The 113408-nt window shown below is 65.4% G+C and carries 95 protein-coding genes, 6 tRNA genes and 6 rRNA genes (1 of these 107 running past the window's edge); 31 read left to right on the top strand and 76 right to left on the bottom strand.

Translation table 11 applies throughout. The features are described from left to right. The 11 genes from AC4BAR_RS00535 to AC4BAR_RS00485 form a co-directional block, all read right to left on the bottom strand. Window positions 1-635: the 5' portion of a M48 family metallopeptidase gene (locus AC4BAR_RS00535; RefSeq protein ID WP_490625865.1), read on the bottom strand. Its footprint begins 283 nt before the window's first position; the window shows 635 of its 918 coding nt (coding positions 1-635); it begins with the start codon at window positions 633-635; its stop codon lies beyond the left edge, outside the window. Between the two features lie 41 nt (window positions 636-676). Beyond that, window positions 677-1411, bottom strand: coding sequence for a lysophospholipid acyltransferase family protein (locus AC4BAR_RS00530; protein ID WP_490625864.1), 735 nt, complete (start codon window positions 1409-1411; stop codon window positions 677-679). 47 nt (window positions 1412-1458) lie between these two features. After that, window positions 1459-2052 (bottom strand): D-glycero-beta-D-manno-heptose 1,7-bisphosphate 7-phosphatase, encoded by a 594-nt coding sequence (gene gmhB / locus AC4BAR_RS00525; protein WP_490625863.1) that lies wholly within the window; start codon window positions 2050-2052, stop codon window positions 1459-1461. Between the two features lie 85 nt (window positions 2053-2137). Continuing rightward, the gene (gene glyS / locus AC4BAR_RS00520) at window positions 2138-4258 is read right to left on the bottom strand and encodes a glycine--tRNA ligase subunit beta (protein ID WP_490625862.1); all 2121 of its coding nucleotides are present in this window, start codon (window positions 4256-4258) and stop codon (window positions 2138-2140) included. A gap of 3 nt (window positions 4259-4261) precedes the next feature. Next, window positions 4262-5167, bottom strand: a complete 906-nt coding sequence (glyQ, locus tag AC4BAR_RS00515; protein WP_490625861.1) for a glycine--tRNA ligase subunit alpha — start codon at window positions 5165-5167, stop codon at window positions 4262-4264. A gap of 93 nt (window positions 5168-5260) precedes the next feature. Continuing rightward, complete coding sequence (lnt, locus tag AC4BAR_RS00510) at window positions 5261-6850, bottom strand: apolipoprotein N-acyltransferase (protein ID WP_490625860.1); 1590 nt, start codon at window positions 6848-6850, stop codon at window positions 5261-5263. Next, complete coding sequence (locus AC4BAR_RS00505) at window positions 6847-7716, bottom strand: CorC family transporter (RefSeq protein WP_490625859.1); 870 nt, start codon at window positions 7714-7716, stop codon at window positions 6847-6849. Before AC4BAR_RS00505 ends, lnt begins: the two co-directional genes overlap by 4 nt. A gap of 81 nt (window positions 7717-7797) precedes the next feature. Continuing rightward, window positions 7798-8538: a GNAT family N-acetyltransferase gene (locus AC4BAR_RS00500; protein ID WP_490625858.1), complete on the bottom strand. Its 741-nt coding sequence runs from the start codon at window positions 8536-8538 to the stop codon at window positions 7798-7800. A gap of 187 nt (window positions 8539-8725) precedes the next feature. Continuing rightward, window positions 8726-9658, bottom strand: coding sequence for an alpha/beta fold hydrolase (locus AC4BAR_RS00495; protein WP_490625857.1), 933 nt, complete (start codon window positions 9656-9658; stop codon window positions 8726-8728). After that, window positions 9655-11268 (bottom strand): GMC family oxidoreductase N-terminal domain-containing protein, encoded by a 1614-nt coding sequence (locus tag AC4BAR_RS00490; RefSeq protein WP_490625856.1) that lies wholly within the window; start codon window positions 11266-11268, stop codon window positions 9655-9657. The genes AC4BAR_RS00495 and AC4BAR_RS00490 overlap by 4 nt, the downstream gene beginning before the upstream one ends. An 18-nt stretch (window positions 11269-11286) precedes the next feature. Continuing rightward, complete coding sequence (locus AC4BAR_RS00485; protein ID WP_490625855.1) at window positions 11287-11793, bottom strand: hypothetical protein; 507 nt, start codon at window positions 11791-11793, stop codon at window positions 11287-11289. A 74-nt stretch (window positions 11794-11867) separates the two neighbouring features. Between AC4BAR_RS00485 and AC4BAR_RS00480 the strand changes: the two genes are divergently transcribed. Together AC4BAR_RS00480 and AC4BAR_RS00475 are read left to right on the top strand one after the other, a co-directional pair. Further along, window positions 11868-12626: an FFLEELY motif protein gene (locus AC4BAR_RS00480; protein WP_490625854.1), complete on the top strand. Its 759-nt coding sequence runs from the start codon at window positions 11868-11870 to the stop codon at window positions 12624-12626. A gap of 17 nt (window positions 12627-12643) precedes the next feature. Next, window positions 12644-13573 carry an MBL fold metallo-hydrolase gene (locus AC4BAR_RS00475; RefSeq protein ID WP_490627162.1) on the top strand — a complete coding sequence of 310 codons (930 nt, stop codon included), beginning with the start codon at window positions 12644-12646 and terminating at the stop codon, window positions 13571-13573. 97 nt (window positions 13574-13670) lie between these two features. Here AC4BAR_RS00475 and rrf (AC4BAR_RS00470) read toward each other — a convergent pair. The 12 genes from rrf (AC4BAR_RS00470) to AC4BAR_RS00415 all read right to left on the bottom strand — a co-directional run bounded on the left by rrf (AC4BAR_RS00470) (window position 13671) and on the right by AC4BAR_RS00415 (window position 27806). After that, a 5S ribosomal RNA gene (gene rrf, locus AC4BAR_RS00470) occupies window positions 13671-13783 on the bottom strand. 115 nt (window positions 13784-13898) lie between these two features. Continuing rightward, window positions 13899-16776, bottom strand: a 23S ribosomal RNA gene (locus AC4BAR_RS00465). 335 nt (window positions 16777-17111) lie between these two features. Then, window positions 17112-17187: transfer RNA gene (locus AC4BAR_RS00460), tRNA-Ala, on the bottom strand. 16 nt (window positions 17188-17203) lie between these two features. Further along, window positions 17204-17280: transfer RNA gene (locus AC4BAR_RS00455), tRNA-Ile, on the bottom strand. A 100-nt stretch (window positions 17281-17380) separates the two neighbouring features. Then, a 16S ribosomal RNA gene (locus AC4BAR_RS00450) occupies window positions 17381-18915 on the bottom strand. 419 nt (window positions 18916-19334) lie between these two features. After that, window positions 19335-19447 (bottom strand): 5S ribosomal RNA (gene rrf / locus AC4BAR_RS00445). A 115-nt stretch (window positions 19448-19562) separates the two neighbouring features. After that, window positions 19563-22440 (bottom strand): 23S ribosomal RNA (locus tag AC4BAR_RS00440). Between the two features lie 335 nt (window positions 22441-22775). Next, window positions 22776-22851, bottom strand: a tRNA-Ala gene (locus AC4BAR_RS00435). 16 nt (window positions 22852-22867) lie between these two features. Next, window positions 22868-22944: transfer RNA gene (locus tag AC4BAR_RS00430), tRNA-Ile, on the bottom strand. Between the two features lie 100 nt (window positions 22945-23044). Then, window positions 23045-24579 (bottom strand): 16S ribosomal RNA (locus AC4BAR_RS00425). The 16S, 23S and 5S rRNA genes sit together here with 4 tRNA genes alongside, the layout of an rRNA operon. Before the next feature lie 444 nt (window positions 24580-25023). Continuing rightward, the gene (locus AC4BAR_RS00420; protein WP_490625853.1) at window positions 25024-27336 is read right to left on the bottom strand and encodes a xanthine dehydrogenase family protein molybdopterin-binding subunit; all 2313 of its coding nucleotides are present in this window, start codon (window positions 27334-27336) and stop codon (window positions 25024-25026) included. Then, on the bottom strand, window positions 27333-27806 hold the full coding sequence (locus AC4BAR_RS00415) for a (2Fe-2S)-binding protein (protein WP_490625852.1): 474 nt from the start codon (window positions 27804-27806) through the stop codon (window positions 27333-27335). The genes AC4BAR_RS00420 and AC4BAR_RS00415 overlap by 4 nt, the downstream gene beginning before the upstream one ends. Before the next feature lie 100 nt (window positions 27807-27906). Here AC4BAR_RS00415 and AC4BAR_RS00410 point away from each other — a divergent pair, with 100 nt between their 5' ends. After that, window positions 27907-29793 carry an ATP-binding cassette domain-containing protein gene (locus AC4BAR_RS00410; protein WP_490625851.1) on the top strand — a complete coding sequence of 629 codons (1887 nt, stop codon included), beginning with the start codon at window positions 27907-27909 and terminating at the stop codon, window positions 29791-29793. A 9-nt stretch (window positions 29794-29802) separates the two neighbouring features. Here the strand turns inward: AC4BAR_RS00410 and AC4BAR_RS00405 are convergent, their stop codons facing one another. Continuing rightward, window positions 29803-31218, bottom strand: coding sequence for an aminotransferase-like domain-containing protein (locus AC4BAR_RS00405; protein WP_490625850.1), 1416 nt, complete (start codon window positions 31216-31218; stop codon window positions 29803-29805). Window positions 31219-31320: 102 nt separating this feature from the next. Between AC4BAR_RS00405 and AC4BAR_RS00400 the strand changes: the two genes are divergently transcribed. Then, window positions 31321-32532, top strand: a complete 1212-nt coding sequence (locus AC4BAR_RS00400) for an aminotransferase-like domain-containing protein (RefSeq protein WP_490625849.1) — start codon at window positions 31321-31323, stop codon at window positions 32530-32532. Next, window positions 32529-33386: a PhzF family phenazine biosynthesis protein gene (locus AC4BAR_RS00395; RefSeq protein WP_490625848.1), complete on the top strand. Its 858-nt coding sequence runs from the start codon at window positions 32529-32531 to the stop codon at window positions 33384-33386. The genes AC4BAR_RS00400 and AC4BAR_RS00395 overlap by 4 nt, the downstream gene beginning before the upstream one ends. A gap of 7 nt (window positions 33387-33393) precedes the next feature. Here the strand turns inward: AC4BAR_RS00395 and AC4BAR_RS00390 are convergent, their stop codons facing one another. The 11 genes from AC4BAR_RS00390 to AC4BAR_RS00340 all read right to left on the bottom strand — a co-directional run bounded on the left by AC4BAR_RS00390 (window position 33394) and on the right by AC4BAR_RS00340 (window position 42439). Then, on the bottom strand, window positions 33394-33876 hold the full coding sequence (locus tag AC4BAR_RS00390; RefSeq protein WP_490625847.1) for a nuclear transport factor 2 family protein: 483 nt from the start codon (window positions 33874-33876) through the stop codon (window positions 33394-33396). Window positions 33877-33896: 20 nt separating this feature from the next. Continuing rightward, complete coding sequence (locus tag AC4BAR_RS00385; protein ID WP_490625846.1) at window positions 33897-35180, bottom strand: MSMEG_0569 family flavin-dependent oxidoreductase; 1284 nt, start codon at window positions 35178-35180, stop codon at window positions 33897-33899. 29 nt (window positions 35181-35209) lie between these two features. Further along, a complete protein-coding gene (locus AC4BAR_RS00380) occupies window positions 35210-35494 on the bottom strand; it encodes an MSMEG_0570 family nitrogen starvation response protein (protein ID WP_490625845.1) in 285 nt (94 codons plus the stop codon). A gap of 13 nt (window positions 35495-35507) precedes the next feature. Beyond that, on the bottom strand, window positions 35508-36521 hold the full coding sequence (locus tag AC4BAR_RS00375; protein ID WP_490625844.1) for a sll0787 family AIR synthase-like protein: 1014 nt from the start codon (window positions 36519-36521) through the stop codon (window positions 35508-35510). Between the two features lie 4 nt (window positions 36522-36525). Continuing rightward, the gene (locus tag AC4BAR_RS00370; protein WP_490625843.1) at window positions 36526-37110 is read right to left on the bottom strand and encodes an MSMEG_0567/Sll0786 family nitrogen starvation N-acetyltransferase; all 585 of its coding nucleotides are present in this window, start codon (window positions 37108-37110) and stop codon (window positions 36526-36528) included. Beyond that, on the bottom strand, window positions 37097-38203 hold the full coding sequence (locus tag AC4BAR_RS00365; RefSeq protein WP_490627161.1) for an MSMEG_0568 family radical SAM protein: 1107 nt from the start codon (window positions 38201-38203) through the stop codon (window positions 37097-37099). Before AC4BAR_RS00365 ends, AC4BAR_RS00370 begins: the two co-directional genes overlap by 14 nt. Further along, window positions 38166-39215: a Nit6803 family nitrilase gene (locus AC4BAR_RS00360; RefSeq protein ID WP_490625842.1), complete on the bottom strand. Its 1050-nt coding sequence runs from the start codon at window positions 39213-39215 to the stop codon at window positions 38166-38168. The genes AC4BAR_RS00365 and AC4BAR_RS00360 overlap by 38 nt, the downstream gene beginning before the upstream one ends. Window positions 39216-39237: 22 nt before the next feature. Further along, window positions 39238-39720 (bottom strand): MSMEG_0572/Sll0783 family nitrogen starvation response protein, encoded by a 483-nt coding sequence (locus AC4BAR_RS00355; RefSeq protein WP_490625839.1) that lies wholly within the window; start codon window positions 39718-39720, stop codon window positions 39238-39240. Between the two features lie 462 nt (window positions 39721-40182). Beyond that, window positions 40183-41355 carry a porin gene (locus AC4BAR_RS00350; RefSeq protein WP_490625841.1) on the bottom strand — a complete coding sequence of 391 codons (1173 nt, stop codon included), beginning with the start codon at window positions 41353-41355 and terminating at the stop codon, window positions 40183-40185. A 45-nt stretch (window positions 41356-41400) separates the two neighbouring features. Continuing rightward, window positions 41401-41910, bottom strand: coding sequence for a DUF1097 domain-containing protein (locus AC4BAR_RS00345; protein ID WP_490625840.1), 510 nt, complete (start codon window positions 41908-41910; stop codon window positions 41401-41403). Between the two features lie 46 nt (window positions 41911-41956). After that, window positions 41957-42439 carry an MSMEG_0572/Sll0783 family nitrogen starvation response protein gene (locus AC4BAR_RS00340; RefSeq protein ID WP_490625839.1) on the bottom strand — a complete coding sequence of 161 codons (483 nt, stop codon included), beginning with the start codon at window positions 42437-42439 and terminating at the stop codon, window positions 41957-41959. A 339-nt stretch (window positions 42440-42778) separates the two neighbouring features. Here AC4BAR_RS00340 and AC4BAR_RS00335 point away from each other — a divergent pair, with 339 nt between their 5' ends. Then, window positions 42779-44170 carry an aminotransferase-like domain-containing protein gene (locus AC4BAR_RS00335; RefSeq protein WP_490625838.1) on the top strand — a complete coding sequence of 464 codons (1392 nt, stop codon included), beginning with the start codon at window positions 42779-42781 and terminating at the stop codon, window positions 44168-44170. A gap of 63 nt (window positions 44171-44233) precedes the next feature. Continuing rightward, window positions 44234-44896 carry a histidine phosphatase family protein gene (locus tag AC4BAR_RS00330; RefSeq protein WP_490625837.1) on the top strand — a complete coding sequence of 221 codons (663 nt, stop codon included), beginning with the start codon at window positions 44234-44236 and terminating at the stop codon, window positions 44894-44896. A gap of 24 nt (window positions 44897-44920) precedes the next feature. On the opposite strand, the gene cynS is transcribed toward AC4BAR_RS00330, so the two are convergent. The 7 genes from cynS to AC4BAR_RS00295 form a co-directional block, all read right to left on the bottom strand. Continuing rightward, window positions 44921-45364 carry a cyanase gene (gene cynS / locus AC4BAR_RS00325; protein WP_490625836.1) on the bottom strand — a complete coding sequence of 148 codons (444 nt, stop codon included), beginning with the start codon at window positions 45362-45364 and terminating at the stop codon, window positions 44921-44923. 29 nt (window positions 45365-45393) lie between these two features. Then, a complete protein-coding gene (locus tag AC4BAR_RS00320; RefSeq protein WP_490625835.1) occupies window positions 45394-46254 on the bottom strand; it encodes an ABC transporter ATP-binding protein in 861 nt (286 codons plus the stop codon). Next, window positions 46244-47119, bottom strand: a complete 876-nt coding sequence (gene ntrB, locus AC4BAR_RS00315) for a nitrate ABC transporter permease (protein WP_490625834.1) — start codon at window positions 47117-47119, stop codon at window positions 46244-46246. Before ntrB ends, AC4BAR_RS00320 begins: the two co-directional genes overlap by 11 nt. Before the next feature lie 5 nt (window positions 47120-47124). Continuing rightward, entirely contained in the window at window positions 47125-48528 is a 1404-nt protein-coding gene (locus AC4BAR_RS00310) for a CmpA/NrtA family ABC transporter substrate-binding protein (protein WP_490625833.1), read from the bottom strand. A 193-nt stretch (window positions 48529-48721) separates the two neighbouring features. Continuing rightward, complete coding sequence (locus AC4BAR_RS00305) at window positions 48722-49366, bottom strand: response regulator (protein ID WP_490625832.1); 645 nt, start codon at window positions 49364-49366, stop codon at window positions 48722-48724. Continuing rightward, a complete protein-coding gene (locus AC4BAR_RS00300; RefSeq protein ID WP_490625831.1) occupies window positions 49363-50583 on the bottom strand; it encodes a sensor histidine kinase in 1221 nt (406 codons plus the stop codon). Before AC4BAR_RS00300 ends, AC4BAR_RS00305 begins: the two co-directional genes overlap by 4 nt. 30 nt (window positions 50584-50613) lie before the next feature. Then, entirely contained in the window at window positions 50614-51453 is an 840-nt protein-coding gene (locus AC4BAR_RS00295) for a creatininase family protein (protein ID WP_490625830.1), read from the bottom strand. Window positions 51454-51628: 175 nt separating this feature from the next. Between AC4BAR_RS00295 and AC4BAR_RS00290 the strand changes: the two genes are divergently transcribed. The 5 genes from AC4BAR_RS00290 to AC4BAR_RS00270 are packed head-to-tail and all read left to right on the top strand — an operon-like array spanning window position 51629 to window position 56811. Continuing rightward, entirely contained in the window at window positions 51629-53794 is a 2166-nt protein-coding gene (locus AC4BAR_RS00290; RefSeq protein WP_490625829.1) for a protein-disulfide reductase DsbD family protein, read from the top strand. Window positions 53795-53841: 47 nt separating this feature from the next. Beyond that, a complete protein-coding gene (locus tag AC4BAR_RS00285; RefSeq protein ID WP_490625828.1) occupies window positions 53842-54456 on the top strand; it encodes a thioredoxin family protein in 615 nt (204 codons plus the stop codon). A gap of 43 nt (window positions 54457-54499) precedes the next feature. Beyond that, window positions 54500-54976 carry a CoA-binding protein gene (locus AC4BAR_RS00280; protein WP_490625827.1) on the top strand — a complete coding sequence of 159 codons (477 nt, stop codon included), beginning with the start codon at window positions 54500-54502 and terminating at the stop codon, window positions 54974-54976. Between the two features lie 60 nt (window positions 54977-55036). Further along, window positions 55037-56389: an O-acetylhomoserine aminocarboxypropyltransferase/cysteine synthase family protein gene (locus AC4BAR_RS00275; RefSeq protein ID WP_490625826.1), complete on the top strand. Its 1353-nt coding sequence runs from the start codon at window positions 55037-55039 to the stop codon at window positions 56387-56389. Continuing rightward, complete coding sequence (locus AC4BAR_RS00270) at window positions 56386-56811, top strand: CoA-binding protein (protein WP_490625825.1); 426 nt, start codon at window positions 56386-56388, stop codon at window positions 56809-56811. Before AC4BAR_RS00275 ends, AC4BAR_RS00270 begins: the two co-directional genes overlap by 4 nt. On the opposite strand, the gene AC4BAR_RS00265 is transcribed toward AC4BAR_RS00270, so the two are convergent. Genes AC4BAR_RS00265 through AC4BAR_RS00255 form a run of 3 tightly spaced genes read right to left on the bottom strand, consistent with a single transcriptional unit; the run spans window position 56777 to window position 58875 of the window. Further along, on the bottom strand, window positions 56777-57376 hold the full coding sequence (locus tag AC4BAR_RS00265; RefSeq protein ID WP_490625824.1) for a pyridoxamine 5'-phosphate oxidase family protein: 600 nt from the start codon (window positions 57374-57376) through the stop codon (window positions 56777-56779). The two genes, AC4BAR_RS00270 and AC4BAR_RS00265, sit on opposite strands and share 35 nt — an antisense overlap. A gap of 46 nt (window positions 57377-57422) precedes the next feature. Beyond that, window positions 57423-58280, bottom strand: coding sequence for an alpha/beta fold hydrolase (locus tag AC4BAR_RS00260; protein ID WP_490625823.1), 858 nt, complete (start codon window positions 58278-58280; stop codon window positions 57423-57425). A 40-nt stretch (window positions 58281-58320) separates the two neighbouring features. Beyond that, on the bottom strand, window positions 58321-58875 hold the full coding sequence (locus tag AC4BAR_RS00255; protein ID WP_490625822.1) for a carboxymuconolactone decarboxylase family protein: 555 nt from the start codon (window positions 58873-58875) through the stop codon (window positions 58321-58323). Between the two features lie 99 nt (window positions 58876-58974). On the opposite strand from AC4BAR_RS00255, the gene AC4BAR_RS00250 reads away from it, so the two are divergent. From AC4BAR_RS00250 to AC4BAR_RS00235, 4 genes are all read left to right on the top strand, one after another. Further along, on the top strand, window positions 58975-59970 hold the full coding sequence (locus AC4BAR_RS00250) for a LysR family transcriptional regulator (RefSeq protein ID WP_490625821.1): 996 nt from the start codon (window positions 58975-58977) through the stop codon (window positions 59968-59970). A 43-nt stretch (window positions 59971-60013) separates the two neighbouring features. Beyond that, window positions 60014-61600, top strand: coding sequence for a PGAP1-like alpha/beta domain-containing protein (locus AC4BAR_RS00245; protein WP_490625820.1), 1587 nt, complete (start codon window positions 60014-60016; stop codon window positions 61598-61600). 92 nt (window positions 61601-61692) lie between these two features. After that, window positions 61693-62337 (top strand): DUF1326 domain-containing protein, encoded by a 645-nt coding sequence (locus AC4BAR_RS00240; protein WP_490625819.1) that lies wholly within the window; start codon window positions 61693-61695, stop codon window positions 62335-62337. Beyond that, window positions 62334-63125 (top strand): DUF2182 domain-containing protein, encoded by a 792-nt coding sequence (locus AC4BAR_RS00235; protein ID WP_490625818.1) that lies wholly within the window; start codon window positions 62334-62336, stop codon window positions 63123-63125. The genes AC4BAR_RS00240 and AC4BAR_RS00235 overlap by 4 nt, the downstream gene beginning before the upstream one ends. Before the next feature lie 27 nt (window positions 63126-63152). Here the strand turns inward: AC4BAR_RS00235 and AC4BAR_RS00230 are convergent, their stop codons facing one another. From AC4BAR_RS00230 to AC4BAR_RS00215, 4 genes are all read right to left on the bottom strand, one after another. After that, complete coding sequence (locus AC4BAR_RS00230) at window positions 63153-63620, bottom strand: CreA family protein (protein ID WP_490625817.1); 468 nt, start codon at window positions 63618-63620, stop codon at window positions 63153-63155. A 96-nt stretch (window positions 63621-63716) separates the two neighbouring features. Further along, window positions 63717-64643 carry a substrate-binding periplasmic protein gene (locus tag AC4BAR_RS00225; RefSeq protein ID WP_490625816.1) on the bottom strand — a complete coding sequence of 309 codons (927 nt, stop codon included), beginning with the start codon at window positions 64641-64643 and terminating at the stop codon, window positions 63717-63719. Continuing rightward, complete coding sequence (locus tag AC4BAR_RS00220) at window positions 64643-64945, bottom strand: c-type cytochrome (RefSeq protein WP_490625815.1); 303 nt, start codon at window positions 64943-64945, stop codon at window positions 64643-64645. The genes AC4BAR_RS00225 and AC4BAR_RS00220 overlap by 1 nt, the downstream gene beginning before the upstream one ends. Window positions 64946-64965: 20 nt before the next feature. Then, a complete protein-coding gene (locus AC4BAR_RS00215; protein WP_490625814.1) occupies window positions 64966-66633 on the bottom strand; it encodes a PQQ-dependent dehydrogenase, methanol/ethanol family in 1668 nt (555 codons plus the stop codon). Between the two features lie 232 nt (window positions 66634-66865). Here AC4BAR_RS00215 and hemE point away from each other — a divergent pair, with 232 nt between their 5' ends. Together hemE and priA are read left to right on the top strand one after the other, a co-directional pair. Beyond that, entirely contained in the window at window positions 66866-67969 is a 1104-nt protein-coding gene (gene hemE, locus AC4BAR_RS00210; RefSeq protein ID WP_490625813.1) for a uroporphyrinogen decarboxylase, read from the top strand. Between the two features lie 461 nt (window positions 67970-68430). Next, window positions 68431-70524 carry a replication restart helicase PriA gene (gene priA, locus AC4BAR_RS00205; RefSeq protein WP_490625812.1) on the top strand — a complete coding sequence of 698 codons (2094 nt, stop codon included), beginning with the start codon at window positions 68431-68433 and terminating at the stop codon, window positions 70522-70524. A 184-nt stretch (window positions 70525-70708) separates the two neighbouring features. Here priA and AC4BAR_RS00200 read toward each other — a convergent pair whose 3' ends face one another. Next, entirely contained in the window at window positions 70709-71674 is a 966-nt protein-coding gene (locus tag AC4BAR_RS00200; RefSeq protein ID WP_490625811.1) for an AEC family transporter, read from the bottom strand. Window positions 71675-71780: 106 nt separating this feature from the next. Between AC4BAR_RS00200 and AC4BAR_RS00195 the strand changes: the two genes are divergently transcribed. The 3 genes from AC4BAR_RS00195 to AC4BAR_RS00185 all read left to right on the top strand — a co-directional run bounded on the left by AC4BAR_RS00195 (window position 71781) and on the right by AC4BAR_RS00185 (window position 75652). Further along, window positions 71781-73907 carry an ATP-dependent helicase gene (locus AC4BAR_RS00195; protein WP_490625810.1) on the top strand — a complete coding sequence of 709 codons (2127 nt, stop codon included), beginning with the start codon at window positions 71781-71783 and terminating at the stop codon, window positions 73905-73907. A 73-nt stretch (window positions 73908-73980) separates the two neighbouring features. Then, window positions 73981-75111 (top strand): phospholipase A, encoded by a 1131-nt coding sequence (locus AC4BAR_RS00190; protein WP_490625809.1) that lies wholly within the window; start codon window positions 73981-73983, stop codon window positions 75109-75111. A 19-nt stretch (window positions 75112-75130) separates the two neighbouring features. Next, entirely contained in the window at window positions 75131-75652 is a 522-nt protein-coding gene (locus AC4BAR_RS00185; protein WP_490625808.1) for an Mpo1 family 2-hydroxy fatty acid dioxygenase, read from the top strand. A gap of 6 nt (window positions 75653-75658) precedes the next feature. Here AC4BAR_RS00185 and AC4BAR_RS00180 read toward each other — a convergent pair whose 3' ends face one another. From AC4BAR_RS00180 to AC4BAR_RS00155, 6 genes are read right to left on the bottom strand one after another with little or no spacing between them, the layout of a single operon-like run. After that, entirely contained in the window at window positions 75659-76537 is an 879-nt protein-coding gene (locus AC4BAR_RS00180; protein ID WP_490625807.1) for an HpcH/HpaI aldolase/citrate lyase family protein, read from the bottom strand. Window positions 76538-76541: 4 nt separating this feature from the next. Further along, a complete protein-coding gene (locus tag AC4BAR_RS00175) occupies window positions 76542-77015 on the bottom strand; it encodes a MaoC family dehydratase (RefSeq protein WP_490625806.1) in 474 nt (157 codons plus the stop codon). A 20-nt stretch (window positions 77016-77035) separates the two neighbouring features. Further along, complete coding sequence (locus AC4BAR_RS00170; protein WP_490625805.1) at window positions 77036-79054, bottom strand: acetyl/propionyl/methylcrotonyl-CoA carboxylase subunit alpha; 2019 nt, start codon at window positions 79052-79054, stop codon at window positions 77036-77038. A 4-nt stretch (window positions 79055-79058) separates the two neighbouring features. Next, entirely contained in the window at window positions 79059-80657 is a 1599-nt protein-coding gene (locus tag AC4BAR_RS00165; protein WP_490625804.1) for an acyl-CoA carboxylase subunit beta, read from the bottom strand. Between the two features lie 48 nt (window positions 80658-80705). Then, window positions 80706-81359 carry a TetR/AcrR family transcriptional regulator gene (locus tag AC4BAR_RS00160; protein WP_490625803.1) on the bottom strand — a complete coding sequence of 218 codons (654 nt, stop codon included), beginning with the start codon at window positions 81357-81359 and terminating at the stop codon, window positions 80706-80708. Window positions 81360-81370: 11 nt separating this feature from the next. Next, complete coding sequence (locus AC4BAR_RS00155; RefSeq protein WP_490625802.1) at window positions 81371-82537, bottom strand: acyl-CoA dehydrogenase family protein; 1167 nt, start codon at window positions 82535-82537, stop codon at window positions 81371-81373. Window positions 82538-82619: 82 nt separating this feature from the next. On the opposite strand from AC4BAR_RS00155, the gene AC4BAR_RS00150 reads away from it, so the two are divergent. Then, window positions 82620-83882, top strand: coding sequence for an NRAMP family divalent metal transporter (locus AC4BAR_RS00150; RefSeq protein ID WP_490625801.1), 1263 nt, complete (start codon window positions 82620-82622; stop codon window positions 83880-83882). A 6-nt stretch (window positions 83883-83888) separates the two neighbouring features. Here the strand turns inward: AC4BAR_RS00150 and AC4BAR_RS00145 are convergent, their stop codons facing one another. From AC4BAR_RS00145 to AC4BAR_RS00135, 3 genes are all read right to left on the bottom strand, one after another. Beyond that, a complete protein-coding gene (locus tag AC4BAR_RS00145; RefSeq protein WP_490625800.1) occupies window positions 83889-84203 on the bottom strand; it encodes a hypothetical protein in 315 nt (104 codons plus the stop codon). Between the two features lie 108 nt (window positions 84204-84311). Continuing rightward, complete coding sequence (locus tag AC4BAR_RS00140; protein ID WP_490625799.1) at window positions 84312-86138, bottom strand: diguanylate cyclase domain-containing protein; 1827 nt, start codon at window positions 86136-86138, stop codon at window positions 84312-84314. Between the two features lie 195 nt (window positions 86139-86333). Continuing rightward, complete coding sequence (locus AC4BAR_RS00135; protein ID WP_490625798.1) at window positions 86334-87374, bottom strand: LysR family transcriptional regulator; 1041 nt, start codon at window positions 87372-87374, stop codon at window positions 86334-86336. Between the two features lie 87 nt (window positions 87375-87461). Here AC4BAR_RS00135 and AC4BAR_RS00130 point away from each other — a divergent pair, with 87 nt between their 5' ends. Continuing rightward, entirely contained in the window at window positions 87462-88436 is a 975-nt protein-coding gene (locus AC4BAR_RS00130) for a Bug family tripartite tricarboxylate transporter substrate binding protein (protein ID WP_490625797.1), read from the top strand. Window positions 88437-88454: 18 nt separating this feature from the next. On the opposite strand, the gene AC4BAR_RS00125 is transcribed toward AC4BAR_RS00130, so the two are convergent. Then, entirely contained in the window at window positions 88455-89204 is a 750-nt protein-coding gene (locus tag AC4BAR_RS00125) for a molybdate ABC transporter substrate-binding protein (RefSeq protein ID WP_490625796.1), read from the bottom strand. A gap of 170 nt (window positions 89205-89374) precedes the next feature. Here AC4BAR_RS00125 and AC4BAR_RS00120 point away from each other — a divergent pair, with 170 nt between their 5' ends. The 8 genes from AC4BAR_RS00120 to AC4BAR_RS00085 all read left to right on the top strand — a co-directional run bounded on the left by AC4BAR_RS00120 (window position 89375) and on the right by AC4BAR_RS00085 (window position 95029). Further along, window positions 89375-89875, top strand: a complete 501-nt coding sequence (locus tag AC4BAR_RS00120; RefSeq protein ID WP_490625795.1) for a hypothetical protein — start codon at window positions 89375-89377, stop codon at window positions 89873-89875. A 415-nt stretch (window positions 89876-90290) separates the two neighbouring features. Further along, window positions 90291-90935, top strand: coding sequence for a response regulator (locus tag AC4BAR_RS00115; protein WP_490625794.1), 645 nt, complete (start codon window positions 90291-90293; stop codon window positions 90933-90935). A gap of 105 nt (window positions 90936-91040) precedes the next feature. Further along, complete coding sequence (locus AC4BAR_RS00110) at window positions 91041-91352, top strand: Mpo1-like protein (protein WP_490625793.1); 312 nt, start codon at window positions 91041-91043, stop codon at window positions 91350-91352. 450 nt (window positions 91353-91802) lie between these two features. Next, a complete protein-coding gene (locus tag AC4BAR_RS00105; RefSeq protein WP_490625792.1) occupies window positions 91803-92162 on the top strand; it encodes a hypothetical protein in 360 nt (119 codons plus the stop codon). Between the two features lie 380 nt (window positions 92163-92542). Beyond that, window positions 92543-92908 (top strand): hypothetical protein, encoded by a 366-nt coding sequence (locus tag AC4BAR_RS00100; protein WP_490625791.1) that lies wholly within the window; start codon window positions 92543-92545, stop codon window positions 92906-92908. Between the two features lie 317 nt (window positions 92909-93225). Next, window positions 93226-93813: a rolling circle replication-associated protein gene (locus AC4BAR_RS00095; RefSeq protein ID WP_490625790.1), complete on the top strand. Its 588-nt coding sequence runs from the start codon at window positions 93226-93228 to the stop codon at window positions 93811-93813. Then, window positions 93813-94052, top strand: coding sequence for a DUF4224 domain-containing protein (locus AC4BAR_RS00090; protein ID WP_490625789.1), 240 nt, complete (start codon window positions 93813-93815; stop codon window positions 94050-94052). The genes AC4BAR_RS00095 and AC4BAR_RS00090 overlap by 1 nt, the downstream gene beginning before the upstream one ends. Continuing rightward, window positions 94052-95029 (top strand): tyrosine-type recombinase/integrase, encoded by a 978-nt coding sequence (locus tag AC4BAR_RS00085; protein WP_490625788.1) that lies wholly within the window; start codon window positions 94052-94054, stop codon window positions 95027-95029. The genes AC4BAR_RS00090 and AC4BAR_RS00085 overlap by 1 nt, the downstream gene beginning before the upstream one ends. Here AC4BAR_RS00085 and AC4BAR_RS00080 read toward each other — a convergent pair. The 16 genes from AC4BAR_RS00080 to AC4BAR_RS00005 all read right to left on the bottom strand — a co-directional run. After that, window positions 95026-95718 carry a hypothetical protein gene (locus tag AC4BAR_RS00080; RefSeq protein WP_490625787.1) on the bottom strand — a complete coding sequence of 231 codons (693 nt, stop codon included), beginning with the start codon at window positions 95716-95718 and terminating at the stop codon, window positions 95026-95028. The two genes, AC4BAR_RS00085 and AC4BAR_RS00080, sit on opposite strands and share 4 nt — an antisense overlap. Window positions 95719-95794: 76 nt before the next feature. Next, a tRNA-Phe gene (locus tag AC4BAR_RS00075) sits at window positions 95795-95870 on the bottom strand. A 37-nt stretch (window positions 95871-95907) separates the two neighbouring features. Next, complete coding sequence (locus tag AC4BAR_RS00070; RefSeq protein WP_490625786.1) at window positions 95908-96588, bottom strand: response regulator; 681 nt, start codon at window positions 96586-96588, stop codon at window positions 95908-95910. A gap of 82 nt (window positions 96589-96670) precedes the next feature. Then, the gene (locus AC4BAR_RS00065) at window positions 96671-98923 is read right to left on the bottom strand and encodes a sensor histidine kinase (RefSeq protein WP_490625785.1); all 2253 of its coding nucleotides are present in this window, start codon (window positions 98921-98923) and stop codon (window positions 96671-96673) included. A 31-nt stretch (window positions 98924-98954) separates the two neighbouring features. Continuing rightward, entirely contained in the window at window positions 98955-99509 is a 555-nt protein-coding gene (locus AC4BAR_RS00060) for a DUF4390 domain-containing protein (protein ID WP_490625784.1), read from the bottom strand. A 46-nt stretch (window positions 99510-99555) separates the two neighbouring features. Then, window positions 99556-100890 (bottom strand): 16S rRNA (cytosine(967)-C(5))-methyltransferase RsmB, encoded by a 1335-nt coding sequence (gene rsmB / locus AC4BAR_RS00055; protein WP_490625783.1) that lies wholly within the window; start codon window positions 100888-100890, stop codon window positions 99556-99558. A gap of 131 nt (window positions 100891-101021) precedes the next feature. Continuing rightward, complete coding sequence (rpoC, locus tag AC4BAR_RS00050) at window positions 101022-105236, bottom strand: DNA-directed RNA polymerase subunit beta' (protein WP_490625782.1); 4215 nt, start codon at window positions 105234-105236, stop codon at window positions 101022-101024. A gap of 28 nt (window positions 105237-105264) precedes the next feature. Next, window positions 105265-109389, bottom strand: a complete 4125-nt coding sequence (gene rpoB / locus AC4BAR_RS00045) for a DNA-directed RNA polymerase subunit beta (protein ID WP_490625781.1) — start codon at window positions 109387-109389, stop codon at window positions 105265-105267. A gap of 269 nt (window positions 109390-109658) precedes the next feature. After that, complete coding sequence (rplL, locus tag AC4BAR_RS00040; RefSeq protein WP_490625780.1) at window positions 109659-110033, bottom strand: 50S ribosomal protein L7/L12; 375 nt, start codon at window positions 110031-110033, stop codon at window positions 109659-109661. A gap of 38 nt (window positions 110034-110071) precedes the next feature. Then, the gene (rplJ, locus tag AC4BAR_RS00035) at window positions 110072-110593 is read right to left on the bottom strand and encodes a 50S ribosomal protein L10 (protein WP_490625779.1); all 522 of its coding nucleotides are present in this window, start codon (window positions 110591-110593) and stop codon (window positions 110072-110074) included. Between the two features lie 253 nt (window positions 110594-110846). Next, the gene (gene rplA, locus AC4BAR_RS00030; protein WP_490625778.1) at window positions 110847-111542 is read right to left on the bottom strand and encodes a 50S ribosomal protein L1; all 696 of its coding nucleotides are present in this window, start codon (window positions 111540-111542) and stop codon (window positions 110847-110849) included. After that, window positions 111543-111974 carry a 50S ribosomal protein L11 gene (gene rplK, locus AC4BAR_RS00025; protein ID WP_490625777.1) on the bottom strand — a complete coding sequence of 144 codons (432 nt, stop codon included), beginning with the start codon at window positions 111972-111974 and terminating at the stop codon, window positions 111543-111545. A gap of 116 nt (window positions 111975-112090) precedes the next feature. After that, complete coding sequence (gene nusG, locus AC4BAR_RS00020; protein WP_490625776.1) at window positions 112091-112681, bottom strand: transcription termination/antitermination protein NusG; 591 nt, start codon at window positions 112679-112681, stop codon at window positions 112091-112093. Beyond that, window positions 112678-113064, bottom strand: a complete 387-nt coding sequence (gene secE, locus AC4BAR_RS00015) for a preprotein translocase subunit SecE (RefSeq protein ID WP_490625775.1) — start codon at window positions 113062-113064, stop codon at window positions 112678-112680. Before secE ends, nusG begins: the two co-directional genes overlap by 4 nt. Before the next feature lie 93 nt (window positions 113065-113157). After that, window positions 113158-113233: transfer RNA gene (locus AC4BAR_RS00010), tRNA-Trp, on the bottom strand. Between the two features lie 55 nt (window positions 113234-113288). Then, on the bottom strand, window positions 113289-113408 hold a 120-nt coding region (locus tag AC4BAR_RS00005), incomplete at its 5' end, for an EF-Tu C-terminal domain-related protein (protein ID WP_490627160.1).

Raw genomic sequence — 113408 nt, 5'->3', positions numbered from 1 at the left:
AAGCGTTGCTCAAACAAGCGCCGTGCCTGGCGCTGCAGCCAGGCCTGCACGGTCTGGCCAATCTGCGCGGCCGACGCGTCCAGCGGCAGGCTGACCCACAGCCGGTGGGGGCTGCTGGCCTCGTCCAGCGTGGCGCCGCGCGGCCGGGTCGGGTCCAGCACCACGGTGAGGGGCTGGCCCAGAAAGGGCAGCACCACGCCGTTGCACCAGGTGATGCGGGCGGCCGCCAGCGCGCCCTGGCGCAGCTGCACCTCGCCGAGCTTGCGCACCACCCAGCCGGCCTTGTCCTGCAGCGCGGCGTCGATCTCGCGCAGCGGCACCCGGTTGGGCGCGCTGACCACCAGGCCTTCGGGGCCGATGACAAAACCGATGCTGCGGCGGCGGGCCCGGCGCAGCAGATAGGCCACACGGGTGCCGTCCAGCAGCGCCTGGCGGTTGGCCTGGGGGTGTTGCAGTGCGGCGTCGGTGGCCACACCGGGTGCCGCCTGCGCGGCCTCGGAGATGGCCAGCGGCCGATGGGGGGTGACGTTGGGGGTGAAGGTCAGCGGCAAGGCCTGGTCGGCCGGCGGATCGGCCTGTTGTGCATCGCCGGTGGGCGCCCAGAACGCAAAGGCCAGTTGCAGCAGGCGGTTCATGGGCATGGCTCAGCGGCCCGGGGCGGGCGCGGTGGCCAGGTTCACTGGTAGGCCTCGGGGTCCAGGCGGCGCATCTCGGCCTCGATCCAGGCCTCGACCTCGGCCATCAGTTCCTCGGGCTCGCGGCCCACGCTGGGAATGGGCTTGCCAATGGAAAAATCCACAATGCCGGGGCGCTTGATGAAGGCCTTGCGCGGCCAGCATTTGGCCGAGGTCACGGCGATAGGGATCACCGGTGCGCCGGTGGCCACGGCCAGCTTGGTGCCGCCCAGCTTGTAGGTGCCCTTCTGGCCGCGCGGGATGCGGGTGCCTTCGGGGAACATGATGACCCACACGCCCTGGGCCAGCAGACGTTGGCCCTGCTCCACCACCTTGGCAAAGGCCTTGGCGCGCAGGCTGCGGTCGATGTGGATCATGTCCAGCCGGCCCATGGCCCAGCCGAAAAACGGCACGTAGATCAGCTCACGCTTGAACACATAGGCCAGCGGGTGTGGCATCAGCGTGGGCATGGCAAAGGTTTCCCAGGTCGACTGGTGTTTGACCAGCAGGATCGCCGGGCTTTTCTCGCCCAATGGCAGGTTCTCCATGCCGGTGACGCGGTTCTGTATGCCCAGGATGACGGTGCCGCCGGTGGTGGCCATGCGCAGCCAGGTGACACATTGCCAGTACAGCGTGGTGCTGTTGACCACCAGCGACGAGGCCAGCATGTAGAAAGACCAGGGGATCACCGTCACCAGCATCCAGAGGGCGTGCAGAACAGAGCGAATCAAGGGCATGGTGGCGGGTCTTGTGTGAAAGGGCGGCGCGGGACGGCAGGAAAGCTTCAGCCAGCCGGGGCGGCCGGGGGTGCCTTGGCCGCGGCCTCGCGGGCGATGATGAAGTCGGCAAAGGCCGGCAGGTCGGTGTGGATGCGGGTGCCCGCCGGGTAAGTGGGTGGCAACGGGTGGCCACGCAAAACCAGGCTCTTGCCGGTCAGCACCAAGTGCGGCTCGCAGCCGACGGCCACGCCGGCCTGCAGGTCACGCAGGCTGTCGCCGGCGGTGGGCACACCGGCCAGGTCGATGCCGTAGCGCTCGCCGATCTGCTCGAACAGGCCGGGCAGCGGCTTGCGGCAGCCGCAGGCCTTCTCGCCCTCGCCCGGGGAATGCGGGCAGTAGAACACCGCGTCGACCCGACCGCCCACCGCAGCCAGCGCCTTGTGCATCTTGCTGTGCATGGCGTTCAGCGAACCGACGTCGAACAGGCCGCGGCCCAGGCCTGACTGGTTGGACGCCACCACCACATGCCAGCCGGCATGGTTGAGCCGGGCAATCGCCTCCAGCGCGCCAGGCAGCGGCTCCCATTCCTCCGGCGACTTGATGTACTCGTCGCTGTCGCGGTTGATGGTGCCGTCGCGGTCGAGGATGGCGAGTTTCATAGGCCCCCACGCGCCGCACTGCGTGTCGGCGCTGCCCCCCGAGGGGGCTGGCCTGCCTTGGGGCGGCCCGGCGGCAATCCGCCGCTCATGCGACCAACCTCGACAAATCAGCCACGCGGTTCATCGCCGCGTGCAGCGTGGCCAGCAGCCCCAGGCGGTTGAGGCGCACGTCCATGGCCTCGGCATTGACCATCACGTCGTCGAAAAAGGCGTCCACCGTGGCGCGCAGCGCCGCCAGCGTCTGCAGCGAGGCGGCGTAGTCGCCCGCGTCGAACTGGGCGCGGGCCTGCGGCGTGACTTGCAGCACCGCCTTGTGCAAAGCCACCTCGGCCGGCTCCACCAGCAGCTGGGGGTTCACATGGGCGTCGACCGCATCGGCCTTCTTGAGGATGTTGCCAATGCGCTTGTTGGCGGCTGCCAACGCGGGCGCCTCGGGCAGCGCGGCAAAGGCACGCACGGCGGCGAGGCGTTTGGCCACGTCGCCCAGGCGCTGCGGGCGCAGGGCCAGCACGGCGTCCACTTCCTGCGCGCTGTAGCCCTGCTCGCGCAGGCTGCCGGCCAGGCGGTCGTAGACGAAGTCGGCCAGCGCAGCGGACGCGTCCGTGACCTTGTCGCCAAAGGCCGGCACGGCGCTGGCCAGCAGGCCGGCCAGGTCCAGCGCCAGGTCTTGTTCGGTCAGCATGCGGATCACGCCCAGCGCATGGCGGCGCAGCGCAAACGGGTCCTTGTCGCCGGTGGGCAGGTTGCCGATGCCGAACATGCCGACCAGCGTCTCCAGCTTGTCGGCCAGGGCCACCACCACCCCCACGCGGTTGCGGGGCAGGCTGTCGCCGGCGAAGCGGGGCTTGTAGTGGTCTTCGATGGCATGGGCCACGGCCTCGGGCAGGCCGTCGTTGAGCGCGTAGTAGCCGCCCATGATGCCTTGCAGCTCGGGGAACTCGCCCACCATGTCGGTCACCAGGTCGGTCTTGGCCAGCTGCGCCGCCAGGTCGGCCTGGGCCACCAGCGTGGCGTCACCCAGCTGCGCGGCAATCGCCATGGCGATGGTACGCACCCGGGTCACGCGTTCGCCCTGGCTGCCCAGCTTGTTGTGATAAACCACCTTGTCCAACCCGTCGACACGCGAAGCCAGGGTTTTCTTGCGGTCCTGGTCGAAGAAGAACTTGGCGTCGGCCAGGCGGGGGCGCACCACCCGCTCGTTGCCGCCAATCACAAAGCTGGCGTCAGCCGGGTTGATGTTGCTGACCACCAGGAACTTGTGGGTCAACTTGCCGGCGGCGTCCAGCAGCGGAAAGTACTTCTGGTTGGCCTTCATCGTCAGGATCAGGCATTCCTGCGGCACGTCGAGGAATTGCTTTTCGAACTCGCAGACCAGCACATTGGGCCGCTCGACCAGCGCCGTGACTTCGTCGAGCAAGGCGTCGTCGTCAATGGCTTTGGCACCGCCACCCACCTTCGCGGCGGCCGCGGCCAGCTGGCGCACGATCTCGGCCCGGCGCTCGGCAAAGCTGGCAATCACCGCACCGTCGCGGGCCAGCGTGGCGGCGTAGCTGTCGGCGTCTTGCAGCACCACCGGCGACACCGCCGCCTCGAAGCGGTGGCCCTGGGTGCTGGCGCCGGCCTTCAGGCCCAGCGCCTCCACCGGCACCACGCTGCTGCCGTGCAAGGCCACCAGGCCATGGGCCGGGCGCACAAAGCTCACGCTGCTCCAGCCGGGCAGCGCGCAGCCGCTTTCCAGCTGGTAGCTCATGACCTTGGGGATGGGCAGCTTGGCAATGGCCTCAGTCAGCGCCTTCTGCAGGCCCTCGGCCAGCGTCGCGCCCTGCACGGTGCTGTCGTAGAACAAGGCCTCGGCCTTGCCGTCGGGCGCGCGCTTCAGGCCGGCCACCGCGGAGGCGTCGGCGCCCAGCGCCTGCAGCTTCTTCAGCAGCGCTGGTGTGGCGTTGCCGGCCGCGTCCAGACCCACCGTGACCGGCATCAGCTTTTGCGACTGGGCCTTGTCGGCGGCCTGGGTGGCCACCGCGGTGATGTGGGCCGCCAGCCGGCGCGGCGAGGCAAAGGGGGTGAGCGTGGCGTCGGCCGCGGTCAGGCCCTGGGCCTTGAGCTGCTCGAACAACACGCCGGCAAAGGCATCGCCCAGTTTCTTCAGGGCTTTGGGGGGCAGTTCCTCAACAAAGAGTTCCACCAGAAGGTTTTGCGTGCTCATGTCTTAGGCGGCCTTCTTGCTCATCTGGTCGACCCATTCGCGCGGTGCCATGGGGAAGCCCAGGCGTTCGCGGCTGTCGTAATAGCTCTGCGCCACGGCGCGGGCCAGGTTGCGGATGCGGCCGATGTAGGCGGCGCGTTCGGTCACGCTGATGGCGCCGCGGGCGTCCAGCAGGTTGAAGCTGTGGGCGCACTTCAGCACCTGCTCGTAGGCCGGCAAGGCCAGCTGCTGTTCCATCAAATACTTGGCCTGCTTCTCGTGGGCGGCAAAGGCGGTGAACAGGAAGTCGGCGTCGCTGTGTTCGAAGTTGTAGGCGCTCTGCTCTTTTTCGTTTTGCAGGTAGACATCGCCATAGCTCAGCGTGTCGGTCCACTTCAGGTTGTAGACGTTGTCCACGCCCTGCAAATACATGGCCAGGCGCTCCAGGCCGTAGGTGATCTCGCCGGTGATGGGCTTGCAGTCGATGCCGCCCACCTGCTGGAAGTAGGTGAACTGCGTCACCTCCATGCCGTTGAGCCAGACCTCCCAGCCCAGGCCCCAGGCGCCCAGCGTGGGGTTTTCCCAATCGTCTTCGACGAAGCGGATGTCGTTTTTCTTCAAATCGAAACCCAGCGCTTCCAGGCTGCCCAGGTACAGCTCCAGGATGTTGGCCGGCGCGGGCTTGAGCACCACCTGGTATTGGTAGTAGTGCTGCAGGCGGTTGGGGTTCTCGCCATAACGGCCGTCCTTGGGCCGGCGGCTGGGCTGCACGTAGGCGGCCTTCCAGGGTTCTGGGCCGAGGGCGCGCAGAAAGGTGGCGGTGTGCGAGGTGCCGGCCCCGACCTCCATGTCGTAGGGCTGCAATAAGGCGCAGCCCTGGGCATCCCAGTAGGACTGCAGCTTCAAAATGATTTGCTGGAAGGTGAGCATGGTGGTGGCGTTGCCGCAATGGCCCGGCGCCGCCTGTCAGGCCGGCAACGCTCGGTAGCCCTTGATTTTACGGGGCTTCCGCCCCGTCGCCAGTCAGCCGCGCTGGCGCGACCGCAGGCGCCAGGCACCCAGTACCACCACCAGGGCCAGGCCCCAGAGCGGCCACAGCCCCAGCCGCGCCACCCACCACGCAAAAGGCGTGGTGCCGGTGCGGCCCTCGACCTCGGCCACCAGCACGCCACGGCGCAGCCGCGGCAGCGCGTGGGTGACCTCGCCATGGTGGTCGATGACCACGGTGGCGCCGGTGTTGGTGGCACGCACAAAGGGCCGCTCGAACTCCAGCGCCCGCATGCGGGCGATCAGCAAATGCTGGTCAATCGCCACGCTGTCGCCAAACCAGCCGATGTTGCTGACGTTGACAAACACCGTGGGCGCGACGGCCACATCGATGAAGCGCGCACCCAGCTCCTCGCCAAACAAGTCTTCGTAGCAGATGTGGGGTGCCAGCCGCTGGCCCTGCCATTCGAACGAGGGCTGGCCCACCGCGCCGCGGTTGAAGTCGCCCAGCGGGATATTCATCAGCTCGGTGAACCAGCGGAAACCCGGCGGGATGAATTCGCCAAAGGGCACCAGGTGGTGTTTGTCGTAGCGGTAGGGCTGGGCCTGGCCGGGCCGCAGGCCGATCACCGAGTTGGTGTAGCCCGCCTCGAAGCTGCCCAGCGGGATGCCCAGCAGCGCGGCATGGCGGGCGCTGCCGAAGCGCTGGGTCAGGGCCTCCCAATAGCCGGGCGGCAGCTGGTCAGGCAGCAGCGGCACGGCGGTCTCCGGCCCAACCACCAGCGCGGTGTCGGCCGCCAGCAGCTGCTCGCCATACCAGCGCAGCGCCTGCGGCACGCCGCTGCCAGGCTGGAACTTCTCGTCCTGCGGGATGTTGCCTTGCAGCAGCGTCACCGACAGCTTGCCGGCAGAGCCCGCAGCCTCGGGTGCCCAATGGCCCCAGGGCAGCTTGAGTGAGGCCGGCGGGGCCATGGCCAGCGTCACCACGGCCAGCGCCAGCAGCGGTGTGGCCAAGGCCTTGCCACGGCCCAGGGCCAGCAGCGCGGCCACAAAAGCCGCCAGCGCGCCGGTGCCCAAAGCCCCCAGCACCCGCGGCCAGCCCGACAGCGGACCGGCCAGGTGGGCGTAGCCGCCGGCACCCCAGGGAAAGCCGGTCCACAGGTCGTTGCGGGCCAGCTCGGCCAGCGTCCACAGGGCGGCAAACAGCAAGGCCTGGGCCCATGAAGGCAGGGTCTGGCGTTGCGCCAGCCGCACCCACAGCGCCGCCGCCAGCGCGTAGTAGCTGCCCAGAAAGGCCGCCAGGCCCAGCACGGCCAGCACCGTCAGGCCGGCATGGAGCCCGCCATAGGTGTGCATGGAAATGAACAGCCACCAGAAGGTGGCACTGAGCATGGCGGTGGCGTAGGCCCAGCCCCCCAGGCCGGCGCTGCGCACCGAAGTGCTGCGCTTGAGCAGCGCCACCAGCAGGGTCAGCGAGGCCAGCTGCAGCCACCAGACCGGCTGGCCGGTGGCCATGCCCAGCCAGGGCGCGGCCAGGGCGAAGGGCCAGGCGATGGCCAGCGCATGGGCCAGGCCGGCGGCGATGGCGAGCAACAACCCGCCGGGGCGCGGCAAGGGCCCGCTCATGCGGGCGTTTGCGGGGTGGGGTCGACCGCCACCTTGAACCACTTCACCGCCCCGCCCTTGGCGTGCAACACGGTGAAGCGCAGGCCGGCCACCTGGAATTGCTCGCCGCGTTTGGGCACATGGCCCATCTCGTGCGAGACCAGGCCGCCGATGGTGTCCACGTCGTCGTGCGCCAGGCTGACGCCAAAGGCCTCGTTGACGCGCTCAATCAGGGTGTCGCCACTGACGCGGTAGGTTTTGTCAGGCAGGCCGAAGATGTCGCCCTCGTCTTCGGCGATGTCGAACTCGTCCTCGATTTCGCCGACGATTTCTTCCAGCACGTCCTCGATGGTGATCAGGCCGGCAATGCGGCCGAACTCGTCCACCACGATGGCCAGGTGGTTGCGATTGCCGCGGAACTCGCGCAGCAAATCGTTCAGGCCCTTGCTCTCGGGGATGAAGACGGCCGGCCTCAGCAGCGCGCGGATGTTGAGCTCGGGCGCCCGCTGCAGTTTCAGCAGGTCCTTGGCCATCAGCGTGCCGATGATGTTTTCTTTCTGGCCCTCGAACACCGGAAAGCGCGAGTGGGCGGTGTCGATGACCTGGTGCAGCAGCTCGTCAAACGGTGCGCCGATGTCGATCAAGTCCATGCGCGGCGTGGGCACCATCACGTCGCCGGCCGTCATGTCGGCCATGCGGATCACGCCTTCGAGCATGGCACGGGACTCGGCGCCGATGATCTCGTTGCCTTCGGCCTCGACCAGCGTCTCGATCAGCTCGTCTTTGGAGTCGGGGCCGGGATGGATGAACTCGGCAATCTTCTGCAGGAAGCTGCGCTTGTCCTGGTGGGGCTCTCGTTCGGAGCGCCCCGGGTGAGGGTCTGACACGGGGGTGTGCGGTAGTTGAGTAACCCCGAGGATAGCGGATTGGCGTGACGGCGGGCAGTGCCTCACCGCACCCGGGCGGCCTCAGCTGCCCGACTTGTGCCGGCCTTCGCGCACGCCGCGCCGCACCTCTTGCAAGCTGGCCAGGAAATCCCAGAACTGCTTGGCCTGCACCTTCAGCCGGTAATCGGTCTGGGCGAACTGCTCCTCGACGATCTCGGCCACGCGGGAATCGAGGTCGGCCGGCGGCAGCTTCAGGTAGGCGTCGCTTTCCGAGCCGTGGCGCTCCACCACCGCGCCGGCGTTGCGGGCGATCTTCAGCATCGCGGTGTTCTCGCTCAGCGCGTGGATGAACAACAGGTCGACACGCTGGTTGCGCGCATGGATGACGGCGCGCTCGAACAAGCGGGCGCCGTAACCGCGGCCCCGGGCCTGGCGCAGCACCGAAACGCCGAACTCGGCACAGGCCTCGCAGTCGGGTGCGGTCGAGAACGCCAGATGGGCCACGGCGATCAGCACCAGGTGGCGGTTGTAGATGCCGAAGATGTCGTCGCGCTCGAAATCCAGCTGGTCCACGTAGTGCTGGATCTGTTCGTCGCTGGCGGCGTAGCCAAAACGCAGGTAGCGGTCGTCTGCGTCCAGCGCCAGCAAATGGGTGGCAATGCGTTCGCGGTGGCCCGGCCCCAGCGAGCGTATGGGCACCATCACCGGCGAGGGGGAGGCGTCGTGGCCAGAGGGGCCCTCGGGGTCGGACGCCGGCGCGGCACGAAACAGCTCCCGCCCGGCATCGAGGGAGGCTTTGAGGAGCGCGCTGGGTTTGACCATTCACCCATCCTAGGGTTTTTACTTAGGCACCACAACCCAATGGGCAAGGGATTTGCCCGTCATTTCCGGGTTTGACTCCAAATAAACCGTCATTTTCGTCACCAGCCATCGCCAGCAATGCAAAGCTTGCTATTGATGCAGAAGCAAAAAAATAGGCCCACAGGGTGCGTTCCAGCCATGGCACCGGCTAAACCGTGTGCGAATCGGCCAACCAGGCCAGCGTGGCGGCCCGCACATCGGCCCGCAAGGCCAGCGCCATGTGGCCCACCCCGGGCAAAAAGCGGTTGTCTGCCCCTGGCAGGGTGGCGGTGGAAGTGGGGGCCACGATGTTGTCGCCATTGGAGTGCCAGCAGGTGAACCAGCGGCCCAGGTCGGCCGGCTCGCTGGCGGCGAGCTGCTGCAGCCAGTCGCTGTGCTGGCGCATCTGGCGGGCGTTGGCACCGTGACCCAGCCGGGCCAGCCAGGTGCCGTGGTGGGGCGTGCCCAGCGTCACCACCCGGGCCACGGCAGGCAGGGACTCACCGGCCTGGCGGCGCTGGCGCAGCCAGGCCCGCGCCACCAGGCCGCCCATGCTGTGGCAGACCAGCAGCGGTGGCTGGCCGGTGGCGGCCGTCATTTGCTGCACGGCCCGGTCCAGTTGGGGCACGTAGGCGTCGATGGACGCCAACACGGGCTCCAGGCTGAGTGCCACACAGGCATGGCCGCGCGCCTGCAAGGTCTGCATCCAGGGCGCCCACAGGCCGCGGTTGCACAGAAAGCCGTGCACCAGCACCACGCCGCGCAAAGCGGGCTGGCCCGGCGCAGGCAACTGGTCGGCCAGCGCATGCTCACGAAAGGGCTGGCGCCAACCAAAGGTGACCCAGGCGGCCCAGCATTCGCTCAGCCAGGCCCTCAGCAACTGCCAGGGGGTGATGGCGGGCGATGGGTCGTGTCGGTTCAGCCGGGGCAGCAGCGCGAACTCGACCGCCAGCACCAACCCATGGACCCACAGCACGACCAGGGCCGCGAGCAGCGCCACCTGCCAGCCGTGGGACCACAGGGCCCAGGCGGTGGCCCCGGCCGCCAGCAGCAGCGTGCTGCACACCACGCGCTGCAAGCGGGCCAGCGAGCCCACGGTCACGCCAGCGCCACCTCGCGGCCGCTGAGCCGCTGGGCCAGGCCCTGGGCCAGCCGGTTGACGATGCCGTAGATCGACAGCTGCGGGTTTGCGCCGATGCTGGTGGGGAAGATGGAGCCGTCGTGCACCGACAGGTTGTCCACCTGCCAATGCACGCCGTCGGGTCGCACCACGCCCTGGGCTTCAGTGGCGCCCAGGCTGCAGCCGCCCATCACATGGGCACTGACCACCCGGGTCAGCAACGGCTGCATGGGCAGCTTGGCGATGGCTTCCTTGGCCTCGGCCCAGGAGCTGTAGGGCTGGGCCAGTTCGTGCACCGGCAGCACCTGGCGGGCGCCGGCGGCAAACTGGATCTCGGCCATGCTCAGCAGCGCACGCCGCGCGCCTTCCATCACAAAGCCGGTGAGTGGGTAGTCGAGCAGCGGTGAGCCGTCCTTGCGCAGGCTCACCGTGCCGCCGGGCGCCTGGTCGTTGAACCCGTCGCGCAGCAAGGCCAGCAGCACCTGGGCGTTGGGCAGCTGGCTCAGCAGCTGGGCCTGCTCTTTGCCGTAGCCGGGCAAGGTGGTGGCAAAAATCACCGGGTGCACCGGCGGTGCCTCCAGCTTGTAGCCCATGGGCCCGTCGATGGCCTGGGTTTGCAGAAAGTGGTCGGTGTACACCGTCTGTGGTGCGCCGCTCCAGCCATTGACCTTGTGCGGCATGACGCCAGCCGACAACACCACCGGATGCAGAAAGGTGCGTTTGCCCAGCCGGCCATGCGGGTCGGGCAGCTTGGAACGCAGCAGCAGCGCCGGCGAGTTGATGGCGCCGCCAGCCACCACGTAGTGCCGCGCGACGACGCGGCTCTCTGCGGCGCCCACCGGTGTGCCATTGCGGCTGACCGGCCGCACCAACAGGCCGGTGACCTTGTTGCCCGCCAGCTCAAAGCGCTCGGCCCGGGTCTCGACCCACAGCTGGGCGCCGCCGTCCAGCGCGGCCGGGATGGTGGTGACCAGCATGGACTGCTTGGCGTTCACCGGGCAGCCCATGCCGCAGGAGCCGAGGTTGGCACAGCCCTTGACGTTGCGCGGAATCACCGCACTGGGCACGTTCAGCTTGGTGGCGCCGCGGCGCAGGGCTTCGTTGTTCTCGTTCGGCGGCAGCGTCCATTGCGCGATGTTGAAGCGCTTCTCGGCCTGGGCGAAATAGCTGCCCAGCTGCTCGTGCGAGAAGTCGGTCAGCCCATGTCTGTCCTGCCAGTGCTTCAGCGTGGGCTCGGGGGTACGAAAGGAGCTGGTCCAGTTGACAGTGGTGGAACCACCGACGCAGCGGCCTTGCAGGATGGTGATGCCCTTGTCCGTGGTCTTGCGGCCGGCGCTTTCCTGGTACAGGTCGGGGTAGGCGATGCTTTCGATCTGCTTGAAATCGCTGCTGCTGCGCAACGGCCCTTCCTCGACCAGCACGACCTTGAGGCCAGCCTTGGTCAGCAATTCGGCGGTGACGCCAGCGCCAGCGCCGCTGCCGACGATGGCCACGTCGCACTCGATGCGGGCGGGCAGCGGGCCGTGGGGGCCGCCGAGGACTTTCCAGCCACGCTGCAGGCCGTCACGGATGGGATCGGGAATGGTGCTCATCAAGGAATCTCGTGCGGGTTACAGCGTCACCGGACCGGCGTAGCCCACTTGGGCCCAGGTGGCAGGGGCGGAGAAATAGGCGCCGTTCACCAGGTCGTGGAAGGCGTGGTAGACCTGCTGCCGCAGGCCCAGGCTGGAGGTGCGCATGGACTGCAGCTGCTGCTGCAGGCGCTCGGACGGCGTCTCGGCCCAGCCCGTCCACAGCCCACACAGCGCCAAGCGGCCGACCCGGTTCGACAGAACGGACAACAGCTCGGCGAGCTCGTCTTGCGTGGCGCCGGGCAGGCCGGCGATCAGGCCTTCGATTCGCAGCAGCAAGCCGTTCAAGGCGGCGCTGCGGGCGGCGGGTGCTGCGGGCAGGCTGCCGTCTAGGATGGCGCCGCCCACCGCCAGGAAAATCTCCCGGCCCGAGGCCGACAAGCGGCCTTGGTTCAGCGGCGACTCCCACTGGGCCACGGCCAGGCCAGCCAGCGCCAGGGCGATGCCGCTGCCGGCGCCCAGCTTCAACAAGGTTCGACGATTCATGCAACGACTATCGCACCGACTGGCGCGGGGCCACTAGAGCGAACGGTCTAGCGGGTATGGGCACAATCCCGTAGATGAATGCCACTGTCACAGCGCCCGCCGAGCAGATTCGTCTGGCCATGGCCCGGGTTGCCGGATTGCGAGCCCAGGCGCAGCACCAGGCCAACTTGGCCCACGGGGTGGCCACCGTCAAACAGCTGCAAAGTCAGCGTTTTGCCGGCACTTACGCCGACTTGCTGGCCGATGTCCGCTACGCGGCCGCGGCCCGCTTCTTTCTGGAGGAGTTGTACGGGGCCCGCGACTACACCGACCGCGACGCCCAATTCAGCCGCATTGCCAGCGCCTTGCAACGCCTTTTCCCCGAAGAGGTGGTGGGCACGGCGGTGGCGCTGGCCGAGCTGCATGCCCAAACCGAGGCGCTGGACTTGGCAATGGCCGAGCAGTGGCTGTCGTTCGACGGCCGGGCCAGCTCGGCCGCCAGCGCCTACATTGCCGCGTGGCGCCGCGTGGGCAGCGCGGCCGATCGGCAAGCGCAGCTGGACGGCGTGTTGCGCATTGGCCAGGAACTGGCGCGGCTGACCCGCGGTCGTGGCCTGCGCATGATGCTCAAGATGATGCGCGGCCCGGCGGCCGCGGCGGGCCTCGGTGACCTGCAGCGTTTTCTCGAATCCGGTTTTGACACCTTTGCCGCGCTGGGCAAGACGCCTGGCGGCACGGCGTCATTCCTCGCGACGATCGCGCAACGCGAGTCGGCGGGCTTGCAGCTGATGTTCGAGGCCCCACCAGACGAGGCCGAGGCCTGGTTCACCCAGAATCGGCCTTTACCGCCATGACCTTTCCCATGACAGCCATTCCCATGAAACCTGCGATTGCCCTGCCTGACGGCGTGACCTTGCTGGAGCGCGGCTGGCTGTCCTCCAACAACATCCTGGTCCAAGGCCAGGCCGGCACGGCGATGATCGACAGCGGTTACGCCAGCCATGCCGAGCAAACGGTGATGCTGGTCAGTGAAGCACTGGCAGGCCGCCCGCTCGATCGGTTGTTGTGCACCCATTTGCACAGCGACCACTGCGGGGGCAATGCGGCTCTGCAGGCGCGCTACCCGGCCCTGCACACCGCCATTCCCCCAGGGCAGGCGGCGCATGTGACCACGTGGGACCCGCAGGCGCTGAGTTACGCGCCCACCGGCCAGCAGTGCCCGCCGTTCCAACTCGATGGCTTGCTGCAACCCGGCAGTACCGTGCCACTGGGCGATCTGCTGTGGCAGGTGCATGCCGCCCCGGGCCACGACCCCCACGCGGTGGTGCTGTTCGAGCCCCACAGTCGCACGCTGATTTCTGGTGATGCGCTGTGGGAGAACGGCTTCGGCGTGGTGTTTCCCGAACTGGATGGCGAAAGTGGGTTTGCCGAAGTCGGCGCCACGCTGGACTTGATCGAGTCGTTGCAGCCCAAGGTGGTGATTCCGGGTCATGGCCGGGCGTTCAGTGGGGCGCCCGACGCGCTGCTGATTGCACGCAAGCGCCTCAGCGGCTTCGTGGCCAACCCCTTGAAACACGCGACCCATGCCGCCAAGGTGTTGCTGAAGTTCAAACTGCTGGAATTGCAACGGGTCGGGCACAGCGATCTGCTGCACTGGGCGCTGCAAACGCCCTACATGCAGCGCCTGCACAGCGAGCACATCCGCGGCCTCACGATCAGGGCCTGGATCGATGGCCTGCTGGCCGATCTGGAACGCTCGGGCGCACTGGTGCGAAACGGCGATTGGGTGCAGAACCACTGACCGTGCATGGCATCGGATGCACGTCCGTTGCACAAACCCGGCGCAGCAAAGCAAAAAGCCCGATCACACAAGTGACCGGGCTTTCTGGGCTGTAATAGCCTGACGATGACCTACTTTCACACGGGAACCCGCACTATCATCGGCGCAGAGGCGTTTCACTGTCCTGTTCGGGATGGGAAGGAGTGGGACCACCTCGCTATGGTCATCAGGCATAACTTGTTGCCGTCCTGACACCGGGTCAGGACAACGAATTCATAGGGTCAAATCAGCTTAGTTTTTGAGTGCGTCAACTTGGCATAACAATTTTGACATTCATCAAAGTTATAGGGTCAAGCCGCACGAGCAATTAGTATCAGTTAGCTTAACGCATTACTGCGCTTCCACACCTGACCTATCAACGTCCTGGTCTTGAACGACTCTTTAGGGGGCTCAAGGCCCCGGCAGATCTCATCTTGAAACGAGTTTCCCGCTTAGATGCTTTCAGCGGTTATCTCTTCCGCACATAGCTACTCGGCAATGCCACTGGCGTGACAACCGATACACCAGAGGTGCGTCCACTCCGGTCCTCTCGTACTAGGAGCAGGCTTCCTCAAATCTGCAGCGCCCACGGAAGATAGGGACCAAACTGTCTCACGACGTTTTAAACCCAGCTCACGTACCTCTTTAAATGGCGAACAGCCATACCCTTGGGACCGGCTACAGCCCCAGGATGAGATGAGCCGACATCGAGGTGCCAAACACCGCCGTCGATATGAACTCTTGGGCGGTATCAGCCTGTTATCCCCAGAGTACCTTTTATCCGTTGAGCGATGGCCCTTCCATACAGAACCACCGGATCACTATGTCCTGCTTTCGCATCTGCTCGACTTGTCAGTCTCGCAGTTAAGCACGCTTATGCCATTGCACTATCGTCACGATGTCCGACCGTAACTAGCGTACCTTCGAACTCCTCCGTTACGCTTTGGGAGGAGACCGCCCCAGTCAAACTGCCTACCATGCACTGTCCCCGATCCAGATAATGGACCTAGGTTAGAACCTCAAACACACCAGGGTGGTATTTCAACGTTGGCTCCACAAGATCTAGCGACCCTGCTTCAAAGCCTCCCACCTATCCTACACAGATCTGTTCAAAGTCCAATACAAAGCTACAGTAAAGGTTCATGGGGTCTTTCCGTCTTTCCGCGGGGAGATTGCATCATCACAAACATTTCAACTTCGCTGAGTCTCAGGAGGAGACAGTGTGGCCATCGTTACGCCATTCGTGCAGGTCGGAACTTACCCGACAAGGAATTTCGCTACCTTAGGACCGTTATAGTTACGGCCGCCGTTTACTGGGACTTCAATCAAGAGCTTGCACCCCATCATTTAATCTTCCAGCACCGGGCAGGCGTCACACCCTATACGTCCACTTTCGTGTTTGCAGAGTGCTGTGTTTTTAATAAACAGTCGCAGCCACCGATTTTTTGCAACCTCATTGGGCTCCAGGAGTAAATCCCTTCACCTACTAAAGGCACACCTTCTTCCGAAGTTACGGTGTCAATTTGCCGAGTTCCTTCTCCTGAGTTCTCTCAAGCGCCTTAGAATACTCATCTCGCGCACCAGTGTCGGTTTGCGGTACGGTCGTGTGTAGCTGAAGCTTAGTGGCTTTTCCTGGAAGCAGGGTATCACTCACTTCGTCTGCAAGCAGACTCGTTATCACCCCTCATCTAAGCCCGGCGGATTTGCCTACCAGGCATGACTACAGGCTTGAACCAACATATCCAACAGTTGGCTGAGCTAACCTTCTCCGTCCCCACATCGCACTACACATCGGTACAGGAATATTGACCTGTTTCCCATCAGCTACGCATCTCTGCCTCGCCTTAGGGGCCGACTCACTCTACGCCGATGAACGTTGCGTAGAAAACCTTGCGCTTACGGCGAGGGGGCTTTTCACCCCCTTTAACGCTACTCATGTCAGCATTCGCACTTCTGATACCTCCAGCGCGCTTTACAACGCACCTTCACAGGCTTACAGAACGCTCTCCTACCACTTGCAATAAATTGCAAATCCGCAGCTTCGGTAACTGGCTTAGCCCCGTTACATCTTCCGCGCAGGACGACTCGATCAGTGAGCTATTACGCTTTCTTTAAATGATGGCTGCTTCTAAGCCAACATCCTGACTGTTTTAGCCTTCCCACTTCGTTTCCCACTTAGCCAATTTTAGGGACCTTAGCTGGCGGTCTGGGTTGTTTCCCTCTTGAGTCCGGACGTTAGCACCCGGTGCTCTGTCTCCCAAGCTGTACTCGTCGGTATTCGGAGTTTGCATAGGTTTGGTAAGTCGCCATGACCCCCTAGCCTAAACAGTGCTCTACCCCCGACGGTAATACTTGAGGCACTACCTAAATAGTTTTCGGAGAGAACCAGCTATTTCCAAGTTTGTTTAGCCTTTCACCCCTATCCACAGCTCATCCGCTAGTTTTGCAACACTAGTCGGTTCGGACCTCCAGTACCTGTTACGGCACCTTCATCCTGGCCATGGATAGATCACTTGGTTTCGGGTCTACACCCAGCGACTGATCGCCCTATTCGGACTCGATTTCTCTACGGCTTCCCTATTCGGTTAACCTTGCCACTGAATGTAAGTCGCTGACCCATTATACAAAAGGTACGCAGTCACCCTTGCGGGCTCCTACTTTTTGTAAGCACACGGTTTCAGGATCTATTTCACTCCCCTCCCGGGGTTCTTTTCGCCTTTCCCTCACGGTACTAGTTCACTATCGGTCAATGATGAGTATTTAGCCTTGGAGGATGGTCCCCCCATATTCAGACAGGATTTCTCGTGTCCCGCCCTACTTGTCGCAAGCTCAGTACCACACAGGTCATTTCACGTACGGGGCTATCACCCGCTATGGCCAGCCTTTCCAAGCTGTTCCGTTATGTCTTGTGCTATCACTTGCAGGCTTCTCCGATTTCGCTCGCCACTACTTTCGGAATCTCGGTTGATGTCTTTTCCTCGAGCTACTGAGATGTTTCAGTTCACCCGGTTCGCCTCGCATACCTATGTATTCAGTATGCGATACCTTTGCAGGTGGGTTTCCCCATTCGGAAATCTCCGGATCAAAGCTAATTTGCCAGCTCCCCGAAGCTTATCGCAGGCTATCACGTCCTTCGTCGCCTATCATTGCCAAGGCATCCACCATGTGCTCTTATTCACTTGACCCTATAACTTTGATTCTTCTTGCGAAGCCTCTCATTATCATCAAGGAATGTCTGACGGGTCTTTCACCCGTCGCGTTATGCCGTAATTGAGCTTTCGCTCAAATTATCTGAATTTCAAACGTGAAGTTTGATATTCGTTTTGACGCAATCAAAAATTCTATGTTGCTGATGGCACGGTCCGCACTAAACCTTTACGAATGTGCGGTTTCCATCAGCAACGCTGATTCGACTCTATGAATTTTTAAAGAACAGCCGATTGATCAAGAGATCTTGATCAACAACAAAGAGGCCTCTGACGAAGCCGCTTTGGTGTTGAATGAATAAGTATCGAAAGAATGGTGGAGGATGACGGGATCGAACCGACGACCCCCTGCTTGCAAAGCAGGTGCTCTCCCAGCTGAGCTAATCCCCCAGTTTGATGGACGGGATGGTGGGTCTGGTTGGTCTCGAACCAACGACCCCCGCCTTATCAAGACGGTGCTCTAACCAACTGAGCTACAGACCCAAGCCGGTCACTAGTGATCCAGGAACAAGCCTAAGACCGCTGGCGACAACCTTCCAACAACCGATAAGTGTGAGCGTTCAAATTAGATTGCAGTTTCCAGAAAGGAGGTGATCCAGCCGCACCTTCCGATACGGCTACCTTGTTACGACTTCACCCCAGTCACGAACCCTGCCGTGGTAATCGCCCTCCTTGCGGTTAGGCTAACTACTTCTGGCAGAACCCGCTCCCATGGTGTGACGGGCGGTGTGTACAAGACCCGGGAACGTATTCACCGCGACATTCTGATCCGCGATTACTAGCGATTCCGACTTCACGCAGTCGAGTTGCAGACTGCGATCCGGACTACGACTGGCTTTCTGGGATTAGCTCCCCCTCGCGGGTTGGCAACCCTCTGTACCAGCCATTGTATGACGTGTGTAGCCCCACCTATAAGGGCCATGAGGACTTGACGTCATCCCCACCTTCCTCCGGTTTGTCACCGGCAGTCTCATTAGAGTGCCCAACTGAATGTAGCAACTAATGACAAGGGTTGCGCTCGTTGCGGGACTTAACCCAACATCTCACGACACGAGCTGACGACAGCCATGCAGCACCTGTGTTATGGCTCTCTTTCGAGCACGAAGCCATCTCTGGCGACTTCCATACATGTCAAAGGTGGGTAAGGTTTTTCGCGTTGCATCGAATTAAACCACATCATCCACCGCTTGTGCGGGTCCCCGTCAATTCCTTTGAGTTTCAACCTTGCGGCCGTACTCCCCAGGCGGTCAACTTCACGCGTTAGCTTCGTTACTGAGTCAGTGAAGACCCAACAACCAGTTGACATCGTTTAGGGCGTGGACTACCAGGGTATCTAATCCTGTTTGCTCCCCACGCTTTCGTGCATGAGCGTCAGTACAGGCCCAGGGGATTGCCTTCGCCATCGGTGTTCCTCCGCATATCTACGCATTTCACTGCTACACGCGGAATTCCATCCCCCTCTGCCGTACTCTAGCGATGCAGTCACAGATGCAGTTCCCAGGTTGAGCCCGGGGATTTCACAACTGTCTTACATCACCGCCTGCGCACGCTTTACGCCCAGTAATTCCGATTAACGCTCGCACCCTACGTATTACCGCGGCTGCTGGCACGTAGTTAGCCGGTGCTTATTCTTACGGTACCGTCATTAGCAAACTGTATTAGAGCTCGCCGTTTCGTTCCGTACAAAAGCAGTTTACAACCCGAAGGCCTTCATCCTGCACGCGGCATTGCTGGATCAGGCTTGCGCCCATTGTCCAAAATTCCCCACTGCTGCCTCCCGTAGGAGTCTGGACCGTGTCTCAGTTCCAGTGTGGCTGGTCGTCCTCTCAGACCAGCTACAGATCGTTGGCTTGGTGAGCCTTTACCCCACCAACTACCTAATCTGCCATCGGCCGCTCCATTCGCGCGAGGTCTTGCGATCCCCCGCTTTCATCCGTAGATCGTATGCGGTATTAGCGTAGCTTTCGCTACGTTATCCCCCACGATTGGGCACGTTCCGATGTATTACTCACCCGTTCGCCACTCGCCACCAGGATTGCTCCCGTGCTGCCGTTCGACTTGCATGTGTAAGGCATGCCGCCAGCGTTCAATCTGAGCCAGGATCAAACTCTATAGTTCGATCTTGAATTTTTTCGCTCTTTCGAGCAACTCATAAATTGGAATCGACACGAACCTCATTTCTGAGTTTCATATCTTTTTTACTTCATGAGCGTTTGTAGGTCAGTTAAGACCTAGTTCCGAAGAACTTGGCAATCGCCTTCAAACGCCCACGCTTATCGGCTGTATGTTTTTAAGGAACTCTTGCGACTCAAACTCCGCTTTTCGCTTCGTTTTCGTCTACGTCGCTGTGATCAGCGAAGCCTTGAATTATGCCACGGTTTTTTGAAGACCGTCAACTTTTTCAAGATTTTTGTCATCTGAAGGCAAGACCTTCACGCGACAAACATCTCATCACTTTCAGTCACAAAGACCAAAAGCAACCCTCACACAAAAAGAAAACGCCCCGATCGCTGACCGGGGCGTTTCTCGCTGTAATAGCCTGACGATGACCTACTTTCACACGGGAACCCGCACTATCATCGGCGCGGAGGCGTTTCACTGTCCTGTTCGGGATGGGAAGGAGTGGGACCACCTCGCTATGGTCATCAGGCATAACTTGTTGCCGTCCTGACACCGGGTCAGGACAACGAATTCATAGGGTCAAATCAGCTTAGTTTTTGAGTGCGTCAACTTGGCATAACAATTTTGACATTCATCAAAGTTATAGGGTCAAGCCGCACGAGCAATTAGTATCAGTTAGCTTAACGCATTACTGCGCTTCCACACCTGACCTATCAACGTCCTGGTCTTGAACGACTCTTTAGGGGGCTCAAGGCCCCGGCAGATCTCATCTTGAAACGAGTTTCCCGCTTAGATGCTTTCAGCGGTTATCTCTTCCGCACATAGCTACTCGGCAATGCCACTGGCGTGACAACCGATACACCAGAGGTGCGTCCACTCCGGTCCTCTCGTACTAGGAGCAGGCTTCCTCAAATCTGCAGCGCCCACGGAAGATAGGGACCAAACTGTCTCACGACGTTTTAAACCCAGCTCACGTACCTCTTTAAATGGCGAACAGCCATACCCTTGGGACCGGCTACAGCCCCAGGATGAGATGAGCCGACATCGAGGTGCCAAACACCGCCGTCGATATGAACTCTTGGGCGGTATCAGCCTGTTATCCCCAGAGTACCTTTTATCCGTTGAGCGATGGCCCTTCCATACAGAACCACCGGATCACTATGTCCTGCTTTCGCATCTGCTCGACTTGTCAGTCTCGCAGTTAAGCACGCTTATGCCATTGCACTATCGTCACGATGTCCGACCGTAACTAGCGTACCTTCGAACTCCTCCGTTACGCTTTGGGAGGAGACCGCCCCAGTCAAACTGCCTACCATGCACTGTCCCCGATCCAGATAATGGACCTAGGTTAGAACCTCAAACACACCAGGGTGGTATTTCAACGTTGGCTCCACAAGATCTAGCGACCCTGCTTCAAAGCCTCCCACCTATCCTACACAGATCTGTTCAAAGTCCAATACAAAGCTACAGTAAAGGTTCATGGGGTCTTTCCGTCTTTCCGCGGGGAGATTGCATCATCACAAACATTTCAACTTCGCTGAGTCTCAGGAGGAGACAGTGTGGCCATCGTTACGCCATTCGTGCAGGTCGGAACTTACCCGACAAGGAATTTCGCTACCTTAGGACCGTTATAGTTACGGCCGCCGTTTACTGGGACTTCAATCAAGAGCTTGCACCCCATCATTTAATCTTCCAGCACCGGGCAGGCGTCACACCCTATACGTCCACTTTCGTGTTTGCAGAGTGCTGTGTTTTTAATAAACAGTCGCAGCCACCGATTTTTTGCAACCTCATTGGGCTCCAGGAGTAAATCCCTTCACCTACTAAAGGCACACCTTCTTCCGAAGTTACGGTGTCAATTTGCCGAGTTCCTTCTCCTGAGTTCTCTCAAGCGCCTTAGAATACTCATCTCGCGCACCAGTGTCGGTTTGCGGTACGGTCGTGTGTAGCTGAAGCTTAGTGGCTTTTCCTGGAAGCAGGGTATCACTCACTTCGTCTGCAAGCAGACTCGTTATCACCCCTCATCTAAGCCCGGCGGATTTGCCTACCAGGCATGACTACAGGCTTGAACCAACATATCCAACAGTTGGCTGAGCTAACCTTCTCCGTCCCCACATCGCACTACACATCGGTACAGGAATATTGACCTGTTTCCCATCAGCTACGCATCTCTGCCTCGCCTTAGGGGCCGACTCACTCTACGCCGATGAACGTTGCGTAGAAAACCTTGCGCTTACGGCGAGGGGGCTTTTCACCCCCTTTAACGCTACTCATGTCAGCATTCGCACTTCTGATACCTCCAGCGCGCTTTACAACGCACCTTCACAGGCTTACAGAACGCTCTCCTACCACTTGCAATAAATTGCAAATCCGCAGCTTCGGTAACTGGCTTAGCCCCGTTACATCTTCCGCGCAGGACGACTCGATCAGTGAGCTATTACGCTTTCTTTAAATGATGGCTGCTTCTAAGCCAACATCCTGACTGTTTTAGCCTTCCCACTTCGTTTCCCACTTAGCCAATTTTAGGGACCTTAGCTGGCGGTCTGGGTTGTTTCCCTCTTGAGTCCGGACGTTAGCACCCGGTGCTCTGTCTCCCAAGCTGTACTCGTCGGTATTCGGAGTTTGCATAGGTTTGGTAAGTCGCCATGACCCCCTAGCCTAAACAGTGCTCTACCCCCGACGGTAATACTTGAGGCACTACCTAAATAGTTTTCGGAGAGAACCAGCTATTTCCAAGTTTGTTTAGCCTTTCACCCCTATCCACAGCTCATCCGCTAGTTTTGCAACACTAGTCGGTTCGGACCTCCAGTACCTGTTACGGCACCTTCATCCTGGCCATGGATAGATCACTTGGTTTCGGGTCTACACCCAGCGACTGATCGCCCTATTCGGACTCGATTTCTCTACGGCTTCCCTATTCGGTTAACCTTGCCACTGAATGTAAGTCGCTGACCCATTATACAAAAGGTACGCAGTCACCCTTGCGGGCTCCTACTTTTTGTAAGCACACGGTTTCAGGATCTATTTCACTCCCCTCCCGGGGTTCTTTTCGCCTTTCCCTCACGGTACTAGTTCACTATCGGTCAATGATGAGTATTTAGCCTTGGAGGATGGTCCCCCCATATTCAGACAGGATTTCTCGTGTCCCGCCCTACTTGTCGCAAGCTCAGTACCACACAGGTCATTTCACGTACGGGGCTATCACCCGCTATGGCCAGCCTTTCCAAGCTGTTCCGTTATGTCTTGTGCTATCACTTGCAGGCTTCTCCGATTTCGCTCGCCACTACTTTCGGAATCTCGGTTGATGTCTTTTCCTCGAGCTACTGAGATGTTTCAGTTCACCCGGTTCGCCTCGCATACCTATGTATTCAGTATGCGATACCTTTGCAGGTGGGTTTCCCCATTCGGAAATCTCCGGATCAAAGCTAATTTGCCAGCTCCCCGAAGCTTATCGCAGGCTATCACGTCCTTCGTCGCCTATCATTGCCAAGGCATCCACCATGTGCTCTTATTCACTTGACCCTATAACTTTGATTCTTCTTGCGAAGCCTCTCATTATCATCAAGGAATGTCTGACGGGTCTTTCACCCGTCGCGTTATGCCGTAATTGAGCTTTCGCTCAAATTATCTGAATTTCAAACGTGAAGTTTGATATTCGTTTTGACGCAATCAAAAATTCTATGTTGCTGATGGCACGGTCCGCACTAAACCTTTACGAATGTGCGGTTTCCATCAGCAACGCTGATTCGACTCTATGAATTTTTAAAGAACAGCCGATTGATCAAGAGATCTTGATCAACAACAAAGAGGCCTCTGACGAAGCCGCTTTGGTGTTGAATGAATAAGTATCGAAAGAATGGTGGAGGATGACGGGATCGAACCGACGACCCCCTGCTTGCAAAGCAGGTGCTCTCCCAGCTGAGCTAATCCCCCAGTTTGATGGACGGGATGGTGGGTCTGGTTGGTCTCGAACCAACGACCCCCGCCTTATCAAGACGGTGCTCTAACCAACTGAGCTACAGACCCAAGCCGGTCACTAGTGATCCAGGAACAAGCCTAAGACCGCTGGCGACAACCTTCCAACAACCGATAAGTGTGAGCGTTCAAATTAGATTGCAGTTTCCAGAAAGGAGGTGATCCAGCCGCACCTTCCGATACGGCTACCTTGTTACGACTTCACCCCAGTCACGAACCCTGCCGTGGTAATCGCCCTCCTTGCGGTTAGGCTAACTACTTCTGGCAGAACCCGCTCCCATGGTGTGACGGGCGGTGTGTACAAGACCCGGGAACGTATTCACCGCGACATTCTGATCCGCGATTACTAGCGATTCCGACTTCACGCAGTCGAGTTGCAGACTGCGATCCGGACTACGACTGGCTTTCTGGGATTAGCTCCCCCTCGCGGGTTGGCAACCCTCTGTACCAGCCATTGTATGACGTGTGTAGCCCCACCTATAAGGGCCATGAGGACTTGACGTCATCCCCACCTTCCTCCGGTTTGTCACCGGCAGTCTCATTAGAGTGCCCAACTGAATGTAGCAACTAATGACAAGGGTTGCGCTCGTTGCGGGACTTAACCCAACATCTCACGACACGAGCTGACGACAGCCATGCAGCACCTGTGTTATGGCTCTCTTTCGAGCACGAAGCCATCTCTGGCGACTTCCATACATGTCAAAGGTGGGTAAGGTTTTTCGCGTTGCATCGAATTAAACCACATCATCCACCGCTTGTGCGGGTCCCCGTCAATTCCTTTGAGTTTCAACCTTGCGGCCGTACTCCCCAGGCGGTCAACTTCACGCGTTAGCTTCGTTACTGAGTCAGTGAAGACCCAACAACCAGTTGACATCGTTTAGGGCGTGGACTACCAGGGTATCTAATCCTGTTTGCTCCCCACGCTTTCGTGCATGAGCGTCAGTACAGGCCCAGGGGATTGCCTTCGCCATCGGTGTTCCTCCGCATATCTACGCATTTCACTGCTACACGCGGAATTCCATCCCCCTCTGCCGTACTCTAGCGATGCAGTCACAGATGCAGTTCCCAGGTTGAGCCCGGGGATTTCACAACTGTCTTACATCACCGCCTGCGCACGCTTTACGCCCAGTAATTCCGATTAACGCTCGCACCCTACGTATTACCGCGGCTGCTGGCACGTAGTTAGCCGGTGCTTATTCTTACGGTACCGTCATTAGCAAACTGTATTAGAGCTCGCCGTTTCGTTCCGTACAAAAGCAGTTTACAACCCGAAGGCCTTCATCCTGCACGCGGCATTGCTGGATCAGGCTTGCGCCCATTGTCCAAAATTCCCCACTGCTGCCTCCCGTAGGAGTCTGGACCGTGTCTCAGTTCCAGTGTGGCTGGTCGTCCTCTCAGACCAGCTACAGATCGTTGGCTTGGTGAGCCTTTACCCCACCAACTACCTAATCTGCCATCGGCCGCTCCATTCGCGCGAGGTCTTGCGATCCCCCGCTTTCATCCGTAGATCGTATGCGGTATTAGCGTAGCTTTCGCTACGTTATCCCCCACGATTGGGCACGTTCCGATGTATTACTCACCCGTTCGCCACTCGCCACCAGGATTGCTCCCGTGCTGCCGTTCGACTTGCATGTGTAAGGCATGCCGCCAGCGTTCAATCTGAGCCAGGATCAAACTCTATAGTTCGATCTTGAATTTTTTCGCTCTTTCGAGCAACTCATAAATTGGAATCGACACGAACCTCATTTCTGAGTTTCATATCTTTTTTACTTCATGAGCGTTTGTAGGTCAGTTAAGACCTAGTTCCGAAGAACTTGGCAATCGCCTTCAAACGCCCACGCTTATCGGCTGTATGTTTTTAAGGAACTCTTGCGACTCAAACTCCGCTTTTCGCTTCGTTTTTGTCTGCGTCGCTGTGATCAGCGAAGCCTTGAATTATGCCACGGTTTTTTGAAGACCGTCAACATGTTTGAAAATTTCTTTTCCGAAGCGTTTGCGGCGTTGGCCTCTGTCACTTCACACGTTGCAACCGACTTCGGAAGTCGTTGATCGCTTGTCGCTTTCAACATCTCTGCGTCATCTGCTGAGCCATCAACTATAGCACGGGTTTTCCCGACTTTCAAACCACCGTCACATTTTCTTCCGTGATTCGCCGCCTTCGGCCTCGCTCATCAGAGGCAGCGCCCGGTAGCGCCGGCCTGTGAGCACCGCCAAGGCGTTGCCCACCGCCGGCGCCAGGGGGGGCACCCCAGGCTCCCCCACCCCGGTGGGCAGATGGGTGCTTGGCACGATCCAGGTCTCCACCACAGGTGTGGCCTGCAGGGTGAGCAGCGGCGCTGCCGGGAAATTGCGTTGCACCACCTCCCCCTGATGGATGTCCACCCCCCCATACAAGGCGGCGGTGAGCGCAAACACCACCGAGCCCTCCATCTGCTGGGCCACGGTGGCCGGGTTCACCACCGTGCCACAGTCCACCGCACACACCACGCGGTGCACCCTGGGCTTGCCCTGCTCCAGGGAAACCTCCACAACCTGGGCCACCACCGAGCCAAACGACTCGTGAATGGCCACGCCACGGGCCCGCCCAGCGGGCAGCGGACGGCCCCAGCCGGCTTTGCTGGCAGCCAGGTTCAGCACCGCCAGGTGCCGTGGAGCGTACTTCAGCCAGCGGCGCCGGAAGTCCACAGGATCTTGTGGGGCCCGCGCCGCCAGCTCGTCAATGAAGCTTTCCATGAAGAAGGCGTTGTGGGAATGGCCCACCGATCGCCAGAACCCCACTGGCACCCCGCTGCGGGTGGCCACATGGGCCATGCGCTGGCTGGGAAAGGCATAGGCTTGGTCGATCAAACCCTCGGCAGTGGTCTTGTCCGGCATGTCGATGGGGCCGCTGAGCGCCGGCAGGGTGCGCGCCATCCAGCGCGGTGTGATGGCGTCGCCGGCCGACACCGTCTGTAGGCTGACCGGCTGGCCCGTCGCGTCCAGCGCTGCCCGCAGGTGGGCCACCTGCATCGGCCGGTAATGGTCATGGGCCATGTCTTCCTCGCGCGACCAGACCACCTGCACCGGCTTGCCCTGGGTGGCCATGGCCACCCGCACCGCCTGGGCAGCGACATCGGTCTCCAGGCGACGGCCAAAACCACCGCCCAGCAGCGTCACCTGCAGCGTGACTTTGTCGGCCGACACGCCCGCCACCCGGGCCGCCAAGTCACGCACCGCGGTGGGCACCTGGGTCGGCGCCCAGACCGTCACGCCCTGCGGCGTGACCTGGGCGGTGCAGTTCATGGGCTCCAGCGTGGCGTGGGCCAGATAGGGTGCGGTGAAGCGCGCCTCCAGCGTGGCGGCAGCGCCCGCCTCGGCCGCCGCCACATCACCCTGCGAATAAAAGACGGTGCCATCGCCGCCAGCAAGGGCCGCGGTGACAGTGGCATCAAGTTGTTTGCGGATGGCATCGGTGTCCACCGGCGCCCCGTCACGCGGCCGCCAACGGGCCACCACGGCATTGGCCGCCTGCTGGGCCTGCCAGGTGGTGGTGGCCACCACCGCAAAGCCCTCAGGCGCCCCGGCGTCTGCCGGCAGGCGCACCAGCTGGCGCACACCGGGCATGGCCAGGGCCGCCTTGTCGTCCAGGCTGTCCAGCCCGCCACCCATCAGCGGGCACATGCGCACCGCCGCAAACAGCAGGCCGGGTGGGCGCACGTCCAGCCCAAACACCGCCTGGCCATTGACCTTGGCCGGCAGGTCCAACCGCGGCGCCGGCTGGCCAATCAGCCGCCAATTGGCCCTGGGCTTCAAAACCACCTCGCCCGGCGCGATGCCGGCGGCCGCCGAAGCCAGGGCTGCATAGGCCAGCGACCGGCCCGAGGCATCGGTCACTTGGCCACCGGCCACGGTCAGGCTGGCCGGGGCTACGCCCCACTGGGCGGCGGCCGCTGCCAGCAGGCTGGACCGGGCGCTGGCCGCAGCCATGCGCAGCGGCGCCCAGGCGTCGGCCACGCTGGACGAGCCGCCGGTGACCTGGATGCCCAGTTCGCGCGCCAGCTTGCCCACCATCCATTCGCTGACCCGCACCAGCGCAGGGGCGGGCTCGTCGGCGCCGTCGCGTGGGTGGAAGGGCAGCGAGCCGACGAACATCGCCACGTTGCCGTAAATCTTGTCGGGACCGGCCGTTTCCAGCCGCACCGAGGCCAGTGGCACGTCCAACTCCTCGGCCACCAGCATGGCCAGCGCGGTGTGCACGCCCTGCCCCATCTCGCTGCGCGGCATGGCCAGCACGATGGCGCCGTCGGCCGCCACCTTGATCCAGCCGTTCAAAGCCACCTCGCCGGCCTTCTGCGCCCAGGATGCGGGCGACCCCAGGCGCGACCGCGCCGGCAGCACCGCCCAGCCCACCACCAACGCGCCTGTGGCGCCAGCGGCACTCAACAACCAGGTCCGGCGCTTCATGACGCCACCCCAACGCTCGCCACCGCCTGCCCCGCCGCCCGGTGGATGGCCGCACGCACCCGCTGGTAGGTGCCGCAACGGCACAAATTGGTGATGTGGGTGTCGATTTCGGCGTCGGTCGGCTTCGACGTGCGGGCCAGCAGGGCCGCCGCGGCCATCAGCATGCCGCTCTGGCAGTAGCCGCACTGCGGCACTTGTTCGGCAATCCAGGCCTGTTGCAAGGGGTGGGGCTGGTTCACCGGGGCCAGGCCCTCGATGGTGGTGACGGCTTTGCCGGCCACCGCCGCCACCGGCAGCACACAGGTGCGGGTGGCCACACCGTCCACATGGACGGTGCAGGCGCCACAGGCGGCCACGCCGCAGCCGAACTTGGTGCCGGTGAGGTTGAGCACGTCGCGCAGCACCCACAGCAGGGGCATGGCCCCGTCCACCGGGGCGTCCACAGCGGCGCCATTGATCAGAAGTTGCACGGTTTTCCTCGCAGATGGGGGTCAGCCGGCCACTATAGCCAGCGGTCTGCACGGTGGTTAGAGGTTGGACCCGGTGTCTGGCAACGATAATCCGCCCCCTATGGCCCTGATCACCCTTTTGAATGCCCAGCTCGCTTTTGGCCATGTGGCCCTGCTGGACCACGCCGACTTTGCCCTGGAGACCACCGAACGGGTGGGCCTGATTGGCCGCAACGGCGCCGGCAAATCCTCCATGCTGAAAATCCTGGGCGGCCTGGAAAAGGCCGACGACGGCGTGCTGCAGTTCCAACAAGGCCTGCGCGTGGCCTATGTGGCGCAGGAACCGGTGCTGGACCCGGAGGCCACGGTGTTCGTGGCGGCCAGCGTCGGACTGGCCCAGGTGATCGCGGCGCGCGACCTCTACCTCAGCGGCGCCGACGGCGTGGACCTGGACGCGCTGCAGTCACAAATCGAGGCTTTTGACGCCTGGAACTGGGAGCAGCGGGTTGAAGAAACCCTGCACCGGCTGCACCTGGACGCCAGCGCACTCGTCGGCACGCTGTCGGGCGGCACCAAAAAACGGGTGGCGTTGGCCCAGGCGCTGGTGGCCAAGCCCGACGTGCTGCTGCTCGACGAACCCACCAACCACCTGGACCTGGACTCGATTGCCTGGCTGGAAGACCTGCTGATCGACTTCAAGGGCAGCGTCATCACCATCACCCACGACCGCGCCTTCCTCGACCGGGTGGCCACCCGCATCGTCGAGCTGGACCGCGGGCGCCTGCTGTCCTACCCCGGCAACTTCGCCCAGTACCTGGTGCAGAAAGAAGAGCAGCTGGCGCAGGAGGCGGTGATCTCGGCCAAGGCCGACAAATTACTGGCGCAAGAGGAAATCTGGATCCGCAAGGGCGTGGAGGCGCGCCGCACCCGGGCGCAAGGCCGCATCACCCGGCTCGACAAACTGCGCGCCAGCCGCGCCGCCCGCCGCAGCGCCTTGGGCAGCGTCAAGCTCGACGTGGCCTCGGGCGCCCCGAGCGGCAAGATCGTGGGCGAGCTGACCGACGTCAGCCTGGCCTTTGGCGACAAGCAAATCGTCAGCCACTTCAGCGCCACCCTGCTGCGCGGCGACAAAATCGGCCTGATCGGCCCCAACGGCGCTGGCAAGACCACGCTGCTCAAGCTGATTCTGGGCGAGCTGAAACCCGACAGCGGCAAGCTGCGCCAGGGCACCCGGCTCGAGGTGGCCTATTTCGACCAGATGCGCAACACGCTGGACCTCGACGCCTCGCTGGAAGACTTCATCAGCCCCGGCAGCGAGTGGATCGAGATCGGCGGCCAGCGCAAACACGTCAAGAGCTACCTGGGCGACTTTTTGTTCTCGCCGGCCCGCGCCAACTCACCGGTGCGTTCGCTCAGCGGCGGCGAGCGCAACCGGCTCTTGTTGGCGCGGTTGTTTGCCCGCCCGGCCAACGTGCTGGTGCTGGACGAACCCACCAACGACCTCGACATCGACACGCTGGAGTTGCTGGAAGACCTGCTGCAAAACTACGACGGCACGGTGTTCCTGGTCAGCCACGACCGGCGCTTTCTCGACAACGTGGTCACCAGCACCATCGCCTTCGAGGGCGAGGGCCGCTGGCGCGAGTACGAGGGCGGCGTGGAAGACTGGATCGTGCAGTCGCAGCGCAGCAAGGCCTTGGCCGCGTCCGGCAGTGCAGACAAGCCCGCCGCGCCGGCCAAAACCGAGCCCAAGCCGGCGCCGGCAGCCACTCCAACGCCACAAAAAAAGAAGCTGAGCTACAAGGAGCAACGTGAGCTGGAGGGCTTACCGGCGCTGATTGCCGCGCTGGAGGCCGAACAGCAAAACACCACCGCCGCGCTGGCCGACGGCAGCCTCTACGCCAGCGACCCGCGCCGCGCCGCCGAGCTGGCCCAGCGCAACGCCGCCATCGACGACGAGTTGCTGGCCGCGCTGGAGCGCTGGGAGCAGCTGGGCAGCCCGGCCTGAGCGAAGGCTTCAGCGCAGCGCGTCGCGCAGCCGCGCAAACACCGCCCAGAACGCCGCCTCCTGCGTGGTGGCGAAGTTGATGCGCATCAGCGTGCTGGGCTGGCGCTGGGCGTGGAACAGCGAGCCCGGCGCCAGCAAATAGCCCTCGTCCAGCATGCGCTGGGCCAGCGCGTCGGTGTCCACCCCGGTGTCGACCCAGCCAAACAGGCCGGCCGGCTCGGCGGCAAAGCGGCAGCCATGGGCCAGGGCCAGCCGCACGCTGCGGGCCCGCGCGCCATCGAGCCGGGTGCGGATGCGCTCGGCATGGCGGCGCAGCTGGCCCTGGGCCATGCAGACCGCCAGCGCCCGCTCCATCAGCACCGGCGTGGTCAGCGTGGTCAGCAGCTTGGTGTCGAGCAGGCGCTCGGCCAGCGCCGGGGCCGCCGCCAGAAAGCCCACCCGCCAGTTGGGCGCCAGGATTTTCGAGAAGCCGCTGACGTAGACCGTGCGCTGCAACCCGTCCAGTGCGCTGAGCCGGGTGGCGTGCGGCGGCGCCAGGTGGCTGTAGGTGTCGTCCTCCACGATGTGGAAGTCGTGCGCATGGGCCAGCTGCAGCAGCCGGTGGGCGCTGCCGGGCGACAGGCTGTGGCCGGTGGGGTTGTGCAACACACTCACGCTGACCAGCAGCCGCGGCGCGTGCTCGGCGCAGTAGCGTGCCACCACCGCCAGGTCGGGGCCGTCGGCGCCACGCGGCACCGGCAGGATGCGCATGCCCAGGGCGTCGAGCCGGGCGAACTCGATGGCCCAGCCCGGCTCTTCCACCATCACCGGGTCGCCAGCGCGCAGCAGCGTGCGGCTGACCACGTCCAGCGCATGGGTCGCGCCCACGGTGGTGACGATCTGGCCCGGCGTGGCCGGGATCTGCAAATCCGCCAGCTTGGCCGCCAGCGCCTCGCGCAGCCCGCTGTCGCCGGCCGGCTCGCCGTACTGCAGCGACCAGTCGGCCAGCGCCCGGTCGCCCACCACCTTGCGCAGCGCCGCCGGCATGAAGCTGGAGCGCAGCCAAACGGGTGGAAAGGCCCCCATGCCGGGCTGGGGCTGGGCATCGGCGCCATGGAACATGCCGCGGATCAGCGCCGCGGCGCTGCGGGGCGGCGGCCGCGCCACCTCGGCCGCGGGGGCGGCGGCACCCTGCCGGGCCTGGCCCGCCGCCCGCGCACCATCGCGGACAAAAAAGCCGCGGTTCTTGCGCGCCTCCACCCAGCCCTCGGCCAGCAGCTGGTCGTAGGCCGCCACCACGGTGGACGGGCTCACGCCCTGGCTGGCCGCGCATTGCCTCACGCTGGGCAGCCGGGCCCCCGGCGCCAGCAGGTGGTCGCGGATGCGCTGGGCAAAGCGGGCGGCCAGCTGGCCAGACAGGGTTTGCGACGGTGACCGGGTCAGCATGGGGCCTGGGTGGGTGTGCTGAAAGGTTGGGCAGTACAGATCGGTCTGTGCGCCCACCAACTGTATTGCTTGTGTATCGGCATCAAGCCTACAGTGGACGGCATGAACTGGCAACTGGCCCACCGCACCACCCGCATGAACGCCTCGGCGATCCGCGAAATCCTCAAGCTCACCGAGCGCCCCGGCGTCATCAGTCTGGCCGGCGGCCTGCCCTCGCCACACAGCTTTCCGGTGGCCGAATTCGCCGCCGCCTGCGAACAGGTGCTGCGCGACGACGGCCCCGCCGCGCTGCAGTACGGCCCCAGCGAAGGCCATGGCCCGCTGCGCGAATGGGTGGCGGCCAGCCTGCCCTGGCCGGTCAGCGCGTCGCAGGTGCTGATCACCACCGGCTCGCAACAGGGTCTGGACCTGCTGGCCAAGGTGTTGATTGATGCCGGCAGCCGGGTGCTGGTGGAAACACCCACCTATTTGGGTGCGCTGCAGGCCTTTGCGCCCATGGAGCCGCAGATCGACAGCGTGGCCGGCGACGAGCAGGGCCTGCTGCCCGAGGCCCTGGCCAGCGCCTGTGCCGCCGGCCACGCGCCGCGCTTTTTGTACGTGCTGCCGAATTTCCAGAATCCCACCGGCCGCACGCTGGGCGAGGCCCGCCGCACCGCGCTGGTGAACAGTGCCGAGCGCCTGGGCCTGCCGCTGGTGGAAGACAACCCTTATGGCGAACTGTGGTTCGATGCCCCACCGCCAGCGCCGCTGGCCGCCCGCCACCCCGAGGGCTGTGTCTACCTGGGCTCGTTCTCCAAGGTGCTGGCGCCCGGGCTGCGGCTGGGTTTTGTGGTGGCGCCGCCAGTGCTGATGGGCCGGCTGCTGCAGGCCAAGCAGGCGGCCGACCTGCACACCCCCAGTTTCACCCAGCGGCTGGCGGCCCAGGTGCTGCAGGGCGACTTTCTGGCCCGCCACCTGCCCGCCGTGCGCGAACGCTACCGCGCCCAACGCGACGCCATGCTGGAGGCGCTTACCCGCCACATGGCGCCCTTCACCGGCCCCGGTGACCAGACCATGCGCTGGAATCAGCCGGCCGGCGGCATGTTTTTGTGGCTGCGCCTGCCGGCCGGCCTGGACGCCACGGCGCTGCTGCCACGCGCCGTGGCCCGCGGCGTGGCCTTTGTGCCGGGCGCGGCCTTCTACCCTGGGCCGGCAGACACGCGCACGATGCGGCTGTCGTTTGTCACCGCCGCGCCCGCCGAGATAGAAGCCGGCATCGCCGCGCTGGCCGCCGCCGTGGCCGAGATGCGCCCCTGGTCAGGAGCGACCGCATGAAACGCCGCTACATGCAAGTCGATGTGTTCTCGGCCATGGCCGGGCTGGGCAACCCGGTGGCGGTGGTGCTGGACGCCGATGGCCTGGACGACGCGCAAATGCAGCGCTTCGCCCGCTGGACCAATCTGTCGGAAACCACCTTTGTGCTGCCGCCCACCGACCCGGCGGCCGACTACCGGCTGCGCATCTTCACCCCTGGCGGCGAACTGCCCTTTGCCGGCCACCCCACGCTGGGCAGTGGGCACGCCTGGCTGCTGGCCGGTGGCCAGCCCCAAACGGCTGGCCAAGTGGTGCAGCAATGCGCGATCGGCTTGGTGGCGGTGCGCCGCGAGGCCGGCGCCCGGCTGGCCTTTGCCGCGCCCCCGCTGCGCCGCAGCGCGCCCGAACCGGCGCTGCTGGCCGCGGTGCTCAGCGCCCTCGGCTTGCAAGCCCACCAGCTGCGGGCGGCCCAACGGCTGGACAACGGCCCGGTGTGGCTGGGTCTGCTGCTGGACGGCCCGGCCAGCGTGTTGGCCTGCGCGCCCGACCATGCCCAATTGAAGCAGTTGGGCGTGAAGGTGGGCTTGGCCGGCTTGTATGGCGGAGCCCCCCGCACCGATGCGGCAGCCTCCCAGCTCGAAGTCCGGGCCTTTGCCGCGCCCATCGGCGTGGCCGAAGACCCTGTGACCGGCAGCCTCAACGCCAGCCTGGCCCAGTGGCTGATGGCCGAGGGCTGGCTGCCGCCGCGCTACACCGCGGCCCAGGGCCAGTGCCTGCAGCGGGCGGGCCGGGTGCACCTGGACCAGGAGGCCGACGGCCCGCTGTGGGTGGGCGGCGACTGTGTGGCCTGCATCACCGGCACGGTGGACCTCTAGGGCCGGCTCACAGCCCCAGGTCGGACAGGCCGGGGTGGTCGTCGGGCCGGCGGCCCAGCGGCCAGTGGAACTTGCGCTCGGACTCGGCGATCGGCAGGTCGTTGATGCTGGCGTGGCGCACCGCCATCAGGCCGTTGTCGGCGAATTCCCAGTTCTCGTTGCCGTAGGAGCGGAACCACTGGCCGCTGGCGTCGTGCCACTCGTAGGCGAAACGCACGGCGATGCGGTTGTCGGTGAAGGCCCAGACCTCTTTGATCAGCCGGTACTCCAGCTCGCGCTCCCATTTGCGGGTCAGGAAGGCCGCCACTTCGTCGCGGCCCACCGGGAACTCGGCCCGGTTGCGCCAGCGGGTCTGGGCGGTGTAGGCCATGGCCACCTTCTCCGGGTTGCGGTTGTTCCAGCCGTCTTCGGCGGCGCGGGCCTTTTGCCTGGCGGTTTCCAGCGTGAACGGCGGCAACGGGGGACGCGGGGTTTCGGTGGGGTCGATCATGGGGTCTCCTGGAACTTGTTTTAACTGAAAGCCTCGGCCCGGTCCACCACCACCGGCGTGGGCCGGTGGTGCAAGGCGTCGATGCGTTCGGCCAGAAACAGCGCGTCGCGGGCCACGCCGGAAAAGCGGCCCGAGCCCCAGGTGTAGAGCCAAGGCAGGCCCAGGAAGTACAGGCCGGGGTGGGCGGTCACGCCGCGCTGGTGGCCGGGCTGGCCACGGCCATTGAACACCGGGGCCTCGACCCAGGCGAAGTCGGGCGTGAAGCCGATGCACCAGACGATGGACGTGATGCCGTGCTCGGCCAGGTTGACCGCGGTGCGCTCGGCGCCCGGCTGCCACACCGGCGTGTAGACCGACGGCCCCTCGTCGGTGGCGATGCCGTTCTTGGTGATGAAGGCGTCGATGCTGGCGTTGATGCGGTTGTACACCGCGTCGGCGGCGTCCAGGTTGGTGGCCAGGTCGGGCGCGAACTGCAGGGTCTCGCCGTCCAGCCCGGTCAGCAGGCCCACCAGTTCCATGCCCTGGGCGGCGAATTGGCGCAGGTCGATGTCGCGGCCGCCGTCGCGGCCGGTCACGTAGTGGTTGGTGTTGTCGCGCACGCCTTCGCGCAGCGGGTGCTCGTGCACCGGCAGGTCGTAGTAACGCATGTCGGCCAGCCAGTCGACCACGTCGCGGCCGCGGTAGAAGCGGGCGCAGCGGGGCGCGTCGCCCACCGCCAGCCAGACCTTGCGGCCGGCCAGGTGCAGGTCTTCGGCGATCTGCGTGCCCGACTGGCCCGAGCCCACCACCAGCACCGCGCCCTCGGGCAGCGCGGCGGCGTTGCGGTACTGCTCGGAATGCATCTGCACCACGCTGGCCGGCAGCCGCTCGGCCAGCCGCGGGATGATGGGCGTGTGGTAACCCCCCGAGGCCGCCACCACCTGGTCGGCGGTGCACAGGCCTTCGGAGGTGTGTATCTCGAAACCGCCCTGCGGCCGCGGCACGGCGCGGCGCACCGCCACCCCTTCGCGCAGCGGCGCGTCCACATGGGCGCGGAAGGCCTGCAAATACTGCAGGATTTCCGGTTTGCGCATGAAGCCATGGGGGTCGGTCCCGCGGTACTCGTGGCCGGGCAGCTTGCACTGCCAGTTGGGCGTGACCAGTGAGAAGTTGTCCCAGCGCCGGGTCTCCCAGTTGTGCATGGCCTGGTGTTTCTCGAACACCACATGGTCGATGCTGCGCTGCTTCAGGTAATAGCTCAGCGACAGGCCGGCCTGGCCGCCGCCGACGATGGCCACGGGATGGTGGGGAATGGGATGGGACATGGGGAACTCCTTCGGGAAATGGGGCGCGTTCAGCCGAACGACACCAGCTCGATGCGGGCGTCGGCCTGGGAGCTGAAGCGCTGGGCCTGGGCCTCAATGAGCGCCAGCTGGTCGGCCGCGGCCGAGCAGGCAAAGCCGTAACGGGCGGCGACACGGTCGGACGCGTGCTGGGTGGCGGCACGGATGCGGCGCAAAAACTCGGGCAGCGGGTAGGCCTGGCCGGGCTCGAAAAAGCCGGTGATGCTGGTCGACGGCGAATAACACCGGGTCAGGGTCTGGTCGGGCCAGCGCAGCTGGTAGTGGATGGCAGGCATGGGCGTCTGAGGGTCAGGCTGTCGCCAGGTCGGTGGGCGTGGCACCAGCGGTGATGAAGGGGCGGGTGCGGGTGTCCCACAGCTCGGCCTGTTCGCCGCAGCGGGTCAGCACCAGCGTGGGGGTGTCGGTGACGCGGCCAACCCGGGCGCAGGCCAGGCCACGGGCGCGGAAGCGGGCCACCACCTCAGCCCGGTGTTCGGGCCGCACACTCAGCACAAAACCAAAGCTGGGGAAGGCGGTGAGCCAGCGCAGCAGCGCCAGGCCCTCCTCCATGCCGGGCGGGCGCGGAATGGCGTCCACCTCGATGCGGGCGCCCACACCCGAGCATTCGGCCAGCATCAATGCGGTGCCAATGACACCGGCCATGCTGATGTCCTTGGCGGCGTCGCACAGGCCGGCCTCGGCCAGTTCGGGCAGCAGTTCCAGGTCACCGCGCAGGCGTTCGGCCGGCGCGGCGGTGGAGGCGTTCCAGTAGGGGTAGGGCTCCTGCCAGGCGCCGCGCAAATCCACCGCCACCAGCAGGTCGTCGCCGGGCCGGGCGTGGAAGCTGGTCAGCAGCTGCTGCGCATGGCCCAGGATGGCCACCGCCAGCTGGCCACCGCGTGCCCGGTTGTTGCTGTGGCCGCCGACGATGGGCACGCCGTAGCGCTGGGCGGCGCTGGCCATGCCGGCCAGCATCTCGCTGGCCTGGGCCATGCCGTCGCTCCACAGCGCGTCGACCACCGCCAGCGGTCGCCCGCCCATGGCGTAGACGTCGCTCACATTGACCATCACGCTGCAGTAACCGGCGAACCAGGGCTGGGCTGCGATGAAGTCTTCCACCAGGCCCTCGATGGCCAGCAGGGTGTAACCGCCACCGGGTGACGGCAGGGCTGCGCAGTCGTCGCCCACCGCCACCGCCTGGGCCAGTCCGGCCATGCCGCCGGGGTGCTGGCCGGCGAGCGCGGTCACCACCGCGCTGATGTCGGTCTTGTGGGCAAAGCCGCGGCTGCTGCGCAGCGCCTCGGCAAGGGTGTGGATGTCCATGGCCTCAGACCGGTGCGGCGGCCCGTCGGTGGGGCTGGACCACGAAGCCGGTGATGGGGTCGTAGCAAGGCGGGTAGGCGGCCAGGTCGGCCTGCATCAGCTGGTGGGGCCAGCCGTGCAGTGTGAGGGCGCGCAGCGGGCGCCAGTGGAGCTTCTCGAACAGGCGCTGATTCTGGCTTTGCACATGGGCCAGAAAAATCTGGCAGCCGCGCGCATGGGCGCTGGCCACGGCCAGCCGGACCAGGGCGCTGGCCAGGCCGCTGTACTGGCGGAACGCCAGGTGCACCGCCAGCCGCGAGCCCCACCACAGGCCGGGCTGGTCCTGGTGGATGCGCACACAGCCTACCACCTGGTCGCTCATGCCGCCGATGCAGGCGATGGCCACCAGCATTTGCGCGTCGTCGTCGATCACATCAAGGTCGTCGCCCTCGAACAGGCCCTGTTCCAGGCAGAACACCGCCCGCCGCAGCCGCATGGCCTCGGCCTTTTCCCAGGCGTTGTCGGCCCATTTGATGCGGAACTCGCAGGGCACAAAGCCGCGCGGCAAGTCCTTCAGCTCTTCGTCAAAGGCGTAATCAAGCGCTTGCATAAGGGGCTCCCGGATGGGCTTCGACTGCCTCATAGGCCGACAGCGTGGAGCAGGCCCCGCATTTGCCGCAGCCGGCCTTGATGTCGGACGAGCGCAGGCCGGCCTGGGCCACCATGGCGGCCAGCGGCGTCAGCAGGCCACGCATGAACTCGGCGCTGGGTGCGGGGTGGTCTTCCATCGGCGTGCCGCTGATGGGCACAAAGGGCACAACAAAGGGGTAGACCCCCAGCGCCAGCAGGCGTTCGCACATGGCCAGGATGGCTTGCGGCGTGTCGCCCAGGCCGGCCAGGATGTAGGAGCTGACCTGGCCGCGGCCGAACACCGCCACCGCGGCCTCGAAGGCGGCCATGTAGCGGCCCAGCGGCACCGAAGCCTTGCCCGGCATGATGCGCTCGCGCACCTCGGGTGTCACCACCTCCAGGTGCATGCCCAGCGTGTCAATGCCGGCGGCCTTCATGCGGTCGAACCAGCCGTCGTGGTCGGGGGGCTCGCACTGGGCCTGGATGGGCAGGTCCACGGCGGCGCGCACCGCCAGGGCACTGTCCACCAGCACCTGGGCACCGCGGTCGGGGGTGGACGGTGTGCCGGTGGTCATCACCATGTGTTTCACGCCGTCGAGCGCCACGGCCGCGCGGGCCACCTCGGCGAGCTGGGCTGGCGTCTTGTGGGCGATGGTGCGGCCGGCCGCCAGCGACTGGCCAATGGCGCAGAACTGGCAGGTCTTGGTCCGGCTCTGGTAGCGGATGCAGGTCTGCAGCACCGTGGTGGCCAGCACGTCGGCGCCGTGCAGCGTGGCGATCTGCGAATAGGGCACACCGTCGGCGGTGCTCAACTCATAGAAGCGCGGCGTTTTCGGGAAGGTGATGCTGGCAATGGGAATGCTGCCGCGCATCACGGTGCTGTGCCCCTGGGCGTCGGGCGCCAAAGCCATGTAGGGTGAGTGGAAGGCCGTGCCGGTGTGCACCGGCACCATGATGGTGTGGCCGTCCACCGTCACCGCCTTGTGGTCGGACGGGCCGGCGCCGCCGCGGCGGCTGGCCACGCCGGCCGAGGGGTCAAGCAGCCGCAACCCGGAGGACTGCAACTCGGTCATCAGCTGGCGACTGGAGAGCGCTTCGGTCGGTGTCATGGTCGGAACTCCGGGTGGGGGTGGGGGAAACGGCGGCGGGCGCGTGCATCGCGTGCAAAGGCTGGGCCGGCTGGTCGTTGAGCGCCAGGCTCAGCAGCTCGGGGCGGGCGTAGTGGCCCACCGAATCCATCATGCGTTTGCGCTTGGTGATCAGCCGCATGTCGAGGTCGGCCACCAGCATGCCTTCGCCCTCGGTGAGGGGCGGCACCAGGTGCCGGCCTTCGGGCGACACGATGGCGGTGTGGCAGCCGCCACGCAAGGCCTTTTGCAACGTCGCGTCGGGGGTCAGCGCATGGATTTGCGCGTCGGTCAGCCAGCCGGTGGCATTGACCACAAAACAGCCCGACTCCAGCGCGTGGTGGCGGATGGTGACCTCCATCTGCTCGGCAAAGATGGGGCCGACCAGCGAGCCGGGGAACTGCGCGCAGTGGATCTCTTCGTGCTGGGCCATCAGGCTGTAGCGGGCCAGCGGGTTGTAGTGCTCCCAGCAGGCCAGCGCGCCGACCCGGCCCGCGGCGGTGTCCACCACCTTGAGGCCGGCACCGTCGCCCATGCCCCAGACCATGCGCTCGTGGTAGGTCGGGGTGATCTTGCGGCGCTTCAGGGCCAGGCGGCCGTCGGCGTCAAAAATCAGCTGGGCGTTGTACAGGCTGCCATGGTCGCGTTCGTTGACGCCCAGCACCACCACCATGCCGTGTTCGCGCGCCTTGGCGCCCACCGCGTCGGTCACCGGGCCGGGCACCACCACCGCCCGCTCGTACAGCCGCAGGTGCTCCTCGCCCTGGGCCACCGGCGGCCGGATGAACGAGAAGTAAGGGTAGTAGGGCACAAAGGTCTCGGGAAAGACGATCAGCTGCACCCCTTTGGCGGCGGCCTCGTCGATGGCCGCGCAGACCCTGGCGACGGTGCCGTCATGGCTGTCGAGGTCGGGCGAGATCTGCACGGCAGCCACCCGGACGGTGCGTGAAACGGGCATGGTGGTGTTCCTCGGGCGGCGCTTACAGCGTCCAGGTGTTCAACATGAAGGCGTTGGCCTTGCGGTGCAGCAGGATGATGTCGAGCACGTCCTGCGGCGCGATCGGCCGGATGCCGTCGATCAGCGAGCCTTCGCCATGGCCGTACAAGGCCTGCAGCGCGAAGCGGCAGGCGTAGACCTTGACGCCCTCTTTCATGATCTTGATCAGCTGGTTGTTGAAGTTCTGGTGGCCGGGGAAGGCCTCGTCGCCCAGCGTGGGGAAGCCGCGCTTCACGCCCAGCGTGACGCCGGGGCCGTACAGCAGCACCGAGGTCTCGAAGCCCTTGCGCTGCAGCCGCGTGGCCTGCAGCAAATTGACCAGGCCGATCGAGCCTTCGAAGGCCACGGTGTGGAAGGTCACCAGCGCTTTCTCGCCCGGGTCGGCTTTGACGTCTTCAAACACTTTTTCTTCGTAGTCGACCAGGTACTCGCCGATGGCGTTGGCAGGTTTCGTGACTTTGGGCATGCGGAACTCCGTGGAAGGGTTGATGGGCTGGCTGCGTGTCTGTGAGCGCGGGCTCACCCAGGCTTTGCATGCCCTGTGCCAGCCCATCGGCCGGGCGATGCAATCAAGCCGCAATCAAGCAGTGGCCAGGCCGGCCTGGGGCCGGAAAAATAATTTCAACGACCCGGTCACCGGGCCCCGAACCCGGTGGGATCCAACCCGACCCGCACTGAAACCATGCGACCCGAATGCAATCATGGAATGCAATCAACACCGATCGGTGCACCAGACTGAAGCAGTCAAAACCTGGCAGCGGCCGGTTTGAAATGCAATCAGTGGCGGCCCACAGCCCGGCCAGCTGCGCGTGGACGTGGGGAACCGCCATGAAAAAAGCCGCCGATTTTTCAACCGGCGGCGAAATGGAGACTCTCAATGAAATGCACTGACCAGGCCACACCTCGCGGCGCGGCCCTTCCTTCCTCCTCAGAAACTGTGCATCAGCCCCAGGTCGTAGCCGACCGAGCGGCTGTTAGCCAAGGTCGAGGAACCGAAGCCGGCCACCCCGCCATCGGCGGCGCCCACCGCGGAACCCCCGGAGTTCTTGACACGTGACACGGTGGTGAACAACGAGGTCCGCTTGGACAGGGTGTATTCGTAGCCCAGGGCGATCTTGGTGGCCTTGGGTTCGCCGGCCAGGCCGTCGATGTCGCGTTTGCCCTGCGACAAGCCCAGCTTGACCTTGCCGGGCCCCATCGGTGCCACCGCGCCCAGCGTGATCACCTTGGTGGTGAGGTCCTGGCCGGCCACGCCGGTGGCGTTCTCGGTCTTGAAGCGCGCGAACTCACCCATCAGCTTGACCACGCCGAAATCGAAGGAGCCGCCCGCGTTGGCGGTGGTGACATCCTGCGACAGCACACCGTCGGACTGGCTGGCCTTGCCACCCGAGACCGACGCGCTGAGCGGCCCCTTGTCGTAGGCCAGGCGCGCAGTCATGACACGGCCATCCTTTTTTGCCACGCCGGTGTTGGACGCCTGCTCGCTCGGGGCCAGCTGGAACTGCCCCGAAAAACCCCCCAGGGTGTTCGGCGTCAGGTAGCTGATCGCGTTGGACATGCGGAACAGCGACGACGCATCCTTGCCCACGGTGGAGGCGGCCACGCCCGGCGGGGCGAAGAGGCTGCCCAGAACGCCCAGCGGGAAGTTCAGGCTGGAGCCCACGCCATAGGTCAGGAAGGGGTCGTAGATCACGTCGTTGACGAAGCTGGCCGCCAGGTCGCGGCCCAGGCGCACCTCGCCAAAGCCGCCCGCCAGACTGACATAGGCCGCGCGGTCGAAGCGCAGGGCCCCACCGGGCGGGACGATGTTGATGTTGTTGGCGCTGCTGGGAACGCCGCTGGCGCCCGAGCTGGTTTCCAGGCCCATTTCCAGCTTGAAGCCGGCTTTCAGGCCACCGCCCAGGTCTTCGTCGCCCTTGAACCCGATCTTGCTGCCGATGGAGCCGCCACCGCCAGAGCTCAGGCCAGAGGCGCTGGCCCCGCCCTTGTTGGTGACACGGGTGAAGGAGTTGTCGATGGCACCGTAGAGGGTGACCGACGATTGGGCCGATGCGCCGCCGACAGCAGCGAGAACAGCCAGGGTGAGGAGGGGTTTTTTCATGGTGCGTGTTTCCGGAGGTTGTGAAAGTGAAAGGGAAAGGGCGACTCAGGTTTTGGCGGTGAGCTTGCCTGCCAGTGCCAGGCTGACGCGACCGAAGCCGTAGGCCACGATCAACGAGGTGGTGATCAGGAAGGCCGGGTTCTTGGTGCCGCCGCCCATGATTCCTTCGGGTGTCAGCAGCTGGGCCGACAGCACATAGGCGAAGGTCGATGCATAGCCGATCACCGTGGCGGGAATGGCAGGGAACAGCGGGATGTGCGCCACCAGCGCCAGGCACGCGGTGGTGGCACCCACCACCATGGCCGGCCACAGCGCGCCAGGCAGGCCTGGGTTGACGTTCAGGATCAGCAGCGATGCAGCGATGGCCAGCACCATGCCCATCAGCGCGCAGACCACCAGGTTTTTGAACGCCTCCGCCGTGCCCCCCAGCGCAACGCCGGTGGCCGTGAAGATGAAGGTGGCCCAGATCATGAACAGGCCGGTGCTGAGAGACACATAGGTCAGCAGGCCCCCGATCACGCCCAACACCAGCGCGAGTGCATTGACGAAGCTCATTTGGATTTCCTGTTCAAGGTGCGTGAGACAAAGGACGCGGTGTCCATCACAGCGTCCAGGTGTTCAACATGAAGGCGTTGGCCTTGCGGTGCAGCAGGATGATGTCGAGCACGTCCTGCGGCGCGATCGGCCGGATGCCGTCGATCAGCGAGCCTTCGCCATGGCCGTACAAGGCCTGCAGCGCGAAGCGGCAGGCGTAGACCTTGACGCCCTCTTTCATGATCTTGATCAGCTGGTTGTTGAAGTTCTGGTGGCCGGGGAAGGCCTCGTCGCCCAGCGTGGGGAAGCCGCGCTTCACGCCCAGCGTGACGCCGGGGCCGTACAGCAGCACCGAGGTCTCGAAGCCCTTGCGCTGCAGCCGCGTGGCCTGCAGCAAATTGACCAGGCCGATCGAGCCTTCGAAGGCCACGGTGTGGAAGGTCACCAGCGCTTTCTCGCCCGGGTCGGCTTTGACGTCTTCAAACACTTTTTCTTCGTAGTCGACCAGGTACTCGCCGATGGCGTTGGCAGGTTTCGTGACTTTGGGCATGCGGAACTCCGTGGAAGGGTTGATGGGCTGGCTGCGTGTCTGTGAGCGCGGGCTCACCCAGGCTTTGCATGCCCTGTGCCACGGCCGGGACGCCGGGACCCGATCAAGCCGCCATCAATCAGCGGTGGGGCCGGTCTGCGACGATTGAAAATTTTTCAATGCCCCGGCGATGCGATCACGCCGCCGGACTGATCGGAGGCCCACCGCACTGAAACCATGCGGCGGGCTTGCAATCAGTGAATGCGATCAAGGCCCTGCGCCGCACCAGCGCGATGCAACCCCACTGGCACAGCCGGGCACGGGAAATGCAATCAGGCCGTACACCCACCTTCTTGCCTCATGCAAAAAATCACCCACCAATGGGCCAAACGCCTGCAGCTCAGCGCCAAACCGGCCTACCTGATGCTGGCCGACCTGATCGCCGAAGACATGCGGGTCGGCCGTTTGTCCTCTCGCGACCGGCTGCCCACGCTGCGCGAGCTGGCGCAAGACCTGAGCCTGAACTACACCACCGTGGCAAGGGGTTATGCGGAAGCGCGCAAACGTGGCCTGATCGACTCCCACGCCGGCATGGGCAGCTATGTGCGCGGCAGCAGCCCGCAGGTGCGACTGCGCGGCGGCAGCGGCGCCGAGATGACCATGAACATGCCGCCCGAGCCCGCCGACGAGGGCCTGCTGGCGGCACTGCGGGCCAGCGCGGCGGAGCTGATGGCCAGCACCGACCTGCACAGCCTGCTGCGCTACCAGGACTTCGGCGGTTCACCCCAGGACCGCGACGCCGCCATCGGCTGGCTGCGCCGCACCCGGGTGGTGTCGCATGCCGACCAGGTGCTGGTCTGCCCCGGCATCCACAGCGTGCTGACCGCGCTGTTCTCGCTGCTGGCCCGGCCTGGCGAGCTGATCTGCGTCGAGGCCCTGACCTACCCCGGCCTGAAAGCCATCGCCACCCAGCTCGGTGTGCAACTGCACGCGTTGCCGCTGGACGACGAAGGCCCCAGCGCCGAGGCCTTTGAGCACGCCTGCAAAACCCTGAACCCCAAGGCGCTGTACTGCAACCCCACGCTGCTCAACCCCACCACCGCCAGCGTGTCGCGGCTGCGGCGCGAGGCGCTGGCCGATGTGGCCTTGCGCTACAGCGTGCCCATCATCGAGGACGACGCCTACGGCATGTTGCCGCGCCACACCCTGCCGCCGCTGGCCGAGCTGGCGCCGGAACTGACCCACCATGTGACTGGCCTCTCCAAATGCGTCGGCGCCGGCCTGCGCACCGCCTTTGTCCACGCCCCCAGCACCCGCCAGGCCCAGCGCCTGGCCGGTGCGCTGCGAGCCACCACGGTGATGGCCTCGCCGGTGACCAACGCGCTGGCCACCACCTGGATAGGCAACGGCCTGGCCGACGCCATGGTGCAGGCGGTGCGCGAGGAATCCACGGCCCGCCAGGCGCTGGCCGCCCACCACCTGGCCCGCCACCCGCTGCAGGCCAACCCCGAGGGCTTTCATTTGTGGCTGCCCATGCCGGCGCCCTGGAGCGCGGTGGAGTTCGCCAGCTATTTGCGCACCCGCGGCGTGGGCGTGGTGGCCAGTGCCGCCTTCTCCACCGACGCCAACCCGCCCGACGCGGTGCGCATCTGCCTGGGCGGTCCGATGACCCGCGACGAATGCGACGCGGCACTGCAGCTGGTCAGCGACACGCTGGACCACCCGCTGCACCCCTACGCCACGGTGCGCTGAGCGCGACAGCGGCGTCACTGCAGCGACACGCGGCGGGCCCGCGGGCCCCCACAATCGCCGCCCATGGGAAGCTTGTATTTGGTGCGCCATGGCCAGGCCTCGTTTGGCGCCGCAGACTACGACCAGCTGAGCCCTTTGGGTCACCAGCAGAGCGTGCGTCTGGGCCAGTACCTGAAGCGTAAGGGCCTGCAATGCGACACGGTGCTGACCGGCACGTTGCGCCGCCACGCCCAAACGCTGGCCGGCATTTGCGAGGGCGCCGGCTGGGACCTGCAACCCCAGGCCCTGCCCGGCCTGAACGAGTACGACGCCGACGCGGTGATTGCGGCAGTACATCCCCAGCCGCTGGCCAAACCCGACACGCCCGAAGCCTACCGCCACCATTTCCGGCTGCTGCGCGACGGCCTGACCCAGTGGATGGCCGGCGTGCTGACGCCCAAGGGCATGCCCAGCTACACCGACTTCCGCCAGGGTGTGGTGGCCGCCCTGGACCAGGTGCGCAGCCAGCACAGCGGCCAGGTGCTGCTGGTGTCCAGCGGCGGGCCGATCGCCACCGCGGTGGGCCATGTGCTGGGCACCAGCGCCGAGACCACCATCGAGCTGAACCTGCGCATCCGCAACAGCGCGCTGACCGAGTTCGCCTTCAACCCCAAGCGGCACACGCTGCAAACTTTCAACACCGTGCCCCACCTGGACGAACAGGCCGACTGGGTCACCTACGCCTGAGCCACGGCGGCCCAGGTCCTGGGCTCAGTAGGTTTTGTACGGCAGGAACTTGCCCGACAAGACCACGTTGACCCGGTCGCCCTTGGGGTCGGGCTGGCGCACGATGTCCATGCTGAAGTCGATGGCGCTCATGATGCCGTCGCCGAACTCCTCGTGGATCAACTCCTTGATGGTGGTGCCATAGACGCTGACGATCTCGTACCAGCGGTAGATCAGCGGGTCGGTCGGCACCGGCGTGGGCAGCGAGCCCTTGTAGGGCACAACCTGCAGCCACTTCTGCTCTTCGGCGCTGAGGCCGAAGATCTTGCCCACCACCTTGGCCTGCTTGTCATCCAGCGTCATCTGTCCCAGGCAGGCGGCGGTGGTCCATTCCTTGGACAGGCCGACCTTCTTGGCCACGTCGGCCCACTGGATGCCTTTGGCCACCTTGACGGTGATGATTTTTTCGGTGACGTCGTTGCGGTTCATGGGGTCTCCAATCAATGGGGGTGGGAAGCTCAGTGCGCCTTGGCGCGCGAGACGAGGAAATCGACGATGTGGTTGCGCAGCTCGTAGTAGCCGGGCAGGTGGTGCAGCGCCGCCCGGGTGCGCGCCTTGGGCAGCGGGTTGAGCACGGTTTCGGTAATGCCACCGGGCACGTAACCGGCAGGGGTTTCGCTGCCGTTGCTCATCAGCAGGATGCGGTCGGCCAGCAGGATGGCCTCGTCCACGTCGTGGGTGATCATGAACACCGTCTGCTGGGTCTGCCGCACGATGGCCATCAACTCGTCCTGGATGGTGCCGCGGGTCAGCGCGTCGAGGGCGCCAAAAGGCTCGTCCAGCAACAGCATCTTGGGCTGGATGGCAAAGGCCCGGGCAATGCCCACCCGCTGCTTCATGCCGCCAGAGAGCTGCGAGGGCTTTTTGTCGATGGCGGCACTCAGGCCCACCAGTGCCACAAATTTCTCCACATGCACATTGACCTTGGGCCGGTTCCATTCGGGCCAGGCCGAGCGCACCGCAAAGGCGATGTTCTGCCGCACGGTGAGCCAGGGCATCAGCGCATGTCCCTGAAACACCACGCCACGCTCCAGGCTGGGGCCGGCCACCTCGCGGCCGTCCATGAAGACATGGCCGCTGCTGGCCGTGTCCAGGCCCGCCAGCACGTTGAGGATGGTGGTCTTGCCACAGCCGCTGTGGCCGATGATGCAGACGAACTCGCCCTTGTCCAACGTGAAGGACACGTTGGCGAACACCGGCTTGGCCGGCACGAAAGACTTGCTCAAGCCTTCGATCTTCAGGAAACCTTGCATGGCGCTGTCTTTCTTCGGGGAAGGCGGTGCGGCGTTGCCGACCCGGCTGGGCATGTCACTCCACATAGGTCACCCATTTCTGCACGCGGGCGAAACTCAGGTCCAGCAGCATGCCCACCACGCCGATCACCAGGATGGCGAAGAGCACGTTGGTCAGCGACAGGTTGTTCCACTCGTTCCAGACGAAGTAGCCGATGCCGGTGCCGCCGACCAGCATCTCGGCCGCCACGATCACCAGCCAGGCAATGCCCATGCTGATGCGCATGCCGGTGAGGATGGTGGGCGCGGCCGCCGGCAGAATCACCTGGAAGGCCTTGCGCAGCGGGTTGACCTCCAGCGTGCTGGCCACGTTGAGCCATTCGCGCTTGACCGAGGCCACACCGAAGGCGGTGTTGATCAGCATGGGCCAGACCGAGCAGATGAAGATCACAAAGATGCCCGAGGTCGACGAGTCTTTGATGGTGTACAGCGCCAGCGGCATCCAGGCCAGCGGGCTGATGGGCTTGAGCACCTGGATGAAGGGGTCAAACGCACGCCGCAGCAACGGGCTCATGCCGATGACAAAGCCCAGCGGAATCGCCACCAAACAGGCCAGCAGAAAGCCCAGCCCCACCCGGCCCAGCGAGTAGGCCAGTTGCAGGCCAATGCCCTTGTCGTTGGGGCCACGGTCGTAAAACGGCTCGCTGAGCTGCTTCAGCACGGTCTGCCCCATCTGGCCGGGCGTGGGAAAGCCGGCGGACTTGGTGGCGCCCGGGTCCTTGCCGGTCATCTTGTTCAGCTCGATCTGTTCGGCCGTGAGGCCGGCCGACGAACCGCCGACGCTGACGTTGGACGCCGTGGCCGCGTACCAGGCACCGATGAAGGTGAAGAACAGCAGCAGCGACACCAGGCCGGCGCGGAAGTTCATGGTTTTCCAGAAGGGTGCGCTCATGCCTTTCAACCCATCTTGTGGATGGCGAAGCTCTTGACGTAGTCGTCGGCCTTGGCCGCGTCAAACTCCTTGCCCATGATCTTGAACTTGGGGTAGGCCCCGTCCGGCACCTTCTGACCCAGCTCTTTCATGGTCTTCTTGGCGTCGGTCAGCAAGAACACCTTCTCGGCGATCTGCTTGTAGTTGACGTCGCCCTTGATGTAGCCCCAGCGCTTCATTTGCGACAGGATCCACACCGCCATGCTCTGCCAGGGGATGGGGTCGAAGTCGGCCCGGTCGGCCACGGTCTGGATGCCGCCCAGGCCGTCGGCGAAGCGGCCGGTCAGCACCTGTTGCACCACGATCTCCGGCTGGTTCAGGTAAGCCTGCGGCGAGATCACCTTGGCGATCAGCTCGCGGTTGCTGGCGTCGCGGGCCATGGCGGCAGCGGTCAGCACCGAGCGGTACAGCGCGGCAAAGGTGTTGGGGTTCTTCTGGATGAACTCGGTGCTGGTGCCAAAGGCGCAGCAGGGGTGGCCGGCCCACAGGTCCTTGGTGAGCAGGTGCAGGAAGCCGATTTCCTCGTACACCGCACGCTGGTTGAACGGGTCGGGGCCCAGGTAGCCGTCGATGTTGCCGGCGCGCAAATTGGCCACCATCTCGGGTGGCGGCACGACACGGATCTGGATGTCGGTGTCGGGGTTGAGCCCGGCCTCGGCCACGTAGTAGCGCAGCAGAAAGTTGTGCATGCTGTACTCGAACGGCACGGCGAACTTGAAGCCCTTCCACAGCTTGGGGTCGCGCTTGTCCTTGTGTTTGTTGGCCAGCGTGATGGCCTGGCCGTTGGTGTTCTGGATGGTGGCCACGTTCATCGCCACCGGGTTGGAACCCACCCCCATGGAAATGGCCAGCGGCATGGGGCTCAGGAAATGCGTGGCGTCGTATTCCTTGTTGATCATCTTGTCGCGGATCAGTGCCCAGCCGGCGGTCTTCACCACCTCGACGTTCAGCCCCTGCTTTTGGTAGAAGCCCAGCGGATGGGCCATGATCAGCGGCGTGGCGCAGGTGATCGGGATGAAGCCGATCTTCAAATCCTTTTTCTCCAGCGCGCCTTTGTCCTGCGCCATGGCCTGCAGGCTGGTCAGCGGCAGCACGCTGGAAATCGCGGCCATGGCCGTGCCCTTGCCCACCGCACGCAGAAAGCGCCGGCGCACCTCGTCCTGCGGGAACAGCGCCTTGACCAGCGTGGCCTCGATGAATTCGTTGGAATAGGCCTCGAAGCTGGCGGTTTCGCTGCGGCGGCGCAGCTCGCTGGCCGCCGCGTCGGCCGACACCGCCGGGTGATGGTCGGCCGCGGCATGGTCTTGCCCGCAGCTGCAGCGCATCATCAGGGGGCGGTCGGCATCGAAGGGGGAGAAGAACTCGCTCATGGCGCACCTTTCGGCTGGTTGGATGCCAGAGCCAACGCAAGCGCTGCGCCAGGAAACTGCTTGCGGGCCCGCAGTCGCGGCTTTGTCGCAAAGTCGTGCCGGGTTTGGGGAGGGGCTGTAGGGCCAGCCCTACAAAACCGACCTCGCGGCCGGGCCGGCGCCGCTCGCCTGCCGTTCCGCCCCGCGGAAAACCCTAGGCCTGCGGGCCGCCGCGGCCGTGGCGCTCGGCATACAAGGCCAGCTCCACGTCGTTCTTGGTGCCGGTTTTTTCCAGAATGCGCACCCGGTAGGTGCTGACCGTGTTGGCGGCCAGTCCCAGCTGCGCACCAATTTCGCTCACGCTGTGGCCGGCGCTGAGCAAACGAAACACCTGGTGCTCGCGGTGCGACAGCGCCTCCGGCCCCTGCTTGCCGCTGACCGCGGTGGCCAGGGCCTCGGCGGTGGTGGGCGTCACGAAGACACCGCCGCCGGCCACCTTGCGGATGGCGGCCAGCATGTCGTCGGGGTCGGCGCTTTTGTTCAAATAGCCAGCCGCGCCCAGCTTGATGCAGCGCACCGCGTACTGTTTTTCCGGGTAGGTGGACAGCATCAGCACCGGCAGCGTGGGGTGTTGCTGGCGCAGCCCCTGCAGCACGTCCAGGCCGTCGCGGCCGGGCAGCGCGATGTCGAGCAGCACCACGTCCAGGCCCTCACCGGCCCGCAGCGCCGCCACCTGGTCGAGCACCGCGTCGCCGCTGGCCACCTCGCCGGCCACCCGCATCTCGGGCGCGTCGGCCAGCACCTGCTTCAGGCCCTCGCGGACGATGCGGTGGTCGTCACACAGCAGCACGCGGATCATGGGCTGGCCTCCGGCGCCGGCAGCGGGATGCGCAGGCAAAAGGCCGAACCGTGGCCCATCTGGCTGGCAATCTCCAGCACCCCGCCGAAATGCCGGGCCCGCTCGCGCATGCCCATCACGCCGTAGGCGGTGGCCGCCTCAAAGGCCTGGGGCGGCGCACCGACGCCGTTGTCCGACACCTCCACGGTCAGCTGGTCGGCGTCGGCGACGATGCTCACCGCCATCGCGCTGGCCTGGGCGTGGCGGCCCACGTTGCTGAGCATCTCCTGAAAAATACGGAACACCGCCATGGCCAGCGGCTCGGGCAGCACCCGCTGGGCGTCCACCTGCAGCGTCCAGTCGCAGCGCAGCTCGGCGGCCTGGGCAAACTCCTGGGCCTGCCATTCCAGCGCCGCCCACAGACCCTGGTGGTCCAGGATGCTGGGCCGCAAATCCGTGATGATGCGGCCCACGTTGTCGACCGCCGACTCAATGAGCCGGCCCATGTTCTGGCATTTGCCGCGCATCTTGTCGCGCATGGCCTGGGCGGCCTCGGGCTCGCGGGCCTGCTGCTCGCCCAGCCGCTTGTCCAACCAGCCGACGTCCATCTTCAGCGCCACCAGCAGGCTGCCCAGCTCGTCGTGCACCTCACGGGCGATGCGGGTGCGCTCTTCCTCGCGCACCGAGTGGGTGTAAGCCGACAGCTCGCGCAGCTGGCGCAAGGCCTCGGTGAGTTCGCGGGTGCGGTCGGCCACCCGCTGCTCCAGCTCGGCATGGGCCTGCTGCAGCGCGTCGGCCTGGCGCTTGCGCTCGGTGATGTCGGTGAAGGCAATGACGGCGCCGCGCACCAGCGTGCCGTCCACGATGGGGTGGCTGGAGTACTCGACCGGAAAGGCCGTGCCGTCGGCGCGCCAGAACACCTCGGCGTCAATGCGGCAGGGCAGGCCCTGGCGGAAGGCGCGGAAGATGGGGCAGTCGGTTTCCGGGTAATGCCCGCCATGGGCATGGGAATGGTGGGCCAGCTCGTGCATGTTGCGGCCCAGCACGTCGGCCGGCTCGTGGCCCAGCAGCTTGGCACCGGCGCGGTTGATGAACATGCAGCGGCCGTCGAGGTCGATGCCGAACAAGCCCTCGCCGGTGGACTCCAGCAACAGGCCCAGCTGGTGTTGCCACAAGGCGTCCGACGCCGGGCCGCTGGGGGCGGCGCCGGGCGGCAGCTGGATGGTGTCGGCGTGCATGGCGGTACTGGGTGCAGGCCAGTGTCGCGCTCAGGCGGCTGGAGTGGCGCCCACGGTGGCCAAGGGCAGCGCAGCCACCTCCTGCAGCAGCGCGGCGAACTGCTGCGCGGTGGCGTCCACCAGGGCCTGACCCTTGGCGGCGGTGGCCGCCGCCGCATTGCCCACCGCGCCGGCGGGGTTGTAGTCCTGCACCTGCCAGGCCAGCTTGGCGCTGCGGCCGTTGCCCAGAATCGGGTACTGCGCGGCGCGCTGCTCGGCGGTGGACCGGAAATGCCGGGCGTGCTGCATCGTCACTTGGGCCGGCGCCAGCGCCAGCACCATCGAGGTCTCGATGTCACCGGCATGGATGCCGAAGCGGTGCTCCTCGGGCGGGAAAGCCGCCATCACCGCCTCGGGCAGTGGCAGGTTGAACCAGCTGACGCTGTAGACCAGCAGGCCCAGCCGGGCCCGCAGGTCGCGGGCCACCACGTCCAGCAGGCCCACATGGCCACCGTGGGTGTTGAACAGCACCAGCTTCTTCACCCCCGCGGCGGCCACGCCCTCGGCGATCTCGGTCCACAGCCGCACCACCGTCTCGGCTTTCAAGGTCAGCGTGCCGGCAAAGGCCGCGTGTTCGGGGCTGAAGCCCACCGCCTGGGTGGGCAAAAACAGCACCGGCAGGTCTGCCGGCAGCCGGGGCACGGTGGCGGCCACCAGGCCGTCGGCCAGCAGCGTGTCCACCGCCAGCGACAAATGCGGCCCATGCTGTTCGGTGGCGCCCAGCGGCAACACCGCCACCGTGCGGTTCGGGTCCAGCGCGGCGAAATCGGCGCTGCGCAGCCGGGCCCAGAAACGCGGCAAGGGGGGGGTTGAGGGCAGATCGTCGGCCATGGCGCCATCATAGGGGCGAGCGGGCGGCACCGCCGGGACAGGCCCACCGGCGCAGCGGGGGCTGTGGTTTCGCTACCATCCGATGAAAGATGGCGGCGGCCCGTGCGACCAAGCTTCAACACCCGCCGGGTGCCCGCCCCAGGAACTTCGCGCCCCGCGCGCCCTCAGACTTGCCATGCCCCACCATTTGTTTTCGCTTCGCCACCGCTTGTTGACCCTGACGCTGCTGGCCATGGCCAGCCTGCTGCCGTCTGTGGCCAGCGCCCAGACCACAGCCAGCGCGGTGGTGACCACCCCCCAGGTGCGCGCCGAGCTGGTGGCCCATGCACCCGACGGCGTGGGCCCCGGTGCCCCGGTGTGGCTGGGCCTGCAAATCAGCCACCAGCCCGAATGGCACACCTACTGGAAAAACGCCGGCGACTCCGGCCTGCCCACGGTGCTGAACTGGCAGCTGCCCACCGGCGTGACGGCCGGTGACATCGCCTGGCCGGTGCCGAAAAAGATCCCCATCGGCAACCTGGCCAACTACGGCTACGAGGGCACCGTGCTGCTGCCGGTGCCGCTGGCCATTGGGCCGGACTTCAAGCCCTCGCTGCTGGCCAGCGAGCTCACCGTCAAGCTCAAGGCGGCCTGGCTGGTCTGCCGCAAGGAATGCATTCCCGAAGAAGGCGAGTTCACGCTGAGCCTGCCCACCAAGGGCTCGACCGCCCTCAACGCCGCGGCCTTTGCCGCCGCCCAGGCCGCCCAACCCCGGCCGCTGACGGGTCCCAGCCAGATCACGGTGGAAGGCCAACGCCTGAAGGTGGTGGTGAACGGCCTGCCGGCCGCGGTGCGCGGGAAAACACTGGGCTTTTTTCCCGAGACCACCGAGGTGATCGAAACCGCCGGCGCCTGGACCCAGGCCTGGGACGGCGAGCGCTGGACGGCCTCGGTGCCGGTGGCGGTCCAGCGCAGCCAGAGCCCGGCCGTGATGCCGGTGGTGCTGACGCTGGACGGCCCCGGTGGCGCCCAGGGTTGGCGCACCGAAGCGCCGGTGACCGGCCCCTGGCCAGCCATGGCCGCGGCCGCCCAGGTGTCGCCGGCGCTGGAGGCCGCGCTGCGCGCCAACGCCGCGGCCAGCGCCCCGGTGAACGCGCCCACGCTGGGCTTCTGGGCCGCGCTGCTGGGCGCCTTGCTGGGCGGGCTGATCCTGAACCTGATGCCCTGTGTGTTCCCGGTGCTGGCCATCAAGGTGGTGGGCTTCACCCGCCATGCCGACGACCAGCGCGCCCACCGCGTCAGCGGCCTGGCCTACAGCGCCGGCGTGGTGGCGTCCTTTGTGACCCTGGGCGCGCTGATGCTGGCGCTGCGCGCGGCCGGCGAGCAGCTGGGCTGGGGCTTTCAGCTGCAGTCGCCGCTGGTGGTGGCGGCGCTGGCCGGACTGTTCACCGTGATCGGCCTCAACCTGGCCGGCCTGTTCGAGTTTGGCCAGTTCGTGCCCAGCGGTTTGGCCACACTGGAGGCCAAACACCCGGCCGCCAACGCCGCGCTGTCGGGCGTGCTGGCGGTGGCCGTGGCCTCGCCCTGCACCGCGCCCTTCATGGGCGCCTCGCTGGGCCTGGCGGTGGGGCTGCCGCCGGTGCAGGCGCTGGCGGTGTTTGCCGCCATCGGCATCGGCATGGCCCTGCCCTATTTGCTGGCCAGCTGGGTGCCGGCGGTGGCGCGTGCCCTGCCCCGGCCTGGCGCCTGGATGGACACTTTCCGCAAGGCCATGGCCTTCCCGATGTTCGCCACCGTGGTCTGGCTGCTGTGGGTGCTGGGCCAGCAGACCGGCATCGACGGCGCGGCCGCGCTGCTGGCGCTGCTGGTGGCCGGCGCCATGGTGGTGTGGGCGCTGACATTGACCGGCCGCAGCCGCGCCATCGTGGCCAGCTTGTCCATCGTGGCCTTTGCCGCGCTGGCAGTGGCCGCCGGCCCCAGCATCACCCGGTTTGTCGACAGCAGCGCCCCGGTGGCCGCCGGCGCGCGCTGGCAGGCCTGGGAGCCGGGCCGCGTGGAGCAGCTCACCGCCAGCGGCCAGCCGGTGTTTGTGGACTTCACCGCCGCCTGGTGTGTGACCTGCCAGTACAACAAAAAAACCACGCTGGCCGACAGCGCGGTGCTGGCCGACCTGGACACCAAAAAGGTGGCCTTGCTGCGCGCCGACTGGACCCGCCGCGACCCGGCCATCACCGCCGCGCTGGCCACGCTGGGCCGCAACGGCGTGCCGGTGTACGTGTTCTACGCACCGGGCAAGGCGCCGGTGGTGCTGTCGGAAATCCTCAGCGTGGACGAGGTGCGGGCGGCCATCGCCGCGCTCTGACCCCCGTCTGTTCCAAGCCCCTGTCCATTCACCCGAAAGGAATCGCCATGCAACGCCGTTCCCTGCTGCTGGCCCCGCTGCCGCTGTGGCTCACCGGTCTGCCGGCGCTGGCCCAGACCGCCAGCGTGGGCCAGCCCGCGCCCGACTTCAGCGCCACCGACACCCGCGGCAAGACCGTCAGGCTCGCTGACTTCAAGGGCAAACATGTGGTGCTGGAATGGACCAACCCCGGCTGCCCCTTTGTGGCCAAACACTACGGCGCCGGCAACATGCAGGCGCTGCAGCAGGAGTTCACCGCCAAGGGGGTGGTGTGGCTGGCCGTCAACTCCACCGAAACCGGCAGCGCCGACTACCGCAAGCCGGCCGAGCTGGCGGCCTGGGTGGCCGCCCAGAAAGCCAGCCCCAGCGCCACGCTGATGGACGAGAGCGGCCGCATCGGCAAGGCCTATGGCGCCCGCACCACGCCGCACATGTACATCGTCAACCCGCAGGGCGTGTTGGTGTACGCCGGTGGCATCGACAGCATCCCGTCGGCGCGGGTGGACGACATCAAGACCGCCACCAACTACGTGCGCCAGGGCCTGAACGAGGCGCTGGCCGGCAAGCCCATCAGCGCGGCCCTGACCCGGCCCTATGGCTGCTCGGTGAAGTACGCCACCTGAGGTCCGGGCTGCAGGGGCCGGCCGCCGTGGCTACACTGGCCCCATGAGCAGCATCAGCGACCTGCGGCGCATCCTCGGCAGCTGCCGCACCATCGCGGTGGTGGGCCTGTCGCCGCAATGGCACCGGCCCAGTTTCTTCGCCGCCAAGTACATGCAGGCGCACGGCTACCGCATCGTGCCCATCAACCCCGGCGCCAGCGAAATCCTGGGCGAACGCAGCTACGCCAGCGTGAGCGAGGCGGCGCAGCATGTGGCCATCGACCTAGTGGACTGCTTTCGCAAGACCGAGGACATCGGGTCCATCGCCACAGAAGCCATCGCCATCGGCGCCAAATGTTTGTGGCAGCAGATCGGCGTGCTCAACACCGAAGCGGCGGCCCGGGCCCAGGCTGCCGGGCTCGACGTGGTGATGGACCGCTGCGTGAAGATCGAACATGCGCGGTTGTACGGCGGCTTGGGGTGGTTTGGCGTGAACACCAAGGTCATTTCGTCCAAGCGCCCTCAGCAACTGCCGTATTGATGGCCCCCACGTTCGTCACTTCGTGTACTTCACTGCCCCCCGAGGGGGCCGCTCTTTGACATGACCCAAGACCGCAACCACGGCTTTGGCAAGGGCCTGGCGACCGGTGCAGACCGCGAGTTCGCGTTCGGCACCAAGGCCATCCATGCCGGTGCCATCCCCGACCCGGTGACCGGCGCCCGCGCCACACCCATCCACCAGACCACCAGCTTTGTGTTCGACTCGGCCGAGCACGCGGCCAGCCTGTTCAACCTGCAGACTTTCGGCAACGTCTACAGCCGCATCAGCAACCCCACGGTGGCGGTGCTGGAGGAACGCGTGGCTTCACTGGAGGGCGGCCGCGCCGCGCTGGCCTGCAGCACCGGCATGGCCGCACAAATGACGGCGCTGCTGGCGATTCTGAAAACCGGCGACCACATCGTGGCGGCCAGCACGCTGTACGGCGGCACCGTCGGCCAGTTGGGCGTGGGCTTCAAACGCCTGGGCATAGAAACCACCTTCGTCGACCCGGCCGACCCCGACAACTTCCGCCGTGCCATCCGCCCCAACACGCGGGCGCTGTACGGCGAAACCATTGGCAACCCATTGGTCAATGTGCTGGACATCGAAGCGGTGGCGAAGGTGGCACACGACCACGGCCTGCCGCTGGTGATCGACAACACCGTGGCCAGCCCTTATGTCTGCAACCCTTTTGCCTTTGGTGCCGACATCGTGGTGCACAGCGCCACCAAGTATTTGGGCGGCCACGGCACCACCATGGCCGGCGTGATTGTCGAGAGCGGCAAATTCAACTGGGCCAACGGCAACTTCCCCGAACTCACCGAGCCTTCGGCGGCCTACCACGGCGTGAAGTTCTACGAGACCTTTGGCGACTTCGGCTACACCATGAAGGCGCGGATGGAGATCAACCGCAGCTTTGGCGCCACGCTGGCACCGATGAGCGCCTGGCTGATCCTGCAAGGCATCGAAACCCTGCACCTGCGCATGCAGGCCCACAGCCGCAACGCGCTGGCGGTGGCGCGGCATTTGCAGCAACACCCCCAGGTGGCCTGGGTCAACTACCCCGGCCTGCCCGAGTCGCCCTGCTTTGCGCTGGCGCAAAAGCAGTTCCGCACGCTCGATGGTGGGCCCATGGGCTCGGGCATCCTGACCTTTGGCATCAAAGCGGCCGACCCGGCCGGGGCTGGCGAACGCTTCATCGACGCCTGCGAGTTCCTGAGCCATTTGGCCAACATCGGCGACGCCAAAACCCTGGTGATCCACCCGGCCTCCACCACCCACCGCCAGTTGAGCGAGGCCGAGCTGGCCCAGGCCGGCGTCAGCGCCGACATGGTTCGGCTGAGCGTGGGCATCGAGGACGTGGACGACATCTTGTGGGACATCGACCAGGCCCTGGCCACAGCCACCGCATGAACCGGCAAGCCACCATCCGGCACCTGCTGACCACCAGCAAGACCATCGCGGTGGTGGGCCTCAGCCCCAAGCCGCACCGCGAGAGTTTTGGCGTGGCCAAGGCCATGCAGGGCCTGGGCTACCGCATCATTCCCATCAACCCGCTGGTCAGTGCCCAAGGCGGCTGCATCCTGGGCGAAAAGGCCTACGCCAACCTGAGCGAGGCGGCGCGGCACGAGCACATCGACCTGGTGAACATCTTCCGCAACAGCGACGACGTACCGCCGGTGGTGGACGAGGCGATCGCCATCGGTGCGCCGGCGGTGTGGATGCAGATGGGCATTGCCCACCCGGAGGCCACGGCCAAGGCCGAGGCGGCGGGGCTGGCCGTGGTGGAAAACGCCTGCCTCAAGGTGGAGCACTGGCGGGCCCTGGCAAGCTGACACCGGCGCCTGCCAGGGCCGCTTCCAGCGCTGCAATGCGCCGGTCCCGGTCCGCCAGCGCCCGCTGCACGTCCTCGGCCTCGAAGCGCACCGGGATGTGCTGCGGGCAATTCCAGTCGAAGGCGTCCACTTCGATGCGCATGTCGCGGCGCCCGGGGTCTGCTGCGACATCGGACACGAACAGTCGGCCCAGCAGCTTGAGCCTTTGCCGGCGGCTGTAGTCGACCAGGATCAGAGCCACCTTGTTGTGGGTCGCCAAGTTGCCCAGGCTGATGAACTGCCGGTTGCCTGGCACATCCGTGAAGGCCAAGCTGTGGGCATTCAAGACGCGGAGAAAGCCCGGTGCGCCGCCCCGGTGCTGCACATAGGGCCAGCCGCTTTCGGACACCGTGGCCAGGTAGAAACTGCGCTGGGCTTGGATGAACCCGGCCTCGTCTTCGCCGAGCTGGGCATTTTGCACCCCAGGGCCACCAAAGGCATGCGCATACTGCGCACGGCTGCCCTCCCGGGTTTGGGCATCGCGCACGGCGGGCGTGAAAGCGATGGATGCAAACGCATGGGCCATGGCGGGCTCCTGGGAGGGGTTGATAGAAGGATCGGGGGCGCGCTCTTCAGAAGGTCGCTTTGATGAGTTCGGCCACCCGCACGGCGTCCTCCTCCAGCGCGAAATGGCCGCTGTCGAGCAGTTCCACCCGGACATCGTTCAGGTCGCGCCGGTAGGCCTGTGCACCGGCCACGCTGAAGAAGGGGTCACCCTGGCCCCAGGCCACCAAGGTCTTGGGCTGGTGGGTGCGGAAATAGGCCTGCCAGGTGTCGAACAACGGCACGTTGTGCCGGTAGTCACTGAACAAGGCGAGCTGCCGCTCGGCGCTGCCGGGACGGTCCAGCAATGCCTGGTCCAGCGTCCAGGCGTCCGGATTCAGGCCCTCGGGCTGGCGGGCGCCGGCCGTGTACTGCATGCGGGTGGTGGCCGCTGCCAGCATCTGGCGAACACCCGTCTCGTCACCCCGCTCCCACAGCGGCATGAAGACCTCGGCCACGGCCGGTGTCAGGCCCTCCATGTAGGCATTGGCGTTCTGGATCACCAGGCCCGCGACCCGGTCTGGCTGCGCCGTGGCCAGGCGCAGGCCTACTGGGCCGCCGTAGTCCTGCATGTAGAAAATCGCCCGCTGCACACTCAGTTGGTCCAGCAAGCCTTGCACCTGCGCGGCGAGCTGGTCAAAGGTGTAGGCGAACGCGCTGGCCACGGGGGCCTCGGAGTGACCGAAGCCGATGTAGTCCGGCGCCACCACATGAAACCGGTCGGCCAGCAAGGGCATCAGATCCCGGAACATGTGCGACGAAGACGGAAAGCCGTGCAGCAGCACGATGGCGGGTTGCGCGGGATCGCCGGCGCTCCGGTAAAAGGTCTGCAGGCCATTGACCTGGGTGTGGTGGTAGGCGACGCGCAAGGAATCGGGGGGTTGCATGGGCAATCTCCTGGTGGACAAGTGGGCGTGACACGTGGCCTCAGGCCACAGCCTCCAGGGCGTGCACGGCCGGGAAGTCCACTTCCGTCTGGGCCACTTCATTGAGGTAGTTGGTGAAGGTGTTGAGCGCCACCGCCAGCACGATGTCGACCACCTGGGCGTCCGTCACACCGGCACGCCGCACCGCGCTCAAGGCCTCGCCGGTCACATGGCCACGCCCACGCACCACGGCCGCTGCAAACCGCACGATGGCATCGGCCTGTGGGTCGCTGGACGCGCCGTGGCGGTTGGCCTGCACCTCGGCCGCGTCCAGTTTGGCCACATGGTGACCGAGGTAGCTGTGGGCGGCCAGGCAGTAGCCACAGCCATTCACTTCGGCCACAGCCAGCGCGATGCGCTCCAGCATCGCTGCGTCCAGCCCCCCGTGGGATGCAGCAGCGCTCAGCTGCAGGTAGCCATTCAGCGCCGACGGGCTGTTGGCGACCACACGAAACAGGTTGGGGACCCTGCCCAGCTGCTTCTCGACGGCCTTCAGGGCCGTGTGGGTGGTCGCGGGTGCAGCATCGATGCTGGCGGGGGTGTTGAGACGGGACATGCGGGGGCTCCTGGGTTCAGAAAGCGCGAAATTGGCGCAGGAGAGATTGTTTTTGAGGTGATCCAATTTGATAATCAGCCATCTTTGTGAATAACTTTCTTGTTTTTAAAGAAAATGGACCGCCTGGACGCCATCACCGCCTTTGTTGCCGTGGCCAGAAATGGGGGCTTCTCGGCCGGCAGCCGCGCATTGGGCATTCCGGTGGCCAACGTCAGCCGCAAGGTGGCTCTGCTGGAAGAGGCCCTGGGCGTGCGCCTGCTGGTGCGCACCACCCGGCATGTGGCGCTGACCGATGGCGGCCGTCGCTACCTGGAGGCCTGCAGCCGCGTGCTGGACGACCTGAAAGAAGCCGATGAAGAAGTCAGCGGCGAGTACCGGCAACCCCAGGGGGACCTGATCATCACAGCGCCGCTGGGCTTCGGGCAGAAACACCTGCAACCGGTGGTGCACGCCTTTCTGCGTGCGTTTCCGCAGGTCAACGTGCAGCTGCAACTGGCCGACCGCGTGGTGGCCCTGGTGGAGGAGCATGTGGATTGCGCCCTGCGCATCGGTGCGCTGCACGACAGCACGCTGGTGGCCCGCCATCTGGGCGACATCCGCATGGTGGTCTGCGCCTCGCCACACTACCTGGCAGAACGGGGCACGCCGCAGGACCTGGCCGACCTGCAACACCATGCCTGCCTCAGCTGGACAGCGCTGGGGCCGCACAAGGTGTGGGAGTTCCAGGTGCGCGACGGCGACCAGACCCGTCTGCAAAAGGTGCCGGTGCCGGTTCGGCTGTCAACCACCACACCGGAGTCTGCCTTGCAGGCCGCGATCGACGGCCTGGGGCTGGTGCAAGCCACCACCTACCAGGTGGCACCGCATGTGGCACAAGGCGTTCTGGTGCCTGTGCTGCAGCGCTTTGACAGCGAGCAGGTGCCAGTCAACCTGGTCTACCCGAGCAAGCGGCTGATCCCCCTGAAACTGCGCGCTTTCCTCGACTTCGCCGCACCCGGGCTGGAAGAAAGGCTGCGCATGGTCGCGGCCACGTTCGCCGCCGGTTCCACCGTCGGTGCAACTGCGCACCCCAGCTGGCGCAGGCCACCCGGTTGAATCACAATTCGGCATCGTTCCCTCCCACCCCAGAGAGGTCGCCATGCCGAATTCGCAGCACCCCTTTCACCCCATCATCTACGTGCGGGGCTTCGCGGCGACGCAGGGCGAGATCGAGGAGACGGTGGCCGACCCCTACATGGGTTTCAACATCGGTTCGACCAAGGCGCGCATGGCCTGGACCGGCGAGGTGCGGCGCTTCTACTTCGAGTCGCCCTTGGTGCGGCTGATGGGCGACCACGGCTACCAGGACGTGTTTGTCGACGGCGACGACCTGCTGGCGGCCGAGCGGGCCGAGCATGCCGTGCCCTACCGCAGCATCGTCATCTACCGCTACTACGACGACGCCTCCAAGGACTTCGGCAGCGGCGAAACACCGCCCATTGAGCAGTTCGCCAAGGGCCTGGACCGGCTGATCCTGAAGCTGCGCGACAAGGTCTGTGCCAACAAACAAAACCGGGTGGCACCACCGGACTTTCGGGTCCACCTGGTGGCGCACTCCATGGGGGGCCTGGTCTGCCGCGCCTTCCTGCAAAACCCAGCGCTGGGCTCGGCCGAGGCGCGCGGCGCTGTCGACAAGCTCTTCACCTACGCCACGCCGCACAACGGCATCGACATGCGCATCGTGCGCAACGTGCCGGGCTGGCTGTCGTTCGGTGACGTCAACAACTTCAACCGCGCCCGCATGGCCCAGTACATGGCCCTGCCGCCGGGCGACGACGTGTCGGTGGTGAAGAATTTCCCGCCCGAGCGCATCTTCAACCTGGTGGGCACCAACCCACGCGACTACCTGGTGGGCGGCGGCCTGTCGGCCTGGGCCGCCGGCGACGCCAGCGACGGCCTGGTGCGCATCGAGAACGCCACCACCCATGGCCCAGGACCGGACGGCAGCGACATCAGCTCCCCCCGGGCCTTTGTCAACCGCAGCCATTCCGGGCATTACGGCATCGTCAACTCGGAAGAGGGTTACCAGAACCTGACCCGTTTTCTGTTCGGTGAGCTGCGCGCGGACGGCATCCTGGACATCGACGAGATCTCGCTGCCGGCGGAGGTGCAGACGGCGCTGGACGCCGGCAAGAACGTGAAGGCCTCCTACCAGTTCGAGGTGGTGGGCAGCGTGCGCGGCTGCCAGTGGCAGATCACCCGGCGCGAGGCGCGTGAGAACTCGGCCATCTTCCGCAGCTTCGACCAGCTCTTCACCGGCACCGAGCGCGCCACGCGCGTGCCCAACCGGGCCATGAGCCCCCACCTGTTCTCGGTGTTTCTGGACCCGAAGAAAAGCGTCAAGGCCTCGGGCTCGGTGAGCTTCGCCTTCGACCTGAAGGTGCTGGTGCCGGACTACGAGGTCGACGGCGTGCTGTTCCTGAAGCGCCACTATGAGGGCGGCTTCGTCTACCGCGAGCTGATCCTGGTTGAGGCCATCCCCGACAGCAGCGCCCCGTCGGGCTGGCGCATCAAGTACGGCTATCAAGACATCAACCCCGGCAAGCCCGGCACCGACGCCACGCTCTACGCCCTGAAGGACGCCCAGGGTCAGCCCCGCGGTTACGCCTTCGACATCGCCATCGCCCAGAAGTCCCGCCCCGGGCTGCGTGGCACGCTGCGGGTGGAAATGCGGCCCTGGAACTGAGCCGGCGCCGATCGGATGCACCGCGGGTGGTTTGACACCACCGACCGCCTGACCTAATCTGACCGCTGGTGCCCACACACAAGGAGATGGCTATGACCCCCTGGGAAATCCAAGGCAGCGAGCTGATCAACTGCAACTGCGACTACGGTTGCCCCTGCCAGTTCAATGCGCTGCCCACCAAGGGGTTTTGCGAGGCCATGGGGGCCATCGCCATCGTCAGGGGCCACCACGGTGACGTGCGCCTCGATGGCCTGAAAATGGCGGTGGTGTTCCAGTGGCCGGGGCCCATCCATCTGGGCAAGGGCAAGTGCCAGCCCATCGTCGATGCCAGCGCCAGTCCGGCGCAGCGCGAGGCCTTGCTGAAAATCATGTCCGGCCAGGACACCGACCCCTTTGCCACCATGTTCGCGGTGTTCGCCACCACGCTGGAGCAGGTCTTCGAGCCCATCTTCACCGACATCGACTACGAGGTCGACATCGAGGCCCGGCGTGGCAAGGTGCGCGCCGCCGGCGTGTTCGACCTGGTGGGCGAGCCCATCCGCAACCCCATCACCGGCCAGGAGCACCGGGCCCGCATCGACCTGCCGCATGGCTTCGAGTACGAGATCGCGGAGGTCGGCTCGGGCACCAGCCGCTCACGCGGCGCCATCAGCCTCGACCTGAAGGACAGCTACGCGCAGTTCGCCCAGCTGCACATGAACAACCAGGGGCTGATCCGCCACCGCGCCGCGGCATGAGCGGCGCCTGGGGCCTGCTCGAACGCGAGCGGGTCGTCACCGTCGCCGGCATGGTGGTGATGGTGCTGCTGGCCTGGGTCTACCTGTGGCAGGGCGCCGGCATGGGCATGTCGGCGCTGGACATGACCACGCTCAGCCTGTTTCCCCACCTGCAGACCGACCCCGGCGGCCTGATGGACGCCGACCTGTGGGTGGTGGTGTCCATGTGGTGGGTGATGATGGCGGCGATGATGACCCCCAGCGCCGCTCCGCTGGTGCTGCTCTACCAGCGGGTGCTGCGCCACCATGCGCCGGCCAACGGCGCCGCCGGCGGGCTCTCGGCGGGGCTGCTGGCGGGCTACCTGGTGGCCTGGTTGGCCTTCTCGGTGGCGGCGGCCCTGTTGCAGCAAGCGCTCGGGCCTGCCGGGTTGCTGTCCGAGATGATGCTGTGGTCGCGCAGCGCCGGGTTCTCGGCCACCGTGTTGTTCGCCGCCGGGCTGTACCAGTGTTCGCCGCTCAAACGGGCCTGCTTGGCGCAATGCCGTTCACCCGTGGGGTTTCTGACGCGCCACTGGCGGCCGGGCTGGCGGGGTAGCCTGGGCCTGGGCCTGCGCCACGGGGCCTATTGCGTCGGCTGCTGCTGGGCCTTGATGGCCCTGCTTTTTGTCGGCGGGGTAATGAACCTGGTCTGGATCGCCGCGCTCACGCTGATCGTGCTGGTCGAAAAACTGACGCCGGCCGGCGCCCGGCTGGGCCACTGGCTGGGGGGTCTGCTGGTGCTGTGGGCCATGGCCACGCTGCTGGTCTGAGTGCGGGCCTGTGGCCAGCCGGGCGGCTTACTTCACCGGAATCGGCACGCCCGCCGGCACCGGCACGGCGGTGATGCTGTTCTTGGGGCTGCCGTCGATCAGTTTGTCGGAATAGACCAGGTAGACCAGGGTGTTGCGTTTGGCGTCCACCATGCGGACCACCCGGACATGCTTGAACAGGAACGACGAGCGGGCATTGAACACCTCCTCCTGCAGCGGGATCTTGCCCTTGAAGGCCAGCGCACCGACCTGGCGGCAGGCCACTGAGGCGTCGGCCGTGTCTTCGGCCAGGCCCAGCGCGCCCTTGTAGCCGCCGGTCTTGGCGTGCGACAAATAGCAGGCCACGCCGTCCACATCGGGGTCGTCGAACACGTCGACCACGATCTTGTCGTTGGGGCTCAACAGCTTGAAGGTGGTGCTGACGTCGCCCACGGTTTCAGCCCGGGCGCCGCCCAGGGTCAACAACAGCAAGGAGGCGGTCAGCAGGTGTTTCATCGCAGGCTTCTTTCCAGCCGGCACAGCGCCAGCCGCCGCCCATTCTAGGCAGCGGCGGCGACACCTAGGCAGCGGCGGCGACACACCGGGGCGGGGTCAGCGCAGCAGGTCGGGCAGCAACAGGCCGGCCGACACCGCAGGCTGGGTGGGCGCGGTCCAGCTCAGGCCGCTGGCCTGGGCCCAGCGCTGCAGCTCGCCCTGATCCTGCGCCCGCGCCAGCACCCGGTTGGCCGCGGCCAGCAGCGCGGGCCGGGTGTCGAGTGCCACCAGGCCCAGGTTGATGCCCAGCGGCAGCACCAGCGGCCCGGCCTGCAGCGCGGCCTCGGGGTGGCGCTGGCGGTGGGTGTCAAAGGCGGCGGCCGAGACCAGCAAGGCGTCGATGCGGCCCGAGGCCAGCGCGGCCCAGCGGTCCTCGTTCTGCGCCAGCGTGACCATGCCCGGCACCAGCAGGCCTTGCCGGTACATCAGCACCAGCGTGCCTTCCAGCGTGCCGGCCACCGCGCCAGTCTTTCGACCGGCCAGGTCGGCCAGGCTGGACACCGGGGCGGCACCGGGGCGCTGCACCACCGTCAAGGCCATGGCGTGGTAGGGCTGGCTGGCCACCAGGTGACCCAGCGGCACCAGCGGCCGGCTGCGCCGGGGCGGGGCGCCGGGATGGTCGGGGGTGCGGAACAGCGCGCGGGCCGGCTTGCCCAGGTCGGCATGCAGCAGCGGAAAACCGGTGGCCAGCTCACACACGCCGGCCGACAGCAAGGCATTGACCTCGAAGGCCAGCGGGCTGTCGCTGTCGGTCTCGGCCTCGAAGGGCACGGCCTGCAGCTCGCGGCCCAGCTCGGCGGCAATGGCCTGGGCCAGCAGCAGGTCAAAGCCGCGCAGCGAACCGCCACGGGCCTGCGACAGGACGCCGTTGTCTTCGGCCATGCAGACCTTGAGTGGCTCGGGCGCGGCGGGTGGGGCGGTCTGGGCCTGGGCACCGGCCAGGGCCAGACCCAGCGCCAGCCCAACGGCAAAACGACGCGGCATCAGGGTTCCTTGCCGCCGCGCGAGCCCACATAGGCCCACAGCGCGCGGATGGCGCCGTCGTCCAGCGCCTCCTTGAACGAGGGCATGTTGCCCTTGCCGTTGCGAACCGAGTTCAGGAAGCGTTCCTCCTGGTCGGTGGGGAAATGCCGCAGGTCGTAGCTGGTGGTGCCGGAGTTGACCATGTTGCGGCCATGGCACTGGGCGCAGGTGCGGTGGAACTGGTCCCGGCCCTGGTTGATCTGCTCGGTGCTGAACGGCCCCGCCTGCACGGCCCCCGCGAGGGCCAGGCAGGCGGTGGCCACGAGCGTGCGTGGCGCCCGCATCAGTTGACGGCGAAGGTCCAGACCGAGCCACCGGCCGGGGTCTGTGCCATGCGCTCGTCACCCAGCAGGGCCCAGACGCCACCCGAGCCCGAGACCACGGTCACGTACTGTTTGCCGTTCTGCTCCCAGGTGATGGGCAGGCCGATGATGCCGGAGCTGGTCTGGAACTCCCACAGCTTCTTGCCGCTGTTGGCGTCGACCGCGATGAACTCGCCGGTGGCCGCGCCGGTGAACACTAAACCGCCGCCGGTGGACAGCGTGCCGGCCATGCTGGGCTGACCAGGCCAGGCCAGCTGCCATTTGCTCTTGCCGGTCAGCGGGTCGATGGCGCTCAAATAGCCATGCGGTTCGTTCTTGGGCATGTTGACGCCGCGGAAGTTCACGCCCAAATACCACTCGCCCTTTTTGTACTCGGGCTTGGCCAGCTGGTAGGGCCAGCTGATGTTGAGGGTGTTGGCATAGGCCAGGCCGGTGGCCGGGTTCCACGACATCGGGCTCCAGTTCTTGCCACCCAGCACCGACGGGAAGATCTCCACGTCTTCGCCGGCGCGGGCCTTGCGGTCGGTTTCGGTGAGCACGGGGCGGCCGGTTTTCAGGTCGATGCGTTCGGCCCAGTTGACCTTGACATAGGGGTTGGCGGTCAGCAGTTCGCCGCTGGCGCGGTCGAGCACGTAGAAGAAGCCGTTGCGGTTGGCCTGGGCCAGCACCTTGCGCGACTTGCCGCCGACCTTCATGTCCAGCAGCATGCCGACCTCGGTGGCGTCGTAGTCATAGGGGTCGTTGGGGCTGAACTGGTAATGCCAGACCAGCTCGCCGGTCTTGGGCCGGATGGCGACGACCGAGGCGATGTAGAGGTTGTCGCCCTTGCGCGCGTTGGGGTTCCACGGGCCGCCATTGCCGGTGCCCCAGTAGACCAGGTCCAGCTCGGGGTCGTAGGCGCCGGTCAGCCAGGTGGGGGCACCGCCCTTGGTGTGGGTGTCGCCGGGCCAGCTGTCGCCGCCCTTCTGGTCGGGCGCGGTGGTGGTGTAGAACTTCCACAGGTGCTTGCCGGTGGCCGGGTCCCAGCCGTCGATGAAGCCGCGGGTGCCGTACTCGCCGCCGGCGATGCCGGTCAGCACCACGCCATTGGCGATCAGCGGCGCGCTGGTCATGGCCTGGCCGTTCTGGTAGTCGGCGGCCTTGCTCTTCCACAGCTGCTTGCCGGTCTTGGCGTCCAGCGCGATCACATGGGCGTCCAGCGTGGTGCGGAAAATCTTGCCGTCATAGATGGCGGCGCCGCGGTTCAAGATGCCGCAGCAGGCCATCTTGAACACGTCCTGCGGCAGCTCGATCTCGTTCTTCCACAACTGCTTGCCGGTGAGGGGGTTCAGCGCCACCGTGGTGTTGTGGGTGGTGACGTACATCACGCCGTCGTGCACGATGGGCTGCGATTCCTGGCTTTGCGGGTTGTTCAGGCTGTAGGCCCAGACCGGGTGCAGCTTGGCGGCATTGCCGGCGTTGATTTGCTTCAGCGGGCTGTAGCGCTGGTTGTTGTAGCCCATGCCATAGGTCAGCACATTGCCGGGCGTGGCGTTGTCGCGTTTCAGGTCGTCCAGGCTCTGGGCCTGGGCGCCGCCCAACAGGGCCAACAGGGCCAGGCCGCAGGCCAGTGGGTGTTTGATTTTCATGTGGGTATCTCCTGTGTGTCGTTGTGGCTGCGTGCTTGCGGCCGGGCCGCCAGAGGGACGCCCGGGCCGGTGAACAAAGCGGGGTCATCTTCTGAAAAATGGCACTGCGGCGCGACGCAGGGTTTTCCCTGCGCCAAATTGTTCTGGCGCGGAACAGCGCCGGCCGCCGCCCGCGCTGGGCAGGGTGTGCACTGAATGGGCGGACCCGATGACCCTGCGACAATCTCTCCCCATGACCGCTTCATCCGCCTTCGCCCCCCTGCAAAACGACCGTTTTCTGCGCGCCTGCTGGCGCCAGGCCACCGACCACACCCCCGTGTGGCTGATGCGCCAGGCTGGCCGCTACCTGCCCGAGTACTGCGCCACCCGGGCCAAGGCGGGCAGCTTCATGGGCCTGGCCACCAACACCGATTTCGCCACCGAGGTCACGCTGCAGCCGCTGGAGCGCTACCCGCTGGACGCGGCCATTCTGTTCAGCGACATCCTGACCGTCCCAGACGCCATGGGCCTGGGCCTGAGCTTTGCGCAGGGCGAGGGCCCGCGCTTCGCCACACCGGTGCGTGACGAGGCCGCGGTGGCCCGGCTCGAAGTGCCCGACATGGCCAAGCTGCAGTACGTGTTTGACGCCGTCACCTCCATCCGCAAGGCCTTGAACGGCCGGGTGCCGCTGATCGGTTTCTCCGGCAGCCCCTGGACGCTGGCCTGCTACATGGTCGAGGGCAAGGGCTCGGACGACTACCGGCTGGTCAAGACCATGCTGTACAGCCGCCCCGACCTGATGCACAAGATGCTGCAGGTCAATGCCGACGCGGTGGCGCTCTACCTCAACACCCAGATCGAGGCCGGTGCCCAGGCGGTGATGATTTTTGACAGCTGGGGCGGCGTGCTGGCCGACGGCGCCTTCCAGAAGTTCAGCCTGGCCTACACCGCCCGGGTGCTGGCGCAGCTGAAGAAGGAACACAACGGCCAGCGCATTCCCCGCCTGGTTTTCACCAAAGGCGGTGGCCTGTGGCTTGAGGAAATGGGTGGACTGGACTGCGAGGTGCTGGGCCTGGACTGGACCGTCAACCTCGGCCAGGCCCGTGCCCGCGTGGGCGGTCACAAGGCGCTGCAAGGCAACATCGACCCCAATGTGTTGTTTGCCCCGCCGGCGCAGATCCAGGCCGAGGTGGCCAAGGTGCTGGAGAGTTTCGGTGTGCCCCACACCGACCCCAGCCAGACCGGCCCCACCCACATCTTCAATCTGGGCCATGGCATCAGCCAGTACACCCCGCCCGAGCATGTGGCGGCCCTGGTGGAGGCGGTGCACACCTACTCGCGCCGCATGCGGGCCTGAGCGGCGCGCCCGGCGGCCCCGCCCACAAACGCTGGGTGGGGCGCTACAAAATTGAGATCAAGCGTGACAAATCTCACACTTCAAGCGTCGTCCGCCGAACCCGGCGCGGCGATTTGAGGTGGTTTTTTTCACGCTTGTCCAGTGGTGAATATTCCCATGGCACTTGACTTATGCACAAAAGTTGGGATGCGGCGGTGCAACAAGGTGCCAGCGGACCGCCCATCGCTACAAAAGCTGTAGCGACGCTAAGTGCTTGATTCATATGGGTTTCACAGACTGCTTGATTTGAGGGCATTTTGTCCAAAGCCTTGATTGACAAGGCTTTGGCGCCGCCGCCGACAAGCTATCAACAAAGTTATCCACAGAAAAACTGAACTTCAGCGAAAACCCATTCAAATCAGCCACTTACAAGTGTTTCCGCAAGTTGACCTGAAGAACTCCCGCTAAGCGACCCGTTGCCCATGCCCGTCCACGCCCAGATCGCCGTCCAGTTGCCCGCCCACAGCGCGCTGGGCGGCCTGCTGACCTACGAAAGTGAGTTGCCACTCGCGTCGGGAACGCTGGTGCGCGTGCCCCTGGGCTCGCGCGAGGTGCTGGGGGTGGTGTGGGAACACACAGACAGTGAGGGCCCGGCCGGGGTGGATGACGGCCTGCGGCCGGTGGGCACCATTTTGGACGGCATCGCCCCGCTGTCCGACACCTGGCGGCATTTGGTGGCTTTCGCTGCGGCGTATTACCAACGCGCGCTGGGCGAGGTGGCGGTGGCCGCCTTGCCGCCGGCGCTGCGCGACCTGGACGCCACCCAGTTGGCCCGCCGGCTCAAACGCCTGGCCAAGGCCCAGCAGGCCGGCGCCGCTCCCGCCGCCCGGCCCGCCGGCCCGGCGCTGACGCCCGAGCAGGCCGAGGTGCTGGCCCAGATGGCGGCCCAGCCCGGGCCGTTTCTGCTGTTTGGTGCCACCGGCAGCGGCAAGACCGAGGTCTATCTGCAGGCTGTGGCCCGGCTGCTGGCGGCCGACCCGGCGGCCCAGGCGCTGGTGATGGTGCCGGAGATCAACCTGACACCGCAGCTGGAGGCCCGCTTTGCCGAACGTTTCGGCGCCGACACGGTGGTGTCGCAACACAGCGGCATGACACCGCCGCAGCGGCTGCAAAGCTGGCTGGCCGCCCACCAGGGCGCGGCCCGCATCGTGCTGGGCACCCGGATGGCGGTGTTTGTGTCGCTGCCCCGGCTGCGGCTGATCGTGGTCGACGAGGAACACGACCCCAGCTACAAACAACAGGACGGTGCCCGTTACTCGGCGCGCGACCTGGCGGTTTACCGTGCCCAGCTGGAAAGCAAAACCGCGCCCTGCCAGGTGCTGCTGGGTTCGGCCACGCCTTCGCTGGAAAGCTGGCACCACAGCCGGCCGGCGGCCGAGGGCGGCCGTTATGTGCGGCTGGCCATGCCCAGCCGGGTCGGCGACGGCGCCTGGCCCCAGGTGAAACTGGTCGACATGCGGCTGCAGCCGCGCAAAACGGTGTTTGCCCCGGCGCTGCTGGCGGCCATCGCCGACTGCGTGGCCCGGAACGAGCAGGCGCTGGTGTTTCTGAACCGGCGCGGCTATGCCCCGGTGCTGCACTGCGCCGGCTGCGGCTGGAAAAGCGACTGCCCGCATTGCAGCGCCTGGCGGGTCTTCCACAAGCTGGACCGCACGCTGCGCTGCCACCATTGCGGCATGACCGAGCGGGTGCCGCGCGCCTGCCCGGCCTGTGGCGACCCCGACATCGTGCCGCTGGGCCAGGGCACGGAGCAGCTCGAAGAACAGCTGGGCCAGCTGCTGGCCGGCCTGTTGCGGCCCGACGGCAGCCCGGTGCGGGTGGCCCGCATCGACGCCGACAGCACCCGGGCCAAGGGCGAGCTGGCAGCCCAGCTGGCCCAGGTCCATGCCGGTGCGGTGGACGTGCTGGTGGGCACACAGATGATTGCCAAGGGCCATGATTTCCGGCGCATCGGCCTGGTGGCCGCCGTCAACCCCGACGGTGCGTTGTTCTCCAGCGACTTCCGCGCCGCCGAGCGGCTGTTCGCGTTGCTGATGCAGGCCGCCGGCCGGGCTGGCCGCGACGCCGCCCGCAGCGGCCAGAGCCAGGTCTGGCTGCAAACCCACCACCCCGATCACCCGCTGTTTGCCGCGCTGCGCCGCCACGACTATCCTGGTTTTGCCGCCCAGCAGCTCGAAGAACGGGCTATGGCCAGCGTGCCGCCCTTCAGCTTCCAGGCCCTGGTGCGCACCGACGCCCGCAGCCAAGAGGTGGCCCAGGCCTTTCTGAACGCCGCCAGCCGGGCCGCCGACCACCTGGCCGGCGCCGACCAGGTGGTGCGCTACCCCTCGGTGCCGATGGCTGTGCAGCGGGTGGCCAACGTGGAGCGGGCGCAGATGCTGGTGGAGGCCGCGTCCCGCCCGGCGCTGCAGCGTTTTCTGGCGGCCTGGCAGGCGGTGCTGCACGAAGAGCGTCGCCGGCCCGAACACAAGGGGGTGCTGCGCTGGGCGATTGATGTGGACCCGCTGGCCATTTAAGCCCCCACGCTCGCGCACTGCGTGTCGCTCGCTGGACGTACCGCTGCGAGACGCAGCGGTTCTTCGGGCTGTCCAAGCCTGCGCAGGCAGGCTTGGAGCCGCAGCCCTCAGCCCCGAGGGGGCCGCACTTCGCCTTGGGGCGGTCCGGCGGCAAAACCGCCCTGTGCACCACCTGCGGGCAGCGCTAAGCCAACAAAGCCACCACCGCCGAGAAACTGAAAAACGCCACCGCGGTGGTGATGAGGATGATGCGGGCGATGCGGCCGTTGTCGGCGCCGAAGCGCTCGGCCAGCATGGCCACGTTGCTGGCGCTGGGCAGGGCGGCCAGCAGCACCAGCACCTTCAAACTGAATGGCGCCAGCGCCAGGCCGGCGGCGATGGCCGCCGTGCCCGCGCCCCACACCAGCAGCGGATGGCCCACCAGCTTGGCCAGCACCACCGGCCACAGGTCGCGCGCAGCGGTGGCGGCGCGGGCGCCGCTGGCCGTCAACATCTGCGAACGGGCCAGCACCGCGCCGATGGTGAACAGCGCCACCGGTGAGGCGGCGTCGGCCAGCAGGCCCACCGTCTGCGTGACAGGCGCCGGCAGCTGCACCTGCAGCGCCGAGGCCAGGCTGCCCAGCAGAATCGCCCAGGGCATGGGGTTGCGGGCCACGCCAGCCAGCGCCTGGCGGGCCGCCACCGCCGCGCCATGGCTTCCGGCGCCATCCAGCCGCGACAGTGCGATGCACAGCGAAGAGACGATCACCATGTCGACCACCAGGGTCACGATGATGGGCCCCACCGCCGCCTTGCCCAGCAGGGCCACCAGCAGCGGCACGCCCATGAAACCGGTGTTGGGAAACACCGCCACCAGGCCGCCAAAGGCCGCGTCGTTCCAGCGGATGCGGGGGTTCAGGCTGAAGGCCACCACCGCGGCCAGCAACACCAGCGAACAAGCCAGGTACAGGCCCAGCACCCGGGCGTCCAGCAATTCAGCGATCGGCGTGGTGGCGCCAAAGCGGTACAGCATGCAGGGCAATGCAAAGTACAACACGAAGGTGTTCAGGCCGGGGATGGCGTCCAGCGGCAGCAGCCGGCCGCGGCCGGCCACAAAACCGGCCAGCACCAGCGCAAAAAAGGGAAAAGTGACGCTCAGGATCTGCAGCACCGGCCTATTGTCAGGCCAGGCGTCTGCCGGGGCCCGGGGTGGCTATGATGGGCCGCCCGCCCCGCTGCGGCCTCCGCGTTCCCCCTGTCCCTGTGCCCTCCCCCTGATGTCTGCTGTCCCCCGCCTTGACCTGTCCGGCCTGAACCTGGCCCAACAAGAAGCCGTGAACTACATGAGTGGCCCCTGCCTGGTGCTGGCTGGCGCCGGCTCGGGCAAGACCCGGGTCATCACGCAGAAGATCGGCCGGCTGATCCAGGCCGGCCTGCCGGCCAGCCGCATTGCCGCCATCACCTTCACCAACAAGGCCGCGGCCGAGATGCGCGAGCGCGCCAAGGGCCTGATTGGCCGCGCCGCCAAGGAGGTGCTGGTCTGCACCTTCCACGCGCTGGGTGTGCGCATGCTCAGGCAAGACGGCGCGGTGCTGGGCCTGAAACCGCAGTTCAGCATCCTCGACAGCGACGACGTCACCAGTCTGATCAAGGACTGCGGCGGCGGGGTCGACGCGGCCACCGCCCGCCAGTACCAGTGGGCCATCAGCCTGTGGAAAAACATGGGGCTGAACGCCGCCCAGGCCGACGCCCAGGCCAAAGACGACAACGAACGCATCACCGCCCGCATCATGGCGCTGTACGAGGAGCGGCTGGCGGCCTACCAGAGCGTGGACTTCGACGACCTGATCGGCCTGCCCTTGAAACTGCTGGCCGAGCACGCCGAGGTGCGCGAGAAATGGCAGGCCCAGCTGGGCCATGTGCTGGTGGACGAGTACCAGGACACCAACGCCACCCAGTACGAGGTGCTCAAGCACCTGGTGGGTGAGCGGGGCCGCTTCACCGCGGTGGGCGACGATGACCAGAGCATTTACGGCTGGCGCGGCGCCACGCTGGACAACCTGCGCAAGCTGCCGATTGACTTCCCGCAGCTCAAGGTGGTCAAGCTGGAGCAGAACTACCGCTCCACCAACGCCATCCTGCGCGCGGCCAACAACGTCATCGGCCCGAATCCCAAGCTGTTCCCGAAAAAGCTGTTCAGCGAGCTGGGCGAGGGCGAGCCGGTGCGGGTGGTGGACGCCGACAACGAAGAGCACGAGGCCGAGCGCGCGGTGGCCCGCATCCAGAGCATCCGCGCCGGTGCCGCACCCACCGCCGGGCCGCCGCGCATAGAGCTGAAGGACTTTGCGGTGCTGTACCGCGCCAACCACCAGGCCCGGGTGTTCGAGCAGGCGCTGCGCAAGGCCAACATCCCGTACAAGGTGTCGGGTGGCCAGAGCTTTTTTGACCGCGCCGAAATCAAGGACCTGTGCGCCTGGTTCCGGCTCTGGGTCAATAACGACGACGACCCGGCCTTTCTGCGCGCGGTGACCACGCCCAAACGCGGCATCGGCCACCAGACGCTGCAGCAGCTGGGCGCCTTTGCCAGCCGCTACAAGCTGAGCCTGTTCGAGGCGCTGTTCAGCAACTCGCTGGCCAGCGTGCTGCCGGCCCGCGCGGTGGGCAGCCTGCACGAGTTCGGCCGCTTTGTGAACGACCTGGAGTTCCGCGCCCGCCACACCAGCGGCGCCGAGGACGGGCTGGCCTTTCTGATGCAGTGGCTGAAGGATATCGACTACGAGAAACACCTCTACGACGGCGAAGACAGCGAGAAGCTGGCCGCCGCCCGCTGGACCAATGTGATGGACTTCTGCGACTGGATGGCCAAACGCTGCGGTGGCGAGATCGACGACGCCGCCGGCGTCAGCCTGGGCACGGAGAAGAAAAGCCTGCTGGAGGTGGCGCAGACCATCTCGCTGCTGTCCACCATCAGTGAGCGCGAGCAAGACCAGAACGTGGTGACCCTGTCCACGCTGCACGCCTCCAAGGGCCTGGAATGGCCGCATGTGATGCTGGTCGGCGTGACCGAGGGCATGCTGCCCTTCAAGCTGGGCGACGACGGCGACAGCCCGCTGGACGGCGCGGCGCAGGAAAGCATTCTGCAAAAGCTGCAGGAAGAGCGCCGGCTGATGTATGTGGGCATCACCCGGGCCCAGCACACGCTGGCGGTGAGCTGGACCAAGAAGCGCAAAAAAGGCCGCGACATGGTGGCCGCCAAACCCAGCCGCTTCATTGCCGAAATGGCGCTGGACCAGGCCACGGTGAAGGAAAATCCGCGCGAGAAACTCAAGGCCTTGCGGGCCGAGTTTGCCCAGCGCGCCACGGCCTCGCAGCTGGCCCAGACCCAGCGCGAAGGCGGCGGCTGAGGCCAGCCCCACGCACCCACCACCCACCCGAAAGCCCTTGCCCATGCGTCCCCACCCTGCTTTCGCCCTCCCCATGTTGATGCTGATCAGCGGCCTGCTGCTGGCCGCTGGCCCCACCCAGGCCCAAGGCACACCGGCCGCCGCCGCGACCGGCTGGCAGGCCTGCACCGCTCTGGCCAGCGACGACGCCGACCGGCTGGCCTGTTTTGACCGCTGGGCCCGCGGCCAGGCCGCCGCCCCGGCCGCCACCGCCGCGCTGTCTGCGCCAGCGGCGGCAGCCCCTGCCATGGCGACCAAGGAGCCGGCGCCGGTGGTGATCAAGCTGACGCTGCAGGACGGGTGCAAAAACGAGGCCTATTCGCGGCTGTCGCGCTTCTGGGAACTGGAGTCGGACACCGACTGCGGCAATTTCGGGCTGCGCGGCTTCCGGCCGCTGAGCCTGTCGGCCATCCAGGGCAGCAGCATCAACGGCCAGCCCACCTCGGCCTCGCCCACCAACAACGCCAGCACGGCCCAGCCCTACAACCGGCACGAAACCCGCATCCAGCTGTCGGTGCGGACCAAGATCGCCAAGGACATCCTGACCGGCGACCACCCGCGGCTGAAAGACTCGCTGTGGTTTGCCTACACCCAGCAGTCGTACTGGCAGCTGTTCAACCCCCATTTGTCGCGGCCCTTCCGCAACACCGACCACGAGCCCGAAGTCATTTACGCCTACCCCAGCGAGGCCCAGCTGCCCGGTGGCTGGCAGCTGCGTTACACCGGCGTGGGGCTGGTGCACCAGTCCAACGGCCAGACGCTGCCGCTGTCACGCAGCTGGAACCGCAGCTATTTGATGGCCGGCCTGGAAAAAGACAAACGCTTCACGCTGCAGGGCAAGGTCTGGCGCCGGGTGCCCGAAAACCCGGCCAACGACGACAACCCCGACATCAGCAACTACGTGGGCCGGGCCGAGGTGACGGGGATGTGGAACGTCAACCGCGACAACACCCTGGGCCTGACGGTGCGCCACAGCCTGCGCGCCGACACCCGCGGCTCGGCACGCCTGGAGTGGCTGAGTGCGCTGGGCAACGACGGCGCCCACGCCAACCTGAGCAGCCTGCGCCTGCACACGCAGATTTTCAGCGGCTACGGCGACAGTTTGCTAGATTACAACCGTCGCCGCACCGTGCTGAGCGTCGGGCTCAGCCTGGTGGACTGGTGACACCGTTCGGAGCGCACCGATGAAAACACTGACCGACCAGCTCGCCCAGTACGCGGCCTACCACCGCGACCGGCGCAACATCGCCACCCATTTCGTTGGCATTCCCATGATCGTGGTGGCGGTGGCCACGCTGCTGTCACGCCCCGGCCTGGACGCGGCGGGCTGGCTGACGCCCGCACTGCTCGTCACCAGCCTGACGGTGGCCTACTACCTGCTGCTGGACCTGCGCTTTGGCTTGGCCATGGCGGTGGCCATGGGCGCGGCGCTGTGGGTGGGCCAGGCGCTGGCGGCGCAAAGCACCGCCCTGTGGCTGGGCGGCGGCATCGGCCTGTTCGTGGTGGGCTGGGTGCTGCAGTTCATCGGCCACTACTACGAAGGCAAGAAGCCCGCGTTTGTGGACGACCTGGTCGGCCTGGTCATCGGCCCGTTGTTCGTGCTGGCCGAGGCCGCTTTCGCGCTGGGCCTGCGCGACGCCGAGCGGCAACGCATCGAGGCCCGGGTCGGCCCGACCCACATCCGCCAGCGCCCGGCCCAGGCCTGAGGCGTTTCAGCGGGCGGCGGCGAGGATGCGCCGCGCCGCGTTCAAATGCGGCTGGTCCACCATGGTGCCCCGCACCCGGCCCGAGGCCTTGGCGCCGTCTTGCAACTCCGCCACCACCTCCTGGGCCCAGGCGATGTCGTCGTCAGCCGGCCGCAGGGCCTCGTGAATGACCGCAATCTGCGCCGGGTGGATGGCGGCCTTGGCCGAAAAGCCCAGCGCCGCATGGGCGCGCGTTTCCGCCGCCAGGCCCTCGGGGTCGTCGAGCCGGGTGTAAACCGCGTCGATGGCCGGAATGCCACAGGCATGGCTGGCCAGCAAGGCGCCGTCGCGGGCCTGCAGCGCCGGCGACAGGTACTGGCCCTGGGCGTCGCGCAGGCTGCGCACCCCCAAGGCCGCGGCCAGGTCTTCGGCGCCCCACAAAATGCCAGCCAGCCGTCCCATGGGGTGCTGGAAGCTGTGCAGGCGCTGCATGCCTCGGGCGGTTTCGGTGGCAATCGCCATCACCAGCACCGAGCGGTTGGGCCAGCCGGCACGGCGCTCGACCTCGGTCAGCACCTTGTCGACCCACAGCAGGTCGTCCATGCCTTCGCACTTGGGCAGCACGATGCCGGTGGGCCGGCCCTTGGCCACCACCAGCAGGTCGTCCAGGTGGTGGAAGCTGGTCAGCGGATTGACCCGCACCCAGGCCGGCACGGGGGGTGGCGAATCCGCCAGCCACTGGCCCACGGCCTCGCGGGCGGCGGCCTTCTCAGCCACCGGCACGCTGTCTTCCAGGTCCAGGATCAGCGCGTCGGCGCCGCTGGCGGCCGCCTTGGCAAAACGCTCCGGCCGGTTGCCTGGCACAAACAAATAGGAGCGGGCGAACGGAACTTGGGGCGCGTCCATGGCCTCAGGCCGCCTGCGCCGGGGCGTGGGCGATGCGCTTGTGCATCAGCGCCTGGCGCACACAAATGGCCACCACCTGCTGGTGCTGGTTGTGCGCCACATGCTCGAACTCCACGATGCCGGCGGTGGGCCGCGATGCGCTCTCGCGCAGCGAGCGCACGGTGGTGGTGATGTGGATGGTGTCGCCGTGGAACAGCGGCTTGGGAAAGCGCACGTCGGTCATGCCCAGGTTGGCGATGGTGGTGCCCAGCGTGGTGTCGTTGACTGTCATGCCGATCATCAGGCCCAGCGTGAACAGGCTGTTGACCAGGGGCTTGCCGAACTCGGTGCGCGAGGCGAAGTCGTGGTCGATGTGCAGCGGCTGCACGTTCAGCGTGAGGCAGGAAAACAGCGTGTTGTCCGACTCGGTGATGGTGCGGCCCCAGGGGTGTTTGAACACCTGGCCCGCCTGGAATTCCTCAAAGTACAAACCGGCCATGTCGTCCTCCTTGTTGTGTTTCAGGCCTCGGCCACATTCTCGGTGGCGGGCTCGATGTCGATCAACAGCTGGCCCTGGGCCACGATGTCGCCCAGGCCCACATGCAGGCCGCGCACGGTGCCCGACACCGGCGCACAGAGCTGGTGGTAGAGCTTCATGGCCTCCAGCGTCAGCACCGCGTCACCGGCCTGCACCCGGTCGCCGGCCCGCACCACCAGCTCGGAAATCCGGCCCGGCAGCGCGGCCGACAGCTGGTTGCCCTGGCTTTGGGCGCTGCGCGCCTTCAGGCTGTGGGCCAGGTCATGCTCGACCTCCCAGACCCGGCTCTGGCCGGCGGCCCAGCTGAACCAGCGGCCGCCAGCGGCGACCACATGGACGTCGGTGCGGGCACCGCTGGCGTTCGACACCGCCACCCAGCCATCGCTGGCGTCGCCCACCACCCAAGCCTGCAGCGCCGGCTGGTCGGTGGCCCAGCAGCGGCCGTCGCTCAACATCAAAGCCACCGCCTCGCGGGCCTGGGCCGACACGTCGTGCAGCTGCAGGCCCAGCGCCGCGCCGCGACCCACGGGAGCCGTGAGGCGAAAGCTGCGCAGCGCGCCCCACACCGGCGCGGCCAGCGGCTGGCGGGCGGCCCACAGCGCGGCCACCGCCAGGCGGTGGGCCTGCTGCTGCGCGGCATCGGTCACCGGGCCGTCGGTGAAATGGGTGTCCAGAAAGCGGGTGGTCAGCACCGCGTCGAAACCCGGGTGCTGCAGGATTTGCAGCAGCAGCGCGGCGTTGGTGCGCACCCCCTCGATGCGCAGCCCGGCCACACCGGCCTGCACCCGGGCCTTGGCCTCGGCCCGGCTGGCGCCGAAACCGATCACCTTGGCCAGCATGGAGTCGTAGTAAGGCGTGACCTCGCTGCCGGCGTGCAGGCCGCTGTCGATGCGCACCCCGGGCTGTTGCGTCGGCTCGGCATAGCCCATCAGCGGCCCCAAGCTGGCGCGGAAATCATGTTCCGGCTCTTCGGCGTTGAGCCGGCATTCGATGGCCCAGCCGCTGCGCTGAATCGCGTCCTGCGCCAGCGGCAGCGGCTCGCCCGCGGCCACCCGCAACTGCCATTCCACCAGGTCGATGCCGGTGGTCAGCTCGGTCACCGGGTGCTCGACCTGCAGCCGGGTGTTGACCTCCAGAAAGTAAGGTGTGTCGCCCGCGTCGGCGTCCAGCACAAACTCCACCGTGCCGGCGTTGTCGTAGGCCATGACGCAGCCCATGCGCAGCGCGGCCTCGTACAGCTTCGCGGCCACCGCCGTGGGCAGGTGGTTGGCCGGGGCCTCTTCAATCACCTTCTGAAAGCGGCGCTGGATCGAGCATTCGCGCTCGAACAAATGCACCAGCCCACCGTGGCGGTCGCCCACCAGCTGCACCTCCAGGTGGCGCGGGTTGACGATGTATTTTTCCAGCAGCACCCGCTCGTCGCCAAAGGCCGCCAGGGCCTCCTTGCGGGCCAGGGTCAGCAGCGCGTCGAACTCGTCGGCCGCATTGACGCGGCGCATGCCTTTGCCACCGCCACCGGCGCTGGCCTTGATCAGCAGCGGGAAGCCGATGCGCAAGGCCTCGGCGTGCAACCGGGTGGGCGACTGGTCGTCTTCGTCGTAGCCGGGCACACAAACCACACCGGCGGCGCGGGCCATGCGTTTGCTCTCGATCTTGGAGCCCATGGCGGCGATGGCTTGGCGGTTGGGGCCGACAAAAGCCAGGCCATGGGCGACGCAGGCGTCGATCAGCTCCAGCTTCTCCGACAGAAAACCGTAGCCGGGGTGGATGGCCTGGGCGCCGCTGGACAGCGCCGCAGCAATGATGTGATCGGCCCGCAAATACGACTCGCTGGCGCTGGCGCCGCCGATGGCCACCGCATAGTCGGCCTCGGCCACATGGCGGGCGCCGGCGTCGGCCTCGGAGTACACCGCCACCGTCTCGATGCCCAGCCGGCGGCAGGTGCGGATGACGCGGCAGGCGATTTCGCCTCTGTTTGCAATCAGGATTCTTTTGAACATCGCGTCACATCCTGAACACAGGGGAAGGGCCGGTGGCCCGGGGTTGGCCCTGGGCCAGCAGCTGCAGGCACAGGCCCAGCACGTCGCGGGTCTGGGCCGGTTCGATGATGCCGTCGTCCCACAGCCGGGCGGTGGCGTAGTAGGGGTCACTCTGGCGGGTGAACTGCTCGGTGGTTTCGCGGGCCAGCGCGGCCAGCTCGTCGTCGGCGCCCCCGCCTTTCAACGAGCCCTTGCGCAGCTCGGTCAGCACCGTGGTGGCAACCTCAGGGCTCATGGTGGCGATGCGCGAGTTGGGCCAGGCGAACAAAAAGCTGGGCGCAAAACCACGGCCACACATGCCGTAGTTGCCGGCGCCGTAAGAGCCGCCAATCAGCACGGTGAGGCGCGGCACCCGGGCGGTGGCCATGGCGTAGACCAGCTTGGCCGAGTGCTTGGCGATGCCGCCGCGCTCGGCCTCGGTGCCGACCATGAAGCCAGTGATGTTCTGCAAGAACAGCAGCGGAATGCCGCGCTGGTTGCACAGCTCGATGAAGTGCGCGCCCTTGACCGACGACTCGGAAAACAGCACACCGTTGTTGGCGAGGATGCCCACCGGGTGGCCATGCAGGTGGGCCATGGCACAGACCAGGGTGGCGCCGTACTCGGGCTTGAACTCCTGCAGCGCGCTGTCGTCCACCAAACGCATCAGCACCTCGCGCACGTCGTAGGGCTGTTTCAGGTCGGCACCGACGATGCCGGGAATCTCGTCGGCGCTGAAGCGCGGCGGCACCACCTCACGCGCCGGGCCGGCATGGGGGCGCGGCATGTTGAGGTGGCGCACGATCTGGCGCAGCTTGGCCAGGGCCTGGCGCTCGTCGGCGGCCAGGTAGTCGGTGACGCCGGACACGCGGGTGTGCATGCCGGCGCCGCCCAGGGTTTCGCCGTCCACCACCTCGTTGATGGCAGCCTTGACGATGGGCGGGCCGCCCAGGTGGATGCGGCCCGTGCCTTCCACAATGATGGCCTCGTCCGACAGCGCCGGGATGTAGGCGCCGCCGGCCGTGCAGCCACCGAACACCGCAGACAGCTGCGGCAGGCCCTCGGCGCTCATTCGGCACTGGTTGTAGAAGGTGGTGCCGAAATGGCCCCAGTCGGGAAACACCTCGTCCTGCTGCGGCAAATAGGCGCCGCCGCAGTCCACCAGGTAGAGGCAGGGCAGGCGATTCTGCTGCGCGATTTCCTGCGCCCGCACATGCTTGCGCACGGTTTCCTTGAAGAAGCTGCCGCCCTTCACCGTGGCATCGTTGGCGATCACCATGCAGTGCTGGCCTTCAACCAGACCGATGCCGGCCACCGCGCCGGCCGACGGCACCTCGTTGTTGTACAGCCCCCAGCCGGCCAGCGGCGCAATTTCCAGAAACGGCGAGCCGACGTCGAGCAGCAGGTCGATGCGTTCGCGCACCGGCAGCTTGCCGCGCGCAATGTGGCGCTGCATCAGCTTGTCGCCGCCGCCGCGCACGGCCCAGGCCATGCGCGCGCGCAAGGTGGCCACCATGGCTTGGTAGGCCTCGGTGTTGCGCCGGTAAGCGTCGCTGCGGGGGTTGAGGGTGGAGACCGGGGTCATCGCGGGGGCTTTCTCGGGGGGCGGCGCAGGGCCGCACACAAAAAGGGTTCAGGGTGCAGCGGCGGGCTGGGGCTGCAGGCCGTGGGCAATCAGGTCGGCCAGCTCGCTGGCCACCACCGGCAGGCCGGACCGGCGTTCGTCGTACCACTCGGTGGCCCAGTTCATCGCGCCGAACAGGTAGAACACCGTGCGCTGCAGGTCCGGGCCCTGGCGGATGGCGCCGCGCTGCTGCAGCGTGCCCAGCAGGTCACGCCAGTAGCGCTCGTAGCGCCGGCGCAGGTCGCGGTGGCCGTCGCGCACATGCTCGGGCACCTGGCCCAGGATGCGGATGTTGGCCGAGGTGAAATCATGGGCATGCAACAGGCCGCGGAAATGGGCCTCGATGGCGCAGCTGAGCGTGGCCGACAGGCTGGCGTCGGGCGGCAAGGCCTCCACCGCTGCCTTCACCGCGTCGAAGACCCGCTGCACACCGATGTGCAAGACCTCAGCCACGATGGCGTCCTTGGACGCAAAGTGGTAGTAGATGCTGCCGGCCTGCATGCCACACTGGCTGGCAATGGCCCGCAGCGTGGTGGCCGCATAGCCCTCGTGGCGGAACAGCCGGGCGGCGGTGTCCAGGATCAGCTGGCGCGAGTCGGCACTGGCCACCACAGCGATGCTGGCCTTGGCGAGCGCCGGCGGCGCAGATTTGACGGCGGGCACCGGCGTCTCCTTCAGCGCATGCGCTTGGCAATTTCGTCCAGCATCACCTCGGTGGCGCCGCCGCCGATGGACTGGATGCGGGCGTCGCGCGCCATGCGCTCGATGGCCGACTCGCGCATGTAGCCCATGCCGCCATGGAACTGCAGGCAGTCGTACATCACCTCGTTGACCAGCTCGCCGCACAGCGCCTTCAGCATCGAGGCCTCGGCCACCACCTGGTGGCCTTGGGCGTCGCGCCAGGCGGTGTTGTAGATCAAGGCCTTGGCCGCCTCGACCCGCGCGCTCAGCATGGCCAGGCGGTGGCGGATGGCCTGTTTGTCCCACAGCGTGGCGTTGAAGGCCTTGCGCTGGGTGACCCAGTCCATGGTCAGCTCGATGGCCTTACTGGCCTCGCCCATGGCCTGGGCGGCCAACACGATGCGCTCGTTCTGCAAGTTCTTCATCAGCGCGTAAAAGCCCTTGTGCTCTTCGCCCAGCAGGTTGGCCAGCGGAATGCGGCAGTTGTCGAAGGCCAGCTCGGCGGTGTCGCTGGACAGCCAGCCGTGCTTCTTCAGTGGCCGGGCCACGCTGAAGCCCGGCGCGCCCTTCTCGACGATGAACATCGAGATCTGGTGGTTGCGGCCGGGCTCACCGGTTTTGGCGGCCACGAAATAGATGTCGCCGTGCACGCCGTTGGTGATGTAGGTCTTGGCGCCGTTCAGCACCCAGTGCTCGCCGTCGCGGCGGGCGGTGGTGCGCATGGAGGCCAGGTCGGAGCCGGCGTCGGGTTCGGTCATGGCCACCACGGCGATGCGCTGGCCCGCCACGATGTCGGGCATCAGGCGCTGCTTTTGCTCGGCCGTGCCGGCGTGGTGCAGGTGGGGCGCGGCCATGTCGGTGTGGACCAGCGCGGTGATGGCAAAGCCGCCAAAGGTCGAGCGGCCCAGCTCCTCGCCATAGACCACGGTGGACAACGTGTCCAGCTCGCTGCCGCCATAGGCCGCCTCGAAGCGGATGCCCAGCAGGCCTAAAGCGCCCATCTCACGCAGCACCTCGCGCGGCACCATGCCCTGGTCTTCCCAGGCCTCGGCGTGGGGCAACACCCGATCGTCGACAAAGCGGCGAATGGTTTCGCGCAGCATCTCGTGCTCGGGCGTGAAGTAGGGAAATTTCTCGTGCAGCGGGGTGGTGGCGGGCATGGCGGTTGGTTACCTAACAAATGTTTGGTAGATTAAAGCACAAGCACGGTGGGCCGTCCATGGCCGTGCTAGCCTGTCAGCCATGTTCAAACGCCTGCCCGCCTTTCTCCGCCATGTCGGACCGGGGGTGGTCACCGGGGCGGCCGACGACGACCCGTCTGGCATCGCCACCTACACCCAGGCCGGCGCCCAGTTCGGCACCGGCCTGGTGTGGACGGTGTTTCTGTCCCTGCCCTTCATGATTGCCATCCAGCTGGTCAGCGCCCGCATCGGCCGCGTCACCGGCAAGGGGCTGGCCGCCAACCTGCGCGAGCACACGCCCAGGCCGTTTCTGGTGGCCATCGTGGCCTTGCTGGTAGTGGCCAACACCATCAACATCGCGGCCGACATCGCCGCCATGGGCGAGTCGATGCGGCTGGTGGTGGGCGGCAGCATGCGCATGCACGCGGTGGCGATTGGCGTGCTCACCGTGCTGCTGCAGGTGTTTGTGCCCTATCGCAAGCTGGCGCCCCTCCTGAAATGGCTGACGCTGTTTCTGTTTGCCTATGTGGTCGCGGTGTTCATGGTGCAGGTGCCCTGGCTGCAGGTGCTGCATGACCTGGTGCTGCCCCAGCTGCAATGGACGTCGAGCTATTGGATGATGGTGGTGGCGCTGCTGGGCACCACCATCTCACCCTATTTGTTCTTCTGGCAGGCCTCGCAGGAGGTGGAGGAACTGCGGCTGAAGGGCCCCGGCCACCAGGGCGAGGCCGAGATCCGGCAAGACCTGCAACGCGTCAAGCGCGACACCGTGACCGGCATGGTGTTCTCCAACGCCGTCGCCTTTTTCATCATGGTGCTGGGCGCGGTGGTGTTGTACGCCGCCGGCATCCGCGACATCACCTCGGCCGCCCAGGCGGCCCAGGCTTTGCGGCCGCTGGCTGGCGACTTTGCCTTTGCGCTGTTTGCCGGCGGGGTCATCGCCACCGGCCTGCTGGCCGTGCCGGTGCTGGCCTCGTCGGCCGCCTACGCGGTCGCCGAGGCCTTTGCCTGGCCGGAAGGCCTGGAGCGGCACTGGTTCGAGGCCAAGCGCTTTTACGCCATCATCACCATTGCCACCGTGGTGGGCACCGGGCTGGACTTCACGTCCATCGACCCGATCCGGGCACTCTACTGGAGTGCGGTGATCAACGGCGTGGTGGCCGTGCCCATCATGGTGGGGTTGATGCTTCTAGCGAGCAAAAAGTCGGTGATGGGGCGCTTCACCTCTGGCCTCAAAACCACCTGGTTTGGCTGGGGCGGCGCGGTGGTCATGGCACTGGCCGTGCTGATGATGTTGTGGGACCTGGTGCTGCCGGCCCCTTGACGCGGCTCAGTAGATGGGCAGGCTGTCCAGCGCCAGCGCCGACCGGCCGGTGGGGAAGCAGGCGTCAAAACACCGGGTGCAGCTGCTGCAGTACAAATGGGTGCGCAGCACGTTCTGGTGGCGCAAGACCAGCTGCAACGGCAAACCACACTGGGGACAGGTTTCGCGCATCTGACCATAGGGCGTGACCTCGTCGGCCAGGAAGCCGGTTTCTGTCCAGACGCCCTTGACCACCTGGTCGGGCGGCAACTCCCGCAACACCAATGGCGGCTGACCGGGCCTGCGCTGCTCCGACGCCGGGTTCTGGGTGGGGCTGTTCACGTTGCACCTCCATGGGCGCCATCCACCGATGACCCGGCTGGCCGATCCGCCGTGGTGGCGTGTGCCGCGAATCATGGGAGCGGCCATCTGGGCTGGCCTTGAGGTGGATCAAGTGCCGGCCACGGTGCCGGTGCTTGCCGCGGATTTCCGTGCATATGTCCGGGCCTGGCCGCGCCAACGCAGGTCGGGGCCGGGTGACGGCGGCGCCGGCAGCATGCCGTTGAAGTCGGGGTTGGTGGGACCAGGCCAGATCTGCTGGGCCGGCATGGCGATGAAACGCGGTTCGGGCAGGGCCTGCTTGCGCCTGGCCTTGACCGCGTACATCCGGGTGTCGGCCCGCTGAATCAGGGCGTCGATGTCAGGTACCGCGGCGTCCCACACCGCCCAGCCCACCGAGGCCGAGGGCAACTCCTCGGCCTGGGCCATCAGCGCCAGGATGCGGTCCTGGGTCAAGGCCAGGGTCTGCGGCATGCCGATCTCATGGTCCAACACCGCCAGCACGAATTCATCCCCGCCCCAGCGCCCCGCCACATGGCGCCCCCCCGACACGGTGTTCAGGATCATCCCGACGCGGGCCAGCAAGGCATCGCCGGCACGGTGGCCCTGCCGGTCGTTGACCGCCTTCAGCCCGTCGACGTCAATGAACATCAAGCCTATGGTCAGGTGGTTTTGTGCCAGCGCCTCGACCCGCAGCGCGTCCACCTGCTGGAAAAAGGCCTTGCGCCCCACCAGCCCGGTGAGCTTGTCCACCAGGGCCTCGTCGCGCTCCCGCGTCAGGTGCCGGTTCTGGTGCTGGGTGCGGCTGAGCTGGTCGCCGACACGGCGCTTCTTGTGGTGGGCCTCCACCAGCGAGTGGGCCATGTCGTCAAGCTCACGGATGTGGATGGGCGGCACCTGGGCCTCATCGCCGTTGGCGATCCGGTCCACCGCCTCCACCACCCGGGCAATCCAGGCCTCCAGGTAGCGGCCGGTGGCCACCACGATCAGCAGGGTGGCGGCAAACACCAGCAGGCTCACCAGGCCCAGCATGCTCAGCAAGCTGCCCAACGGGGCGGCAATGTTCTCCTCCGGCACCCCTATCGCCAGCGTCCATGCAAAATCGGGAATTCGCTCGGCGTAGGCCACCGAAGGCAGGCCTTCCTTGGTGACGATGGGCACCTGCCCGGTCTTGCGGGCGGCCAGAAATTCGTGCATTGCTGGCGCCACCGGCGTACCCACGTACTGCTCGGCGCCCGCGTTGCGGGCCACCAGGTTGAGGTTTTGGTCGACGATGGCGACGCGCCAGGATTCGGGCAACTTTTGCTGCTTCAACAGCGTGCTGAGCGAGTCGGAGGTCAGCACCATGAACAAACAATGGGCCAACGTACCATCGGCGGCCACCACCGGCACCCCCAGCGCCACCACGTTCTTGCCGGTGTAGGGGCCGACAAAGACGCCGGAGACGGCTGGCCTGCCGGTGATGAAGATGGTCTCCGTCATGCGGCTGCTGGGGGGCTTGGCCAACACCGTGCCAAAAGGTTTGGAGGTCATGAAGACCATGGTTCGGTCGGCGGCCATCAGGCCGATGCCGGTCAGGCCTGGCATTTTCTTGGCCACCCGCTCGGCATGCTCGTAGAGCTCCTGCAGGTTGCCGCGCCGGGCCGCATCCGAGGTGGCCAGCGATTCGAGGTAACCCAGGCCGGTGTGCAGCCGGGTGCTGACGGCCAGGGCCCCGGCTTCCGAACGCTGGGCCAGTTCCATTTCGATGGACGCCCGGCGGACCTCGTGGATTTGGATGATTTCAAACGCCGACAGGCCGAGGATGGGGATCATCAGGCCCAGGCACACAAGCAGCATCCAGCGCCGGATGCCGGGCTTGGGATGCTGGTCGGCGCGGCGCCGTCCGAAAGACGGTGCATCACCGGGGGTGTTGGCCTGTGAAGCCGGAGAGATCATGTCTCGCTGCCCTGATGTCGGGCGCGCTGTCTCCACAGACCGCCTACCCAGGTTCAAACAATAAGGCGGGTCTGAGCGTCGAATGGCTCAAGAAGGCGGGGATTTCTTGCCCAATTCACCTCAGAGTGTGAGAAATTTCACGCTTGGCGCCCTCATGAAAAACGCCGCCGCGGTCAGGGCGGGGCCTCAGGGCCCTCAGCCCGCGCCCCCAAAGCGCACGGTGGCCGAGGCGCGCCCGTAACCGCGGCGGTGCCAGGCGGGCACCTCCAGCGAGGGCGGCCGGGTGGACAGCTCGGCCTCCAAGCCGCACTGCGCCAGCAACTGACCGACGAAATCAATGAACAGGCGGGCGCGTGGGTTGCGCCGGGCGCTGCCCCGGTAGAGCACATTGGTGGGCGGCCCGCCGAGCACCTCCCAGTCCCTGAGCACCGGCACCAGGCGGCCGGTCTGCAGGTGGGCGCGGGTGGTGAGCTCGGTGAACCGGCCCACGCCCTCGCCACGCAGCACGGCATTCATGATCACCTCGCGGGCGTTGCTCAGCAGCCAGCCGTTGACCCGCACCGAGCGCTGCTCCGGGCCGCGCGCGAACTCCCACAGGTCGATCACGATGCCCACCGGGTTGCGCATGGTCAGGCAGTCGTGGCTGACCAGGTCCTGGGGGTCGGCGGGAATGCCATGGGTGGCCCAGTAGTCCGGGGCGGCGGCAATCAGGCTGCGGGTCATGCCCAGCCGACGGTGCACCCAGTCCTGGGTGCCCTCGGGCCAGCCGTGCAACAGCACCACCTCGGCAGCCTGGGCATCCGGGTCGCCCAGGCGATGCACCGTTCGGAGGTCAAGCTGGATCTCCGGGTACTTGGCTCGGAACACCGGCAGGGCTGGTATCACGATGTGGTGCAGCAGTTGCTCGTGGGCCGCCACCACCAAGGTGCCACTGGGCCGGCTGCGGGCCCGCTTCAGCGAGTCTTCCACCGCCAGCAACTGGTTCAGCATCGGACGGCAGCAGTCCAGGTACTCGGCACCGCCGGCAGCCAAACGCACGCCTCGCGGATGGCGCTCCAGCAGCGGGGCCCCGAGTGAGCGCTCCAGCGCGCCAAGCAGTTTTTGCACCGCTGGCACGCTGACCTCCAGGCGCCTGGCCGCACCGGCCAGACTGCCCTCCTCAACCGCCGCGATGAAGTACTGAATGGCGCGCAGTTTGTCCATGGCCAGCCGCTCCAGGGTTAACTTTTGGTTCATGCGGATTGTTGCCCAAGGCATATGGCCTCCGCAATGGCGGCCTTCTATAGTCGGTTCAACCCATTGCAATCCATCCGGGAGACTTCCATGACATTCAGGTCGGTGCTGCTGCTGTCAGCCATGGCTGTGCTGGCCACAGACCCTCATCACGCCACCGCCCAAAGCCTGGACAAATACCCCAGCCGCGTGGTGCGCATCGTGGTGCCGACACCGGCCGGCGGCCCGTCGGACAACGCCGCCAGGCTGGTGGCCCAGGCCCTGGCGCCGCTGTGGGGCCAGCAGGTAGTGGTGGACAACAAACCGGGGGCCAGCGGCGCCATTGCGGCCCAGGCGGTGGTGGGTGCGGCAGCCGATGGTTACACGCTGCTGTGGGCGCAGTCTTCGCTGGCTGGCCTGCCTTTGCTGCAGGCCAATGCCCCGTTCAAGGACCTGGGCGAGCTGGCCCCGGTGGTCCCGGTGCTGAATTTTGGCTATGCCCTGTTTGCCAACAAGGACCTGCCGGTGAGTTCGCTGGGCGAGTTGGTGGCTTACAGCAAAAAGCACCCGGGCCAGCTCAACTACGCCACCGGCACACTGGGTGAATACATGGCGGGTGTACAGGTGCTCAAGGCCACCGGCATCGAGGCCACCCGCGTGCCCTACAAGGGCGGCGCCCAATTGATGCCCGACCTGATGTCCGGCGTGGTGCAGCTCAATGCCGGGCCCCTCTCCAGCGGCCAGGCCCATGCCAAGGCGGGCAAACTGAAGGTGCTGGCGACGCTGATGCCGCAACGCAGCCCGCTGCTGCCCGAGGTGCCCACCCTGGCAGAGCTGGGTTTTTCCGCCCAGGCCCTGCCGTCATGGAACGGCCTGTTTGCCCCAGCGCACACCCCGCGCGAGGTGACCCACAAGATTGCCCGTGATGTGTCCCAGCTGCTGCAAACCCCCGCGCTCCGCGCCGCCTTGCAGCAACAAGGCGCCCAGGCCCTGGGCGGAACACCCGACCAGCTGCAGCAAGCCACACTCAAGGCCACCGAGACCTGGCGGCAGTTTGTGCGTGAGCATGACATTGCCAGCGAGTGAGCCCGGTGCGGCCAAGCCTCACATCGCCGCCATGCCGGCGCGTTGGATCGGAGCCCTGGCCTCGGGGACGGTCAAGGCGCGGACGAAGGCGTCCGCAGCACCCGCTTGTGGCGCGCCGGCATGCACGCCGGCGGACCAGGTGGTGAGGTGCTGCAGCTCGGCTGGCAAAGGGCCCAGGTAGGCAATGCCTTCGGCATGGACCAGCTCGGTGACCTGTTGAAAACCCAGCTCGACCTCGCCCCGCGCCAGCATCTGCCCGATCTGCGTGCCTGACGGCGGCTGTCTGAGCTTGGGAGCAATCGCCTCAGCCACCCCCAAACGCCGAAACAAGGCCTCCAGGTAACGCCCGCTGGGCCCCGAAGAAATGGCGATCGACGACGCCCCCAGCAAGGCCGCTGTCAAGCCCGCCACCGTGGACACCGCCGGTGGCGGCCGGTCCGACCGCGCCGCGACACCGATGCCCGAGGTCGCGAAATCGGCGCTGGCCGCCGCCGCGATTTTGCCGGCGGCGGCCAGCCGCGCCAGGCCCTCGCGGGTGTTGATCACCACGTCGAAGACCTCGCCCTCGGCGACCCGCCTGGCGAGGGCCTCCGACCCGCTCCAGACCCAGTGCACGCGGTGCCCGGACTGGCGCTCGAAAGAGGCCGCGATCTCGGAGACCGCCTCCTTGACGGCCAGCGGAGACGCCACCGTCAGCTCGGCCGCGCCGGCCAGCGTGACCATGGCGAACAGCAGCACCGACACCATGAACTTTTGCATGACAGACATCTTGCCTCCTGGCTGCAGAACCTAGCCCAGGACGCGCTGGAAATCAAGCCGCTGTCAAAGCGGCCACTGTTACGTTCTGACTCATTGCCCTCTTCACATCGGTGGCCGAAAGGTGCACAGTGACAGACCGCGACTCGGCCAGGAGATCGCACCCCCAAGGAGATGACGACATGCTCGACGAATTTGAAGACGAAGGGGCCGTCGACCCGCTGCTGGCGTTGGCCGCCAGCCCCGCCGCGGTGCTCCCCACCCCCTCCCCCATGGCCCGCCTGATCGCCCGTTTGTACGGTGTGGTGGGTGCCCCGTTGCGCAGCCGCATGCTGCAGTGCCTGGTTCAACCCCTCGGTTGTCTGGGGCTGGCCGCGGTGGCCTCCGGGGCCTTTGCGCAGCTGTTGACGCGCCGCGGTGTGTCGGCCGCCAGCCTGTCGGCCGACGAGATCGGCCGCTATTCGAGCGAGCAGATTTACGAGCTGGCCCGTTTCGTCGAACAGGTCAACCCGGAGGCAGTGCAGCAGGCGATCCGGCGGGTGGTCGACAGCCCGGTCGGTTTGAGTGCCCTGGGGGCCTCGCTGCTGGTGTGGCTGGTGCCCAGCATCCAGGGCCTACACCGCGGCCACATGAGCCAGCGCGCCAAGCACCTGGCCGCCGCCAGCCAGCCCGGCCAGCGCTGAACACCCTCCTTTGCCACCGGTTTGGCCCACCAGGCCGCGCTGCGGCTCATAGCCCCACAGCGCAAACCCAAAGATGGCCAGCGCACACAGGCCGGTGATGCCGGTGGACGGCCATTCCATCTGGCCGTAGAGCCCAAAGCGGATGGCTTCCACCGCGTGGGCGAAGGGGTTGAAGCGCGCCAGCTGGTAAAGCAGCTCAGCGCCCGATTCCTGCAGCTTCCACAGCGGTTAGAGCGCGGATGCCACCGCTCCCGGCCGGCGCAGGCCAGGACGGGGCCCCGCTTCGCTGCGCGGAAAAGGCCGACAGAGGGGAGCGTGCACGCCCGGGGTTAGACAGCAGCCCCGGACCCCGATCGAGCCGCGACAATGCGGCAACGCTTGCCCCACCCACCCACTGACACAGGACCTTTGCCCCATGACGATTCGGGTTGTGATCGCCGATGACCATCCCGTGGTGCGCACCGGCTACCGGCGCCTGCTGTCGCTGGAGAAAGACATCGAGGTGGTGGCCGAGTGTGGCTCGGGCGAGGAAACCTACGAGTGGTTTTGCCAGCATGAGGCCGACGTGCTGGTCCTCGACCTGTCGATGCCAGGCCGTGGCGGGTTGGACACCTTGCGGCGTTTGCAAGCCCGCTCGCCGACGCTCGCGGTGCTGGTGTTCTCCATGCACGACACGCCGGCGCTGATCCGTCAGGTGCTGGACCTGGGCGCCACGGGTTATGTGTCCAAACGCAGCGCCCCGGAGGAGCTGAGCCTGGCCATCCAGCAGGTGGCCCGCGGCCAGCGCCACCTGCCCGCGGAAATGGCCGACATGGCGCCGCCCCCCGCACCCCATTTGCAGCTGAGCCAGCGCGAGTTGGTGATCTTCCTGCAGCTGGCCCAGGGCGCCTCGGCCAAACAGCTGGCCGAGGATTTCCACCTGAGTCCGAAAACGGTTTACAACCACCAGACCCAGATCTACCGCAAGCTGGCGGTGGACAACGCCGCGCAGCTCACGCGCTACGCCATCGAGCAAGGCTTGCTGCCCCCCGGGGTCGAGGCCGATCCGGCGCCGCGCTGAACACCGGGTCGGCGCGCCCGGGCGACAGGCGCCCCTTGCACGACGGGTTGGCGTCGGTCAGCATGGCATGCCTGGGGGCCGCCAAGCCCCACACCGGAGCCCGCCGTGACCGACACCCCGACCTACCGCAGCTTTCGCGAGTTCTACCCCTTCTACCTGAGCGAACACGCCAACCGCACCTCGCGCCGGCTGCATTTCACCGGCACCAGCATCGCCCTGGTGCTGCTGATCACCGCCCTGTTCACACTGACAGGCTGGCTGGTGCTGGCGGCCCTGGTGCAGGGCTATGCCTTCGCCTGGGTGGGGCATTTCTTCTTCGAGCACAACCGGCCTGCCACCTTCAAGTACCCGGGTTGGAGCTTCATCGGCGATTGGCGGCTGTGGTGGGACATGCTGACCGGCAAGCTGCCGTTCTAGGGCTGTGCGGCCATGAAAAAAGCCCCAGAGTCGTCGCGGACTGAGGGGCTTGGGGTGCCGTGCAAGGACGGGCTTGAATCTGGTGGCCTGGGTCGGAATCGAACCAACGACACGCGGATTTTCAATCCACGGGTAAACCCTGTACTATCAATAAGCTAAGGACGTACCCTTCTACAAAGCTGTGCTAACTGTACCTTTGACTACATTGGAAGATTCTCATTGAGCTGCCGTTTTGTAGACGGCTTTTGTATCGATGAGTTCGGCTGGCGCTCATCTAAATGTTTTGACAGGTTGACGTTCGGACGATATGAAGCGCCAACGGCCACATAAAAGGCTGGCGAAGGAACTGACAGCTATCGCAAGCCAGGATCTAAGGTTACCCATCCAAACGTTGGCGCAGAGAGTTTCCTATGTGTTGCGACTAGTCCGTTTATCTACTATCCACACCCCATGCAAATGAACTCAAAAATAGTGCAGTGCATTTTGGCAATCATATTTTTATCAGTGGGCATGACGTCCTCTGCGGCAAGCTTTACAGCGGTAGGAGCGCGCTCCTGCGGCGAATGGAGCAAACATGCATCAGATCTTCAAGCAAGAGCAGTTATGGGCAACTGGGTGCTTGGATTTATGTCGGCTACAGCACTACTCAACTCCAGGCTTGATGGGAGTGATTTACTTAAGAATGCATCACCGGACAAATTGATTGCGTTTATGGATGACTACTGCAAGGTCAACCAAAGCAAAACGAACGTCGATGGCGCAACGGCACTTGAATATTTGATCAAAAAAAACCCTAAGTCTTTTGAATGAAAGTCACCGGAGTGATCCAGTTGTGGCGCACTTCAGTACCGTCAACTCTATCTTCGATAGCTGGCAAGGGACCTCTCCAAAGTCAACGACACTGTGTCTATTAATTTCGCCACGCCTTAAAGCGAGAGCGCAAGTTGGTATCCAGCTCAGAAGCAAAAAGTCGAGGCCAGCCTCGATACCGGCTAATTTGGTACTGGAGCCATTTTCGATGTCCTCCTGTTCTCGCCATCGGGCTTTTCCTTGTCGGCGGTTACGCTCGAACTGCGGAGAGTTGTCCACGGCGGCGGACGGCGCCTGCGACGTACCGGGAGCCGCGGTGGGCAACTCGGCACCACACAAAGAGGGTTTTTAAAGTCCCCTCGCGCTGCTATGCTTCCGGCATGCCAAGCAAGAAACCTGATCCAGCTCACCAGAGGCCAGAGATCCCTGAGCGGGCCTACGAGGTCATCCACAACGCCATTCAGAACTTCAACGGCTCATTCGATGACATGGAAGCGGCCATCGGGATGTACTTCCTTGGGCATTACGTAGGCTGGAAGGTGTTGGTCCTGATCCACAGCAAGCGCACCATCCGCAAGTATGAGGAGATTCTCGGCATCACCGTCCGAGAAGAGTTCCAGGAGGAAGGTCCACACTCAGATCGCTCTTTGGCCTATAAGATTTCCAAGAACGTCTCGAACTTCTGGAAGCTGGTCTCGGGTGAAGACAAAAGCATCGACCGAGACAGTCGTAAGCAGTTTGAATAAGGGGTAAACAAAGCCCCTTGCAGGGACTTGGTGTCTCCGCTATAGTGCGGGGCATGCAAGTCCCCTCACCACTTCCATGTGAAGCATTGCCTCGGCGGCCTTCGGCTAACCCGGAGGCATCGCTCGCGAGCCCCGGGCGGCCGCAGGCCGCTGGGCTTGTCCCATCTAAAACAAGTGGCCCAGACCACATCGAAATCTCTTTCGATTCCGAGTCTGTCCAAAAGCGGCGCATCGGCAGGCTAAGGCGAACCCTTTGGGCCTGCGCAAACCTCCAGCGCCTTGCAACTCCCCGAGGTTTCAGAGAAAACGTCTGGTTCGTGACGCTCACCTACGTTGGTGTCCACGACTGGCGTCCTAACCACCTGTCCAGATGCCTGAAGGCCGTCCGCAAGTGGTGCAAGAAGCGTTCGGTCGGCTTCCGCTACGTGTGGGTTGCTGAACTCCAGAAACGCGGGGCCATGCACTACCACCTGGCGGTGTGGCTACCCAAGAGCATCCAACTCCCTAAGTTCGACAAGCAAGGCTGGTGGCCGCATGGCATGACCCAGCGCGTGATTGCCAAGAACCCAGTGGGCTATCTGATGAAGTACCTATCCAAGATTGGACCCATACAAGCATTTCCGAAGGGAGCGCGCATCCATGGCTACGGCGGACTCAACCAGGAGGGCCGGGGCATTTGTTCCTGGATCAATCTCCCCAGCTGGTGCAAGCAACGATTCGGTGTCGGGGAGCTTCGAACGGTCGCCGGTCGTCGTGTGGTGCGCATCACGGGAGAAATTCTTGAGCCCATGTACACGCGAGTTATTCGACCTTCCGGCATGTGCCTGTATCCCAATGGCGCGCTTCCTAAGCGCTGGGCAGACGGACCCTATTCAACTCTTAAACGTTCTTCGGGAATTGAATAATGGAACCTACCGCGCTGCTCCCGCTGTTCCTGGCGCCGGATGAAGTCGAGACCCTGACAGGTTTCAAGACGCCCATGCGCCAAGTTGACTGGCTGCGGACCAAGGGCTGGCGCTTCGAGTTGAACGGCAACCGCAAGCCGGTCATCGCACGTCGATATGCCGAGAAGATGCTCGGCTGTGGTCATGACGATCAACCGTCAATCAAACAGCCCAATTTCGCAGCACTGAGGGCCGCCTGATGGGACGCAGACGCCAATCCAACTTCGACGATCCTCCGCGACTACATCGCAAGGGTAAAACTTGGTACCACGTCAGCAGCACCACACCCCGTATCTGGACCAAGCTTTCAACAGATCGGGCTGAAGCCCTTCGCATGTGGGCACAGCGCGAGAGCGTCAGAGAGGACGATTCGACCAAGCTGTTTTCTGTGGTGGCGCAACGCTATGTTCGGGAGGTCTATCCGCTCAAGGCGGTTCGCACACGGAACGACAACGACAAGGAGTTGGTAAACCTGCTCAAGGTATTTCGTGACATGCCAATTGACGCGATAGCTCCCATGCACGTTCGGGAGTACATGGACATTCGCGGGCAAGATGCCAAGGTTCGAGCCAATCGTGAAAAGGCACTTTTCTCGCACATTTTCAATAAGGCTCGTGAATGGGGCTACACGGCTGCGCCCAATCCATGCCAGGGTGTGAAGGGCTTCAAAGAAACGGGCCGTACCAAATACGTGACCGATGAGGAGTTTTCTCGGGTTCGCGCGGTCGCCCATCCGACTGTCGTTGATGCGATGGACCTTGCTCTACTCACAGGTCAGCGTCCAGCTGACGTGCTGAAGATTCGATGCGTAGATATTCGCGAGGGCGCCTTGTGGGTCACACAAAACAAGACTGGCGCAAGGATCGGCATTGAGGTGACCGGCGAACTGGCAGCGGTGATTGCCAGGATCAGTGAACGTCCGCGGCGGGCTATCAGTCCTTTTTTGCTTCAGGATGAGAACGGGCAACCGCTGTCAGAGCTGGCTCTTCGGTCGCGATTCGACAAGGCTAGGAAGCTGGCTGGGGTGAGTTTTCAGTTTCGAGATATTCGAGCGAAAGCCGCTACCGATACGGGCGACTTGGCTCATTCGCAAAAATTGCTAGCGCATAAAAACCGGGACATGACGGAGCACTATGTGCGCATGCGCCGTGGGGAGGTTGTGAAACCATTGCGCTAACTGTCCGATTCTGGCTTGCGAGGCGCTCCAGTATTCAGTGCAATACGGAAAGTAATCCCACCGTTACGGTCCTTCATGACCAACTCTCTTGGAATAGCTGGCAGCGGAATATCCCATTGCTCAATCCATAAAAACACCTCATCAAGCACTTCAAGGACTGGGAAGACCGCCGAAGGACTGCTGACGTTAAGTTTTTCGCCATGCATGATCGGATTGCGCACAGCTCGGTAGACGGCCTTGAGCTTCTTCCAGTAGTCTGCATCCGACTTGAGCGTGAGTTCCGGATGAAGTAACCGAGGCAAGTGATGGAACAAGCGTGCCACTGTTCCAGTGTCGTCTCCGCGAGACAGTGGGATCGCAAACGGATCATCTGCGTACTGGCGATGCTTGCGGTAAAGCTCCTCAGAAACACGCTCGCCGAAGATCAAGCGGCGACGCACGGCGCCGCAAACGAAGGCCTCAAGGCACAAGAACTGCCGCTGTACAAGCAGCGTCAACAAGTCCTCCCGTGAGCCATACCAATCGAACAAGGGCGACCAGAGCATTTGCGCCCCTGAGCCATTAGCCGCTAGTTGCTGCGCAAAACGTTCCGAACGAATCCACTCTCCACAGACCCTGTATTCCTCGATTACAGACAATGCAGTCGCCGGCTTGCAACGAGGTAACCAAGGGAATTCGTCCGCATCCATCCAAAAATTGTAGAAGTACGGCGCCAAATGTAGAAACGCCCCAGAACCCTGAACGGGCGCTGGGGCGCATAAATACTGGTGGCCTGGGTCGGAATCGAACCAACGACACGCGGATTTTCAATCCGCTGCTCTACCAACTGAGCTACCGGGCCAGAAAGATGAAATTATAGCAGGCTCAGAGCGCGGTTCTCAGGCCAGGCTGCGCTTTCCGCGCGACAGGTCCACGCCCAGCTGCTTGAGTTTGCGGTACAGGTGGGTGCGTTCCAGGCCGGTCTTTTCGGCCACCCGGGTCATGGAGCCGCCTTCCTTGGCCAGGTGGAACTCGAAATAGGACTTTTCGAACTCGTCGCGTGCCTCGCGCAGCGGCTGGTCAAGTTCAAAGCTCTGGGTGGACTGGGGGGCGCTGTTTTTCAGCGCAGGCATGGGCTGTCCGCCGCCCGCCAGCGAAGGCACCAGTCCGACCTCGGCCGCCACCAGCGGCGCCGGGCTGCCGGGCTTGCGGTGGGCGTCTTTGCTCAGGCCCTGCTCCACCGCCTTCAGCAACTTCTGCAGCGTGATGGGTTTTTCCAGAAAGGCCTGGGCGCCGATGCGGGTGGCTTCGACCGCGGTGTCGATGGTGGCGTGGCCGCTCATCATGATCACCGGCATGGTCAGCGCGCCGCTGGCCGACCATTCCTTGAGCAGCGTCACGCCGTCGGTGTCGGGCATCCAGATGTCGAGCAGCACCAGGTCGGGCCGCGCCAGTGCGCGGGACGCACGGGCCTGACTGGCGTTTTCGGCCAGCTCGATGTTGTGGCCCTCGTCATTGAGAATTTCGGAGAGCAACTCGCGAATGCCTGGCTCGTCGTCCACCACCAGTATGTTTGCCATGTTCGGATGTTGCCTTTGCTCTCAATGCGCCGTGGTCGCCATGCTTGCCGGAAGGGGCTGGGCAGGCCCATCCCGAGTGTTGTCAAATCGCAACTATAAAGGATATCGACACCTCGGCGCCGGGCGGCGTGGCCGAAGGGTCGCGGTTGCTGATGTCGACCCGGGCGCGGTGCTCGTCGGCGATCTTTTTCACCACCGCCAAACCCAGGCCGGTGCCCTTGGTTTTGGTGGTCACATAGGGCTCGAAGGCCCGCTTCAAAATGTGCTCGGGAAAGCCGGGGCCGTTGTCGCGCACGCTCAGGCGCACCCGGCCCGAAGCCGCGATCCAGCGGGTTTGAACCACCACCTCGGCTTCGCGCCCTTCGGCGGCGTCCTGCGCGTTTTGCAGCAGGTTGTGCAGCACCTGGCGCAGCTGGTGGGCGTCGCCCAGGATGGGCGGGCAGGCCGGGTCGAGCTGGGTCTGGATGGGGCCGTGGCTGGCGTCGTGACCGTAGAGCTGCAGCACGTCGGCCACCAGCTGGTTCAGCTGCAGCGGCTTGAGTTCGGCGGCGGGCAGGCGGGCGTAGTCGCGGAACTCGTTGACCAGCCGCTTCATCGCGTCGACCTGGTCGACGATGGTCTTGACCGACTTCGTCAGGATGGTGTTGTCGGCCGGGCCCAGCTTGCCATCGAGCTTCATGGCCAGCCGCTCGGCCGACAGCTGGATGGGTGTCAGCGGGTTCTTGATCTCATGCGCCAGGCGCCGCGCGACCTCGCCCCAGGCCTGGGCCCGCTGGGCCGACACCACCTCGGAGATGTCGTCGAACACCAGCAGCCGGTCACCGCCAGGCATCTCGGCGCCGCGGGCGATCAGCGTGAGGGTGTCGGTGGGCAATTCGGGCTTGGCGGCGTTGACCTCGAAGGACTGCTGCCAATGGTCCAGGCCATGCAACTTGCTCTCGTTGAGAAACAGGTCAAACTGCTTTTGCACCTCCTGGGCAAAACCCTCCAGCCCGGGCACCCGGTCGAGGGGCTGGCCTTCAAAGGCGGCCATGGGCGCGCGCAAGATGCGGGTGGCGCCGGGGTTGCTGCTGAGCACCGTGCCCTGGGCATCGAGCACGATGACGCCAGCGGTCAGGTTGTCCAGGATGGTCTGCAGGTTGGCCCGCGAGGCATTCACCTGGGCCAGGCCGCGCTGCACCTCGGCCCGGGCGTCGGCCAGCTGCTGGGTCATGTTGGCGAACGAGCGGGTCAGGCCACCGAGTTCGTCCTTGCTCTGCACCACCGCCTTGGGCGTCAGGTCGCCAGCGGCCACACTGCGCACGCCGTCGGCCAGCAGCAGCAGCGGCCGGGCCAGCTGGTTGCCCAGCAGCACGGCCAGCAGCACCGCGCCGAACACCGACAAAAACAGGCTCAGTGTGAGGGTGCCGATGTACATGCGGCGCAGGCCGTCGCGGCCCAGCGCGCGCTCCTGGTACTCGCGGTTGGCCTCGGTGACCGCCACCGCATTGGCCACCAGGTTGGCCGGCAGGTCTTGCGTGACCTGCAGAAAGCGGCTTTCACCGAGCAGGCCCAGGCTGGTGGTGGGCACCAGGGCCAGGGCCTTGATGCGGGCCTGCAACTTGGCCGCCGGTGTGCCCTGCACATCGTCCAGGCCCTCGATCTGGGTCACCGTGCGCTGGGTGCGGGCCAGCCGCAGTTGCTGGGGTGACGGCCGCTCCGGGTTGACCTGGAAACGCGAGGCGCCGGCGCTGGCAATCAACACCCCGCTGCTGCTCCACAGCGTGACGTCATTGGCCACCAGCTGGTCGCGCAGGCGGGCCAGCGTGATGCCCACCACCGCGTCGGGCTTGCCGGTCAGTTGCTCGCCAGCGGCGCGGGTCTTGTTGGCCAGGTCGGCGGCCAGCGTGTCCAGCGTGACGCGGCCGAGGTTGAGGCCGGCGTCCAGCGCCCCCTCGACCCGCACATCAAACCAGCTCTCGATGGAGCGCGAGACGAACTGGTAGGACACCACGTAAATCAGCATGCCGGGCAGCAAGCCCACCAGTGCAAAGATGGCGGCCAGCTTGATCAGCAGCCGGCTGCCGAAACGACCGCGACGCAGCCGCCACAGCAAGCGCCAGGCGATCCAGCCAATCACCCCGAGCAGCATCGCGGCCACCGCGACGTTGACCCAGAACAGCCGCGCGTAATAGCGTTCGTAAAAGCCCTGGTTGTTGGTGGCCTGGGTCAGCAGGAACAACAGCACCAGGCCGATCGCCACCATGGCGGCAGAACCCACCAGCAGGCCCCAGCGCAGCCCCCGGGACGACGCCACGAGGCCCACCACCGGTGGCTGGGTGGGGTTGCTGGCCATGGGATTCAGGCCGGGCGGGCGGGGGACGGCATCACCGCTCCACCTCCAGCACCAGCGGCTGGCTGCGCTTGGCCACCAGGGTCCAGTCGCTTTGTCCCACGGCCCCGATCTGGAAAGGCCGCGGCAGGCGGCCGGTGTCGAGACGGAAACTCAGGCTCAGGCTGTGTTTGGCGCCGGCGTCCACTTCGTTGGCCTCGGCCACCTTCCAGCGTGAGATGCGCTGCACCGCCGACAGGGCTTCGGTCAGGGTGTCGAAGTTCTGGCCCAGCGTCAGTTCGGGGCCGCTGCCGCCCTGGCCACCGCCCGAGACCTGGACCCGCCAGCGGCGAGTGAGGGGTTGAAACGACAGCCGCACGGTGCGCACCGCCCGGGCCACCCGCTTGTCGGTCCAGTACCAGCGGTCGCGCAACAGCTCGGCCTCGGTGACGAAGTACATCGCAATGCCCTTGGACAAGGCATCTTCCACCGCAAAAGGCAGCTCAAAACCCCAGGTGGCCGACAGGTAGACCCCGTCGCTGGCCCGCACCACCTGCAGCTGCGTGACCTCGCTGCCGTTGGCCTGGGCCCGGGCTGGCAACGGGGCCACGCACAGCCCCAGACCCCAGGCCACGCACCAGACCCACACCAGCCCATCAAGGCAGGCGCTTCTCCAGCAACGCGTAATAAAAGCCATCGTGGTCACTGCTGGCATTGTCCGGGAAGACCTGTGACTGCGGGGTGGCCTGGGGCAGCAAATGACCCGGCGAAGGCATCCAGTGCGCGTCGGTGTTGCGTGCAACAAACGTTTCGATCTGCCCATCGCCCTCGGCCCGGAACACCGAGCAGGTGGCGTAGAGCAGCCGCCCGCCCGGCCGCAGCAAGGGCCACAGCGCGTTCAGCAGCGCCGCCTGGATGGCGGCCAGCTGGGCGATGTCGGTGGGGCGGCGCAGCCAGCGCACGTCGGGGTGGCGGCGCACGATGCCCGAGGCGGTGCAGGGCGCGTCGAGCAGGATGGCGTCAAACGGCTGGCCGTCCCACCAGGTGGCGGGCTGGGCGGCGTCGGCACACAAGACCTCGGCCGCCAGGCCCAGCCGCGACAGGTTCTGGTGGATACGTTCGCAGCGCAGCGGGTCCAGGTCCAGCGCCGTGACCTGGGCGTCGCTGAGCTCCAGCAGGTGGGCGGTCTTGCCGCCCGGCGCGGCGCAGGCGTCCAGCACCCGGCGGATGGGGATGGCCGCGCCGTCCAGCAGCAGCGGTGCGGCCATCTGCGCCGCTGCGTCCTGCACCGACACCCCGCCCTCGTGGAAGCCGGGCAGCGCCTGCACCGGGCTGGGCTTGGCCAGCACGATGGCCGTCTCGCCGGCCGGCGCAGCCACGAGGCCCGCCTCGGCCAGCCGGGCCAGGTAATCGGCGCGAGACTGGCGGCGTGCATTGGCCCGCAGCACCATGGGGGCATGGCCGTTGTTGGCCTGCAGGATGGCCTGCCAGTGCTGGGGGTGGTCGCGCTGCAGCTGCTCCACCCACCAGCGGGGGTGGTTCCACAGCGCCACCGGGTCGCGGATGGCAGCGGCCAGCAAAGCCTCGCGTTCCCGCAGAAAGCGCCGCAGACAGGCATTGATGAAATTGGCCTGGGGCCGGGTGGCCGGTGCGCGTTTGGCCGCCTCGACCGCCTGGTCCACCAGCGTGAAGGCCTCGTAATGGCGGCCGCTGTCGTCCCCGTCGGCACAGGCCAGGGCCAGCACCACACACAACAAGGCGTCGGCCTCGGCCGGCGGCGCACGGCGCGCCAGCTGCTGGCGCACCGCCTCGGCCAGACCCAGGCCGCGCAGGGCCTGGAAACTCAGCGCCTGCACACCGGGGCGCAAGGAGGCCTCCACCTTGTCCAGCGTGGCGGTGAGCGAGCGCCCAGACCGCACCGCCAGCAGCGCCGCGGCGGTGGCCTGCAATTGCCGCCACAGCGGCGGGGTGGGGGTGCTGACCGTGTTCAATGCAAACTGCCTCAGGGTGATAAACGCCCCGGGATCCTGACAGACCCCGACACGCCTTTGTTCAATGAAAACGCCCCCGGGCCAGCAAGGGCTGGGCCGGGGGCGAAATGCCTCAGGGCAAGGGAAGCCGCTTACTCGGAGGCGGTGGCTTCGCTGTCCTGCTCGGGCGACACGCCGGCCAGTTCGGCGGCTTCGGCGTCGGCGATGGCGCGGCGTTCGCTCTCGTCCATCAGGTCCTTGGCCTTGCGGGCCTTGTGGTATGCCATGCCAGTGCCTGCGGGAATCAAGCGGCCGACGATAACGTTTTCCTTCAGGCCACGCAGCTCGTCGCGCTTGCCCATGATGGCGGCTTCAGTCAGCACGCGGGTGGTTTCCTGGAAGGACGCCGCAGAGATGAACGAATCGGTCGACAGCGAGGCCTTGGTGATGCCCAGCAGCAGGTTGCTGTAGACGGCGGGGATCTTGCCTTCGGCGCGCAGGGCGTCGTTGGTGTTGAGGATCTCCGAACGCTCGACCTGCTCACCGGCGATGTAACCGGAGTCACCCACCGACTCGACCACCACGCGACGCAGCATCTGGCGAACGATCACCTCGATGTGCTTGTCGTTGATCTTCACGCCCTGCAGACGGTAAACGTCCTGCACTTCGTCGACGATGTAGCGGGCCAGCTCTTCCGAGCCCAGCAGGCGCAGGATGTCCTGCGGATCGGCCGGACCGTCGACCACGCTCTCACCCTTGTTGACTACCTGGCCTTCGTGCACCAGGATGTTCTTTTCCTTGGGCACCAGTTCCTCGTGGACCTTGCCTTCCGGATCGGTGATCTGCAGGCGAATCTTGCCCTTGGTTTCCTTGCCGAACGACACGGTGCCGGTCATTTCGGCCAGGATGCCCTTGTCCTTGGGCGTGCGGGCTTCGAACAGCTCGGCCACCCGCGGCAGACCGCCGGTGATGTCGCGCGTCTTCTGGCCTTCGACCGGGATGCGGGCCAGCACTTCGCCGGGGCCCACGTCCTGACCGTCACGCACCTGGATCAGCGCGCCGACCTGGAAGCCGATGGTCACCGAGTGGTCGGTGCCAGGGATCTTCACTTCATGGCCCTGGGCGTCGATCAGTTTGACCTGGGGACGGACGACCTTGGCAGCGCCGCGGCGCTTGGGATCGATCACCACCAGGGTGGACAGACCGGTCACCTCGTCGACCTGCTTGGCCACGGTCAGACCTTCTTCGACGTTTTCGAACTTGGTCTGGCCGGCGAACTCGGTGATGATGGGTCGGGTCAGCGGATCCCAGTTGGCCAGGATGGTGCCGGCCTTGATGGTCTGGTCGGCCTTGACCGCCAGCGTGGCGCCGTAAGGCACCTTGTGGCGCTCGCGCTCGCGGCCGATTTCGTCATGGATGACGATTTCGCCGGAACGGGCAATCACCACCAGGTCGCCCTTGCTGTTGGTCACATAGCGCATGGTGGCGTTGAAGCCGATGCTGCCGTTGGACTTGGCTTCCACGCTGGAGGCCACCGCTGCACGCGAGGCCGCACCACCGATGTGGAAGGTGCGCATGGTCAGCTGCGTGCCGGGCTCGCCGATCGACTGCGCGGCGATCACACCGACCGCCTCGCCACCGTTGACCAGGCCACCACGGCCGAGGTCACGGCCATAGCACTTGGCGCACAGGCCGAAGCGGGTTTCGCAGGTCAGCGCGGTGCGGACCTTGATCTCGTCCACGCCAGCGGCTTCCAGCACCTCGATGATGTCTTCGTCCAGCATGTCGCCAGACGGCACCAGCACGGCACGGGTTTCCGGGTGCAGCACGTCTTCGGCCACGGTGCGGCCGAGCACGCGGTCGCGCAGCGATTCGATGACTTCACCGCCCTCGACGATGGCGCGCATCAGCGAGCCGTCGGCGGTGCCGCAGTCGTCTTCGGTGATCACCAGGTCTTGCGTCACGTCCACCAGACGACGGGTCAGGTAACCCGAGTTGGCAGTTTTCAGCGCCGTGTCGGCCAGACCCTTACGGGCACCGTGGGTGGAGATGAAGTACTCCAGCACGTTCAGGCCTTCGCGGAAGTTGGCCGTGATGGGCGTTTCGATGATGGAGCCGTCGGGCTTGGCCATCAGGCCCCGCATGCCAGCCACCTGGCGAATCTGCGCCGCGGAACCGCGGGCGCCGGAGTCGGCCATCATGTAGATGGAGTTGAACGATTCCTGCTCGACTTCCTTGCCATGGCGGTCGATGACGCGCTCTTTCGAGAGCTGGGCCATCATCACCTTGGACACTTCGTCGCCGGACTTGCCCCAGATGTCCACCACCTTGTTGTAGCGCTCGCCGGCCGTCACCAGACCGGAGACATACTGCTGCTCGATCTCTTTGACTTCCTTCTGGGCGCGGGCAATGATGGCGCCCTTTTCCTTGGGCACCAACATGTCGTCGATGCAGATGGAGATGCCGGCCTTGGTGGCCAGGCGGAAACCGCTCTGCAGCAGCTTGTCGGCAAACACCACGGTCTCTTTCAGACCGCACTTGCGGAACGAGACGTTGATGAGCTTGGAGATTTCCTTCTTCTTCAGCGCCTTGTTGATGTTGGCGAACGGCAAGCCCTTGGGCAGGATTTCGCTCAGCAGCGCGCGGCCGGCGGTGGTGTCCCACAGCTTGGTCGACGCCGTGAACTCACCGCTGTCCTTGTTCTTGGTCCATTCGGTCAGGCGCACCGCGATCTTGGCGTTGAGCTCGACCTCGCCGGCGTCGAACGCGCGGCGGACTTCGCCGGTGTCCGAGAACACCAGGCCTTCGCCCTTGCCGTTGGTGCGTTCGCGGGTGGTGTAGTACAGGCCCAGCACCACGTCTTGCGACGGCACGATGGAGGGCTCGCCGTTGGCCGGGAACAGCACGTTGTTGGAGGCCAGCATCAGCGTGCGGGCTTCCATCTGGGCTTCCACCGACAGCGGCACGTGCACAGCCATCTGGTCACCGTCGAAGTCGGCATTGAAGGCCGCGCAAACGAGGGGGTGCAGCTGGATGGCCTTGCCTTCGATCAGGATGGGCTCAAAGGCCTGGATGCCCAGGCGGTGCAGCGTGGGTGCGCGGTTCAGCATCACCGGGTGCTCTTTGATCACCTCTTCCAGGATGTCCCAGACCACTGGCGTGCCGCTTTCGACTTCCTTCTTCGCCGCCTTGATGGTGGTGGCGATGCCCATGGCTTCCAGGCGCGAGAAGATGAAAGGCTTGAACAGTTCCAGCGCCATCAGCTTGGGCAGGCCGCACTGGTGCAGCTTCAGGGTCGGGCCCACGGTGATGACGGAGCGGCCCGAGTAATCGACCCGCTTGCCCAGCAAGTTCTGGCGGAAACGACCGCTCTTGCCCTTGATCATGTCGGCCAGCGACTTCAGCGTGCGCTTGTTGGCGCCCGTCATGGCCTTGCCACGGCGGCCGTTGTCCAGCAAGCTGTCCACGGCTTCCTGCAGCATGCGCTTTTCGTTGCGCGCAATGATTTCCGGTGCCTTCAGTTCCAGCAGACGGCGCAGACGGCTGTTGCGGTTGATGACGCGGCGGTACAGGTCGTTCAGGTCGGAGGTGGCGAAACGGCCACCGTCCAGCGGCACCAGCGGACGCAGGTCCGGTGGCAGCACAGGCAGCACGTCCAGGACCATCCAGCCCGGCTTGATGCCAGACTTCTTGAAGGCTTCCAGCACCTTCAGGCGCTTGGCGTTCTTCTTGATCTTGATCTCGGAGCCGGTCAGGTCGTTGCGCAGCTTCTCGATGGAGCTGTCGATGTCGATGCTTTCCAGCAGGTCCTTGATGCCTTCGGCGCCCATCTTGGCGGTGAACTCGTCACCGTATTCGGTCACCTTGGTTTCGTAGTCGTCCTCGGTCATGATCGCGAATTTCTTCAGCGGGGTCATACCCGGGTCGGTGACGACGTAGGCTTCAAAGTACAGCACGCGTTCGATGTCACGCAGCGTCATGTCGAGCACCAGGCCCAGACGCGACGGCAGCGACTTCAGGAACCAGATGTGGGCGCAAGGCGCGGCCAGATCGATGTGGCCCATGCGTTCGCGGCGCACCTTGGTCTGGGTGACTTCCACGCCGCACTTTTCGCAGATCACGCCGCGGTGCTTCAAGCGCTTGTACTTGCCGCACAGGCACTCGTAGTCCTTGATGGGGCCAAAGATCTTGGCGCAGAACAGGCCGTCACGCTCGGGCTTGAAGGTGCGGTAGTTGATGGTTTCCGGCTTCTTCACTTCGCCGAACGACCAGGAACGGATTTTCTCCGGCGAGGCCATGCCGATGCGGATGGCATCGAAATGCTCATCGGGCGTGAATTGCTTGAACAGGTCGAGTAGTGATTTCATGGGTTAAATCCTGGTTCTTTCCTGCGAATTAAGAGCGTTCCAGCTCGATGTCGATGCCCAGCGAGCGGATTTCCTTGACCAGCACGTTGAACGATTCGGGCATGCCCGCTTCGATCGCGTGCTCGCCCTTGACGATGGATTCGTAGACCTTGGTGCGGCCCTGCACGTCGTCGGACTTGACGGTGAGCATTTCCTGCAGGGTGTACGCGGCGCCGTAGGCTTCCAGCGCCCACACTTCCATTTCGCCGAAGCGCTGGCCACCGAACTGGGCCTTGCCGCCCAGCGGTTGCTGCGTGACCAGGCTGTACGGGCCGGTCGAGCGGGCGTGCATCTTGTCGTCCACCAAATGGTGCAGCTTCAGCACGTGCATGTAGCCGACCGTGGTCGGACGCTCGAAGGGCTCACCGCTGCGGCCGTCGAACAGATTGGCCTGGGTGCGGGTGTCGGTCAGGCCCTTGGCCTTGGCGATGTCGTCCGGGTAGGCCAGCTTCAGCATGCCGCGGATTTCTTCTTCCGAGGCACCGTCGAACACCGGGGTGGCGAACGGCACGCCGGTCTGCAGGTTGGCGGCCATTTCCAGCACCTGGGTGTCGCTGAGCTGAGCCAGGTCTTCCTTGCGGCCGGAGTTGTTGTACAGCTGCTCCATGAACTTGCGCAGCTCGGCCACCTTGGCTTCGCGCTGCAGCATGTCACCAATGCGCTGGCCAATGCCCTTGCCCGCCCAGCCCAGGTGCACTTCCAGCACCTGACCGACGTTCATCCGCGAGGGCACGCCCAGCGGGTTCAGCACGATGTCGCAAGGCGTGCCATCAGCCATGTAAGGCATGTCTTCGACCGGCACGATCTTGGAGACCACACCCTTGTTGCCGTGGCGGCCGGCCATCTTGTCGCCGGGCTGCAGGCGGCGTTTGACGGCCAGGTAGACCTTGACCATCTTCAGCACGCCGGCGGGCAGCTCGTCGCCCTGGGTCAGCTTCTTGCGCTTTTCTTCAAAAGCCAGGTCGAAGCTGTGGCGCTGCTGCTCAATGGAGTTCTTGATGGACTCCAACTGCGAGGCCACCTCGTCGTCGGCCGGGCGAATGTCGAACCAGTGGAACTTCTCCACCGAGGCCAGGTAGGCCTTGTCGATCTTGGTGCCCTTGGCCAGCTTTTGCGGGCCACCGTTGGCGACCTTGCCGGTCAGCAGCTTCTCGATCCGGTCGAACGAGTCGGCCTCGACGATGCGCAGCTGGTCGTTCAGGTCCTGGCGGAAACGCTTCAGCTCGTCGTCAATGATCTGCTGGGCGCGCTTGTCGCGGGTGATGCCTTCGCGTGTGAAGACCTGCACGTCAATCACGGTGCCTTGCGAGCCCTGGTCCACGCGCAGCGAGGTGTCCTTCACATCGGAAGCCTTCTCGCCGAAGATGGCACGCAGCAGCTTCTCTTCGGGCGTCAACGTGGTTTCACCCTTGGGCGTGACCTTGCCGACCAGCGTGTCGCCGGGCATGACTTCCGCACCCACGTAGATGATGCCGGACTCGTCCAGGCGGTTCAGCTGCTGTTCGCTCAGGTTGGGGATGTCGCGGGTGATTTCTTCGGCGCCCAGCTTGGTGTCGCGCGCCATCACCACCAACTCTTCGATATGGATCGAGGTGTAGCGGTCTTCGGCCACCACGCGCTCGCTGATCAGGATCGAATCTTCGAAGTTGTAGCCGTTCCAGGGCATGAAGGCCACCAGCATGTTCTGGCCCAGGGCCAGTTCGCCCAGGTCGGTCGATGCGCCGTCGGCGATCACGTCACCCTTGGCCAGCTTGTCGCCCTTCTGGACGATGGGACGCTGGTGGATGTTGGTGTTCTGGTTGGAACGCTGGTACTTGATCAGGTTGTAGATGTCCACACCGACCTCACCGGCCACCGCTTCGGCGTCGTTGACGCGGATCACGATGCGGGTGGCGTCGACATAGTCCACGATACCGCCACGGGTGGCGGTGACCACGGTGCCGGAGTCGACCGCCGAAACGCGCTCGATGCCGGTGCCAACAAAGGCCTTCTCGGGACGCAGCACCGGCACGGCCTGGCGCTGCATGTTGGCGCCCATCAATGCGCGGTTGGCATCATCGTGCTCCAGGAAGGGCACCAGCGAGGCGGCAACCGACACGATCTGTGCGGGCGACACGTCCATGTACTGCACGCGCTCGGCGCCGACCAGGATGGACTCGCCTTTTTCACGGGCCGACACCAGGTCACCGGTGAGCTTGCCGTCTTTGTCCAGCGTGGCATTGGCCTGGGCAATGACGTACTTGCCTTCTTCGATGGCCGACAGGTAGTCGATCTGCATCGTCACCTTGCTGTCGATCACACGGCGGTACGGGGTTTCAATGAAACCGTACTCGTTCAGGCGGGCGTACAGGGCCAGCGAGTTGATCAGACCGATGTTCGGGCCTTCGGGGGTTTCAATCGGGCAGACGCGGCCGTAATGGGTCACGTGCACGTCGCGCACCTCGAAGCCGGCGCGTTCGCGGGTCAAACCGCCCGGGCCCAGGGCCGAGACGCGGCGCTTGTGGGTGATTTCCGACAGCGGGTTGGTCTGGTCCATGAACTGGCTCAGCTGCGACGCACCGAAGAACTCTTTCAACGCGGCCGAAATCGGCTTGCTGTTGATCAGGTCGTGTGGCATCAGCGGCTCTTGCTCGGCCTGGCCCAGACGCTCCTTGACGGCCTTCTCGATGCGGGCCAGACCGGTGCGGTACTGGTTTTCGGCGAGTTCACCGACACAACGCACGCGGCGGTTGCCCAGGTGGTCGATGTCATCGACTTCGCCACGGCCGTTGCGCAGATCGACCAGGATCTTGACCACGGCCAGGATGTCCTCGTTGGTCAGCACCATGGGGCCGGTGGATTCGTCGCGGCCGACCTTGGCGTTGAACTTCATCCGGCCGACGCGCGACAGGTCGTAGGTGTCGGGGTTGTAGAACAGGCGCTGGAACAGGGCCTGCACTGCGTCTTCGGTCGGCGGCTCGCCGGGACGCATCATGCGGTAGATGGCCACGCGGGCAGCGAACTCGTCCACCGTCTCGTCGATGCGCAGGGTCTGCGACATGTAGGCGCCCTGGTCGAGTTCGTTGGTGTAAATGCAGGCCAGCTCGGTCACGCCGGCCGTGCGCAGCTTCTTCAGCAGCGCGTCGGTCAGCTCCTCGTTGGCCTTGGCGATGATTTCGCCGGTGTCGCCGTCGACGATGTTGCGGGCCACCACGCGGCCGACCAGAAAGTCTTCCGGCACGCTGATGTGGGTGGTGCCCGATTGCTCCAGCTCACGGGTGTGGCGGGCGGTGATGCGCTTGTCCTTGGCGACCAGCACCTTGCCCGACTTGTCGGTGATGTCGAAACGGGCCACTTCGCCCTTCAGGCGCTCGGCCACAAACTCCATCTGCGCGCCGCTGTCCATCAGACGGAAGCTGTCGTTGACGAAGAAGTTGGCGAGGATGGATTCCGGGTTCAGGCCGATGGCCTTCAGCAGAATCGTCACCGGCATCTTGCGACGACGGTCAACGCGGAAGTACAGGATGTCCTTGGGGTCGAACTCGAAGTCCAGCCAGGAGCCGCGGTAAGGAATCACGCGGGCCGAGAACAGCAGCTTGCCCGAGCTGTGGGTCTTGCCCTTGTCGTGTTCGAAGAACACGCCCGGCGAGCGGTGCAGCTGCGAGACGATGACACGCTCGGTGCCGTTGATGATGAAAGAGCCCTTGTCGGTCATCAGGGGCACTTCGCCCATGTAGACCTCTTGTTCCTTGACTTCCTTGACCACCTTGGACTGCGGCGTCGACGACTCGCGGTCGTAAATGATCAGCTGCACCTTGGCCCGCACGGCGGACGCGAAGGTCAGGCCACGGGTCTGGCATTCACGCACGTCAAAGGCCGGCTTGGCGAGGTTGTACTCAAGGTACTTCATCTCGACAAAACCGTTGTGCGAGACGATGGGGAAAGCGGCCTCGAAAGCGGCCTGCAGGCCTTCGGCGGTGCGCTTTTTGGGCGCCATGTCGGCTTGCAGGAAGGCGGTGTAAGCGTCCTTTTGCATCTGCAGCAGGTAGGGCACTTCGAGCACGCTGTCGCGGCTGCCAAAGCTCTTGCGGATGCGTTTGCGTTCGGTGTAACTGTAACTCGACGATTGGGCCATGAGATCTCCGGGCAAGGTGGTGTTCCTGGGTCTTCGGCGACTGGGGCGCTGTGCGGGCACGACAACGGACTTGGTGGTTGGCCACTACCAACCATGGCGGACGGTGGCGCATTGCACGCCACCCGGACCAAGGCATCTTCTGCAGTCGGGGTCAGAAGACACTCAAAAACACCCTCGGAAGCGGTGTTTTTGGGTGCGCTCTGGAAGCACCAAAGGCTGGAGGCCTCCGAACGGTGTTCGGGACGCTCCAGCCTTCAGAGGCGAACCAATTACTTGAGTTCGACCTTGGCGCCAGCTTCTTCGAGCTTCTTCTTGGCGGCGTCGGCGTCGGCCTTGGAGATGCCTTCCTTGACGTTCTTCGGAGCGCCGTCCACAAGGTCCTTGGCTTCCTTGAGGCCCAGGCCGGTGATTTCGCGCACGGCCTTGATGACCGAAACCTTGTTGGCGCCGGAGTCCAGCAGCACAACGTTGAATTCGGTCTTCTCTTCGGCGGCCGGGGCGGCAGCGCCACCGCCAGCAGCGGGAGCGGCCATGGCGGCAGCGCTCACACCAAACTTCTCTTCGATGGCTTTCACCAGGTCGTTGAGTTCCATGACCGTCATGCTGTCCAGCGCGGTCAAAAATGCGTCTTTATCGAATGCCATGTTTATTTCCTTCAATCGGTTGGTTCACTGCCGCGCGGTCAAGCTGCGACGGCCTCGGGCGCAGCTTCTGCGCCTTCGCCTTTTTTCGCCGCCAGGGCACCCAGCACCACGGCGGTGCGGGACATTGGCGACATCAACAAGCCACACAGCTGGGCCATCAGCACTTCCTTTGGGGGGATGCTGGCCAGTTGCTTCACGCCATTGACGTCCAGGGCCTTGCCACCGTAAGCGCCACCGCGAATGACCAACTTGTCGTTGGTCTTCGCGAAGTCGGCCACCACCTTGGCGGCGGCCACAGCGTCCACGGAGAAGCCATAGATCAGCGGGCCGGTCATCTGGTCTACCACCACGTCAAACGCGCTGCCCGTCACAGCCCGGCGAGCCAGCGTGTTTTTCAACACGCTCAGGCTGACGCCCTGGCTGCGCGCGGTTGAGCGCAGTTTGGTCATGTCGGCGACCGTGATGCCGCGGTACTCCGCCATCACCAGCGTTTGAGCTTGAGCGGCGAGGTTGGTCACTTCGGTGATGACCGCTTCCTTCTCACTGCGATTCAGACTCAAGGTCTACTCCTTTGTATGTGCTCACCGGCGGTTGCCGGTTCACACGCCTCGTTGCAGCGACCAACTGTTTCGGAACATGTTCCTCATGCAGCGGGATCGCCATCTGCGTTGGCAGGCGCCTTTCAGGCCGAGGCCTGTCGGGTCACCGATTAAGTGCGTTGGCACACCCACGGTCTTGGATGGCCTGGAACCACCGAAGCGGCCCCAGCCCACCACACCCAGGACCGCCTCATAGCGGCCCCGAATTCTGTTGTCAGCCAGCGATGGTCTGCGTGTCCACACGGACACCCACACCCATCGTGCTCGACACCGCCACCTTGCGCAGGTACACGCCCTTGCTGGAGGCCGGCTTGGCCTTCACCAAAGCGTCCACCAGCGCGGCCAGGTTGCCTTGCAGCTTGTCGGTGTCGAACGAGCGACGGCCGATCGTGCCGTGCACGATACCGGCCTTGTCGACGCGGAACTGGACCTGACCGGCCTTGGCGTTGCGCACCGCCTGGGCCACATCGGGCGTCACGGTACCCACCTTGGGGTTGGGCATCAGGCCACGCGGGCCCAGGATCTGGCCCAGCGTACCGACGATGCGCATCGCATCGGGGGCGGCGATCACCACGTCGAACGGCATGTCACCGGCCTTGACCATCGCGGCCAGGTCGTCCATGCCGACGATGTCGGCACCGGCGGCCTTGGCTTCTTCGGCCTTGGCGCCTTGGGCGAACACGGCGACGCGCTTGGTCTTGCCGGTGCCGTTGGGCAGCACGACGGCGCCACGCACGACCTGGTCCGACTTCTTGGCATCAATGCCGAGCTGCACGGCCACGTCGATGGACTCGTCAAACTTGGCGGTAGCGCATTCCTTGACCAGGCCCAGGGCCTCGCTCAGCGCGTACAGCTTGCCGCTGTCCACTTTGCCGGCGTAAGTCTTCGCGCGTTTGGTTTGCTTGGCCATTTACACACCCTCCACGTTCACACCCATCGAACGGGCAGAGCCGGCGATGGTACGGACGGCGGCGTCCAGATCGGCCGCGGTCATGTCTTTCATCTTGGTCTTGGCGATTTCCTCGAGCTGGGCTCGGGTGATCTTGCCAACCTTGACGCTGTGTGCGGTGGGCGAGCCCTTGTCGAGCTTGATGGCCTTCTTGATCAAGGTGGTCGCCGGGGGCGTCTTGATGATGAAGGTGAAGCTCTTGTCGGCGTAGGCGGTGATCACCACCGGCAGCGGCAGGCCCGGCTCAACGCCCTGGGTCTGCGCGTTGAACGCCTTGCAGAATTCCATGATGTTCAAACCGCGCTGGCCCAGAGCGGGACCGATGGGCGGCGATGGATTGGCCTTGCCTGCTGGCACTTGCAGCTTGACAAAACCGACGATTTTTTTCGCCATGCTTTTCTCCTTGCGGGTGATAACGCCTTGGCTTTCGCCGCAGCTCCCCGGGGTTAACGGCTCACTTCAAACCACCTGCACCGAGCCGAAAGGCGCAGGTTTCTTTTCTCAAAGGCTCAGGTCTTTTCGACCTGGCCGAATTCGAGCTCGACCGGCGTGGCGCGACCGAAGATGGTCACCGACACGCGGACCTTGTTCTTTTCGTAGTTGACGTCTTCCACCGTGCCATTGAAGTCGGTGAACGGGCCTTCCTTGACGCGCACATACTCACCCACCTCGAACTCCACCTTGTGGCGGGGTTTGTCGGTGCCTTCCTGCATCTGGCTGACGATCTTCTGCACTTCGGCTTCAGAAATCGGCGCCGGGCGGTTCTTCGCGCCACCGACAAAGCCAGTGACCTTGTTGGTGTGTTTCACCAGATGCCAGGACTCGTCGTCCATCACCATCTCGACCAGCACATAGCCGGGGAAGAAACGGCGCTCGGTGGTTTTCTTCTGGCCGTTCTTCATCTCCACCACCTCTTCGGTGGGGACCAGAATGCGACCGAACTTGCTTTGCATGCCGGCGCGGTTGATGCGCTCCAGGATGTTGCGCTCCACGGCTTTTTCCATGCCCGAATAGGCGTGGACCACGTACCAGCGCAGATCGGGGTTGGCCGCAGGCTGGGCAGGCGCCGATTCGGGCACCAGGCTGTCGATTTCGCTCATGACTTCCTCCAACCCAGAATCAGGTCGTAAAACAACCATTCAATGGTTTTGTCGGTCAACCACAGGAACAAGGCCATGATCACCACGAAGCCAAACACGTACAAGGTCATCTGCACCGCCTCGCGACGGGTCGGCCAGACGACCTTCTTGACCTCGCGCCAGGAGTCCTGACCAAAGGCCAGCAGCTGTTTGCCCTGCTCGGCACTGGCGAACACCGCCACCGCCGCCGCCAAAGCCACCAGCAGCACCGCCCACTGGACGATGGGGCCCTGGGCGCTCAGCAGGTAGTAACCCGCCAGCGCGCCGATGACCAGCAGCACGGCAGCGCCCAACTTGGCTTTGTCCGCCCCTGCGCTCACCGTTTCAACTTGTGAAGTGGCCATATATGTGCCGGAATTCCTGTGCTAATTTCAACGTCTCTTCAGACGCATAAGCCCGCCAGTTGCGTGGCGGGCTTGGAGGCCACCTGAATCAGGTGGCAGGGGCGGAGGGCCTCGAACCCCCAACCTTCGGTTTTGGAGACCGACACTCTGCCAATTGAGCTACGCCCCTAAGTCCATCTCTTTCATGCCACAGGGCGGGATTGGCACCCGCCCCGCCAGAACCATTACGCGATGATTTTTGCCACGACGCCGGCGCCGACGGTCTTGCCGCCTTCGCGGATGGCGAAGCGCAGGCCTTCTTCCATGGCGATCGGGTTGATCAGCTTGACCGTGATGGTCACGTT

This window comes from Rhodoferax sp. SPJ4 (genome assembly GCF_058216275.1).
The sequence above is the reverse complement of the archived record's forward strand: the minus strand, read 5'-3'. Positions and strand labels throughout refer to the sequence as shown.

Excerpts from the sequence above, each read along its gene's own strand:
- AC4BAR_RS00530 (WP_490625864.1), bottom strand. The coding sequence starts at position 1,411 with ATGCCCTTGATTCGCTCTGTTCTGCACGCCCTCTGGATGCTGGTGACG.
- gmhB (WP_490625863.1), bottom strand. The coding sequence starts at position 2,052 with ATGAAACTCGCCATCCTCGACCGCGACGGCACCATCAACCGCGACAGC.
- glyS (WP_490625862.1), bottom strand. The coding sequence starts at position 4,258 with ATGAGCACGCAAAACCTTCTGGTGGAACTCTTTGTTGAGGAACTGCCC.
- glyQ (WP_490625861.1), bottom strand. The coding sequence starts at position 5,167 with ATGCTCACCTTCCAGCAAATCATTTTGAAGCTGCAGTCCTACTGGGAT.
- lnt (WP_490625860.1), bottom strand. The coding sequence starts at position 6,850 with ATGAGCGGGCCCTTGCCGCGCCCCGGCGGGTTGTTGCTCGCCATCGCC.
- AC4BAR_RS00500 (WP_490625858.1), bottom strand. The coding sequence starts at position 8,538 with ATGGTCAAACCCAGCGCGCTCCTCAAAGCCTCCCTCGATGCCGGGCGG.
- AC4BAR_RS00490 (WP_490625856.1), bottom strand. The coding sequence starts at position 11,268 with ATGAGCACCATTCCCGATCCCATCCGTGACGGCCTGCAGCGTGGCTGG.
- AC4BAR_RS00485 (WP_490625855.1), bottom strand. The coding sequence starts at position 11,793 with ATGAATCGTCGAACCTTGTTGAAGCTGGGCGCCGGCAGCGGCATCGCC.
- AC4BAR_RS00480 (WP_490625854.1), top strand. The coding sequence starts at position 11,868 with ATGAATGCCACTGTCACAGCGCCCGCCGAGCAGATTCGTCTGGCCATG.
- AC4BAR_RS00420 (WP_490625853.1), bottom strand. The coding sequence starts at position 27,336 with ATGAAGCGCCGGACCTGGTTGTTGAGTGCCGCTGGCGCCACAGGCGCG.
- AC4BAR_RS00410 (WP_490625851.1), top strand. The coding sequence starts at position 27,907 with ATGGCCCTGATCACCCTTTTGAATGCCCAGCTCGCTTTTGGCCATGTG.
- AC4BAR_RS00405 (WP_490625850.1), bottom strand. The coding sequence starts at position 31,218 with ATGCTGACCCGGTCACCGTCGCAAACCCTGTCTGGCCAGCTGGCCGCC.
- AC4BAR_RS00400 (WP_490625849.1), top strand. The coding sequence starts at position 31,321 with ATGAACTGGCAACTGGCCCACCGCACCACCCGCATGAACGCCTCGGCG.
- AC4BAR_RS00395 (WP_490625848.1), top strand. The coding sequence starts at position 32,529 with ATGAAACGCCGCTACATGCAAGTCGATGTGTTCTCGGCCATGGCCGGG.
- AC4BAR_RS00390 (WP_490625847.1), bottom strand. The coding sequence starts at position 33,876 with ATGATCGACCCCACCGAAACCCCGCGTCCCCCGTTGCCGCCGTTCACG.
- AC4BAR_RS00385 (WP_490625846.1), bottom strand. The coding sequence starts at position 35,180 with ATGTCCCATCCCATTCCCCACCATCCCGTGGCCATCGTCGGCGGCGGC.
- AC4BAR_RS00380 (WP_490625845.1), bottom strand. The coding sequence starts at position 35,494 with ATGCCTGCCATCCACTACCAGCTGCGCTGGCCCGACCAGACCCTGACC.
- AC4BAR_RS00375 (WP_490625844.1), bottom strand. The coding sequence starts at position 36,521 with ATGGACATCCACACCCTTGCCGAGGCGCTGCGCAGCAGCCGCGGCTTT.
- AC4BAR_RS00370 (WP_490625843.1), bottom strand. The coding sequence starts at position 37,110 with ATGCAAGCGCTTGATTACGCCTTTGACGAAGAGCTGAAGGACTTGCCG.
- AC4BAR_RS00365 (WP_490627161.1), bottom strand. The coding sequence starts at position 38,203 with ATGACCGAGTTGCAGTCCTCCGGGTTGCGGCTGCTTGACCCCTCGGCC.
- AC4BAR_RS00360 (WP_490625842.1), bottom strand. The coding sequence starts at position 39,215 with ATGCCCGTTTCACGCACCGTCCGGGTGGCTGCCGTGCAGATCTCGCCC.
- AC4BAR_RS00355 (WP_490625839.1), bottom strand. The coding sequence starts at position 39,720 with ATGCCCAAAGTCACGAAACCTGCCAACGCCATCGGCGAGTACCTGGTC.
- AC4BAR_RS00350 (WP_490625841.1), bottom strand. The coding sequence starts at position 41,355 with ATGAAAAAACCCCTCCTCACCCTGGCTGTTCTCGCTGCTGTCGGCGGC.
- AC4BAR_RS00345 (WP_490625840.1), bottom strand. The coding sequence starts at position 41,910 with ATGAGCTTCGTCAATGCACTCGCGCTGGTGTTGGGCGTGATCGGGGGC.
- AC4BAR_RS00340 (WP_490625839.1), bottom strand. The coding sequence starts at position 42,439 with ATGCCCAAAGTCACGAAACCTGCCAACGCCATCGGCGAGTACCTGGTC.
- AC4BAR_RS00335 (WP_490625838.1), top strand. The coding sequence starts at position 42,779 with ATGCAAAAAATCACCCACCAATGGGCCAAACGCCTGCAGCTCAGCGCC.
- AC4BAR_RS00330 (WP_490625837.1), top strand. The coding sequence starts at position 44,234 with ATGGGAAGCTTGTATTTGGTGCGCCATGGCCAGGCCTCGTTTGGCGCC.
- cynS (WP_490625836.1), bottom strand. The coding sequence starts at position 45,364 with ATGAACCGCAACGACGTCACCGAAAAAATCATCACCGTCAAGGTGGCC.
- AC4BAR_RS00320 (WP_490625835.1), bottom strand. The coding sequence starts at position 46,254 with ATGTGGAGTGACATGCCCAGCCGGGTCGGCAACGCCGCACCGCCTTCC.
- ntrB (WP_490625834.1), bottom strand. The coding sequence starts at position 47,119 with ATGAGCGCACCCTTCTGGAAAACCATGAACTTCCGCGCCGGCCTGGTG.
- AC4BAR_RS00310 (WP_490625833.1), bottom strand. The coding sequence starts at position 48,528 with ATGAGCGAGTTCTTCTCCCCCTTCGATGCCGACCGCCCCCTGATGATG.
- AC4BAR_RS00305 (WP_490625832.1), bottom strand. The coding sequence starts at position 49,366 with ATGATCCGCGTGCTGCTGTGTGACGACCACCGCATCGTCCGCGAGGGC.
- AC4BAR_RS00300 (WP_490625831.1), bottom strand. The coding sequence starts at position 50,583 with ATGCACGCCGACACCATCCAGCTGCCGCCCGGCGCCGCCCCCAGCGGC.
- AC4BAR_RS00295 (WP_490625830.1), bottom strand. The coding sequence starts at position 51,453 with ATGGCCGACGATCTGCCCTCAACCCCCCCCTTGCCGCGTTTCTGGGCC.
- AC4BAR_RS00290 (WP_490625829.1), top strand. The coding sequence starts at position 51,629 with ATGCCCCACCATTTGTTTTCGCTTCGCCACCGCTTGTTGACCCTGACG.
- AC4BAR_RS00285 (WP_490625828.1), top strand. The coding sequence starts at position 53,842 with ATGCAACGCCGTTCCCTGCTGCTGGCCCCGCTGCCGCTGTGGCTCACC.
- AC4BAR_RS00280 (WP_490625827.1), top strand. The coding sequence starts at position 54,500 with ATGAGCAGCATCAGCGACCTGCGGCGCATCCTCGGCAGCTGCCGCACC.
- AC4BAR_RS00275 (WP_490625826.1), top strand. The coding sequence starts at position 55,037 with ATGACCCAAGACCGCAACCACGGCTTTGGCAAGGGCCTGGCGACCGGT.
- AC4BAR_RS00270 (WP_490625825.1), top strand. The coding sequence starts at position 56,386 with ATGAACCGGCAAGCCACCATCCGGCACCTGCTGACCACCAGCAAGACC.
- AC4BAR_RS00265 (WP_490625824.1), bottom strand. The coding sequence starts at position 57,376 with ATGGCCCATGCGTTTGCATCCATCGCTTTCACGCCCGCCGTGCGCGAT.
- AC4BAR_RS00260 (WP_490625823.1), bottom strand. The coding sequence starts at position 58,280 with ATGCAACCCCCCGATTCCTTGCGCGTCGCCTACCACCACACCCAGGTC.
- AC4BAR_RS00255 (WP_490625822.1), bottom strand. The coding sequence starts at position 58,875 with ATGTCCCGTCTCAACACCCCCGCCAGCATCGATGCTGCACCCGCGACC.
- AC4BAR_RS00245 (WP_490625820.1), top strand. The coding sequence starts at position 60,014 with ATGCCGAATTCGCAGCACCCCTTTCACCCCATCATCTACGTGCGGGGC.
- AC4BAR_RS00240 (WP_490625819.1), top strand. The coding sequence starts at position 61,693 with ATGACCCCCTGGGAAATCCAAGGCAGCGAGCTGATCAACTGCAACTGC.
- AC4BAR_RS00235 (WP_490625818.1), top strand. The coding sequence starts at position 62,334 with ATGAGCGGCGCCTGGGGCCTGCTCGAACGCGAGCGGGTCGTCACCGTC.
- AC4BAR_RS00230 (WP_490625817.1), bottom strand. The coding sequence starts at position 63,620 with ATGAAACACCTGCTGACCGCCTCCTTGCTGTTGTTGACCCTGGGCGGC.
- AC4BAR_RS00225 (WP_490625816.1), bottom strand. The coding sequence starts at position 64,643 with ATGCCGCGTCGTTTTGCCGTTGGGCTGGCGCTGGGTCTGGCCCTGGCC.
- AC4BAR_RS00215 (WP_490625814.1), bottom strand. The coding sequence starts at position 66,633 with ATGAAAATCAAACACCCACTGGCCTGCGGCCTGGCCCTGTTGGCCCTG.
- hemE (WP_490625813.1), top strand. The coding sequence starts at position 66,866 with ATGACCGCTTCATCCGCCTTCGCCCCCCTGCAAAACGACCGTTTTCTG.
- priA (WP_490625812.1), top strand. The coding sequence starts at position 68,431 with ATGCCCGTCCACGCCCAGATCGCCGTCCAGTTGCCCGCCCACAGCGCG.
- AC4BAR_RS00195 (WP_490625810.1), top strand. The coding sequence starts at position 71,781 with ATGTCTGCTGTCCCCCGCCTTGACCTGTCCGGCCTGAACCTGGCCCAA.
- AC4BAR_RS00190 (WP_490625809.1), top strand. The coding sequence starts at position 73,981 with ATGTTGATGCTGATCAGCGGCCTGCTGCTGGCCGCTGGCCCCACCCAG.
- AC4BAR_RS00185 (WP_490625808.1), top strand. The coding sequence starts at position 75,131 with ATGAAAACACTGACCGACCAGCTCGCCCAGTACGCGGCCTACCACCGC.
- AC4BAR_RS00180 (WP_490625807.1), bottom strand. The coding sequence starts at position 76,537 with ATGGACGCGCCCCAAGTTCCGTTCGCCCGCTCCTATTTGTTTGTGCCA.
- AC4BAR_RS00175 (WP_490625806.1), bottom strand. The coding sequence starts at position 77,015 with ATGGCCGGTTTGTACTTTGAGGAATTCCAGGCGGGCCAGGTGTTCAAA.
- AC4BAR_RS00170 (WP_490625805.1), bottom strand. The coding sequence starts at position 79,054 with ATGTTCAAAAGAATCCTGATTGCAAACAGAGGCGAAATCGCCTGCCGC.
- AC4BAR_RS00165 (WP_490625804.1), bottom strand. The coding sequence starts at position 80,657 with ATGACCCCGGTCTCCACCCTCAACCCCCGCAGCGACGCTTACCGGCGC.
- AC4BAR_RS00155 (WP_490625802.1), bottom strand. The coding sequence starts at position 82,537 with ATGCCCGCCACCACCCCGCTGCACGAGAAATTTCCCTACTTCACGCCC.
- AC4BAR_RS00150 (WP_490625801.1), top strand. The coding sequence starts at position 82,620 with ATGTTCAAACGCCTGCCCGCCTTTCTCCGCCATGTCGGACCGGGGGTG.
- AC4BAR_RS00140 (WP_490625799.1), bottom strand. The coding sequence starts at position 86,138 with ATGATCTCTCCGGCTTCACAGGCCAACACCCCCGGTGATGCACCGTCT.
- AC4BAR_RS00135 (WP_490625798.1), bottom strand. The coding sequence starts at position 87,374 with ATGAACCAAAAGTTAACCCTGGAGCGGCTGGCCATGGACAAACTGCGC.
- AC4BAR_RS00130 (WP_490625797.1), top strand. The coding sequence starts at position 87,462 with ATGACATTCAGGTCGGTGCTGCTGCTGTCAGCCATGGCTGTGCTGGCC.
- AC4BAR_RS00125 (WP_490625796.1), bottom strand. The coding sequence starts at position 89,204 with ATGTCTGTCATGCAAAAGTTCATGGTGTCGGTGCTGCTGTTCGCCATG.
- AC4BAR_RS00120 (WP_490625795.1), top strand. The coding sequence starts at position 89,375 with ATGCTCGACGAATTTGAAGACGAAGGGGCCGTCGACCCGCTGCTGGCG.
- AC4BAR_RS00115 (WP_490625794.1), top strand. The coding sequence starts at position 90,291 with ATGACGATTCGGGTTGTGATCGCCGATGACCATCCCGTGGTGCGCACC.
- AC4BAR_RS00105 (WP_490625792.1), top strand. The coding sequence starts at position 91,803 with ATGCAAATGAACTCAAAAATAGTGCAGTGCATTTTGGCAATCATATTT.
- AC4BAR_RS00100 (WP_490625791.1), top strand. The coding sequence starts at position 92,543 with ATGCCAAGCAAGAAACCTGATCCAGCTCACCAGAGGCCAGAGATCCCT.
- AC4BAR_RS00090 (WP_490625789.1), top strand. The coding sequence starts at position 93,813 with ATGGAACCTACCGCGCTGCTCCCGCTGTTCCTGGCGCCGGATGAAGTC.
- AC4BAR_RS00085 (WP_490625788.1), top strand. The coding sequence starts at position 94,052 with ATGGGACGCAGACGCCAATCCAACTTCGACGATCCTCCGCGACTACAT.
- AC4BAR_RS00080 (WP_490625787.1), bottom strand. The coding sequence starts at position 95,718 with ATGGATGCGGACGAATTCCCTTGGTTACCTCGTTGCAAGCCGGCGACT.
- AC4BAR_RS00070 (WP_490625786.1), bottom strand. The coding sequence starts at position 96,588 with ATGGCAAACATACTGGTGGTGGACGACGAGCCAGGCATTCGCGAGTTG.
- AC4BAR_RS00065 (WP_490625785.1), bottom strand. The coding sequence starts at position 98,923 with ATGGCCAGCAACCCCACCCAGCCACCGGTGGTGGGCCTCGTGGCGTCG.
- rpoC (WP_490625782.1), bottom strand. The coding sequence starts at position 105,236 with ATGAAATCACTACTCGACCTGTTCAAGCAATTCACGCCCGATGAGCAT.
- rpoB (WP_490625781.1), bottom strand. The coding sequence starts at position 109,389 with ATGGCCCAATCGTCGAGTTACAGTTACACCGAACGCAAACGCATCCGC.
- rplL (WP_490625780.1), bottom strand. The coding sequence starts at position 110,033 with ATGGCATTCGATAAAGACGCATTTTTGACCGCGCTGGACAGCATGACG.
- rplA (WP_490625778.1), bottom strand. The coding sequence starts at position 111,542 with ATGGCCAAGCAAACCAAACGCGCGAAGACTTACGCCGGCAAAGTGGAC.
- rplK (WP_490625777.1), bottom strand. The coding sequence starts at position 111,974 with ATGGCGAAAAAAATCGTCGGTTTTGTCAAGCTGCAAGTGCCAGCAGGC.
- nusG (WP_490625776.1), bottom strand. The coding sequence starts at position 112,681 with ATGAGCGAAATCGACAGCCTGGTGCCCGAATCGGCGCCTGCCCAGCCT.
- secE (WP_490625775.1), bottom strand. The coding sequence starts at position 113,064 with ATGGCCACTTCACAAGTTGAAACGGTGAGCGCAGGGGCGGACAAAGCC.